The sequence below is a fragment of the Enterobacter quasimori genome (genome assembly GCF_018597345.1).
Classification (GTDB): Bacteria; Pseudomonadota; Gammaproteobacteria; order Enterobacterales; family Enterobacteriaceae; genus Enterobacter; species Enterobacter mori.
This window is the reverse complement of the sequence record NZ_JAHEVU010000004.1, coordinates 115344-230686: the sequence shown is the minus strand read 5'-3', so window position 1 is coordinate 230686 and position 115343 is coordinate 115344. Positions and strand designations below refer to the sequence as shown.

Sequence of the window (115343 nt, the reverse complement as noted above, 5' to 3'; positions counted from 1 at the left end):
GATGACCATTTTTTTCCACGATATGTCGATGCCTGAGCGCGTGTCGCTGACCATGGCGATGCGAGATTCAGGAACCGTTCTGGACTGGAAAAGCCTCAACCTCAACGGCCCGATTGTGGATAAACACTCCACCGGCGGCGTGGGCGACGTAACCTCCCTGATGCTCGGCCCAATGGTGGCAGCCTGTGGCGGTTACATCCCGATGATCTCCGGGCGCGGCCTGGGCCACACTGGCGGTACGCTCGACAAACTGGAAGCTATTCCGGGCTTTGATATCTTCCCGGATGACGGCCGCTTCCGCGACATTATTAAAGACGTTGGTGTGGCGATTATCGGCCAGACCAGCTCTCTTGCTCCGGCAGACAAGCGTTTCTACGCGACGCGTGATATTACCGCGACCGTTGACTCCATCCCGCTGATCACCGCGTCGATTCTTGCCAAGAAACTGGCAGAAGGACTGGACGCGCTGGTGATGGACGTAAAAGTGGGCAGCGGCGCGTTTATGCCGACCTATGAACTTTCCGCTGCGCTTGCCGAAGCGATCGTTGGCGTCTCCAACGGCGCAGGCGTGCGCACTACCGCACTGCTCACCGACATGAACCAGGTGCTGGCCTCCAGCGCCGGTAATGCGGTCGAAGTGCGTGAGGCAGTACAGTTCCTCACAGGTGAATACCGTAACCCGCGTCTGTTCGACGTGACCATGGCGCTGTGCGTTGAGATGCTGATCTCCGGCAAGCTCGCCAAAGACGATGCGGAAGCGCGCGCGAAGCTGCAGGCGGTGCTGGACAACGGCAAAGCGGCGGAAATCTTTGGCCGCATGGTTGCGGCGCAGAAAGGCCCGACCGATTTCGTCGAAAACTACGCGAAATACCTGCCAACCGCGATGCTCAGCAAAGCCGTTTATGCAGATACCGAAGGCTTCGTTTCCGCAATGGACACTCGTGCGCTCGGCATGGCGGTAGTCTCGATGGGCGGTGGACGCCGTCAGGCATCGGACACCATTGATTACAGCGTCGGCTTTACCGATATGGCCCGTCTGGGCGACAGCGTTGACGGTCAACGTCCGCTGGCGGTGATCCACGCCAAAGACGAAGCCAGCTGGCAGGATGCGGCAAAAGCCGTGAAAGCGGCCATTACGCTTGACGATAAAGCACCAGAAAGCACACCGACTGTCTATCGCCGCATCACTGAATAACTGTATACTGATCTGATCGCTATTTTTTGAAGCACTACGTACGGAGAACAATTATGAAACGTGCATTTATTATGGTGCTGGACTCATTCGGCATCGGCGCAACTGAAGATGCAGATCGTTTTGGTGACGTGGGTTCCGATACCATGGGTCACATCGCGGAAGCCTGTGCCAAAGGCGAAGCGGATAACGGTCGTAAAGGTCCCCTGACCCTGCCAAACCTGACCCGCCTCGGTCTGGTAAAAGCGCACGAAGGCTCTACCGGTAAAATCGCAGCCGGTATGGACGGCAACGCGGAAGTCGTGGGTGCCTACGCCTGGGCGCACGAACTCTCTTCCGGTAAAGATACCCCGTCCGGACACTGGGAAATCGCCGGTGTGCCGGTGCTGTTCGACTGGGGCTACTTCTCCGATCACGAGAACAGCTTCCCGCAGGAGCTGCTCGACAAACTGGTTAAACGTGCGAACCTGCCGGGCTACCTCGGCAACTGCCACTCTTCCGGTACCGTGATTCTGGACGAACTTGGCGAAGAGCACATGAAAACCGGCAAGCCGATTTTCTACACTTCTGCCGACTCCGTGTTCCAGATTGCCTGCCACGAAGAGACCTATGGTCTGGATAAACTCTACGAACTGTGTGAAATCGCCCGTGAAGAGCTGACCGAAGGCGGCTACAACATCGGCCGCGTGATCGCGCGTCCGTTTATCGGCGACAAGGCGGGTAACTTCCAGCGTACCGGTAACCGTCACGACCTGGCCGTTGAGCCACCGGCACCGACCGTGCTGCAGAAGCTGGTCGATGAGAAAGACGGTCACGTGGTTTCCGTGGGTAAAATTGCGGATATCTACGCTAACTGCGGCATCACCAAAAAAGTGAAAGCCACCGGTCTTGATGCGCTGTTCGATGCCACCATCAAAGAGATGAAAGAAGCGGGTGACAAGACCATTGTTTTCACCAACTTCGTGGACTTCGACTCCTCCTGGGGGCACCGTCGTGATATCGCGGGTTACGCCGCCGGTCTTGAACTGTTTGACCGCCGTTTGCCAGAGCTGATGGAGCTGGTGGGTGAAGATGACATTCTGATCCTGACCGCGGACCACGGCTGCGACCCAAGCTGGACCGGTACCGACCACACCCGCGAGCACATTCCGGTGCTGGTGTACGGCCCGAAAGTGAAGCCGGGCTCGCTCGGTCACCGTGAAACCTTCGCGGACATCGGCCAGACCATTGCGAAATATTTTGGTACGTCTGACATGGAATATGGCAAGGCCATGTTCTGATGTCATTGCCCGGTGGCGCTTCGCTTACCGGGCCTACGGTTTTGTAGGCCGGGTAAGGCGTAGCCGCCACCCGGCAAAAACAACAAGTTAAAAGGAACTGAAGATGGCAACTCCTCACATTAATGCAGAAATGGGTGATTTCGCTGACGTCGTATTGATGCCGGGCGACCCGCTGCGCGCGAAGCACATTGCAGAAACTTTCCTGGAAGACGTGCGTGAAGTGAACAACGTTCGCGGCATGCTCGGCTTCACCGGAACCTATAAAGGCCGCAAAATCTCCGTCATGGGCCACGGTATGGGTATCCCATCCTGCTCTATCTACACCAAAGAGCTGATCACCGATTTCGGCGTGAAGAAAATCATCCGCGTGGGCTCCTGCGGCGCGGTGCGTATGGACGTTAAGCTGCGCGACATCGTTATCGGTATGGGTGCCTGCACCGATTCCAAAGTGAACCGCATGCGTTTCAAAGACCATGACTTCGCGGCAATTGCAGACTTCGGCATGGTGCGTGACGCGGTTGACGCGGCAAAAGCGCTGGGCGTTGACGCGCGCGTGGGTAACCTCTTCTCTGCTGACCTGTTCTATGCGCCGGACGGCGGTGAGATGTTCGACGTGATGGAAAAATACGGCATTCTGGGCGTGGAAATGGAAGCGGCGGGCATCTACGGCGTTGCGGCGGAGTTTGGTGCGAAAGCGCTGACCATCTGCACCGTGTCCGACCACATCCGTACCCACGAGCAGACCACTGCCGCTGAGCGTCAGACGACCTTCAACGACATGATCAAAATCGCGCTGGAATCCGTTCTGCTGGGCGATAAAGAGTAAGAACTGTTGTGCCGGGTGGCGGCTTCGCCTGACCCGGCCTACGGTTTTGTAGGCCCGCTAAGCGCAGCGCCAGCGGGCTTTTTTACTAGCGCACGGCCTGCGCAATCCACGCCGACAGCTCCCGCAGCTCATTTTCCTGCTCCGGAAAATCCCCAATCAACGCGTCGCATTCCTGCTGCAGCATATCCGCCCGGTACAAACAGCCCTGCAAACGAGCCGCCAGCGCCTCTAACGGTGCCGGGTTCAGGCTATCGGTAAACACCTGCGTGCGGGTGATATGGCCTTTCTCCACGTCAAAATGCAGCTCCACGCCGCCCCAGGTAAAACGCTCATCCAGCAGATGGGAAAACGCAGGCGCCTGGCCGAAGTTCCACTCCCAGCTGCTCTGGCGGGCGAAGGTTTCAGCAAAGTTGGGCAGGTCCGGGGTTTTATCTGGAGAGATTACCTCCGCTTCCACGCGCTCGCCGTAGTGCGCAAAGAACGCCTCGCGGATCGCACCGCAGATCTGCTCGTGCGTAATGCCCGGCAGCAGCTCCACCAGATTCGCCACGCGCCCACGCACGGAGGTAATCCCTTTAGCCTGGAGCTTTTTCTTGTCCGGATTCAGGTAGTTCGCCAGACGGCTCAGGTCAGCGTTCAGCAACAGGGTGCCGTGGTGGAAGCCGCGATCCATCGTTTCGCGGTAGGCGGAGCCGGAGACCTTCCGGTCGCCATCGGGGGTTTTCACCACCAGATCGTTACGCCCGGAGGCTTCCGCCGTCACGCCGAGTGAATTCAGCGCGTTGAGGACGATGGACGTTGAGATGGTTTTGTCGTACTCCGGTTTACCCGCCATAAAGGTAAAGCAGGTATTGCCCAGATCGTGGAACACCGCGCCGCCGCCGCTGCTCCGGCGCGCCAGGCGGACGTTGTCTTCTTCCATGCGCCGGGTGTTGCACTCTTTCCACGGGTTTTGCGCACGACCAATGACCACCGTATCGGCGTTACGCCAGAGAAACAGCACGCGCTGGGTGGCGGGCATCTGGCGGAAGATGCACTCTTCTACCGCGAGATTAAACCAGGGATCGTAAGAGTCAGAGATAAGCAGGCGTAACGTCGTCATGGCAAAGGTCCTTTTCCGAATCGTTCGCCTACTTTATCACTATTCTTTCTTCTCGCTCTCTTCGTCTTCGGGAACGGACCGGCTGGCGGTCAGCAGGAACGGGGATTGCTGCCAGCGCGTGCGTTTGCCGCGAAGCAGGGTGCGCGCCAGCACAACGCCGATGGCGAGCGAAAGCAGCAGCATCAGGCGCAGAATGTTGGTGGTATTATCGACCTGTTTGGCTTCGGTGGGCAGAGTATGGGTGTCGAGCGTCAGGCGCAGATACCCCAGAGGACCATTCTTGCCCTGAATAGGTTCAACAAGCTGTTGGTTGAAGTAGCCGCCGGCTTTTTTGCCGTCCAGCGCCAGCCTGTCCCGCACGTTGACGTGCTCGCCCGCGCGGGCAATCAGGTTACCTTGCTCATCATAGACGCCCGCATCAAGAATGCGGCTGTTCTCCGTGAGCTGGCGTAAAACCTGTCCTATCCGCTTATCGTCCGGCGTTTCCGTTCGCATGGACGGCGCGACGTTGAGCGTCACCTGACGCGCCAGCGTGCGGGCCAGCTCTTCAAACTGCGGGTTGCGTTGCCGTTGATGATTCTGGCTAAACCACGATGCCCCTTGCATCAGCACCACCAGAAGTGCGAGACAGATCAGGACAATCACGGCGCGATGGAGCCGGAATTTCAGTTTTGCGCGAGCCATATTCCACCTGCTGAAAATTTACGGCTTAATGTTGCCAGAAGTGATGGTTACAGGGTAGCCTCATGCGTTATTTTCCCTCTGGAACCTTCCGGCGCGAACGAATTTACAGGAGCTTTAATGCCGAACATTACCTGGTGTGACCTGCCAACGGATGTCTCTTTATGGCCAGGATTGCCGCTCTCTTTAAGTGGCGATGAGGTGATGCCTCTGGATTACCACGCCGGTCGTAGCGGCTGGCTGCTGTACGGACGCGGTCTGGACAAGCAACGCCTGACCCAGTATCAAAGCAAGCTGGGCGCGGCGATGGTCATCGTCGCCGCCTGGTGCGTGGAAGACTACCAGGTTATTCGCCTGGCCGGTTCCCTGACGCAGCGCGCCACGCGCCTGGCGCATGACGCCGGGCTGGACGTCGCGCCGCTGGGTAAAATCCCTCACCTGAAAACCCCTGGCCTGCTGGTCATGGACATGGACTCTACGGCGATCCAGATCGAATGTATCGACGAGATTGCGAAGCTGGCGGGCAGCGGCGAGCTGGTGGCGGAAGTCACCGAGCGCGCGATGCGCGGCGAGCTGGACTTCACCGCCAGCCTGAGACAGCGCGTGGCGACCCTGAAAGGGGCCGATGCCAACATTCTGCGCCAGGTGCGCGACGTGCTGCCGCTGATGCCCGGGCTGACGCAGCTGGTGCTGAAGCTGCAGTCGCTGGGCTGGAAAGTGGCGATCGCTTCCGGTGGCTTCACCTTCTTCGCGGATTATCTGCGGGAAAAACTGCATCTGACCACCGTGGTGGCCAACGAGCTGGAGATCATGGACGGCAAGCTGACCGGCCAGGTGATCGGCGATATTGTGGATGCCCAGTACAAAGCCAATACGCTGACCCGTCTGGCGGAAAAATATGAAATTCCGGTTGTCCAGACCGTCGCTATCGGGGACGGCGCGAACGACCTGCCGATGATCAAAGCGGCCGGGCTTGGTATTGCCTACCACGCCAAGCCAAAAGTGAATGAAAAGACGGAAGTGACTATCCGTCATGCTGACCTGATGGGGGTGTTCTGCATTCTCTCCGGCAGCCTTAATCAGAAATAACGAGGTAAACCGTGGCGAAAGCTCCAAAACGCGCATTTGTCTGTAATGAATGTGGTGCGGATTATCCGCGCTGGCAGGGGCAATGCAGCGCCTGTCATGCCTGGAACACCATCACCGAAGTGCGTGGTGTGGCGGCTTCGCCGAGCGTGGCCCGCAACGAGCGCCTGAGCGGCTATGCCGGTAACGCGGGCGTGGCGAAGGTGCAAAAACTCTCGGACATCAGCCTCGAAGAGCTGCCGCGCTTCTCCACCGGGTTCAAAGAGTTCGACCGCGTGCTTGGCGGCGGCGTGGTACCGGGCAGCGCTATCCTGATTGGCGGTAATCCCGGCGCGGGTAAATCGACCCTGCTGCTGCAAACGCTCTGCAAGCTCGCCGAACAGATGAAAACCCTGTACGTCACGGGGGAAGAGTCCCTGCAGCAGGTGGCGATGCGCGCGCACCGCCTGGGTCTGCCGACCGGCAACCTGAACATGCTCTCCGAAACCAGCATCGAGCAGATCTGCATGATCGCCGAAGAAGAGCAGCCGAAGCTGATGGTGATCGACTCCATCCAGGTGATGCACATGGCGGACATTCAGTCCTCGCCGGGTAGCGTCGCGCAGGTGCGTGAAACCGCGGCCTACCTGACGCGCTTTGCCAAAACGCGCGGCGTGGCGATTGTGATGGTCGGCCACGTCACCAAAGACGGCTCGCTGGCGGGGCCGAAGGTGCTCGAACACTGTATCGACTGCTCCGTGATGCTCGACGGCGACGCGGATTCCCGCTTCCGCACCCTGCGCAGCCATAAAAACCGCTTTGGGGCGGTGAATGAGTTAGGCGTATTTGCCATGACCGAGCAGGGGCTGCGCGAAGTCAGCAACCCGTCGGCCATCTTCCTGAGTCGTGGCGATGAGATCACCTCCGGCAGCTCGGTGATGGTGCTGTGGGAAGGGACGCGCCCGCTGCTCGTTGAAATTCAGGCGCTGGTGGACGTGTCGATGATGGGCAACCCGCGGCGCGTGGCGGTTGGTCTGGAACAGAACCGTCTGGCGATCCTGCTGGCGGTGCTGCACCGTCACGGCGGGCTGCAGATGGCAGATCAGGACGTCTTCGTGAACGTGGTCGGCGGCGTCAAAGTTACTGAGACCAGTGCAGACCTGGCGCTGCTGCTGGCGATGGTCTCTAGCCTGCGCGACAGACCGCTGCCGCAGGATCTGGTCGTCTTCGGCGAAGTGGGCCTCGCCGGGGAAATCCGTCCGGTGCCCAGCGGTCAGGAGCGTATCTCCGAGGCGGCAAAACACGGCTTCCGCCGGGCTATCGTTCCCGCCGCCAACGTGCCGAAAAAAATCCCGGAAGGGATGCAGGTATTTGGCGTGAAAAAACTCGCAGATGCGTTAAATGTCTTTGACGACTTATAATTACGTATTCGATTTTGCAGGAGGCACCGTAATTTATGTCATCATTTGACTACATCAAGACCGCAATCCGCCAGAAGGGCTGCACGCTGCAGCAGGTGGCGGACGCCAGCGGCATGACCAAAGGCTACCTGAGCCAGCTGCTGAACGCCAAAATCAAAAGCCCCAGCGCGCAGAAGCTCGAAGCGCTGCACCGCTTTCTGGGGCTGGAATTCCCGCGTATGCAAAAGAACATCGGCGTGGTGTTCGGCAAGTTTTACCCGCTGCATACCGGGCATATCTATCTGATCCAGCGCGCCTGTAGCCAGGTGGACGAGCTGCACATCATCATGGGCTATGACGAAACCCGCGACCGTCAGCTGTTTGAAGACAGCGCCATGTCGCAGCAGCCGACCGTGCCGGACCGCCTGCGCTGGCTGCTTCAGACCTTCAAGTACCAGAAAAACATTCGTATTCATGCCTTCAACGAAGAAGGTATGGAGCCGTACCCGCACGGCTGGGACGTGTGGAGCAACGGCATCAAAGCGTTTATGGAAGAGAAGGGCATTGCGCCGAACTGGATCTACACCTCTGAAGAGTCCGACGCGCCGCAGTTCCGCGAGCATCTGGGTATCGAGACGGTGCTGATCGATCCGAAGCGCACCTTCATGAACATCAGCGGGGCGCAGATCCGCGAAAACCCGTTCCGCTACTGGGATTACATCCCGACCGAGGTGAAGCCGTTCTTTGTGCGCACGGTAGCTATTCTGGGCGGCGAGTCGAGCGGGAAATCAACGCTGGTCAACAAGCTGGCGAACATCTTCAACACCACCAGCGCGTGGGAGTACGGACGCGACTATGTCTTTTCCCATCTGGGCGGCGATGAGATGGCGCTGCAGTATTCCGACTACGATAAAATCGCGCTCGGTCACGCTCAGTACATTGATTTCGCGGTGAAATACGCCAACAAGGTGGCGTTTATCGATACCGATTTCGTCACCACGCAGGCGTTCTGTAAAAAATACGAAGGGCGCGAGCACCCGTTCGTGCAGGCGCTGATTGACGAATACCGCTTTGACCTGGTGATCCTGCTGGAGAACAACACCCCGTGGGTGGCCGACGGCATGCGCAGCCTCGGCAGCTCCGTGGACCGGCGGGAGTTCCAGTCCATGCTGGTGGAGATGCTCAATGAAAACAACGTTGAGTTTGTGCACGTGGAAGAGTCGGACTACGACTCCCGTTTCCTGCGCTGCGTCGAGCTGGTGAAGGAGATGATGGGGGAGCAGGGGTAAGCGTTAACCTCCCTCTCCCTGTGGGAGAGGGCCGGGGTGAGGGCATCAGGCCACTCAATACTCAACCACCACTTTCCCGCGCATATGCCCCTCCAGCACCTTACGGTGCGCCTCGGTAATGCTTTCCACGCTCAGCCCGTGCAGCGTTTCACTCAGCGAGCTTTCCACCACGCCGTTATCCACCAGCTTCGCCACCTCATTGAGGATCTCACCCTGACGCGCCATATCAGCGGTCTGGTACATGCTGCGGGTGTACATAAATTCCCAGTGCAGCGCGGCGGATTTCGACTTCAGCTTGTCCTGGTTCAGCGGACGTTCATTCTCGACGATAGAACAGATATGCCCCTGCGGCGCAATCAGTTCGCTGACCGCCTCCCAGTGTCCGTCGGTATCGTTGAGGATGAAAATGTAATCCACAAAGGTCAGCCCGTGCTTCGCCAGTTCGCCTTTCAGATCGCGGTAGTTCACCACCACATCTGCACCTCGATCGCGGCACCACTGGGCGGAATCTTCACGCGACGCGGTTGCGATGATTTTCACCTTGCTGTTGTGCTTCGCGAACGGGATCGCCAGCGATCCCACCCCGCCCGCACCGCCGACGATCAGCAGGGTTTTGTCCGCACCGGCATCCTGAATGTTCAGCCGTTCAAACAGGCCTTCCCACGCGGTGAGCGCGGTCAACGGTAGCGCAGCGGCAGCCGCCCAGCCGAGGCTGGCCGGTTTGTGCCCGACAATGCGCGCATCGATCAGCTGATGCGTGGTGTTGCTGCCCGGACGGGTGATGTCGCCCGCGTACCACACTTCATCTCCCGGCTTGAATCCGGTCACGCCCGTCCCAACGGCTTTGACGATCCCGCTGGCATCCCAGCCGAGCACGCGCGGCTCGTTCAGCCCATTTTTGGCAATGCCCGCATGCACCTTGGTGTCTACAGGGTTTATGGAGACGGCTTTCACCTCCACCAGCAGATCGTGCTCGCCGGGTTGCGGCATCGGCGGGGTGATTTCAATAAAAACAGCAGGGTTCGCTGGGTTAACGGCAATGGCTTTAACAGACATGGTGTGCTCCTCAATGGAATGCGTTTTGTTGAGGCTAGTCTATAAAGTGGACAGCTGCGTGATAAGATGGACAATCAAGAACTCAGCGTTCGTACAGGGTGAACAATCATGTTTAAACAGCTGCAGGATATGGCGCTGTTCGCGCTGGTGGCGGAGATGGGCAGCTTTACGGCTGCCGCTCAGAAAGCGGAACTGCCAAAATCCAGCGTTAGCCAGCGGATTAGTCAGCTGGAACAGCAGGTGGGGATCCGCCTGCTCAACCGCACCACGCGCAGGATCAGCCTCACGTTTGCGGGCGAGCACTATCTGGTGCACTGCCGCGAAATGCTGGCGGCCAGCGAGCGGGCGGAGTACGCCATTCAGCGCCTGCGCGAAAACCCGAGCGGGCGGCTGCGCATCACCTGTCCGGCTGGGATTGGGGCGACGCTGCTGGCGCACATGAACGCCGAGTTCCAGCTTCGCTATCCTGAGGTTTCGCTGGACGTGTCGATCTCTGATGACGTGGTGGACCTGGTCGAGGCCGGGTTTGACGTGGCGCTGCGTACCGGCAAGCCGCAGGACTCCTCCCTGATTGGCCGCATGATCGGGCACTGCCCGCGCTACATGCTGGCCTCGCCGGACTATCTGGCGCGCCGGGCGCCGCTGACGCATCCCCGTCAGCTGGTGGAGCACCGCAGCATTACGCACCGGGCGTGGTCAGAGTGGCTTCTGCGAAGCGAGAGCGAGGATTACCGCTACCTGCCGGATAACGCGCACATGACCGATAACCTGGTATACGCCCGCGAATGTGCGATGGCCGGGGCGGGGATTACGCTCCTTCCGGCTTTTTTGCTGGAAGATAAGGTCGAGAAAGGGGCGCTGGTGCAGGTACTGCCGGAGTGGAACGTTGAAGGAAACGACCTGTGGCTGGCCTACCCGAGCCGTAAGCTCAACTCACCCGCGCTGATGAGCTATATCGACTTTGCGATGCAGTTTGACGAGGTGAAGCGGTATTACGTGGGCGGGTGATTTTGTGCGGCCTGATGCCCTCACCCTGTCCCTCTCCCACGGGGAGAGGGAACAAACATAAAAAACGGCAACCGAAGTTGCCGTTTTGCTTTTATTTCGAAATACGCTTGTACTTAATACGCTTCGGCTCCAGCGCGTCGGCGCCCAGCGTGCGTTTCTTGTACTCTTCGTATTCGGTGAAGTTACCTTCGAAGAACTCCACTTTACCTTCGTCCTGGTAGTCCAGGATGTGGGTCGCGATACGGTCGAGGAACCAGCGGTCGTGCGAGATAACCATCGCGCAGCCCGGGAACTCCAGCAGGGCGTTTTCCAGCGCGCGCAGGGTTTCGATATCCAGGTCGTTGGTTGGTTCATCGAGCAGCAGAACGTTACCGCCCACCTGCAGCAGCTTCGCCAGGTGCAGACGACCGCGCTCACCGCCGGACAGCTCGCCCACGCGTTTGCCCTGGTCGGTGCCTTTAAAGTTAAAGCGGCCAACGTAGGCGCGGCTTGGCATCTCGGTGTTGCCGATACGCATGATATCCAGACCGCCGGAGACTTCTTCCCATACGGTTTTGCTGTTGTCCATCGCGTCACGGAACTGGTCAACGGAGGCCAGCTTCACGGTTTCACCCAGGGTGATTGAGCCGCTATCAGGCTGTTCCTGACCGGACATCATGCGGAACAGGGTTGATTTACCCGCGCCGTTCGGACCGATGATCCCGACGATAGCGCCTTTCGGTACGGAGAAGGTCAGGTCGTCGATCAGCACGCGGTCGCCGTAAGACTTGCGCAGGTTGGTCACTTCAACCACTTTATCCCCCAGACGTGCTCCAGGTGGAATAAACAGTTCGTTGGTTTCGTTACGTTTCTGGTATTCGGTATTGTTCAGCTCTTCGAAGCGTGCCAGACGGGCTTTGCCCTTAGACTGACGGCCTTTCGCGCCCTGACGCACCCACTCCAGCTCTTTCTCAATAGACTTACGACGCGCCGCTTCCTGAGACGCTTCCTGAGCCAGACGCTGATCTTTCTGCTCCAGCCAGGAGGAGTAGTTGCCTTCCCACGGAATGCCTTCGCCGCGGTCCAGCTCCAGGATCCAGCCGGCGACGTTGTCGAGGAAGTAACGGTCGTGGGTGATCGCCACAACGGTGCCTTCGAAGTCGTGCAGGAAGCGCTCCAGCCACGCCACGGATTCCGCATCCAGGTGGTTGGTCGGTTCGTCGAGCAGCAGCATGTCTGGTTTTTCCAGCAGCAGGCGGCACAGCGCCACGCGGCGACGTTCACCACCGGAGAGCTTCTCAACTTTTGCATCCCAGTCCGGCAGACGCAGGGCATCGGCCGCGCGCTCCAGCTGCACGTTCAGGTTGTGACCGTCGTGCGCCTGGATAATCTCTTCATACTTGCCCTGCTGCGCGGCCAGCTTGTCGAAGTCCGCATCCGGCTCGGCGTATTTGGCATACACTTCATCCAGACCTTTCAGGGCGTTAACCACTTCGGACACCGCTTCTTCAACGGATTCGCGAACGGTGTGTTCCGGGTTTAGCTGAGGTTCCTGCGGCAGGTAGCCAATCTTGATGCCAGGCTGCGGACGGGCTTCACCTTCGATGTCTGTATCGATGCCCGCCATGATGCGCAGCAGGGTGGACTTACCGGCACCGTTGAGACCCAGAACACCGATTTTTGCGCCCGGGAAGAAGCTCAGCGAGATATTTTTAAGAATATGACGTTTCGGCGGGACAACTTTGCCGACACGATGCATGGTATAAACGAATTGAGCCACGTTGGACTTCGCCTCTTTTATCGTAATGAGAAGGAATTTCAGCCTCGAAGTGTAGCCTTTTTCATGCCCTAATCCCAGTCGGGAACGTCGGGAGTGTTAAAACGCGCAGGAAAGGTAAAAAAGTGTCCATAACGTGGCGCGTTGCAGGATGCCTGGTTAGCATAAGTGAATGCAACATTGACGTGGCAAGACGCTGCAACTAACGAAAAACAATGAGGAAGAGCGTGTGGAAAAAGCCAAACGGGTGGTCTGGCGTCTGCTGGCTGCCAGCGTGTGCGTCGTGGCGGTAAGCCAGGCGGTACATGCCGATTCACTGGATGAACAACGTAACCGCTACGCCCAGATCAAACAGGCGTGGGACAACAAGCAGATGGATACCGTGCAGGCGCTAATGCCGACGCTAAAGGATTATCCGCTGTATCCGTATCTCGAGTATCGCCAGATAACCGACGATCTGATGAACCAGCCCACCGTCACCGTGAACAACTTCATTCAGGCGAACCCAACCCTCCCGCCTGCCCGAAATCTCCAGTCTCGCTTTGTGAATGAGCTGGCGCGTCGTGAAGACTGGCGCGGACTGCTGGCGTTTAGCCCGGAAAAACCGGGCACGACGGAAGCGCAGTGTAATTACTACTATGCCAAATGGGCCACGGGACAGCAGGAAGAGGCCTGGGTCGGTGCCAAAGATCTCTGGCTGACGGGTAAAAGCCAGCCTAACGCCTGTGATTCGCTGTTCGGCGCATGGCGCGCGTCGGGCAAGCAGGACCCGCTGTCCTACCTCGAGCGTATCCGCCTGGCCATGAAAGCCGGTAACACGCGTCTGGTGACCACGCTGGCGGGGCAGATGCCGTCCGATTACCAGACCATCTCCACCGCGGTGATCTCGCTGGCGAACGATCCGAACAGCGTGCTGACCTTTGCCCGCAGTACGGGCGCGACCGATTTTACCCGCCAGATGGCAGCGGTCGCCTTTACCAGCGTGGCGCGTGACGATGTGGAAAACGCGCGGCTGATGATCCCGCAGCTGGTGCAGGCGCAGCAGCTTAACGAAGAACAAACGCAGGAATTGCGCGACATCGTGGCGTGGCGACTGATGGGCACCGATGTGACCGACGAACAGGCGCGCTGGCGTGACGACGCGATCATGCGTTCAAACTCCACCTCGCTTGTCGAGCGCCGCGTGCGAATGGCGCTGGGCACGGGCGATCGTCGTGGGCTGAATACCTGGCTTGCGCGTCTGCCGATGGATGCCAAAGAGAAAGATGAATGGCGCTACTGGCAGGCCGACCTGCTGCTGGAGCGTGGTCGCGACGATGAGGCTAAAGCGATCCTCCACGCTCTGATGCAACAGCGCGGATTCTACCCGATGGCGGCGGCGCAGCGGCTGGGCGAGGAGTACACGCTTAAGATCGACAAAGCGCCCGCCAACGCGAATCAGGCGCTGACGCAGGGGCCGGAGATGGCGCGCGTGCGCGAGCTGATGTACTGGAATATGGACAACACCGCGCGCAGCGAGTGGGCGAATCTGGTCACCAGCCGCACCACCGACGAGAAAGCCCAGCTTGCCCGCTACGCGTTTGATAATCACTGGTGGGATCTCAGCGTGCAGGCGACGATCGCCGGCAAGCTGTGGGATCATCTCGAAGAGCGTTTCCCGCTGGCGTACAAGGATCTTTTCGATCGCTATACCAGCGGCAAAGATATCCCGCAGAGCTATGCGATGGCGATCGCCCGTCAGGAGAGCGCATGGAACCCGAAAGTCCGTTCCCCGGTAGGCGCCAGCGGACTGATGCAGATTATGCCGGGCACGGCGACGCACACGGTGAAGATGTTTAACATCCCTGGATACAGCAGCCCGTCACAGCTTCTCGATCCGGATACCAACATCAACATCGGTACCAGCTACCTGCAGTATGTGTACCAGCAGTTCGGCAATAACCGCATTTTCTCGTCGGCGGCGTATAACGCGGGGCCTGGACGCGTGCGCACCTGGCTCGGCAACAGCGCAGGACGCATCGACGCCGTGGCGTTTGTCGAGAGCATCCCGTTCTCGGAAACGCGCGGCTACGTGAAGAACGTGCTGGCCTATGACGCCTACTATCGCTACTTCATGGGTCAGAAAGATACCCTGATGAGCGATGCCGAGTGGCAGAGACGTTACTGATCGGCGCGGGTTGTGTTATGCTGTACTCGCTAAAGAGTACAAGAGGCAGCATAACATGACCCAGCATTCCCCGTATTCCTCGGCAATGGCCGAACAACGTCATCAGGAGTGGCTTCGTTTTGTGGAGCTGCTTCGCCAGTCTTACGAGCAGGATCTGCATTTACCCCTGATGCAGCTGATGCTCACGCCGGACGAGCGCGAGGCGCTGGGCACGCGCGTGCGGATCATTGAAGAGCTGCTGCGCGGCGAGATGAGCCAGCGCGAGCTGAAAAACGAGCTCGGCGCGGGCATTGCAACGATCACCCGCGGCTCGAACAGCCTGAAGTCGGCGCCGGTTGAGCTGCGCCAGTGGCTGGAAGCGGTACTGCTGAAAAACGCCGGATGACGGCTACGCCTTATCCGGCCTACAAACTTAACGATAAATCGCGTTATGGAACGGGCTTAACGCCAGGATCACCGCCTGGTGGTAAACGCCTGAACGCGTCAGCGCGCCTGCGGTAAAGACGCCAATCGCCCCTTCTTTACGACCAATCTCATCGATGCCGGTGTACTGCGACATCACCGGCCCGAGCGCTTCACCCGCGCGCACTTTTTCCAGGATGATCTCCGGCAGCGGCAGGGTGGCCGAACGCGCTTCACCGCGCTGTTCACGGCTTTCGATGACCACCCAGCTAAAGGTTGCGCCTTCGTCGATACCGGCTTCAATCGCTACCCAAAAGTCAGCATTCGGTGCCGCGGCCTTAGCGTTTGCCACGCGATTTCGTGCGCCAGCGCGCGTTTCCTCGCTGCCAAACGGCTGTTCAGGCACGCCACTCTCGACGCCGATGGCCTCAATATGGCAGGATCCTGCGCCGAAGATCTCGTCAAATGCCCTTAGAATTGCCTGAATTTTGGCAGGATTAGTGGTAGCAGAGACAACATGGTGCATAATTAAGCTCGATTCAAAAAAAACTCATCGCAGTATAACGGAAAAAAAGCATGTTACAGGTATACCTTGTTCGCCACGGTGAAACGCAGTGGAACGCCGAGCGACGTATTCAAGGCCAGTCGGACAGTCCTCTCACCGAAAAGGGTGTGCAGCAAGCGTGGCAGGTGGCAGAGCGTGCCAGAACGCTGGGCATAACCCACGTGATTACCAGCGATCTCGGTCGCACACAGCAGACGGCGCGCATCATCGCGGACGCCTGCGGCTGTGACGTCATGCTTGAGCCGCGCCTGCGCGAGCTGGATATGGGCGTGCTGGAAAAACGCCATATCGATACGCTGACGGAAACGGAAGAGGGCTGGCGTCGCACGCTGGTGAACGGTACCGAAGATGGCCGTATTCCGGAAGGGGAATCCATGCAGGAGCTCAGCGTACGTATGCATGCCGCACTGGCTGAATGCCTGAAGCTCCCGGCGGGTAGCCGTCCGCTGCTGGTGAGTCACGGGATTGCGTTAGGCTGCCTGGTGAGCACCATTCTGGGGTTACCGGCTTACGCCGAGCGCCGTTTGCGTCTGCGCAACTGCTCCATTTCCCGAATTGATTATCAGGAAAGCGCGTGGCTGGCGTCAGGTTGGGTCGTGGAGATGGCAGGGGACATTTCGCACCTTGATGCCCCTGCGCTTGACGAACTGCAGCGTTAACGACGTATCGGAATCAAGAATTCCATACGCAGATTGATTGGGCCTTCTTCCGGTTTGGCATCCTGCGCCGGGTAGTAGCGTTCAATGTCCTGACCTTTACGGCGATTCAGATTCAGCATTGGCATGCAGGTCCCGTAGACGGTCAGGATAAACTCCTGAACCCCCGTTCCCAGCCCTTCATACGAGAACATCACGTACTCGCCGCCTTCCAGCACGACCGGTTTCGAACCCTGAATATAGCCATTCGCCATCTCTGGCGTCAGCGCGGTGGTGTAGAACACCTCCTGCTCGTCGTCTTTTTCCTGGCTTGGGCGCGTTTCGTTCAGGCCGTACAGAATTGGCGGGATTGCCGGTGCATGGCTCAGGAAGTCGCGCCAGAACTGGACGCGCATCTGATGACGGAACTCAGAAATCTGCTCCAGAGAACAGGAGTAGCTCTGGGTTGTGCCGATCAGATGGGTTTCCGGCAGCGCGACAATTTCATATTTCGGCATCGCGAATTCGCCCAGACGCAGCGGCGGACGCATGCCAAACGAGCTCCAGTCAGGCGAACGACGATAAAGCGCTGGCGTCAACGAGAACTGTTTTTTAAAGGCGCGGGTGAACGTTTGCTGCGAATCAAAACGATACTGCAGGGCAATATCCAGAATCGGCCGCGCGGTCAGGCGCAATGCCACAGCAGATTTAGATAAACGACGTGCGCGAATATAGGCACCGATAGCATGACCGGTGACATCCTTGAACATCCTTTGCAGATGCCACTTGGAATAGCCTGCTTTAGCCGCCACATTATCCAGTGACAAAGGCTGGTCGAGATGACCTTCCAGCCAGGTGAGCAGGTCGCGAATAATTCCAGCCTGATCCATATACTATCCTCATCCTTAAAACAGCAGGTGCCTGATAACAGGTTAGCGGATAATAGCATTTTTTGATGTTTTAGCATTCAGTGTTTTTTTTGCGCATTAATGCCTTTTACGGCTCGTTTTGGGCGAATATATTCTAATCCTGTGATCTTGCTACATTTTTATCTAACGTGTTGAATAATCGCTCAGTGCAATTTTAAAGAATGGTAACAATATGAAATACAAGACTTTGATCTTCACCGCGTTGCTGCTGATGGTCGGACGCGCCGCACAGGCGGAACAGATTGGTTCCGTCGATACCGTGTTTAAGATGTTTGGCCCGGACCACAAAATCGTGGTGGAGGCGTTTGACGATCCGGACGTGAAAAACGTCACCTGCTACGTGAGCCGCGCGAAAACGGGCGGTATCAAAGGCGGTCTGGGACTGGCGGAAGACACCTCCGATGCGGCGATTTCCTGCCAGCAGGTGGGGCCGGTTGAGCTAAGCGATAAAATTAAAAACGGCAAAGCGCAGGGCGACGTGGTATTCCAGAAACGGACCTCGCTGGTGTTTAAAAAGCTGCAGGTGGTGCGTTTCTACGATGCCAAACGTAACACGCTGGCCTACCTTGCCTATTCTGACAAAGTGGTGGAAGGCTCACCGAAGAACGCGATCAGCGCGGTGCCGATTATGCCGTGGCATTAAAAAAACGGCGCAAATGCGCCGTTTTTTAATGCGTTAACTGCGGGATTACTCCTGCAGGTCTCCGCAGAAACGGTACCCTTCGCCGTGGATCGTGGCGATGATTTCCGGCGTATCTGGCGTAGATTCGAAATGCTTACGAATACGACGGATGGTCACGTCTACGGTACGGTCGTGCGGCTTCAGCTCGCGACCGGTCATTTTCTTCAGCAGCTCTGCACGGGACTGAATTTTGCCCGGGTTCTCGCAGAAGTGCAGCATCGCGCGGAATTCACTGCGCGGCAGTTTATACTGCTCACCGTTCGGGCTGATCAGTGAACGGCTATTGATATCAAGTTCCCAGCCGTTGAATTTGTAGCTGTCAACGCTACGACGCTCTTCGCTGACCGTACCCAGGTTCATGGTGCGGGACAGCAGGTTGCGTGCACGAATGGTTAACTCGCGTGGATTAAACGGTTTGGTGATGTAGTCATCCGCACCGATTTCCAGGCCAAGAATTTTATCAACTTCGTTGTCACGGCCCGTCAGGAACATTAACGCGACGTTCGCCTGTTCACGCAGTTCGCGCGCCAGAAGAAGGCCGTTTTTGCCTGGCAGGTTAATGTCCATAATGACCAGGTTGATATCATTTTCAGAAAGGATCTGATGCATCTCTGCGCCATCGGTCGCTTCAAAGACATCGTAGCCTTCTGCTTCGAAAATGCTCTTTAACGTGTTGCGTGTTACCAACTCGTCTTCAACGATAAGAATGTGCGGGGTCTGCATGTTTGCTACCTAAATTGCCAACTAAATCGAAACAGGAAGTACAAAAGTCCCTGACCTGCCTGATGCATGTCGAAAATTAACATGATCGGCTTAACGTGACTAAAGTACGTAATTGCGTTCTTGATGCACTTTCCATCAACGTCAACAACATCATTAGCTTGGTCTTGGGTACTTTCCCTTTGGACCCGACAGTGTCAAAAACGGCTGTCATCCTAACCATTTTAACAGCAACATAACAGGCTAAGTGACACCGGACACCCAATAAAACTACGCTTCGTTGACATATATCAAGTTCAATTGTAGCACGTTAACAGTTTGATGAAATCATCGTATCCGAATGCTAGCCTTTGTCACAAATTTTCAATAAACCAACTAGTTGCGGACATTGATTGATAAACAATACGAATCCAATTAAGAATAGGCATTCACACAGTCATTATCATTATAAAACATAGGGATAATACCTGTCTGTTAACATTCTAACTGATTGTTCAGCCACAAAATAGTTTAGCGTTTTTAATTTGTTATGAAACGCTATTTCGGTGATTTGTGTTGCAATTTTGTAAATTCGTGCTGCGTAATATGTTGAGGCGCATCACATTTTTACCCGCTAACTGCTTAAAAAGAGAGCATAAATGCATCTGTCGATTGTGCTGGTGGCCCCAGCAAGACCCGAAAACATAGGCGCTGCGGCGCGTGCCATGAAGACCATGGGTTTTACCGATTTACGTATTGTAGACAGCGCCGCGCACCTGGAGCCTGCGGCACGTTGGGTCGCGCACGGTTCGGGAGATATTCTCGATAATATAACCACTTACGCTACGCTTGCTGACGCGCTTCACGACATCTCCTTTACCGTTGCAACCACGGCGCGCAGCCGGGCGAAATTTCATTACTACGCCACGCCCGCGGAGCTGGTGCCCATGTTAAGTGAGAAAAGCCAGTGGCTGGAGAAAGCCGCGCTGGTGTTTGGGCGTGAAGATTCCGGGCTGACCAATGAAGAGCTGGAACTGGCGGATGTGCTGACAGGCGCGCCGATGGTTGCAGATTATCCGTCTCTCAATTTAGGCCAGGCGGTGATGGTCTATTGCTATCAATTAGCATCCTTAATACAAATTCCGCAGCCGCCTGTTACAGGCACCGATGAAAACCAGCTGTCTGCACTTCGCGCGCGCGTGGAAAACCTGCTTATGCAGCTGGGTGTGGCTGACGATCAAAAAATGGTCGACTGGCTACAGCAGCGCTTGGGCCGTCTTGAGCAACGCGACACGGCAATGCTGCACCGTTTGCTGCACGATATTGAAAAAAAATTGGCCGAGTAAAGTGCTGCCATACATTTTTATTATGGTGTAATCATCTGATGCTAAGGGTTGCTTTTGGGGTATTCGGATGAAAATAAATCCGGCAGCAGCGGGACGTGAGAGTCATCCGAATTGTGATCAAATTAAAAATTCGTTGACTTAAGGTGCCCGATCCTTTAACCCTAAAAGAATACAGCACAGACAGATAATAATGACAGAGTACACAACATCCATGAAACGCATCAGCATCACCACCATTACCACAACCATCATCATTACCACGGGTAACGATGCGGGCTGACGCGTACAGGAAAAACAAAAAAAAGCCCGCACCTAGACAGTGCGGGCTTTTTTTTCGGCTAAAGGAAACGAGGTAGAACCATGCGAGTGTTGAAGTTCGGCGGTACATCAGTGGCAAATGCAGAACGTTTTCTGCGTGTTGCCGATATCCTGGAAAGCAACGCCAGGCAGGGGCAGGTTGCTACCGTGCTCTCTGCCCCGGCAAAAATCACGAACCATCTGGTGGCGATGATTGAAAAAACCATCGGTGGCCAGGATGCACTCCCGAACATCAGCGACGCCGAGCGTATCTTCGCTGACCTGCTGCAAGGGCTGGCAGAGGCGCTGCCCGGCTTCCCGCACGCTCAGCTGAAGTCCTTCGTTGAGCAGGAATTTGCGCAAATCAAACACGTCCTGCACGGTATCAGCCTCCTCGGCCAGTGCCCGGACAGCATCAACGCGGCGCTGATCTGCCGGGGCGAAAAACTCTCAATCGCCATCATGGCGGGCGTGCTGGAAGCGCGCGGCCATAGCGTGACCGTGATCGACCCGGTTGAAAAACTGCTGGCGGTAGGCCACTACCTCGAATCCACCGTTGATATTGCCGAATCAACCCGCCGTATCGCCGCGAGCAAAATCCCGTCTGACCACATGATCCTGATGGCTGGTTTCACCGCCGGTAACGAGAAGGGCGAGCTGGTGGTGCTGGGCCGTAACGGCTCCGACTACTCCGCCGCCGTGCTGGCCGCCTGTTTACGCGCAGACTGTTGTGAGATCTGGACTGATGTTGACGGCGTCTATACCTGCGACCCGCGCCAGGTTCCGGACGCCAGGCTGCTCAAGTCGATGTCGTACCAGGAAGCGATGGAGCTTTCCTACTTCGGCGCCAAAGTGCTTCACCCGCGTACCATCTCCCCGATTGCCCAGTTCCAGATCCCTTGCCTGATTAAAAATACCGGTAACCCGCAGGCGCCGGGTACGCTGATAGGCGCGAGTACCGATGAAGACGGTCTGCCGGTGAAAGGCATCTCCAACCTCAACAATATGGCGATGTTCAGCGTCTCCGGACCGGGGATGAAAGGGATGGTCGGCATGGCGGCGCGCGTCTTTGCGGCCATGTCCCGCAACGGTATCTCGGTGGTGCTGATCACCCAGTCCTCTTCCGAATACAGCATCAGCTTCTGCGTGCCGCAGGCTGACTGCCTTCGCGCCCGTCGCGCGCTGGAGGAGGAGTTTTATCTGGAGCTGAAGGAAGAGCTGCTGGAGCCGCTCTCCATTCAGGAGCGTCTGGCGATCATCTCTGTGGTCGGCGACGGCATGCGCACGCTGCGCGGCATCTCCGCTAAATTCTTTGCCGCGCTGGCGCGCGCCAATATCAACATCGTGGCGATTGCCCAGGGCTCGTCTGAGCGTTCAATTTCCGTGGTGGTGGACAACGATGACGCCACCACCGGCGTGCGCGTGGTTCACCAGATGCTGTTCAACACCGATCAGGTCATCGAGCTGTTCCTGATTGGCGTGGGCGGCGTGGGCGGCGCGCTGCTGGAGCAGGTGAAGCGTCAGCAGGAGTGGCTGAAGAAGAAACATATCGATCTGCGCGTCTGCGGGATTGCCAACTCCAGAGCGTTGCTGACCAACGTTCACGGTCTGAACCTGGAGAACTGGCAGGCCGAGATGAACGAGGCGAAAGAGCCGTTCAACCTGGGACGCCTGATCCGTCTGGTGAAAGAGTATCACCTGCTTAACCCGGTGATCGTCGACTGTACCTCCAACCAGGCGGTGGCCGATCAGTACGCCGACTTCCTGCGCGAAGGTTTCCACGTGGTGACGCCAAACAAAAAGGCCAACACTTCGTCGATGGAGTACTATCACCAGCTGCGTCTGGCGGCGAGCAAGTCGCGCCGCAAGTTCCTCTACGACACCAACGTGGGCGCGGGGCTGCCGGTTATCGAGAACCTGCAAAACCTGCTGAACGCGGGCGATGAACTGCAGCGTTTCTCCGGCATTCTCTCCGGTTCGCTGTCGTTTATCTTCGGCAAGCTGGATGAAGGGATGAGCCTGTCGGAAGCCACCCGCGCCGCACGCGAGCTGGGCTATACCGAGCCGGATCCGCGTGACGACCTTTCCGGTATGGACGTGGCGCGCAAGCTGCTGATCCTCGCGCGTGAAACGGGTCGCGAGCTTGAGCTTTCGGATATCGTGATTGAGCCGGTGCTGCCAGCAGTGTTTGATGACGGCGGTGACGTCAACGCCTTTATGGCGAATTTGCCGCAGCTTGACGACGCTTTTGCCGCCCGTGTGGCGAAAGCCCGTGATGAAGGTAAGGTATTGCGCTATGTTGGCAATATTGAAGAAGACGGCGTGTGCCGGGTGAAGATTGCCGAAGTGGATGGCAACGACCCGCTGTACAAGGTCAAAAACGGCGAGAATGCGCTGGCGTTCTACAGCCACTATTATCAGCCACTGCCGCTGGTGCTTCGCGGCTATGGCGCAGGGAACGATGTTACGGCGGCGGGTGTGTTTGCCGATCTGCTGCGTACCCTGTCATGGAAGTTAGGAGTTTAACATGGTCAAAGTTTATGCCCCGGCTTCCAGCGCCAATATGAGCGTCGGATTTGACGTGCTGGGCGCGGCGGTCACGCCGGTGGATGGTTCACTGCTGGGCGATACGGTCACGGTGGAAGCGGCGGACAGCTTCAGCCTGAACAATGTGGGTCGCTTCGCCTGCAAACTGCCGTCCGAGCCGCGCGAAAATATCGTTTATCAGTGCTGGGAACGCTTCTGTCAGGAGATCGGCAAAAACGTGCCGGTCGCCATGACGCTGGAAAAAAGTATGCCGATTGGCTCAGGCCTGGGCTCCAGCGCGTGTTCCGTGGTCGCCGCGCTGGTGGCGTTGAACGAGCACTGCGGCAAGCCGCTGAACAACAGCCGTCTGCTGGGACTGATGGGCGAACTGGAAGGGCGTATCTCCGGCAGCATTCATTATGACAACGTGGCGCCGTGCTTCCTCGGCGGCATGCAACTGATGATCGAAGAAAATGGCATCATCAGCCAGCAGGTGCCAGGGTTTGATGAGTGGCTGTGGGTGCTGGCCTATCCGGGTATTAAGGTCTCTACCGCGGAAGCGCGTGCGATCCTGCCCGCGCAGTACCGTCGTCAGGACTGTATCGCCCACGGGCGTCACCTGGCGGGCTTCATCCACGCCTGCTACACCCGTCAGCCGCAGCTGGCGGCAAAGCTGATGAAAGACGTCATTGCCGAGCCGTACCGCACGAAGCTGCTGCCCGGCTTTAACGAGGCGCGACAGGCATCAATGGATATCGGCGCGCAGGCGTGCGGCATCTCCGGCTCCGGACCGACGCTGTTCGCCCTGTGCGACAAGCCAGACACCGCGCAGCGCGTGGCGGACTGGCTCTCTAAACACTACCTGCAAAATCAGGAAGGCTTTGTTCATATTTGCCGTCTGGACACGGCTGGCGCACGAGTACTGGGATAATTAATGAAACTCTACAACCTTAAAGATCATAACGAGCAGGTCAGCTTCGCGCAGGCGGTAACGCAGGGGCTGGGCAAACATCAGGGGCTGTTTTTTCCCCATGACCTGCCGGAATTTCAGCTGACCGACATCGACGAACTGCTGAAGCAGGACTTTGTCACCCGCAGCACTAAAATTCTCTCGGCGTTTATCGGCGACGAAATCCCGCAGGAGCTGCTGGAAGAGCGCGTGCGTGCGGCGTTCGCTTTCCCGGCACCGGTGAAGCAGGTGGAGCCTGACGTTGGCTGCCTGGAGCTGTTCCACGGTCCGACGCTGGCGTTTAAAGACTTCGGCGGCCGCTTCATGGCGCAAATGCTGACCCACATCAGCGGCGACAAGCCGGTGACCATTCTCACCGCGACCTCCGGCGATACCGGTGCGGCGGTGGCGCACGCGTTCTACGGCCTGAAAAACGTCCGCGTGGTGATCCTCTATCCGAAAGGCAAAATCAGCCCGCTGCAGGAAAAACTGTTCTGTACGCTCGGCGGCAATATTGAAACCGTGGCGATTGACGGCGATTTCGATGCCTGCCAGGCGCTGGTCAAGCAGGCCTTCGACGACGAAGAGCTGAAGGTGGCCCTGGGGCTGAACTCTGCCAACTCCATCAACATCAGCCGCCTGCTGGCGCAGATTTGCTACTACTTCGAGGCGGTGGCGCAGCTTCCGCAGGACGCGCGCAACCAGCTGGTGATCTCCGTGCCGAGCGGTAACTTCGGTGACCTGACGGCGGGCCTGCTGGCGAAATCCCTGGGTCTGCCGGTGAAACGCTTTATCGCCGCCACCAATGCTAACGACACCGTGCCGCGCTTCCTGAAAGACGGTAAGTGGGCGCCGAACGCCACGCAGGCAACGCTCTCCAATGCGATGGATGTGTCACAGCCAAACAACTGGCCGCGCGTGGAAGAGCTGTTCCGCCGTAAGATCTGGCGTCTGGGCGACCTGGGCTACGCCGCGGTGACGGATGAAACCACCAAAGCGACCATGCGCGAGCTGAAGGCGGTGGGGTACACCTCTGAACCGCACGCGGCGATTGCTTACCGCGCGCTGCGCGATCAGCTCAATCCGGGTGAATATGGCCTGTTCCTGGGCACCGCGCATCCGGCGAAGTTCAAAGAGAGCGTGGAAGCGATCCTGGGCGAAACGCTGCCGCTGCCGAAAGAGCTGGCCGAGCGTGCCGACCTGCCGCTGCTGTCACATGAGCTACCGGCAGATTTTGCCGCGCTGCGTAAGCTGATGATGACGCGTGCGTGATTGTGTTGCCCGGTGGCGGCTACGCCTTACCGGGCCTACAACGGCTCAGAACGTAGGCCGGGTAAGGCGAAGCCGCCACCCGGCTTTTTTGTGAAGAAATTAAGGAGAAAAATAGCAGGGAAAAAGCAGAAATTCCCAATAAATGCGGTCGCTTAGCGTTTAGGATTGCAGAGAATAACATCCCCCGTTCCCCTCGCGTACTCTCCTTACATCGGCCCACGTTGGGCAAGTATAAGAAGGAGTCACCTATGTCTACCCTGAAACCTGCACTCATCGCGCTTTCACTGATGCTGGTCGCTCCCATGGCGGTACAGGCATCCGAAATCACCCTCGTGCCAGCGGTAAAACTGCAGATTGGCGACCAGGATAATAACGGGCACTACTGGGACGGCGGCCGCTGGCGCGACCACGACTGGTGGAAAGCGCACTATGACTGGCGCGATAACCACTGGCGTCCGCATGATGAGCATCGTAAACATGACGATCGCCATGATGACCATCACCGCGATGACCACCGCGACGATCGCGGCCCGGACTGGAAACACCATTAATGCAAAACCCCGCCAGCTGGCGGGGTTTGTTTTTACTGCTCGTGGCGCTTAAACACCAGCTCGCCTTTCCCTGACGACGCCTCGTCAAAGAAATAGCCTTCGCTGTTGAAGGCGGTCAGCTGCTCCGGCTTCGTCAGGCGGTTCTGGATAATGTAGCGGCTCATCAGGCCACGCGCTTTCTTGGCGTAGAAGCTGATCACTTTGAACTTACCGTTCTTCTCATCGAGGAACACCGGTTTGATAATCTCTGCATCCAGCTTTTTCGGTTTCACCGACTTGTAGTATTCATCGGATGCCAGGTTAATCACCACGTTATCGCCCTGGGCGCGCAGCGCCGCGTTCAGCTTGTCGGTGATGATATCGCCCCAGAAATGGTACAGGTCTTTGCCTTTGGCGTTTTCCAGGCGAATACCCATCTCCAGACGATAGGGCTGCATCAGATCCAGCGGGCGCAGTACGCCGTACAGGCCCGACAGCATGCGCAGATGCTGCTGGGCAAAATCGAAATCGGCTTCGCTAAAATCTTCCGCCTGCAGGCCGGTATAGACATCGCCTTTAAACGCCAGAATCGCCTGGCGAGCGTTAGAGGGGGTGAAATCCGGGTGCCACTCGTGAAAGCGGGTCGCGTTAAGATCGGCCAGCTTGTCGCTGATGCTCATCAGCGAGGCGATTTGCGGCGCAGAGAGCTTGCGCGCTTCGCGGATCAGCTGTTGCGAGTAGTCCAGCAGTTCAGGCTGGGTATAGCGCTCGGTGGCGAGCGGGCTCTGGTAATCGAGCGTTTTTGCAGGTGAAATCAGAATCAGCATATCCAGTCCTTGCAGGAAATTTAGAGCGACTTTAGCAAAAAATCGCCCTGAATTGATCGATAGCTGTTATTGCCGCGGCAAATCGTCCCAGGAGCCGGGGGCAATTTGCGCCTCAATTTCGGGGTAGCGGGTGGGATCAAACACGGGTTTAAGGCCCAGCTTGCGCTGACGCAGATAGTCCTGAGCAATGAGCGTCACCACCGGAGAAAGCAGCAAAATTGCCGTCAGGTTGGTGATCGCCATCAGCGCCATAATCACGTCCGCCAGTTGCCAGACCACCGGCATGCTGAGCAGGGCGCCCGTCATTATCATTGCGATAACACCTACGCGAAGCACGTTGCGCGAATGTCGCGAATCAAGCTTCAGGAAGATCAGGTTGTTCTCCGCGTAGAGATAGTTCACCGTGATCGAACTAAACGCAAAAAGGCCCACGATTAATGAGACAAAACCGGCTCCCCAGCCACCCACAAGATTGACCAGCGCCTGCTGAACCAGCTGTATCCCGACGGTGCCAGAGGGATGGGGAAGGGGCCCCGACAGCAGAATGATCATCGCGCTGGCGGAGCAGATAATAATGGTGTCCGTGAACACACCAATCATCTGCACAATGCCCTGCGCCGCTGGATGGGGAGGCCAGGAGGCCGCCGCCGCCGCTGCGTTGGGCGTTGAACCCATACCGGCTTCGTTCGAGAACATGCCCCGCTGAAACCCTGCCGTGAGTGCCTGACTGACGGTATAACCCAGCGCGCCCGAGGCCGCTTCGCGCCAGCCGAACGCGCTCTTAAAGATAGCGGCGATGACGTCCGGCAACCGATCGATGTGCAGTGCGGTAACGAACAGACTGGCGGCTACCCACAGGAGGGCCATAACCGGAACCAGCCACTGCATCAGGCGGGCCACGCCTTTGAGACCGGCATATATCGTCAGCAGGGTGAGAAGCGCTAAAACGGCACCGGTTATCCATTCCGGGCAGGCAAAGGCATAGCGCATGGCATGCGCCACGGAGTTTGCCTGGACGGTGTTAAAAATCAGGCCATAGGCGATGAGTAAGAAGAGCGAAAACAGGACGCCCATCCAGCGCATCCCCAGTCCACGGGCCATATACCAGGCCGGACCGCCGCGAAACTGACCGTTTTTGTCTTTCTCTTTATAAAGTTGAGCGAGCGAGCATTCAGCGAACGAGGTCGCCATGCCGATAATCGCCGTGGCCCACATCCAGAATACGGCGCCAGGCCCACCCGCGCTGATGGCCAGCGCAACGCCTGCCAGATTACCGCTGCCGACCCGCGCGGCGAGACTGGTGCAGAGTGCCTGAAATGAGGTTAATCCGCCCGGCTGTGGGGTGAGGCTATTTTTCAGACTTCTGCCAAATTTGCGAATATAACGAAACTGGATAAAACCACTGCGCAGCGTGAACCACATACCTGCTCCCAGGAGCAGATATATCATTATCGAACCCCAGAGAATTTCGTTAATAAAGAACAGAAAATCAGGCATTAACGTCCCTCTTGTTGATGCCAAAGTGAATATGTAAGCGTTACCACTGATTGGACATGCTGTTGATTAGCAGCCTGTTAATATTCTCAGTTTATCATACTCTGCCTAAGCGCACTGTCTGCGGTTGCGCTGCCTCTCACTCGTGTTATCATCAGGGCAGACCGGTTACATCCCCCTAACAAGTAAACCTGTCATTTTTCCGCTGCAGGCATGCTGTCGGTAGCGTGAATTATCCAGGGCACGTTAAAAGAGAAACACTATCATGACGGATAAATTGACCTCCCTTCGTCAGTTCACCACTGTCGTAGCTGACACCGGAGATATCGCGGCAATGAAGCTGTACCAGCCGCAGGATGCCACAACCAACCCTTCTCTGATCCTTAACGCCGCGCAGATCCCTGAGTATCGCAAACTGATTGACGACGCAGTGTCCTGGGCGAAAGCACAGAGCAACGACCGCGCGCAGCAGGTTGTGGACGCGACCGACAAGCTGGCAGTGAACATCGGTCTGGAAATCCTGAAACTGGTTCCTGGCCGTATCTCTACCGAAGTGGATGCACGTCTCTCCTACGACACCGAAGCGTCTATCGCGAAAGCGAAACGTCTGATCAAAATGTACAACGACGCGGGCATCAGCAACGACCGTATCCTGATCAAACTGGCTTCTACCTGGCAGGGCATCCGCGCGGCAGAGCAGCTGGAAAAAGACGGTATCAACTGTAACCTGACCCTGCTGTTCTCCTTCGCGCAGGCGCGTGCATGTGCAGAAGCAGGCGTATACCTGATTTCTCCGTTCGTGGGCCGTATTCTGGACTGGTACAAAGCCAACACCGATAAGAAAGAGTACGCACCGGCTGAAGATCCAGGCGTGATTTCTGTGACTGAAATCTACGAATACTACAAACAGCACGGCTATGAGACCGTGGTTATGGGCGCAAGCTTCCGTAACGTCGGTGAAATCATCGAGCTGGCTGGCTGTGACCGCCTGACCATCGCCCCTGCGCTGCTGAAAGAGCTGGCAGAGAGCGAAGGTGCGCTTGAGCGTAAACTGTCCTACACCGGTGAAGTGAAAGCACGCCCAGAGCGCATCACGGAATCCGAGTTCCTGTGGCAGCACAACCAGGATCCAATGGCGGTAGACAAGCTGGCGGACGGTATCCGTAAGTTTGCTGTTGACCAGGGCAAACTGGAAAAAATGATCGGCGACCTGCTGTAATCATTCCGCGTGACCGGGCTCCCGGTCACGCGTCTTACCCCCGCCTCTGTCTGAATTTCCTCTCTGCGTGTATCATTCCCTTTAATCAGTACTTTTTGAATGGAATGGATATGAATACCTTACGCATCGGCCTGGTGTCGATTTCTGACCGCGCCTCCAGCGGCGTTTACCAGGATAAAGGCATCCCCGCTCTGGAAGAGTGGCTGGGCAGCGCGCTGACCACCCCGTTTGAGATCCAGACCCGCCTGATCCCTGACGAACAGCCGATCATCGAGCAGACGCTCTGCGAGCTGGTGGATGAGATGAGCTGCCACCTCGTTCTGACGACGGGCGGAACCGGCCCCGCGCGCCGCGACGTGACGCCGGACGCGACGCTGGCGGTTGCCGATCGCGAAATGCCGGGCTTCGGCGAACAGATGCGGCAGATCAGTCTACACTTTGTTCCGACGGCCATTCTTTCCCGCCAGGTGGGGGTGATCCGCAAGCAGGCGTTGATCCTGAACCTACCGGGCCAGCCGAAGTCGATTAAAGAGACGCTGGAAGGGCTTAAAGCGGAAGACGGTAGCGTCATTGTGCACGGTATCTTTGCCAGTGTACCGTATTGTATACAGCTGCTTGACGGCCCCTATGTTGAAACCGATGAGAAAGTGGTAGCAGCTTTTCGTCCTAAAAGCGCTCGCCGCGAAACAATCTCCTGAAAATAAAGAAAGTGTGACATTAGCGTCAGCCGCAGTAGCGTGTAAACGGATTTACGATATAGTAATTTTTTCTTTACGATAGCTGTAAAAATAAATCCACAATACACGCATAATGGTTCGCTATGTCACATAACTCCCGACCTCTGAATCGACAGGACTACAAAACCCTCACGCTCGCGGCCTTAGGCGGCGCGCTGGAGTTTTACGACTTTATCATCTTCGTCTTCTTCGCCGCCGTGGTGGGGGAACTCTTCTTCCCGGCGGATATCCCGGAATGGCTGCGTCAGGTGCAAACCTTCGGCATTTTTGCCGCCGGGTATCTGGCGCGTCCGCTGGGTGGCATTGTGATGGCGCACTTTGGCGATCTGGTCGGGCGCAAGAAGATGTTTACCCTTAGCATCCTGCTGATGGCCGTGCCGACGCTGGCCATTGGTCTGCTGCCTACCTATGCCTCGATGGGTATCCTTGCGCCGTTGCTGCTGTTGCTGATGCGTATTCTCCAGGGGGCGGCCATCGGTGGTGAAGTGCCGGGGGCGTGGGTGTTTGTGTCCGAGCATGTGCCTGCCCGCCGCATCGGGATCGCCTGTGGAACCTTAACCGCTGGGCTCACCGTCGGGATCTTACTGGGGTCGGTGGTGGCGACGATTGTAAATACCAGCATGACGCAACAGGCCGTTCATGAGTGGGGCTGGCGTCTTCCGTTCCTGCTGGGCGGGGCGTTTGGCCTGGTAGCGATGTACCTGCGCCGCTGGCTGCAGGAGACGCCGATATTCCTGGAAATGCAGCAGCGCAAAGCGCTGGCGGATGAGCTGCCGGTGAAGGCGGTTGTGGTACGCCATAAAAAAGCGGTGGTGGTATCGATGCTGCTGACCTGGCTGCTCTCGGCGGGCATTGTGGTGGTGATATTGATGTCTCCGGTCTGGCTGCAAAAGCAGTACGGCTTCGCCCCTGCCGTGACGCTACAGGCGAACAGTATCGCGACAATCATGCTCTGCTTTGGCTGTCTGGCCGCCGGGCTGGCGGCGGATCGTTTTGGTGCCAGCGTTACCTTTATCATCGGTAGCCTGCTACTGGCCGCATCAAGCTGGGCGTTTTACCACCTGGCGGGCAGCCATCCTGAACAGCTGTTCCTGCTGTACGGCGTGGTAGGGCTGTGCGTGGGCGTCGTGGGGGCTGTGCCTTACGTCATGGTGCGAGCCTTCCCGCCGGAAGTCCGTTTCAGCGGTATCTCCTTCTCTTACAACGTGTCGTATGCCATTTTCGGCGGGCTGACGCCGATTGCGGTCACCGTGCTGATGGGCGTGTCTCCCCTGGCTCCGGCCTGGTACGTGCTGGTGCTGTCGGTGATGGGGCTGGTATTAGGATTTTGGCTTCGTCAGGCGGGGGAATGTCGTGCCCGCGAGGCGGGCACGACAGAGGGATCAGTGTTTTTCACCAATCGGTAAAACGGTGCGGTCAAACTGCTCGTTCAGCACTTCGCCCATTGCCAGGTAGATAGCGCTTGCGCCGCAAACCAGACCAATCCAGCCCGCAACGTGAACGATGCCTTCGTTATCCACCAGATGACCAATCGCCAGCAGGGCGAACAGCACGGTCAGGCTCAGGAAAACGAACTGCAGCATGCGGTTACCTTTCAGGGTACCGAAGAACATGAACAGGGTGAAGACGCCCCACAGGCCCAGGTAAACGCCCAGGAAGTGGGCGTTTGCCGCGTCTGCCATGCCCATTTTAGGCAGCAGCAGAATGGCAACCAGCGTCAGCCAGAAAGAGCCGTAAGAGGTAAAGGCGGTTAAGCCGAAGGTGTTGCCTTTCTTATATTCCAGCAGTCCCGCGAAGATTTGCGCGATACCGCCGTAAAAAATGCCCATCGCCAGAATAATGCCATCCATCGGGAACATCCCGATGTTGTGCAGGTTCAGCAGGATAGTGGTCATGCCAAAACCCATCAGGCCCAGCGGAGCCGGATTAGCCAACTTAGTGTTGCCCATAAGTCCTCAAAAAAATCATCATTAATATGGTGAAATGGTTAAACCCGCGTCAATACTCCCTGACGGGGCGCGGCATAATAAGGGGCGCAATCGATGCCGTCTATGATCTCATCAGGGGGAAATTGAAAATTTTTTTATACGTCCCCCTTGATGGATGCCGTTGCGACCCCATCTTGTAAGCAACCGCAGTGTGTGGACCTGAAAAAAATCAAATCTGGGCAGTTGAAAAAGCACGTTCTGCCCTTATTACAGGTACACAACCACATGTTGACTGAATTTTTAGTGGAGACGTTTAGATGGGTAAAATTATTGGTATCGACCTGGGTACTACCAACTCTTGTGTAGCGATTATGGATGGCACTACTGCACGCGTGCTGGAGAACGCCGAGGGCGATCGCACCACGCCTTCTATCATTGCTTATACCCAGGATGGTGAAACTCTGGTTGGTCAGCCGGCTAAACGTCAGGCAGTGACAAACCCGCAAAACACCCTGTTTGCGATCAAACGCCTGATTGGCCGCCGCTTCCAGGACGAAGAAGTTCAGCGTGACGTTTCTATCATGCCTTATAAAATCATCGCGGCAGATAACGGCGATGCATGGCTTGATGTGAAAGGCACCAAAACTGCACCACCGCAGATTTCTGCTGAAGTGCTGAAGAAAATGAAGAAAACCGCTGAAGATTACCTGGGTGAGCCGGTAACTGAAGCTGTTATCACCGTACCTGCCTACTTCAACGATGCTCAGCGTCAGGCAACCAAAGATGCTGGCCGTATCGCAGGTCTGGAAGTAAAACGTATCATCAACGAACCAACCGCGGCTGCACTGGCTTACGGTCTGGATAAAGAAGTTGGCAACCGCACTATCGCGGTTTACGACCTGGGTGGTGGTACCTTCGATATCTCTATTATCGAAATCGACGAAGTTGACGGCGAAAAAACCTTCGAAGTTCTGGCAACCAACGGTGATACCCACCTGGGTGGTGAAGACTTCGATACCCGTCTGATCAACTACCTCGTTGACGAGTTCAAGAAAGATCAGGGCATTGACCTGCGTAACGACCCGCTGGCGATGCAGCGCCTGAAAGAAGCCGCTGAGAAAGCGAAGATCGAGCTGTCTTCCGCTCAGCAGACCGACGTGAACCTGCCGTACATCACTGCAGACGCGACCGGTCCTAAACACATGAACATCAAAGTGACCCGTGCGAAACTGGAAAGCCTGGTAGAAGACCTGGTGAACCGTTCCATCGAGCCGCTGAAAGTTGCACTGCAGGACGCTGGCCTGTCCGTGTCTGACATCCAGGACGTTATCCTGGTCGGTGGTCAGACCCGTATGCCAATGGTTCAGAAGAAAGTGGCTGAGTTCTTTGGTAAAGAGCCACGTAAAGACGTTAACCCGGACGAAGCGGTCGCAATCGGTGCTGCGGTTCAGGGTGGCGTACTGACCGGTGAAGTGAAAGACGTACTGCTGCTGGACGTTACCCCGCTGTCTCTGGGTATCGAAACCATGGGCGGTGTGATGACGGCGCTCATCAACAAAAACACCACCATCCCGACGAAACACAGCCAGGTGTTCTCTACCGCTGAAGACAACCAGTCTGCGGTAACCATCCATGTGATTCAGGGTGAGCGTAAGCGTGCGGCGGATAACAAATCTCTGGGTCAGTTCAACCTGGACGGCATTAACCCGGCACCGCGCGGCATGCCGCAGATCGAAGTCACCTTCGACATCGATGCTGACGGTATCCTGCACGTGTCTGCAAAAGACAAAAACAGCGGTAAAGAGCAGAAGATCACCATCAAGGCATCTTCTGGCCTGAACGAAGCGGAAATCGAAAAAATGGTTCGCGATGCCGAAGCTAACGCGGAATCCGACCGTAAGTTCGAAGAGCTGGTTCAGACCCGTAACCAGGGTGACCATCTGCTGCACAGCACCCGTAAGCAGGTTGAAGAAGCCGGCGATAAGCTGCCAGCGGAAGACAAGACTGCTATCGAAGCTGCACTGACTGCGCTGGAGTCCTCACTGAAAGGTGAAGATAAAGCGGATATCGAAGCGAAGATGCAGGAGCTGGCGCAGGCTTCCCAGAAGCTGATGGAAATCGCTCAGCAGCAGCACGCTCAACAGCAGGCGGGCGCTGATGCATCTGCGAACAACGCGAAAGACGACGACGTTGTCGACGCTGAGTTCGAAGAAGTGAAAGACAAAAAATAATCGCCCTTTGAACGGGTAATTACTGGCACGGGCGAAGAGGTTTCCTCTCCGCCCGTGCACGCATGTTAGGGGCAGATAAAAAAGATGGCTAAGCAAGACTATTACGAGATTTTAGGCGTTTCCAAAACAGCGGAAGAGCGTGAAATCAAAAAGGCGTATAAGCGCCTGGCCATGAAATTCCACCCGGACCGTAACCAGGGTGATAAAGAGGCTGAAGCCAAATTTAAAGAGATCAAAGAAGCCTACGAAGTCCTGACCGATGCACAAAAACGTGCGGCCTATGACCAGTACGGTCACGCAGCCTTTGAACAGGGCGGCATGGGCGGCGGTGGATTCGGTGGCGGCGGCTTTGGCGGTGGCGCTGATTTCAGCGATATCTTTGGCGATGTATTCGGCGACATCTTCGGCGGTGGGCGTGGTCGTCAGCGCGCGGCGCGCGGCGCGGACCTGCGCTATAACATGGATCTGACGCTGGAAGAGGCCGTTCGCGGCGTCACCAAAGAGATCCGCATCCCGACGCTGGAAGAGTGTGACGTGTGCCACGGCAGCGGCGCGAAAGCGGGTACGCAGCCACAGACCTGTCCAACCTGTCACGGTTCCGGTCAGGTGCAGATGCGCCAGGGCTTCTTCGCGGTACAGCAGGCCTGTCCGCACTGTCACGGTCGCGGTACGCTGATTAAAGATCCGTGCACCAAATGCCACGGCCACGGTCGCGTTGAGAAAACGAAAACCCTGTCCGTTAAAATCCCGGCTGGCGTCGATACGGGCGACCGCATCCGTCTGGCGGGCGAAGGTGAAGCAGGTGAACACGGCGCACCGGCAGGCGATCTGTACGTTCAGGTACAGGTGAAGCAGCACGCGATTTTCGAGCGCGAAGGGAATAACCTGTACTGCGAAGTGCCGATCAACTTCGCGATGGCGGCACTGGGCGGTGAAATCGAAGTACCGACGCTGGATGGTCGCGTCAATCTGAAGATCCCGGGCGAGACCCAGACCGGTAAGCTGTTCCGCATGCGCGGGAAAGGCGTTAAGTCCGTTCGCGGCGGTGCGCAGGGCGACCTGCTGTGCCGCGTCGTCGTGGAAACGCCGGTTGGCCTGAACGATAAGCAGAAACAGCTGCTGAAAGAGTTGCAGGAGAGCTTTGGTGGTCCGACGGGAGAGAAAAACAGCCCGCGCTCCAAAAGCTTCTTCGATGGCGTCAAAAAATTCTTCGATGATTTAACGCGCTAATCCGTTAGCTGTTAAGTGTCCTTAAAAAGCCCGGAAGCGATTCCGGGCTTTTTTTATTTGAAGGTATAGCTCGGTAAAACTGAATCTATACTCAATATTAATCTGTTTTTGCCGAGTTGTTTGGCTTGGTATTATGGTTTTATCGAGGTATTGTTGTAAAAGAGAGAACTTAAATGAAATTACTACACCGTTTCTTTAGCAGTGAAGCGTCCGGTGGTGTGATCCTGATTATTGCTGCAGCCGCCGCGATGGTGTTGGCGAACGTAGGATTAACGCGCGATCTCTACCATGCATTTCTGGAAACGCCCGTTGAGCTGAAGGTCGGGGCGCTGGAAATCAACAAGAACATGCTGCTGTGGATCAACGATGCGCTGATGGCGGTGTTTTTCCTGCTGGTGGGGCTTGAGGTCAAGCGTGAACTGGTGTTGGGCTCGCTTGCCAGCCGCCAGCGTGCCGTATTCCCGGTGATTGCTGCGCTCGGTGGAATGGTCGTTCCGGCTCTGCTCTTCCTGGCCTTCACCTGGCAGGATCCGATGGCGCGCCATGGCTGGGCTATTCCGGCCGCGACGGATATCGCCTTTGCCCTCGGGGTATTAGCCCTGCTGGGGAGCCGCGTGCCGGTGGCGCTAAAAATCTTCCTGATGGCGCTGGCGATCATCGATGACCTGGGCGCTATCGTTATTATCGCGCTGTTCTATACCAGCGATCTGTCAATCCTGTCGCTGAGCGTGGCCGCAGGGGCGATTGCGGTGCTGGCATTACTCAACATTTTCAATGTTCGCCGCATCGGCATTTATATCCTGGTAGGTATGGTGCTCTGGACGGCGGTGCTGAAATCGGGCGTGCACGCCACGCTGGCGGGCGTAATTGTGGGCTTCCTTGTGCCGCTTAAGCCTCAGGACGGCAAATCTCCGGCAAAGCAGCTGGAGCATGTTCTGCACCCGTGGGTGGCCTTTATGATCCTGCCGCTGTTTGCGTTTGCCAACGCGGGCGTTTCCCTCGGTGGCGTGACGCTGGACGGGCTGACGTCCGTGCTGCCGCTGGGCATCATCGCAGGCTTGTTTATCGGTAAGCCATTGGGCATTAGCCTCTTCTGCTGGCTGGCGATTAAGCTGAAGCTGGCGTCTTTGCCGAACGGCACCACGTTTAAGCAGATTATGGCCGTGGGTGTGCTCTGCGGAATCGGGTTTACCATGTCGATCTTTATCTCGACGCTGGCGTTTGGGGCGCATGCGCCTGAGCTTATCGTCTGGGCAAAACTCGGCATTCTCATCGGGTCATTACTGGCTGCAGTCATCGGTTATGCCTTGCTGAAGGCGAAATTGCCCGGACAGGCCGTCCGGGCATAACGGAACACCGGGAGGAGGGGCTCCTTCTCCCGATACACACTCAGGGAGAGAACACGCAATGTCTCATTTAAATTACAACCATCTGTACTACTTCTGGCACGTCTATAAACAGGGCTCGGTGGTGGGGGCTGCGGAGGCGCTCTACCTGACGCCGCAGACCATCACCGGGCAAATCAAGGCGCTTGAAGAGCGCCTGCAGGGCAAGCTGTTCAAGCGTAAGGGGCGTGGGATTGAACCCAGCGAGCTGGGCGAGCTGGTGTTCCGCTATGCGGACAAAATGTTCACCCTGAGCCAGGAGATGCTGGATATCGTCAACTACCGCAAAGAGTCGAACCTGCTCTTCGACGTGGGCGTGGCGGATGCGCTATCAAAACGGCTGGTGAGCGGCGTGCTGGATGCCGCCGTGGTCGAAGATGAGCAAATCCACCTGCGCTGCTTTGAGTCCACCCACGAGATGCTGCTGGAACAGCTTAGCCAGCACAAGCTGGATATGATTATTTCGGACTGCCCGATTGACTCTACCCAGCAGGAAGGTTTGTTCTCGGTGAAAATTGGCGAATGCGGCGTCAGCTTCTGGTGCATTAACCCGCCGCCGGAAAAACCCTTCCCCGCGTGCCTGGAAGAGCGTCGCCTGCTGGTGCCGGGAAGGCGCTCCATGCTCGGACGCAAGCTGCTGAACTGGTTTAACTCGCAGGGGCTGAACGTGGAGATCCTCGGTGAGTTCGACGATGCGGCGCTGATGAAAGCCTTTGGCGAAGCGCATAACGCGATCTTCGTTGCGCCGACGCTGTACGCGCACGATCTCTATTCGGACGATAAGATTACGGAGATTGGCAGGGTAGATAACGTGATGGAGGAGTATCACGCCATATTTGCCGAAAGAATGATTCAGCACCCGGCGGTACAGCGGATCTGTAACCGCGACTACTCGGCGCTGTTTACGCCACCGGCAATCTGAAGGCATAAAAAAACCCGCGTTAAGCGGGTTCTTTAAACAAGCAACAACAAGTAGCGATTAAGCCAGTTTGTTGATCTGCGCGGTCAGGTTTGCTTTATGACGCGCTGCTTTGTTTTTGTGGATCAGACCTTTAGCAGCCTGACGATCCACGATTGGTTGCATTTCGTTAAATGCGTTCTGCGCAGCAGCTTTGTCGCCAGCTTCGATAGCTGCGTATACTTTCTTGATGAAAGTACGCATCATAGAGCGACGGCTTGCGTTGTGCTTACGAGCCTTTTCAGACTGAACGGCACGTTTCTTAGCTGATTTGATATTAGCCAAGTCCAACTCCCAAATATGATCTATGTGGACAATTCAAAGGCCGAGGAATATGCCCTCTTTGCCTTCTTTTGTCAATGGATTTGTGCAAATAAGCGCCGTTAATTAGCGACGCTACGTTACGTAGTGATGGCGCAGGATTCTACCAGCTTGTCTTCCCTGAATACAGCCTTTCGGCATAAAAATCGCAGTTCACGAGCAGATTTTTTCGCTGCGAAAGGTCAGCCTGATGAAATCATTACGGCTTTCTGTTTTGCCTGAACAATCGCCGGTTAACCTTAACCGCTGTACAAGGTATACTTTGGCGATTTTCACTGTTTTGAGCCAGACATGAAGCTGATACGCGGCATACATAATCTCAGCAAAGCCCCGCATGGGTGCGTGCTGACCATTGGTAATTTCGACGGCGTGCATCGTGGTCATCAGGCGCTGCTGCAGGGATTGCGTAAAGAAGGGGAGGCCCGTGGCCTGCCCGTTGTGGTGATGATTTTTGAGCCGCAGCCCCTTGAGCTGTTTGCGGGCGAAAAATCTCCCGCCCGTCTGACCCGCCTGCGCGAGAAATTACGCTATCTGGCAGAGTCCGGCGTGGACTACGTATTGTGCGTGCGTTTCGATCGCCGCTTTGCCGCGCTGACAGCACAAACGTTTGTCAGCGACCTGCTGGTGAAGCGTCTTGGGGTGCAGTTTCTTGCCGTGGGCGATGATTTCCGCTTTGGCGCTGGTCGTCAGGGCGATTTCTTGCTATTACAGAAGGCTGGTCTGGAGTACGGGTTTGACGTCACCAGCGCAATGACCTTCTGTGAAGGCGGCGTGCGCGTCAGCAGCACGGCGGTCCGCCAGGCGCTGGCCAATGATGAACTGGACACCGCAGAAACCCTGCTGGGGCATCCGTTCACCATCTCTGGCCGCGTGGTCCATGGCGATGCGCTGGGCCGCACGATAGGTTTCCCGACGGCGAATATACCGCTGCGTCGTCAGGTTTCCCCGGTTAAAGGGGTCTATGCGGTAGAAGTGGCAGGACTGGGCGATAAGCCGTTTTACGGCGTCGCCAATATTGGCACGCGTCCGACCGTCGCCGGTGTGCGTCAACAGCTGGAAGTGCACCTGCTGGACGTTGTAATGGACCTGTATGGTCGCCATATAGATGTGATACTGCGTAAAAAAATACGCAACGAGCAGCGATTTGGTTCGCTGGATGAACTCAAAGCGCAAATTGCGCGAGATGAATTGACGGCCCGCGAGTTTTTTGGGCTTTGAACCCGGCTTAACTGCCTACGTGATAAATACGGAACCGAGAATCTGATGAGTGACTATAAATCAACCCTGAATTTGCCGGAAACAGGGTTCCCGATGCGCGGCGATCTCGCCAAGCGTGAACCGGGAATGCTGGCGCGTTGGACCGATGATGACCTGTACGGCATCATTCGTGCAGCCAAAAAAGGCAAAAAAACCTTCATTCTGCATGATGGCCCTCCCTATGCGAATGGCAGCATTCATATTGGTCACTCGGTTAACAAGATTCTGAAAGACATTATCGTGAAGTCCAAAGGCCTCGCGGGATATGACTCGCCTTACGTTCCGGGCTGGGACTGCCACGGTCTGCCAATCGAGCTGAAGGTCGAGCAAGAGTATGGCAAGCCGGGTGAGAAGTTCACCGCCGCCGAGTTCCGTGCGAAGTGCCGCGAATACGCAGCCACGCAGGTTGACGGTCAGCGCGCTGACTTCATCCGTCTGGGCGTACTGGGCGACTGGTCGCATCCGTACCTGACCATGGACTTCAAAACTGAAGCCAACATTATTCGTGCGCTGGGCAAAATCATCGGTAACGGCCACCTGCACAAAGGCGCTAAGCCGGTGCACTGGTGCGTGGACTGCCGCTCTGCGCTGGCAGAAGCGGAAGTCGAGTATTACGACAAAACCTCTCCGTCTATCGACGTGGCCTTCCACGCGGTGGATCAGGATGCGGTGAAAGCCAAATTTGGCGTCGCCTCGGTAAACGGCCCGATCTCTCTGGTGATCTGGACCACCACCCCGTGGACCCTGCCAGCCAACCGTGCGATCTCCCTGTCCGGTGAGTTCGAATACGCGCTGGTTCAGGTTGAAGGTCAGGCGGTTATCCTGGCGAAAGATCTGGTTGAGAGCGTGCTGAAGCGCGCGCATATCACCGACTACACCGTGCTGGGCACCGTGAAAGGGGACGCGCTGGAGCTGATGCGCTTCAAGCACCCGTTCCTGGACTTCGACGTTCCGGCGATTCTGGGCGACCACGTGACGCTGGAAGCGGGTACCGGTGCGGTGCATACCGCCGGTGGCCACGGTCCTGACGACTACAACATCAGCCTCAAGTACGGTCTGGAAATCGCTAACCCGGTCGGCCCGGACGGATCTTACCTGCCTGGCACCTACCCGGCGCTGGACGGCATCAACGTCTTCAAAGCGAACGACATCATCGTCGACATGCTGCGTACCAGCGGCGCGCTGCTGCACGTTGAAAAAATGCAGCACAGCTATCCGTGCTGCTGGCGTCACAAGACCCCGATCATCTTCCGTGCGACCCCGCAGTGGTTCGTCAGCATGGATCAGAAGGGCCTGCGCGAGCAGTCTCTGAAAGAGATCAAAGGCGTGCAGTGGATCCCGGACTGGGGCCAGGCGCGTATCGAATCCATGGTGGCTAACCGTCCTGACTGGTGTATCTCCCGTCAGCGTACCTGGGGCGTCCCGATGTCTCTGTTCGTGCATAAAGAGACGCAGGAGCTGCACCCGAACACGCTGGAACTGATGGAAGAAGTGGCGAAGCGCGTTGAAGTTGACGGCATTCAGGCGTGGTGGGATCTCGACGCCCGCGACATCCTGGGCGCAGACGCTGACAGCTACGAGAAAGTGCCGGATACCCTGGACGTGTGGTTTGACTCCGGATCGACCCACTCTTCCGTGGTTGACGTGCGTCCGGAGTTTGCCGGCCACGCTGCCGACATGTATCTGGAAGGCTCTGACCAACACCGCGGCTGGTTCATGTCATCCCTGATGATCTCCACCGCCATGAAGGGTAAAGCGCCTTACCGTCAGGTACTGACTCACGGCTTCACCGTGGATGGTCAGGGCCGTAAGATGTCCAAATCTATCGGTAACACCGTTTCTCCTCAGGATGTGATGAACAAGCTGGGCGCAGACATTCTGCGTCTGTGGGTGGCGTCGACCGACTACACCGGCGAAATGGCTGTATCTGACGAGATCCTGAAACGTGCTGCCGACAGCTATCGTCGTATCCGTAACACCGCGCGTTTCCTGCTGGCGAACCTGAACGGGTTCGATCCGGCAAAAGACATGGTGAAACCGGAAGAGATGGTCGTGCTGGACCGCTGGGCGGTAGGCTGCGCGAAAGCGGCGCAGGAAGATATCCTGAAGGCCTATGAGTCTTATGACTTCCACGAAGTGGTGCAGCGCCTGATGCGCTTCTGCTCCATCGAGATGGGCTCGTTCTACCTCGACATCATCAAAGACCGCCAGTACACCGCGAAAGCGGACAGCGTCGCGCGTCGTAGCTGCCAAACCGCGCTGTTCCATATCGCAGAAGCGCTGGTACGCTGGATGGCGCCGATCATGTCCTTCACCGCGGATGAAATCTGGGGCTACCTGCCGGGCGACCGTGAGAAGTATGTCTTCACCGGTGAGTGGTACGAAGGCCTGTTCGATCTCTCCAGCACCGAAGCGATGAACGACGCCTTCTGGGACGAGCTGCTGAAAGTGCGTGGCGAAGTGAACAAGGTTATCGAGCAGGCGCGCGCTGACAAGAAAGTCGGTGGCTCTCTGGAAGCCGCGGTGACCCTGTACGCGGAACCGGAGCTGGCGGCCAAACTGACCGCGCTGGGCGATGAATTACGATTTGTCCTGTTGACCTCCGGTGCGAAAGTTGCGGATTATGCCGAGGCTTCTGCTGATGCTCAGCAGAGCGAACTGCTCAAAGGACTGAAAGTCGCGCTGAGCAAAGCCGACGGTGAGAAATGCCCGCGTTGCTGGCATTACACCACCGATGTCGGTCAGGTGGCGGAACACGCAGACATCTGCGGACGCTGTGTAAGCAACGTCGCCGGTGACGGCGAAAAACGTAAGTTTGCCTGATGAGTAAAACTCTTTGTTCAACAGGACTGCGCTGGCTGTGGCTGGTTGTGGTGGTGCTGATTATCGATCTGGGAAGCAAGTTCCTGATCCTCCAGAATTTTGCTCTGGGGGATACGGTCCCGCTGTTCCCGTCGCTTAACCTGCACTACGCCCGCAACTACGGTGCGGCGTTCAGTTTCCTTGCCGACAGCGGTGGCTGGCAGCGCTGGTTCTTCGCGGGTATCGCTCTCGGTATCTGCGTGATCCTGGCGGTGCTGATGTACCGCTCGAAGGCCACGCAAAAGCTGAATAACATCGCCTACGCGCTGATCATTGGCGGCGCGCTGGGCAACCTGTTTGACCGCCTGTGGCACGGCTTTGTGGTCGATATGATCGACTTCTACGTCGGCGACTGGCACTTCGCGACCTTTAACCTGGCCGATACGGCAATTTGTATCGGTGCGGCGTTAATCGTGCTGGAAGGCTTCTTGCCTAAACCGGCCGCGAAAGAGCAGGCGTAAGCATCAATGCCGGGTGGCGCTACGCTTACCCGGCCTACAGAATTTGTGGCTTCCCGTAGGCCCGGTAAGCGTAGCGCCACCGGGCAACAGGTGACCCAAAACAAGCGAGCAATTTGCATGTCTAAATCCGTACAGAGCAACAGCGCGGTTCTCGTTCACTTCACGCTGAAGCTGGATGATGGCTCCACGGCCGAATCCACCCGCAATAACGGCAAACCGGCCCTGTTTCGTCTTGGCGATACTTCCCTGTCTGAAGGTCTTGAGCAGCAGCTTCTCGGTCTGAAAGAGGGTGAGAAAAAAGCCTTTTCGCTGGAGCCGGATGCCGCGTTTGGCGTGCCAAGTCCCGATCTTATCCAGTATTTCTCGCGCCGCGAGTTCATGGACGCGGGTGAACCGGAAATCGGGGCGATTATGCTCTTTACCGCTATGGACGGCAGCGAAATGCCTGGCGTGATCCGCGAAATCAACGGCGACTCAATTACCGTTGATTTCAACCATCCGCTTGCCGGGCGTACCGTTCATTTTGATGTTGAAGTGCTGGAAATCGATCCTGCACTGGAGGCCTGAAATGCAGATCCTGTTGGCTAACCCGCGCGGCTTTTGCGCCGGTGTAGACCGCGCTATCAGCATTGTTGAAAACGCGCTGGAGATTTACGGCGCGCCGATTTATGTGCGTCACGAAGTGGTGCATAACCGCTACGTGGTCGACAGCCTGCGCGAGCGCGGCGCCATCTTTATTGAGCAGATCAGCGAAGTGCCGGACGGCGCGATCCTGATTTTCTCCGCGCACGGCGTCTCCCAGGCGGTACGTAACGAAGCGAAAAGCCGCGATCTGACCGTATTCGATGCCACCTGTCCGCTGGTGACCAAGGTGCATATGGAAGTGGCGCGCGCCAGCCGCCGCGGTGAAGAGTCGATCCTGATCGGCCACGCCGGCCACCCGGAAGTCGAGGGCACCATGGGCCAGTACAGCAACCCGGAAGGGGGAATGTATCTGGTCGAATCGCCGGAAGATGTCTTTACGCTGAACGTGAAAAACGAAGCGCGACTGTCGTTTATGACCCAGACCACGCTCTCCGTCGACGATACCTCAGACGTGATTGACGCCCTGCGTCAGCGCTTCCCGAAAATCGTCGGGCCGCGCAAGGATGACATCTGCTACGCCACCACCAATCGTCAGGAAGCGGTGCGCGCGCTGGCTGAACAGGCGGACGTGGTGCTGGTGGTCGGCTCTAAGAACTCCTCCAACTCTAACCGTCTGGCTGAACTGGCACAGCGAATGGGGAAGGCGGCGTTTCTGATTGACGATGCGACGGACATTCAGGAAGCGTGGGTTAAAGATGCGGCCTGCGTAGGCGTGACGGCCGGGGCATCCGCGCCGGACATTCTGGTACAAAACGTCATTTCTCGTCTGCAGGAGCTGGGCGGCGGCGAAGCGGTGCCGCTGGAAGGGCGCGAAGAGAACATCGTGTTTGAAGTTCCGAAAGAACTGCGAATTGATGCCCGCGAAGTGGAATAATCCCTCTTCTTATGAAAGGCCAGCACCTCCTGTGCTGGCCTTTTTTTTACCCGTTACTTTATCGTGACGACAAAATCATGTCTTTTACTGATATTTAAGTCGGTTTCACGTTAAATTCTAATTATCGGTGTTTTCAGTTGGCAGCCTCCGCGAAGGCTGGTTAATCTGAAAACGGTTTACATCATTTTAACGTAAGAGAATAACTATGCATGATGCACAGATCCGTGTCGCTATTGCGGGCGCGGGTGGACGTATGGGCCGTCAGCTGATTCAGGCGGCGCTGCAGATGGAGGGTGTGGCACTTGGCGCGGCGCTGGAGCGTGAAGGTTCATCACTACTTGGCACCGATGCGGGTGAGCTGGCGGGCGCAGGCCACACGGGCGTAACCGTGCAGAGCAGCCTGGAGGCGGTAAAAGAGGACTTCGATGTCTTCATCGATTTTACGCGCCCTGAAGGCACATTGAATCACCTGGCGTTTTGCCGTCAGAACGGTAAAGGGATGGTGATTGGCACCACCGGTTTTGACGACGCGGGTAAACAAGCCATTCAGGAGGCATCAAACGAGATTGCGATCGTCTTCGCTGCCAACTTTAGCGTGGGCGTTAACGTCATGCTGAAGCTGCTGGAGAAGGCGGCGAAAGTGATGGGCGACTATACCGACATTGAAATTGTCGAAGCGCATCACCGCTATAAGGTCGACGCGCCATCAGGCACAGCGCTGGCAATGGGCGAAGCGATTGCTTATGCAATGGATAAAGACTTAAAAGATATCGCGGTCTATTCTCGCGAAGGTCATACGGGCGAACGTGTTCCGGGAACCATTGGCTTTGCAACTGTGCGTGCAGGCGATATCGTCGGCGAACATACCGCGATGTTCGCCGATATTGGCGAACGTGTAGAGATCACACATAAGGCATCCAGCCGAATGACATTTGCAAATGGCGCCGTGCGGTCCGCGTTGTGGTTGAAAGGCAGGCGTAATGGTCTTTTTGATATGCGAGATGTGCTCGATCTCAACAATTTGTAATCATTATTACCCATCGTGATGTGGTTATTGCAGTCGTAATCTATTGATTGCATAGGGCAATAATTTATTGCCCTTTTATTTTGTCTTATTTGTGAGTGTTATTCTGTTAAAGCTTTAAAAAAATATCTTTTCTCTCTGTTTTGCGTTGCACAATTGTAAATTTTGACCATATGGTCCACTTTTTATTGCCCCACACACGAAAATCCCATTAAACTTACCGCGCAAGCGTTTCCCAGAATGATTTGCCTGATCTTTTTGCCCGTTAAATCGCATTCCAGCCGCCAGGCTCGCAAAAGAATAAACAAAATATACGTTTTGAGTTGACTTTTACCCACCAAATCCCCAGAATGCCGCCGTTTGCCAAAAATCCGCTGGCAACACATTTGCATTGATTTATGACGTGGTTGTGAATTAATATGCAAATAAAGTGAGTGAATATTCTCTGGAGGGTGTTTTGATTAAGTCAGCGCTATTGGTTCTGGAAGACGGAACCCAGTTTATCGGTCGGGCCATAGGGGCAACAGGTTCGGCGGTTGGGGAAGTCGTTTTCAATACTTCAATGACCGGTTATCAAGAAATCCTCACTGATCCTTCCTATTCTCGCCAAATCGTTACTCTTACCTATCCTCATATCGGCAATGTCGGCACCAATGCGGCTGACGAAGAATCTTCTCAGGTACATGCGCAAGGCCTGGTCATTCGCGACCTGCCGCTGATTGCCAGCAACTTCCGCAATACCGAAGACCTCTCTTCTTACCTGAAGCGCCATAACATCGTGGCGATTGCCGATATCGATACCCGTAAGTTAACGCGTCTGCTGCGCGAGAAGGGTGCACAGAACGGCTGCATCATCGCAGGTGATAACCTCGATGCGACGCTGGCGCTGGAAAAAGCGAAAGCCTTCCCGGGCCTGAACGGCATGGACCTGGCGAAAGAAGTGACTACCGCTGAAGCCTACAGCTGGACTCAGGGTAGCTGGACGCTTTCAGGCGACCTGCCGGAAGCGAAAAAAGAGAGCGAGCTGCCGTTCCACGTGGTGGCCTACGATTTCGGCGCCAAGCGCAACATCCTGCGCATGCTGGTTGACCGCGGCTGCCGCCTGACGGTGGTGCCAGCACAAACGTCTGCCGAAGACGTGCTGAAGATGAATCCGGACGGTATTTTCCTGTCCAACGGCCCTGGCGACCCTGCGCCGTGCGATTACGCTATCGCCGCCATTAAGTCCTTCCTGGAAACCGACATCCCGGTATTCGGCATCTGTCTCGGCCATCAGCTGCTGGCCCTGGCGAGCGGTGCGAACACCGTTAAGATGAAGTTCGGCCACCACGGTGGTAACCACCCGGTGAAAGACATCGATAACAACACGGTTATGATCACCGCGCAGAACCACGGCTTTGCCGTCGATGAGGCCTCAATGCCGGCTAACCTGCGCGTGACCCACAAGTCGCTGTTCGATGGCACCCTGCAGGGCATCCACCGTACAGATAAGCCAGCGTTCAGCTTCCAGGGCCACCCGGAAGCCAGCCCGGGCCCACACGACGCCGCGCCGCTGTTCGATCACTTCATCGAACTTATCGAGCAATACCGTAAGACCGCTAAATAATCAGGAGCCGAGAAGACAATGCCAAAACGTACAGACATAAAAAGCATCCTGATCCTTGGCGCTGGCCCGATCGTGATCGGCCAGGCCTGTGAATTCGACTACTCCGGCGCGCAGGCGTGTAAAGCCCTGCGCGAAGAGGGTTACCGCGTTATCCTGGTGAACTCCAACCCGGCAACCATCATGACCGACCCGGAAATGGCTGATGCGACCTACATCGAGCCGATTCACTGGGAAGTGGTGCGTAAAATCATCGAGAAAGAGCGCCCGGACGCGGTGCTGCCAACCATGGGCGGCCAGACGGCGTTGAACTGCGCGCTGGAGCTGGAGCGTCAGGGCGTGCTGGCCGAGTTCGGCGTGACCATGATTGGTGCGACCGCCGACGCGATTGATAAAGCAGAAGACCGTCGCCGCTTCGACGTGGCGATGAAGAAAATCGGCCTCGACACCGCGCGCTCCGGTATCGCACACAACATGGAAGAAGCGCTGGCCGTTGCGGCTGACGTGGGCTATCCGTGCATCATCCGTCCATCGTTCACCATGGGCGGCACCGGCGGCGGCATCGCCTACAACCGCGAAGAGTTCGAAGAGATTTGCGAACGCGGTCTGGATCTCTCCCCAACCAAAGAGCTGCTGATTGACGAATCGCTGATTGGCTGGAAAGAGTACGAGATGGAAGTGGTGCGTGATAAAAACGACAACTGCATCATCGTCTGCTCCATCGAAAACTTCGATGCGATGGGTATCCACACCGGCGACTCCATCACCGTTGCGCCAGCCCAGACCCTGACCGACAAAGAGTATCAAATCATGCGTAACGCCTCGATGGCGGTACTGCGTGAAATCGGCGTGGAAACCGGCGGTTCTAACGTGCAGTTCTCCGTTAACCCGAAAACCGGCCGTCTGATTGTTATCGAAATGAACCCGCGCGTGTCCCGTTCCTCCGCGCTGGCCTCTAAAGCGACCGGCTTCCCGATTGCGAAAGTGGCGGCGAAACTGGCGGTGGGTTACACCCTCGACGAGCTGATGAACGACATCACCGGTGGCCGCACGCCTGCGTCCTTCGAGCCGTCCATCGACTACGTTGTCACCAAAATTCCGCGCTTCAACTTCGAGAAATTTGCAGGCGCGAACGACCGTCTGACCACCCAGATGAAATCTGTCGGTGAAGTGATGGCGATTGGTCGCACGCAGCAGGAATCCCTGCAGAAAGCGCTGCGCGGCCTCGAAGTGGGCGCGACCGGCTTCGACCCGAAAGTGAGCCTGGACGACCCGGAAGCGCTGACGAAAATCCGCCGCGAGCTGAAAGACGCGGGCGCAGAGCGTATCTGGTACATCGCCGATGCCTTCCGCGCGGGGCTGTCCGTCGACGGCGTGTTCAACCTGACCAACATCGACCGCTGGTTCCTGGTGCAGATTGAAGAGCTGGTGCGTCTGGAAGAGCAGGTGGCCGAGCTGGGCATCACCGGCCTGGACGCGGACTTCCTGCGCGTGCTGAAGCGTAAAGGCTTCGCCGATGCGCGTCTGGCTAAGCTGGCGGGCGTGCGTGAAGCGGAAATCCGCAAGCTGCGCGACCAGTACGACCTGCATCCGGTTTACAAGCGCGTGGACACCTGCGCGGCAGAATTCTCGACCGACACCGCCTACATGTACTCCACCTATGAAGACGAGTGCGAAGCGAACCCGTCCGTCGACCGCGACAAGATCATGGTGCTGGGCGGCGGTCCAAACCGTATCGGCCAGGGCATTGAGTTCGACTACTGCTGCGTGCACGCCTCCCTGGCGCTGCGTGAAGACGGTTACGAGACCATCATGGTCAACTGTAACCCGGAAACCGTATCGACCGACTACGACACCTCTGACCGCCTCTACTTCGAGCCGGTTACCCTGGAAGACGTGCTGGAAATCGTGCGCATCGAGAAGCCAAAAGGCGTTATCGTGCAGTACGGCGGCCAGACCCCGCTGAAGCTGGCGCGCGCGCTGGAAGCAGCAGGCGTGCCGGTTATCGGCACCAGCCCGGACGCGATTGACCGTGCGGAAGACCGCGAGCGTTTCCAGCAGGCGGTTGACCGTCTGAAGCTGAAACAGCCGGCGAACGCCACCGTCACCGCCATTGAGATGGCCGTTGAGAAGGCGAAAGAGATTGGCTACCCGCTGGTCGTTCGTCCTTCCTACGTGCTGGGCGGCCGCGCGATGGAAATCGTTTATGACGAAGCCGACCTGCGCCGCTACTTCCAGACGGCGGTAAGCGTCTCCAACGATGCGCCAGTGCTCCTCGACCGCTTCCTCGACGACGCGGTGGAAGTGGACGTGGACGCCATCTGCGACGGCGAAATGGTGCTGATTGGCGGCATCATGGAGCACATCGAGCAGGCGGGCGTGCACTCCGGCGACTCCGCCTGTTCTCTGCCAGCCTACACGCTGAGCCAGGAGATTCAGGACGTGATGCGCCAGCAGGTGCAGAAGCTGGCCTTCGAGCTGCAGGTTCGCGGCCTGATGAACGTCCAGTTCGCGGTGAAAGACAACGAAGTCTACCTGATTGAGGTCAACCCGCGTGCGGCGCGTACCGTCCCGTTCGTCTCCAAAGCCACCGGTATTCCGCTGGCGAAAGTGGCGGCGCGCGTGATGGCGGGCCAGACGCTGGCGCAGCAGGGCGTGACCAAAGAGATCATCCCACCGTACTACTCGGTGAAAGAAGTGGTGCTGCCGTTCAACAAATTCCCGGGCGTTGACCCGCTGTTAGGGCCAGAAATGCGCTCTACCGGGGAAGTGATGGGCGTGGGCCGCACCTTCGCAGAAGCGTTCGCGAAGGCGCAGCTGGGCAGTAGCTCCACCATGAGAAAATCCGGCCGTGCACTGCTCTCCGTTCGCGAAGGCGACAAAGAGCGCGTGGTTGACCTGGCCGCCAAGCTGCTGAAACAGGGCTTCGAGCTGGATGCAACCCACGGTACGGCGATTGTGCTGGGCGAAGCAGGCATCAACCCGCGTCTGGTGAACAAGGTGCATGAAGGTCGTCCGCACATTCAGGATCGTATCAAGAATGGCGAATACACCTACATCATCAACACCACCGCAGGCCGCCAGGCGATTGAAGACTCCAAGCTGATTCGCCGCAGCGCGCTGCAGTACAAAGTGCACTACGACACCACCCTGAACGGCGGTTTTGCGACGGCCATGGCGCTGAACGCGGATGCCACCGAGAAGGTGATTTCAGTGCAGGAAATGCACGCGCAGATTAGCAAGTAAGTTCGCATGCCCGGTGCCGTTCGGCTGCCGGGCATTCTCCCCATCTTCGGAACCTTCTGGTTTTTCATCCGCATTCAGTCAGTTAGCCTAAAATGGTTAGGTCGATAACGAAATTCAACTGAGAGCAGGGGAAAACACCATGCAAAATAAATTACTGATCGCTTCCGTTCTGGCTGCCACTGCAATGTTTACCGTTGCGGGCTGTTCGTCTAATCAGGCAGTTAAAACCACCGACGGCCGCACCATCGTCACCGACGGCAAACCGCAGGTGGATGATGATACCGGTCTGGTGTCGTATAAAAACGCCGAAACCGGTCAAACCGAGCAGATTAACCGCGATCAGGTTAAATCCATGGGTGAGCTGGATAACTAATTCAGAATTCTGACGTAAGCCCGTCAATAATATTCACTATTAGCCTGTTGAATTACTGACTACACTCTTTTGTTAAAAGAAAGCAGTAATAACAGGCTAATCAATGATTCTGATAATTTACGCCCATCCTTATCCGCAGCACTCGCATGCGAATAAGCGGATGCTTGAGCAGGTAAGGACGCTTGATAACGTAGAGATACGTTCCCTCTATCAACTTTATCCCGATTTTAATATCGATATCGCCGCCGAGCAGGAGGCGCTTTCCCGTGCCGATCTGATTATCTGGCAGCACCCGATGCAGTGGTACAGCACGCCTCCGCTGTTGAAGCTGTGGATCGATAAAGTCTTCTCTCACGGCTGGGCATATGGTCATAACGGTCATGCGCTGAAGGGCAAAAGCCTGATGTGGGCCGTGACCACCGGCGGCGGTGAAAGCCATTTTGATATCGGTTCCTTCCCGGGGTTTGAGGTCCTTGCACAGCCGCTGCAGGCAACTGCGCTCTACTGTGGCCTGAAATGGCTCCCGCCTTTTGCGATGCACTGCACCTTTGTCTGCGATGATGAAACGCTGCAGGCGCAGGCTCGCCACTACAAACAACGCTTACTTGAGTGGCAGGAGACGCACCATGGATAGCCATACGCTGATACAGGCGCTGATTTACCTCGGCGCGGCGGCGCTGATTGTGCCCGTGGCGGTACGCCTGGGGCTGGGCTCTGTTCTCGGCTACTTGATTGCGGGCTGCGTGATTGGACCCTGGGGCCTTCGTCTGGTCACCGATGCCGAAGCGATACTGCATTTCGCTGAAATTGGCGTTGTGCTGATGCTGTTTGTGATTGGTCTGGAGCTGGATCCGAAGCGCTTATGGAAATTGCGTGCTTCCGTATTTGGCGGCGGCGCGCTACAGATGGTGGCCTGCGGCCTGCTGCTGGGCGGGTTCTGCATCCTGCTGGGGATGGAGTGGAAAGTGGCAGAGCTGATTGGCATGACGCTGGCGCTCTCCTCGACGGCCATTGCCATGCAGGCCATGAACGAGCGCAATCTGACGGTCTCCGGGATGGGACGCAGCGCGTTCTCGGTGCTGCTGTTCCAGGACATTGCCGCTATCCCGCTGGTGGCGATGATCCCGCTGCTGGCGGCCAGCGGTTCCTCTACGACGCTGGGTGCGTTTGCGCTGTCAGCACTGAAGGTGGTGGGGGCGCTGGCGCTGGTGGTGGTGCTTGGTCGCTACGTCACCCGGCCGCTGCTGCGGTTCGTAGCCCGCTCGGGCCTTCGCGAAGTGTTCAGCGCCGTGGCGCTGTTCCTGGTGTTTGGCTTCGGTCTGCTGCTGGAAGAGGCCGGCCTGTCGATGGCGATGGGGGCCTTCCTGGCAGGCGTTCTGCTGGCGAGTTCCGAATATCGTCACGCGCTGGAAAGCGATATCGAGCCGTTCAAAGGCTTGCTGCTGGGGCTGTTTTTCATCGGCGTGGGGATGTCCGTCGACTTCGGCACGCTGGTGACGCACCCGCTGCGGATCGTCATCCTGCTCGTCGGCTTCCTGGTCATTAAAATGGTGATGCTGTGGCTGATTGCCCGTCCGCTGAAGGTGCCTGGTAAACAGCGTCGCTGGTTTGCGGTTCTGCTGGGGCAGGGGAGCGAATTTGCGTTCGTGGTCTTTGGCGCGGCGCAGATGGCAAACGTCCTCGATCCCGAGTGGGCAAAAGCGCTGACGCTGGCAGTAGCACTGTCGATGGCCGCGACGCCTGTGCTGCTGGTGGTACTGACGCGCCTGGAAAAATCGGACAGCGAACAGGAACGAGAAGCCGATGAGATCGACGAGGAACAGCCTCGGGTAATCGTCGCCGGGTTCGGGCGCTTCGGACAGATCACCGGCCGTTTGCTGCTCTCCAGCGGCGTTAAAATGGTCATTCTCGATCACGATCCTGACCACGTAGAAACCCTGCGTAAATTTGATATGAAGGTGTTTTACGGGGATGCTACTCGCGTCGATTTGCTGGAGTCAGCGGGGGCTGCGAAAGCCGAGGTGCTGATCAACGCCATCGACGATCCGCAAACCAGTCTGCAGCTGGTTGAGCTGGTCAAAGAGCATTTCCCTGACCTGACGATTATCTCCCGCGCGCGCGATGTGGATCACTACATCCAGCTACGACAGGCTGGCGTCGTCGCGCCGGAGCGTGAAACCTTCGAAGGTGCGCTTAAATCTGGTCGAATGGCGCTGGAAAGCCTGGGGCTGGGAGCGTATGAGGCGCGTGAGCGTGCCGATCTGTTCCGCCGCTTTAACACCGGGATGGTCGAGGAGATGGTGGAGATGGCGAGCAGCGCGGCTTCAGACCGTGCAGCCGTGTTTAAACGTACCAGCGCGATGCTGACGGAAATTATTAACGAGGACCGCAATCACCTGTCGCTTACCCAGCGTCACGGCTGGCAGGGAACGGAAGAGGGCAAGCACACCGGGGATCCTCAGGATGAACCGGAAAGTAAACCGTCCGCGTGAAGTGGAGTTGCCAGCAATATTAAAAAATTTCTGTTTCTTTACCCTGCCGCCAGTCGACGAAAGATTAAGCTTTCCGTATAGTGGCGGCAATTTTTTGCATCCGGGAAATTTTCAATGATCAGTCTGATTGCAGCGCTGGCGGTAGACCGCGTTATCGGCATGGAAAATGCCATGCCGTGGAACCTGCCTGCCGATCTCGCATGGTTTAAACGTACGACGTTAAACAAGCCGGTAGTGATGGGCCGCCTGACCTGGGAGTCGATTGGTCGTCCATTACCGGGCCGTAAGAATATTGTGATCAGTAGCCAGCCAGGCACTGACGATCGCGTGCAGTGGGTGAAATCCGTCGATGAAGCGATTGCCGCCTGTGGTGATGCTGAAGAGATCATGGTGATCGGCGGCGGACGCGTGTATGAGCAGTTCCTGCCGAAAGCGCAGAAATTGTATCTGACCCACATTGATGCGGAAGTGGAAGGGGATACCCATTTCCCGGATTACGATCCGGACGAGTGGGAATCGGTATTCAGCGAATTCCACGACGCGGATGCACAGAACTCACATAGCTACTGCTTCGAGATTCTGGAACGTCGTTAAGTGATTTTCCTACCCCTCACCCTAACCCTCTCCCCAAAGGGGAGAGGGGACTGTTCGGTGCGGTCTTTTGGGGAGGGGGGCACTGGTCAGGAGGCAACGGCCTCGCCTTCTCCTAAGTCCAGCTGTCGGTTGGACGGCTGCACAAAGTAAGCTTTATCTTCCCAGCGTAAGCAGGTTAACTCCCCGCCCCAGCAGCATCCGGTATCCAGACCGTAGATCCCCTCCGGCGTCCCTTTACCTTCCAGCGCCGCCCAGTGACCAAACGCGACGCTGTACTCGCTTGTCACCGGTCCAGGAATGGCAAACCAGGGTTTCAGCGGAGCGGGCGCGCTTTCCGGCGTCTCTTTGGAGTACATATCCAGCTGTCCGTTCGGGAAGCAGAAACGCATGCGGGTGAAGGCGTTGGTGATAAAGCGCAGGCGCGCCAGGCCGCTGAGATCCTCGCTCCAGTGGTTCGGCATATCGCCGTACATGGCATCGAGGAAGAAAGGATACGAGTCGCTTGCCAGCACCGCCTCAACGTCGCGCGCGCAGGTTTTTGCCGTCTCGAGATCCCATTGTGGCGTGATCCCGGCATGGGCCATGACCAGCTTTTTCTCTTCATCAATCTGCAGCAGCGGCTGACGACGCAGCCAGTTAATCAGATCGTCCGCGTCCGGTGCTTCAAGCAGAGGGGTAATACGATCTTTCGGTTTATTGCGGCTGATCCCGGCGAATACCGCCAGCAGATGCAGATCGTGATTGCCCAGAACCATGCGCACGCTGTCGCCCAGTGATTTAACGAAACGTAACACCTCAAGAGAGCCCGGGCCACGCGCCACTAAATCGCCCGTCAGCCACAGCATGTCCTGTCCTGGCGTAAAGTCGACCTGCTTTAATAATGCGATCAGTTCATCGTAGCAACCGTGAACGTCGCCAATCAGATATGTAGACATTGGATTAATGAATGAATGTTGTAACGGCGAGACGGAATACGGGAATGGCAACGCGGAATCCGTTGCCATCGACGTCGACCATTTCATAATGGCCTTGCATGGTACCCATCGGCGTTTCGATCACCGCGCCGCTGGTGTACTGATACTCTTCACCTGGGCCGATATGCGGTTGTTCACCGACCACACCTTCGCCCTGGACTTCAATTTCACGACCATTGCCGTTAGTGATAAGCCAGTAGCGCCCGCGCAGCTGCACGGGCATCCGCCCCAGATTGCGGATGGTCACGGTGTAAGCAAAGACAAAACGTTCTTCATCCGGTGAGGACTGCGATTCAACATAGACGCTTTGTACATGGACACATACGCGGGGCGAATCAATCATGGCTTAACTCTCCTTCGGCGGCGCATTTTCGCTGATGTAATTAGCCAGCTTGCAGTACTGCTCTACGGAAATGTTCTCCGCACGCATTGCCGGGTCGATCCCCAGCTCGGCTAATACCTCAACGGTGAACGAATTGCTGAGGCTGTTACGGATCGTTTTACGGCGCTGGTTAAAGGCTTCAGTGGTAATGCGGCTCAATACGCGCAGATCTTTAACCGGATACGGTTTCGTCTTGTGTGGCACAAGGCGCACAACCGCTGAATCCACTTTCGGTGGCGGCGTGAACGCTGACGGCGGTACTTCGAGTACCGGGATCACGTTGCAGTAATATTGCGCCATCACGCTCAAACGACCATACGCTTTACTGTTCGGGCCTGCAACCAGACGGTTAACAACCTCTTTTTGCAACATGAAGTGCATGTCGGCAATGGCATCAGTATAGCTAAACAGATGAAACATCAGCGGGGTGGAAATGTTGTACGGCAGGTTACCGAATACGCGCAGCGGCTGGCCCATTTTCTCTGACAGTTCGCCAAAGTTCATGGTCATGGCATCCTGCTGATAAATGGTCAGCTTCGGCCCGAGGAACGGGTGCGTTTGCAGGCGTGCGGCCAGATCGCGGTCCAGCTCGATAACCGTGAGTTCGTCAAGGCGTTCGCCTACCGGTTCGGTCAGTGCGGCAAGGCCCGGGCCGATTTCGACCATCGCCTGACCTTTTTGCGGATTAATAGCCGAGACAATGCTTTCGATCACGAACTGATCGTTAAGGAAGTTTTGCCCGAAACGTTTACGGGCTAAGTGGCCCTGATGGACTCGATTAGTCATTGAGTATTAACAATCATTTTGATGGCGAGATTAAGCGCCGTAATAAAACTGCCGACATCCGCTTTCCCCTGGCCTGCCAGATCCAGCGCAGTACCGTGGTCAACGGACGTTCGAATAAAGGGTAAACCGAGGGTGATATTCACGCCGCGGCCAAAGCCCTGGTATTTTAGCACGGGCAGGCCCTGATCGTGGTACATCGCGAGCACGGCGTCGGCATTATCCAGGTATTTGGGCTGGAAAAGGGTGTCCGCAGGCAGTGGCCCGCTGAGGTTCATCCCTTTTTCCCGCATTTCGTTGAGCACCGGAATGATGGTGTCGATCTCTTCGGTGCCCATGTGTCCGCCTTCGCCCGCATGCGGATTCAGGCCGCAGACCAGCACGTGCGGCTGCGGGATGCCGAATTTCGTCTGAAGATCGTGATGCAGGATCCCGATGATCTCCCGCAGGAGCTCTGGGGTGATGGCATCAGGAATGGCTTTGATGGGCAGGTGAGTTGTCACCAGCGCGACACGCATTTCCTCCGTCGCCAGCATCATCACCACTTTCGGGCTGTGCGAACGTTCTTCAAAGAACTCGGTGTGTCCGGTAAAGGGGATCCCCGCGTCGTTGATAACGCCTTTATGCACCGGACCGGTGATCAGCGCCGCGAACTCACCGTTCAGGCAGCCGTCGCAGGCGCGCGCCAGCGTCTCGACAACGTAGTGCCCGTTTTCAGTGCTGAGTTGGCCGGGGACGACAGGGGTGCGCAGAGGGACCGACAGAAGCGTGAGGGTGCCCGCTTGCTGTGGAACGGGCTGCTGGCCTTTAACATAAGGAATGAGCGTTAAAGGCAGACCGAGCAGCGTTGCCCGGTCTTGTAACAGTGTTGCATCTGCGCAGACAACCAGCTCTACTGGCCAGCTGCGCTGGGCAAGCTGGACAACGAGGTCAGGCCCAATCCCGGCGGGTTCGCCGGGCGTGATCACAACACGATGCTGTTTCATCAGTTGCTGAGCACTTTCACGTAAGCGCTGGCGCGTTGTTCCTGCATCCAGGTTGCCGCTTCTTCAGAGAACTTACGGTTAAACAGCATACGGTAGGCTCTGTCTTTCTGGGCCGCATCGGTTTTATCGACGTTGCGGGTATCCATCAGCTCAATCAGATGCCAGCCGAAGGAAGAGTGCACCGGTGCGCTCAGCTGACCTTTGCTCATTCTCATCAACGCGTCGCGGAAAGCCGGATCGTAGATATCGGCCGCAGCCCAGCCCAGATCGCCACCCTGGTTAGCAGAGCCTGGATCCTGGGAGAACTCTTTTGCCGCATTCGCAAAGGAGGTTTTGCCGCTCTTGATGTCAGCTGCAATCTGTTCCAGCTTCGCACGCGCCTGATCGTCAGTCATGATCGGAGACGGTTTTAGCAGAATGTGGCGAGCGTGAACTTCCGTGACGGAAATGCTCTGGCTCTGACCGCGCAGATCGTTCACTTTCAGAATGTGGAAGCCTACGCCTGAACGGATTGGACCGACGATATCCCCTTTCTTCGCCGTGCTCAGCGCCTGGGCAAAGAGGGATGGCAGTTCCTGAATACGGCCCCAGCCCATCTGCCCGCCTTTCAGCGCCTGCTGGTCAGCGGAATAGGTGATGGCCAGCTTGCCAAAGTCACCGCCGTTACGCGCCTGCTCAACGATAGAACGCGCCTGGCTTTCCGCTTCAGCCGCCTGATCGGAGGTTGGGTTTTCCGGAAGCGGGATCAGAATGTGGCTCAGGTTCAGTTCGGTGCTGGCGTCGTTCTGGTTACCTACCTGCTTAGCCAGCGCATCCACTTCCTGAGGGAGGATAGTGACGCGGCGACGCACTTCATTGTTACGCACTTCTGAAATCAGCATCTCTTTGCGGATCTGATTACGGTAGGTGGCGTAGCTGATGCCATCGTAGGCCAGACGGCTGCGCATCTGGTCCAGGGACATGTTGTTCTGCTTAGCAATGTTCGCGATCGCCTGATCGAGCTGCTCGTCAGAGACCTTCACGCCCATTTTTTGACCCATCTGCAGGACGATCTGATCCATGATCAGACGTTCCAGAATCTGGTGGCGCAGCGTTGCGTCATCCGGAAGCTGCTGGCCTGCCTGGCCCGAATTGAGCTTTACAGACTGCATTAAACCGGCAACGTCACTTTCAAGCACGACGCCGTTGTTAACGACAGCGGCGACTTTATCAACAACCTGGGGGGCCGCGAAGCTAGTATTCGCAACCATGGCGACACCGAGCAGCAGCGTTTTCCAGTTCTTCATACTTTTTCCATTTCAATTAACCGCAAAGCGGATTATGTTGCAAATCAAGCACATTACAAGGAACTGCGGTAAGGCAGAATGTTCGAGCGCAGCATCTGCTGCGTGCCCAGACCGTAGTTGGAACTCAGGCCGCGCAGCTCGACATTAAAGCCAATCACGTTATCGTATTTGCCCTGACTGTTTTGAGTATCCCAGCCGTTAAGCTTGCGTTCGTAGCCGACGCGCAGCGCGTAACAGCAGGAGTTATATTGCAGACCTAGCATCTGGTCAGCGGGTTTTTGGGCATTCGTGTCATAGTAGTAGGCTCCGACGATTGACCAACGATCGGCGATTGGCCAGCTCGCTGCGCCACCCACCTGCGAAATACCATCTTTATACTGGTCAGCATTGGCGTAGTTCGGCAATGTCGCCTGAATATATTCCGGGCTGGCATAACGGTACGTCAACTGCACCATACGGTCTTCATCGCGACGGTATTCAATGGCAGCACTGCCCGTCGCGATGTTATCCAGTCGCGTATCGTACTGAACACCACCGCGCAGACCCCAACGATCGGTCATGCGCCAGTAGGTATCACCCGCCCACACCAGTGAACCCGTTTTGTTGTCTTTCTCCCAGTTAATGTCGTCATCACCGGTACGAGACTCGGTGAAATAGTAGATTTGACCAACAGAAACGTTAAAACGTTCAACGGCAGATTCATCATAAACGCGCGTTGTGACGCCGGTAGTCAACTGGTTAGCGGACGCAATACGGTCGAGACCGCCATAGGTCCGGTCACGGAACAGGCCGCTGTAGTCAGACTGCAGGAAAGAGGAGTCGTAGTTTTGAATTTTGCTCTGATCGCGATAAGGCACGTAGAGATACTGCATACGCGGTTCAAGCGTCTGGGTATACCCATCAGACAGCAGGCCCATATCACGTTCGAAGATCAGCTTCCCGTCCATCTTGAACTGAGGAAGCGTACGGTTTACCGATTCATCAAGGTTGGTGCCATAGCGATTGTTGTACCAGTCCAGGTTTTTTTGCTGGTAGTGCGTCGCCATTAGCTTGGCTTCGGTGTTCAGGCTTGCCCAGTCGTTCGACAAAGGTAAGTTAATGGTTGGTTCGAGGTGAAGACGCGTTGACTCTGGCATATCCGAGTTGGTGTTGACGAAGTGCACCGCCTGGGCGTAGACGCGGGTGTCGAAAGGACCGACATCGTTCTGATACCAGTTGACGTCCAGCTGCGGTTCAGCACCATAGGTACTGGCCGTTTGGGTGTCAAAGACCTGGAACTGCTTGGTCGACACCGTGGCGTTAAAGTTCTCAATGGCGTAGCCCACGCTGAATTTCTGCGTGGCGTAGCCGTCCGTACTGGAACCGTATTTAGAGTCAAAGTCGTTGAAATAGTACGGGTCGCTGACTTTGGTATAGTCGACGCTGAAGCGCCAGACCTGATCCATCACCCCGCCATGCCGCCAGTAGTACATCCAACGGTGTTTATCACCTTCGCTTGGGTGCTCGTCCTGGAAGTCTTTGTCCGATGGCAGATAATCAAACTCCATCAAACCGGAACCCGCTTTGGTCAGATAGCGGAACTCGTTTTCCCACATGATGTTACCGCGCTTATGGATATAGTGCGGCGTGATTGTCGCATCCATGTTTGGCGCGATGTTCCAGTAATACGGCAGGTAGAACTCAAAGTAGTTCGAGGTGCTGTATTTGGCATTCGGGATCAGGAAACCGGAACGTCGTTTATCGCCCACGGGAAGCTGCAGGTAAGGGCTATAGAAAACAGGGACCGGGCCGAGCTTAAAACGGGCGTTCCAGATCTCCGCGACCTGTTCTTCACGATCGTGGATGACTTCACTGCCCACCACGCTCCAGGTATTCGAGCCCGGCAGACAGGAGGTGAAGGAACCGTTTTCCAGAATCGTATAGCGGTTTTCACCGCGCTGTTTCATCAGGTCGGCTTTACCGCGCCCCTGACGACCCACCATCTGGTAATCACCTTCCCAGACGTTGGTATCTTTTGTATTCAGATTTGACCAGGCTTTCGGACCTTTCAGGATGACCTGGTTGTCGTCATAGTGCACATTACCCAGCGCATCCACCGTACGTACTGGCGCAGCCGCACCTTCTGGTTGCTTCTGATGCAATTGCACTTCATCTGCCTGCAAACGGCTGTTGCCCTGGTTAATATCGACATTGCCCGTAAAGGTGGCATTGTCAGGATAATTACCTTTCGCACTGTCGGCATTGATGGTAACCGGCAAGTCATTCGCATCGCCCTCAACCAGTGGACGATCGAAACTTGGGACGCCAAGCATACATTGCGAGGCGAGATCGGCTGCCAGCCCCTGTTGGCTGTACAGAGCGGCGCCAATCATTGTGGCCAGGAGGGTGGGGATACGTTTTTTCATACGTTGTATTTTATTGTTCCGTCATCAGTGGCTACGGCTTACAAACGCTCAGAGACTATCTTACTCATCAGCGCAGTACCAGCGTTAATCCTGCCCGTTTGCGTGCCAGAGTGTTAGGCTCGCTATCGAATGACGAGTATGATAATGCAAATTATAGGCGATGTCCCTCAATTGACCGTGGCGCGACCACTGTAATGATGGCGTTGCGTCGAACCAGGAACATGACTATTCGGGGAGTATATGCAGTATTGGGGTAAAATCATCGGCGTTGCGTTCGCATTAATCATGGGCGCTGGCTTTTGGGGCGTGGTACTGGGCCTGATTATCGGCCATATGTTTGATAAAGCACGCAGTCGCAAAATGGCCTGGTTCGCCAACCAGCGCGAGCGTCAGTCGCTCTTTTTCTCCACCACCTTTGAGGTGATGGGGCATTTAACCAAATCAAAAGGGCGCGTCACCGAAGCCGATATTCAGATTGCCAGCGTATTCATGGATCGCATGAATCTGCACGGTGAATCTCGCGTGGCAGCGCAAAATGCGTTTCGTATCGGTAAAGCGGATAACTATCCGCTGCGTGAAAAAATGCGTCAGTTCCGCAGCATCTGCTTCGGACGTTTTGATTTAATTCGGATGTTTCTGGAGATCCAAATTCAGGCGGCCTTCGCCGATGGCTCCCTTCATCCCAATGAGCGGGACGTTTTATACGTCATTGCTGAAGAGCTGGGGATCTCCCGCATGCAGTTCGACCAGTTCCTGCGCATGATGCAGGGTGGCGCGCAGTTTGGCGGGGGTTACCAGCAGCAATCCTCCGGCGGCGGCTGGCAGCAGACGCAGCGTGGCCCGACGCTGGAAGATGCCTGCAACGTGCTTGGCGTAAAGCCTTCTGACGATCAGACCACGATCAAGCGTGCCTATCGTAAGCTCATGAGCGAGCATCATCCGGACAAGCTGGTCGCAAAAGGTTTACCGCCAGAGATGATGGAGATGGCGAAGCAGAAAGCGCAGGAAATTCAGAAAGCCTACGAGCTGATAAAAGAGCAAAAAGGTTTTAAATAAAAAAATGGCCCGATGATATCGGGCTATTTTTTTTAGAAGTCCACGGGTGCCTTAAAGGTCATCGCATTGCCAAAAACCGGATGGGTAATGGTGAGGGTCTGCGCATGGAGCAGCAGGCGCGGAGCCAGCGCCAGCGCTTCTGGCGGTGCGTAAAACCGGTCTCCCAGAATCGGGTGGCCCAGGGCGAGCATATGCACGCGCAGCTGGTGGGAGCGCCCGGTAATCGGCTTAAGCAGGACGCGCGCGGTGTTATCCGGCGCGTACTCCAGCACTTCATACTCGGTTTGCGCCGCCTTGCCGGTTTCATAGCACACCTTCTGCTTTGGCCGGTTCGGCCAGTCGCAGATCAGCGGTAAATCGACCAGACCCTCTTCGCTTGCCGGATGGCCCCAGACGCGCGCGACGTACTGCTTTTTCGGTTCGCGCTCGCGGAACTGGCGTTTCAGCTCGCGTTCCGCTTCTTTATGCAGAGCCACCACAATCACGCCGCTGGTGGCCATGTCGAGGCGATGGACGGACTCCGCCTGCGGATAATCGCGCTGAATACGCGTCATCACGCTGTCTTTGTGCTCGTCCAGACGCCCCGGCACGGACAACAGGCCGCTTGGCTTGTTGACCACCATAATGTGCTCATCCTGATAAAGGATGACCAGCCAGGGATCCTGAGGGGGATTGTAGGGCTCCATCACCATCTTGCGCTCCGTTTACTGATGCGTCACAACGATAAGACGCAGGGCGTCCAGACGCCAGCTTGCCTGATCCAGGCTCTCCAGCACCTGCTGACGATTGCTTTCGATCGCCGCCAGTTCATCGTCACGAATGTTCGGGTTAACGGCTTTTAACGCTTCCAGACGAGAAAGTTCTGCCGAGAGTTTTTCGTCGGCTTCGCTGCGTGCCGCATCAATCAATGCACGAGCCGCTTTTTCAACCTGGGTTTCACCCAGTTGCAGAATAGCATGCACATCCTGCTGAACGGCGTTGACCAGCTTGCTGCCGGTGTGACGGTTAACCGCGCTCAGCTGACGGTTGAAGCTCTCGAACTCGACCTGAGCGGCCAGGTTAGTACCGTTTTTATCCAGCAGCAGACGCACCGGCGTCGGCGGCAGGAAGCGGGTGAGCTGCAGCTGTTTTGGCGCCTGCGCTTCCACAACGTAAATCAGTTCAACCAGCAGCGTGCCCACAGGCAGCGCTTTGTTTTTCAACAGAGAAATCGTGCTGCTGCCGGTATCGCCGGACAGGATCAGATCCAGACCGTTGCGGATCAGCGGGTGCTCCCAGGTAATGAACTGGGCGTCTTCGCGAGACAGCGCCACGTCACGTTCGAAGGTGATGGTGCAGCCATCTTCCGGCAGGCCCGGGAAATCAGGAACCAGCATATGATCCGACGGCGTGAGGACGATCATGTTCTCGCCGCGATCGTCCTGGTTGATCCCGACGATGTCGAACAGGTTCATGGAGAAGCTGATCAAACTGGTGTCGTCGTCCTGCTCTTCGATGCTTTCCGCCAGCGCCTGCGCTTTTTCGCCACCGTTGGAGTGGATCTCCAGCAGGCGGTCGCGGCCCTGCTCCAGCTGCGCTTTCAGCGCATCGTGCTTCTCGCGGCAGGACTTAATCAGATCGTCAAAGCCGTCGGTGTTTTCCGGCGCGGCCAGATAGCCGATCAGATCGCCATGCACCTGATCGTAAATGGTGCGGCCCGTCGGGCAGGTATGTTCAAACGCATCCAGACCTTCGTGGAACCAGCGCACCAGAACGGACTGGGCGGTTTTTTCCAGGTAAGGAACGTGGATCTGAATATCATGCGCCTGACCGATACGATCCAGACGACCGATACGCTGCTCCAGCAGATCCGGGTTAAACGGCAGATCGAACATCACCAGGTTGCTGGCGAACTGGAAGTTACGGCCTTCAGAGCCGATTTCCGAGCACAGCAGCACCTGCGCACCGCTGTCCTCTTCCCCAAACCAGGCTGCCGCGCGGTCGCGCTCGACGATGGACATGCCTTCGTGGAATACGGCGGCGCGAATACCTTCTCGCTCGCGCAGAACCTGCTCCAGCTGCAGCGCGGTGGCCGCTTTGGCGCAGATCACCAGCACCTTCTGTGAGCGGTGGGCGGTCAGGTAGCCCATAAGCCACTCTACGCGCGGGTCAAAGTTCCACCAGGTGCCGGTATCACCTTCAAATTCCTGGTAGATTTGTTCCGGATAAAGCATGTCGCGGGCGCGATCTTCCTGGGATTTGCGGGCGCCCATGATGCCGGAGACCTTAATTGCCGTCTGATACTGTGTCGGAAGCGGCAGTTTAACCGTATGCAGCTCGCGTTTTGGGAAACCTTTGACGCCGTTACGGGTGTTACGGAACAGCACGCGGCTGGTGCCGTGGCGGTCCATCAGCATGTCGATCAGCTCTTTGCGCGCGGATTCCGCGTTGTCGCTGTCGCTGTTGGCAGCCTGCAGAAGCGGCTCGATATCCTGCTCGCCAATCAGATCGCTCAGGGTGTTCAGCTCATCGTTAGAGAGACGGTTGCCCGCCAGCAGCAGGGCGACGGCATCGGCAACCGGGCGGTAGTTTTTCTGCTCCTCGACAAACTGCCCGAAATCGTGAAAACGGTTCGGATCAAGCAGGCGCAGACGGGCAAAGTGGCTTTCCAGACCCAGCTGTTCAGGCGTTGCGGTCAGCAGCAGAACGCCAGGCACGCGCTCGGCAAGCTGTTCGATAGCCATATATTCGCGGCTCGGCGCGTCTTCGCTCCAGACCAGGTGGTGCGCTTCGTCGACCACCAGAATGTCCCACTCGGCATCGCACAGGTGCTCCAGGCGCTGCTTGCTGCGGCGCACGAAGTCCAGCGAACAGATGACCAGCTGTTCGGTTTCAAACGGGTTGTCGGCGTCGTGCTGCGCTTCGGCATAGCGTTCGTCGTCGAACAGGGAGAAGCGCAGGTTGAAGCGGCGCAGCATCTCAACCAGCCACTGGTGCTGCAGCGTTTCTGGAACCACGATCAGCACGCGTTCGGCGGCGCCGGAAAGCAGCTGTTGGTGCAGGATCATGCCCGCTTCGATGGTTTTACCCAGGCCCACTTCGTCTGCCAGCAGCACGCGAGGTGCGTGGCGACGGCCCACGTCATGGGCGATGTTTAGCTGGTGGGGGATCAGGCTGGTGCGCTGGCCGCGCAGGCCGCTCCACGGCATGCGGTACTGTTCACTCTGGAACTTACGCGCGCGATAGCGCAGAGAGAAGCGATCCATACGGTCGATTTGCCCGGCAAACAGGCGGTCCTGCGGCTTGCTGAAGACCAGTTTGCTGTCAAGCAGCACTTCACGCAGGATGACATTGGCTTCGTCCGTATCAAGACGAGTACCAATGTAGGCGAGCAGTCCATTCTCTTCTTTTACGTCTTCAATCTTGAGCTGCCAGCCGTCATGGCTGGTCACGGTGTCGCCCGGATTGAACATCACGCGGGTAACAGGGGAGTCATTGCGAGCGTACAGACGGTTTTCACCGGTGGCAGGGAAGAGGAGGGTAACCATGCGCGCATCGACGGCAACGACGGTTCCCAATCCAAGTTCGCTTTCTGTATCGCTGATCCAGCGTTGACCAAGTGTAAAAGGCATAGTTGTTCGGCTCTAATCTTTAATTGCAGGCAATAGTTCAACCACCGTCAAGAAAGACGGTCATCGAAAAATGGGTCCGGGAATGGAAAGGGCGCTATGGTACTGGATGGCAGCCATTTCGTCACGCGTCAAAATAGGCCAAGTTGCCCTGTCACTAGTGTAGCAAAATCATCGTTAATGAAGGGCAAAATTCCCTCCGCGACCGGCTGAAGCTGGCGCGTCAGATAATGATCGTAATCGAGCGGCGATTGCTGGTAATCAACCGGTTCCGGACCGCTGGTGGTCCAGACGTATTTGATGGTGCCGCGGTTTTGATACTGCGGCGCGCGGCCCCGCCGCACGTTTTCTTCATCCGCCAGCCGGGCGGCGCGCACATGAGGGGGCACATTACGCTGGTACTCCGCCAGCGGGCGGCGCAGGCGCTTGCGGTACACCAGCTGCGCGTCAAGTTCGCCCGCCATCAGGCTGGCGATGGTTTCGCGGATGTAGTCCTGATAAGGCTCATTGCGGAACACCCGCAGGTAGAGCGTCTGCTGGAACTGCTGCGCCAGCGGCGTCCAGTCGGTACGCACCGTTTCCAGCCCTTTAAAGACCATCCGCTGCGCGTCGCCCTCCTGAATCAGCCCGGCGTAGCGCTTCTTGCTGCCCTGATCGGTGCCGCGAATGGTGGGCATTAAAAAGCGGGCAAAATGGGTTTCAAACTCCAGCTCCAGCGCGCTGGTTAACCGCTCTTTTTGCAAATGTTTGGCCCACCAGTCGTTCACAAAGGCCACAAGCTCTTTGCCGATGCGGGCGGCGTCGCCTTCTGAGTGCGCGCCTTTCAGCCACACAAAGGTGGAGTCCGTGTCGCCGTAAATCACGTCATAGCCCCGGGATTCAATCAGCGCTTTGGTCTGGCGCATAATCTCATGCCCGCGCATGGTAATAGAGGAAGCCAAACGCGGGTCAAAAAAGCGGCAGGCGCTGGTGCCCAGCACGCCGTAAAAGGCGTTCATGATGATTTTCAGCGCCTGTGATAGCGGCTTGTTACCGTGGCGCTTGGCCGCGTCGCGGCCGTGCCAGATGCTTCCCACGATGTCAGGCAGACAGTGTTTTTCCCGCGAGAAGCGTGCGCCGAGGAAGCCTTCGGTGCTGCGTTCATCGTCCGGCTGCGCCATGCCCTCAACCAGCCCGACGGGATCGATCAGGAAGGTGCGGATAATCGACGGGTAGAGGCTTTTGTAATCCAGCACCAGCACCGAGTCATACAATCCTGGCCGTGAGTCCATCACGTACCCGCCGGGACTGGCCTGCGGCGGCACGTCCCCGAGGTTGGGGGCAACGTACCCTGCCCGGTGCATTCGCGGAAAATAGAGGTGGCTAAAGGCCGCCACGGAGCCGCCGTGTCTGTCCGCTGCGAGTCCGTTCACCGTCGCGCGCTCCAGCAGAAACGGCATGATCTCGGTCTTGTGGAAAATCTGCGTCACCAGCTCGCAGTCTTTCAGGTTATAGGTGGCGAGTGCGGGCTTGTCTTCGTTAAAACGCCGGTCGATCTCGTCCATTCTGTCCCAGGGGTTATCGATGGATTTACCTTCGCCAAGCAGCTCCTGCGCCACTGCCTCAAGGGAGAAGGAAGAGAAGTTCCAGAAGGCGGACTTAAGCGCCTCGATGCCGTCAATAATCAGGCGGCCGTTAGCCTGTGCGAAGAAAACGCCATTCTTAAAACCGTGTTCGCGCCATTCCAGCTCGCTGTTGCCGCGCCCGAGCATCAGCGGGATGCGGTAGCGCTCGGCGTGTTTTTGCAGCACGCGCAGGTCAAACTGCACCACGTTCCAGCCGATCAGAACATCGGGATCGTAGTCGGCAAACCACTGGTTAAGCTTCTCCAGCAGCTGCGGGCGGCTGTTGACGTACTCAAGCCGGAAATCCAGCGCGGACGCATCGCCATTCGGCGGCCCGAGCATATAGACAACCCGATCGCCGCAGCCTTCCAGACCAATGCAGTACAGTTCGCCGTGGCGGGTGGTTTCGATATCCAGGGAGACCAACTTCAGCGGTGGGCGATAGTTTGGGTTCGGCTTCAGGCGCGCGTTTACGACGCTGCCGTTTTGTTCGATGCCATCAACCCACACGGGGGCGGTAATGAACCGCTCCATCAGAAAGCGTTCAGGTGGGCGAATATCCGCTTCGTAAAGCGTCACGCCCGCTTCGCGGAGCAGCTTTTCATAGCGCATTAATTGACGATGGGCGCGACAGTAGAGGCCGTAAACCGGCTGGCGGTGGAAATCCTTCAGTTCAAGCGGGGTAATGCGCCAGCCGTTTTCGCCGCGCAGCAGCTGTTTCACTTTTTCGACTTGCGCTTCCGGAATAAAGGCCACGGATTCCTGCGGGGGGAGCGTAACGTGCAGCGGGCCGCTGTCCGTCGCCAGCCAGAACGCGACCTCGGTGCCCTGAGGGGTATCCCGCCAGTGTCGGGTCAGTAAAAAGCCTTCTTGCGCCTGCGCCACGCCGTTATCCCAGAAAACAAAACCAGGCCTGATTATAGCCTGGTTAAGGTGGGTTTGCTGGGGTTTTATACAGTGCCTGTTTTGCCGGATGGCGCTGCGCTTATCCGGCCTACAAGCTACTGCCCATAATACGCTTTCGCACCGTGCTTGCGCAGGTAATGCTTATCGAGCAGGGTCTGCTGCATATCCGGCAGCTCCGGCGCCAGCTGGCGGCAGAAGATCCCCATATAGGCGACCTCTTCAAGCACGATGGCGTTATGCACCGCGTCCTCCGCGTTTTTCCCCCAGGCAAACGGGCCGTGGGAGTGCACCAGCACGCCGGGCATTTGCGCCGCGTCGATACCCTGTGTTTCGAAGGTTTCGACAATCACGTTCCCCGTTTCCCACTCATACTCGCCGTTGATTTCCGCATCGGTCATCAGACGCGTGCAGGGAATGGTGCCGTAGAAGTAGTCCGCGTGGGTGGTGCCGGTCGCCGGGATGGACTGGCCCGCCTGCGCCCAGATGGTGGCATGGCGCGAATGGGTATGCACAATACCGCCGATGGTCGGGAATGACTGATACAGCAGGCGGTGGGTTGGCGTATCGGAGGACGGCTTTTTCTTGCCTTCCACCACTTCGCCCGTGGCGATGCTGACCACGACCATATCTTCGGCGGTCATTACCGCGTAATCCACGCCGGAAGGCTTGATCACGAACACGCCTTTTTCCCGGTCAACGGCGCTGACGTTGCCCCAGGTGAGGGTTACGAGGTTATGCTTCGGCAGCGCCAGGTTGGCTTCGAGCACCTGACGTTTGAGATCGTCTAACATAGTTGTCTCCTGCCGGATGGCGCTTCGCTTATCCGGCCTACGGAACCGTAGGCCCGGTAAACGCAGTGCCACCGGGCATTCAGGGCTTAGCGTTTTGAACCGTAATAGACTTCGTTCCAGCGCAGCGCGTCCTTGAAGGCGGGCAGGCGGGTATCGTTATCAATGACGGTCAGTTCGATATCGTGCAGTTCCGCGAACTGACGCATATCGTTCAGATCCAGCGCGTGGCTGAACACCGTATGGTGCGCGCCGCCGGCAAGGATCCAGGCCTCTGAGGCGGTTGGCAGGTCAGGCTGTGCTTTCCACAGGGCGTTGGCGACCGGCAGTTTCGGCAGAGAATGTGGTGTTTCAACCGCATCGACGCAGTTCACCAGCAGGCGGAAACGATCGCCCAGATCGATCAGGCTGGCGTTGATGGCCGGGCCGGTGCGGGTATTGAAGATCAGACGCGCCGGATCGGCTTTACCGCCGATGCCGAGATACTGCACGTCGAGGATCGGTTTCTCTTCGACGGCGATTGTTGGACACACTTCCAGCATGTGAGAGCCGAGCACCAGGTCGTTGCCGTTTTCGAAGTGGTAGGTGTAGTCCTCCATAAAGGAGGTGCCGCCCTGCAGACCGGTCGACATCACCTTCATGATGCGAAGCAGAGCGGCGGTTTTCCAGTCGCCCTCGCCCGCAAAGCCGTAGCCCTGCTGCATCAGACGTTGTACCGCCAGACCCGGCAGCTGTTTCAGACCGTGGAGGTCTTCAAAGGTGGTGGTAAAAGCGTGGAAGCCGCCCTGTTCCAGGAAGCGCTTCATGCCCAGCTCGATGCGCGCCGCGTCCAGCACGTTCTGGCGCTTGTCGCCGTTGATTTGTGCCGCAGGCGTCAGGCGGTAGCTGCTTTCGTACTCGTCCACCAGCGCGCTCACGTCGCCATCGCTGATTTCATTCACTACCTGCACCAGGTCGCCCACGGCCCAGGTATTCACGGAGAAGCCGAACTTGATCTGCGCGGCCACTTTGTCACCGTCGGTGACCGCCACTTCACGCATGTTGTCGCCGAAACGCACCACTTTCAGGTGGCGGGTATCTTGTTTCGAAACCGCCTGGCGCATCCAGGATCCGATACGCTGTTGCGCCTTACCATCCTGCCAGTGGCCGGTGACCACCGCGTGCTGCTGACGCATACGCGCCCCGATGAAGCCGAACTCGCGGCCGCCGTGCGCGGTCTGGTTCAGGTTCATAAAGTCCATGTCGATGCTGTCCCACGGCAGGGAGGCGTTGAACTGGGTATGGAACTGCAGCAGCGGTTTGTTGAGGATAGACAGGCCGTTGATCCACATTTTTGCCGGTGAGAAGGTGTGCAGCCACACCACCAGACCGGCGCATTTATCGTCGTAGTTGGCGTCGCGGCAGATGTGAGTGATTTCGTCCGGCGTGGTGCCCAGCGGTTTCAGCACCAGCTTACACGGCAGTTTAGCTTCCGCGTTCAGCGCGTTAACCACGTGCTCCGCGTGTTTCGTCACCTGCTGCAGCGCTTCCGGTCCGTACAGATGCTGGCTGCCAATCACAAACCACACTTCATAGTTATTAAAAATGGTCATCATCGTGTCCTTAATGGGTCAGGGTTGCCGTAGTGTCCGCGGTGCTTTTAGCCGGGGCGGCGACAGGGAGATAGTGAAGTTCGGCGCTTTTTGCCCATTGCTGGTAGCGCTGATAAAGCTGTTCGAAGCGTTGCGCCTGCTGGGCACGCGGCTGAAGGGTGTTTTCGACGGCACTCGCCATATGCTGCTGCGCGGTCGGGATGTCGGCATGGACGCCTGCGGCCACGGCGGCAAAAATCGCCGCGCCCAGGGCGCAGCACTGATCGGAGGCCACAATCTGCAGCGGACGGTTCAGCACGTCGCAGCAGGCCTGCATGATCACCGGGTTTTTACGGGCGATGCCGCCCAGCGCCATCACGTTGTTCACGTCGATGCCCTGCTCGGTGAAACACTCCATAATGGTGCGGGCGCCGAAGGCCGTTGCGGCAATCAGGCCGCCGAACAGCGCAGGCGCGTCGGTTGCCAGGTTGAGATCCGCGATCGCCCCTTTCAGACGCTGGTTGGCGAACGGCGTGCGGCGACCGTTAAACCAGTCCAGCACCACCGGGAGGTGATCGAGCGAGGGATTTTTCGCCCAGGCTTCGGTGAGCTGCGGCAGAAGCTGCTTTTTGCTGTCGGCTATCTGGGTTTTCAGTTCAGGATGCGCCGCCGCCAGCTGGTCCAGCGGCCAGCCCAGCACGCGGCCAAACCAGGCGTAGATATCGCCAAACGCGGACTGGCCGGCTTCGAGGCCGATAAAGTCCGGCACCACGCTGCCGTCCACCTGGCCGCAGATGCCTTTTACCGCACGGTCGCCGACGGTGGCTTTATCCGCCGTCAGAATGTCGCAGGTGGAGGTCCCGATGACTTTTACCAGCGTGTTTGGCTGCGCGCCTGCGCCCACGGCGCCCATATGGCAGTCAAAGGCGCCGCCGGAGATCGCCACGTTCTGCGGCAGGCCCAGACGTTTCGCCCACTCTTCGCAGAGCGTGCCGACCGGAATATCGGCGGTAAAGGTGTCGGTAAATAGCGGATATGTCAGGTTCTTGTTGATAATCGGGTCGAGCTCATCGAAGAACGCGGCCGGAGGCAGGCCGCCCCAGCTTTCATGCCATAACGATTTATGCCCGGCGCTGCAGCGGCCGCGGCGGATATCCTGTGGACGCGTGGTGCCGGAGAGCAGGGCAGGCACCCAGTCGCACAGCTCAATCCACGATGCGGCTGCCTGCGCAACGGAGGCGTCGGCGCGGGTAACGTGGAGGATCTTGGCCCAGAACCATTCACTGGAATAAATCCCGCCGATGTAGCGCGAGTAGTCGGTTTTGCCCGGCTGATGGCACAGGCGCGTGATGGCTTCAGCCTCTTCCACGGCGGTGTGATCTTTCCACAGCACGAACATAGCGTTCGGGTTGTCGGCGAACTCCGGGCGCAGCGCCAGCACGCGGCCTTCGGCATCCACCGGGGCAGGCGTGGATCCCGTGCTGTCGACGCCAATCCCGACAATCTCCGCTCGCTGGGCGTCCGTCAGTTCAGCCAGGACGGTTTTGATCGCCGCTTCCATCGACTCGATGTAGTCACGCGGGTGGTGGCGGAACTGGTTGTTTGGCGCATCGCAATAGCGCCCCTCTTGCCAGCGCGGGTACCACTCAACGCTGGTTGCTATCTCCTGGCCGGACGTACAGTCCACTGCCAGCGCGCGAACCGAATCGCTGCCAAAATCGAGGCCAATCGCAATTGCCATGGTGTTGCTCCATCAAAAAACAGGTATGGAAGAACATTAGAGACTGGGGGCAAAAATCGTCAGGCAGGATCCGCTAATCTTATGGACTAAATTGCTGTTACGATTGAAAGTGTGACGCCGTGCAAATATTCAATGTGGACATTTCTGCCGCGCTTATAGACACTTTTGTTACTGCTTATCTGCTCACAGTGGCGGAGAAATCAGAGAGAAAGGCTGAAACATGGCGGACGTAAAAGAGACATAATGCTTTTTGGATCTTTTTGCGGGCCATTTTTATATTGCTTTTAACGATATGGACAATTGGTTTCCTTCAGGACCGCTGGGAGTATTGAAATTATGGCTGAACCGCAAAATGATCCCCTGCTGCCGGGCTACTCGTTTAATGCTCACCTGGTGGCAGGGTTGACGCCCATTGAGGCTGAGGGCTATCTCGATTTCTATGTCGACCGACCGCTCGGAATGAAAGGGTATATTTTGAACCTGACCGTGCGTGGAGAAGGAGTAATAAAAAATGGCGATCAGCAGTTCATCTGCCGCCCTGGCGATATGCTGCTGTTCCCTCCGGGTGAGATACACCACTACGGCCGCCACCCGGATGCCAAAGAGTGGTATCACCAGTGGGTCTACTTCCGCCCGCGCGCCTACTGGCAGGAGTGGCTTTCGTGGCCCGCCATTTTTGCGCATACGGGCTTTTATCGCCCTGATGAGGCGCATCTGTCGCAGTTTCGCGAGCTGTTTGCCCAAATTATCGAGGCGGGACAGGCGGGCGGACGCTACGCCGAACTGCTGGCGATTAATCTGCTTGAGCAGGTGCTGCTGCGCCGGATGGAGGCGATCAATGAATCGCTTAACCCGCCGCTGGATAACCGCGTCCGCGACGCCTGCCAGTACATCAGTGACCACCTGGCCGACAGCCAGTTTGATATTGCCAGCGTCGCCCAGCACGTTTGCCTGTCACCTTCGCGCCTGTCGCATCTGTTCCGCCAGCAGCTTGGCGTGAGCGTGCTGAGCTGGCGCGAGGATCAGCGCATCAGCCAGGCGAAGCTGCTGCTCAGCACCACCCGAATGCCAATTGCTACCGTGGGGCGCAACGTGGGCTTCGAAGATCAGCTCTATTTCTCTCGCGTATTTAAAAAATGCACCGGGGCCAGCCCGAGCGAATTCCGTGCGGGATGTGAATAAACGGTAAACATTCAGGTGAACTTCAGGAGCATCTTGTAAACTATTCAGACAATTGATGCCTTGACGCGGTGCGGGGCGCTAAGCAGAATCGCTGATTCGTTTTCTGACCGGAATAGTTATGCAGGCATTGCTGGAACACTTTATTACCCAGTCCGTTATGTACTCGCTCATCGCCGTGGCGCTGGTGGCGTTTCTGGAATCGCTGGCGCTGGTTGGGCTGATCCTGCCCGGCACCGTGATGATGGCAGGGCTTGGCGCGCTTATCGGCAGCGGTGAGGTTAACTTCTGGCAGGCGTGGATGGCCGGGATTATCGGCTGTTTACTCGGGGACTGGATCTCCTTCTGGCTGGGCTGGCGCTTTAAGAAGCCGCTGCACCGCTGGTCGTTTATGAAAAAGAACAAGGCGCTGCTGGATAAGACCGAGCACGCGCTGCATCAGCACAGCATGTTTACCATCCTCGTCGGCCGCTTCGTTGGGCCAACGCGTCCGCTTGTGCCGATGGTAGCCGGGATGCTGGATCTGCCCGTCGCGAAATTCGTGGTGCCGAACATTATCGGCTGCGTCTTCTGGCCGCCGTTTTACTTTCTGCCCGGCATCCTGGCCGGGGCGGCAATTGATATTCCTGACGGAATGCAAAGCGGCGAGTTTAAGTGGCTGCTGCTGGGCACGGCGGTACTGCTGTGGCTGGCGGTCTGGCTCTGCTGGCGGCTATGGCGCAGCGCGAAAGCCAACGTCGATCGCCTGACGCGCTATCTCCCGCGCGCTCGCCTGCTCTGGCTGGCCCCGCTGACGCTGGGTGTGGCCGTCGTGGCGCTGGTGGCGCTGATTCGCCACCCGCTGATGCCGGTTTACGGCGAGATTTTATTAAAAGTGGTGAGCCGTTAAGGTGTTTCCCCTCTCCCTGTGGGAGAGGGCCAGGGTGAGGGCATCAGTCAGCACGAATGCCCAACAGTGAAGACGCCCCCGCTTGACCACTGAGCAGCTCTTCCGTCTTCCCATCCCACGCAATTCGCCCTTCAGCAACGACCACCGATCGCGGTGCAATCCGTGCGGCATCCTCAATACTGTGCGAAACCATCAGCATCGTCAGCTGCTCGCGCTCGCAAACCTCCTCAACCAGCGAGAGCATCTCCTGACGCAGGGCCGGGTCGAGCGCCGAAAAGGGCTCGTCGAGCAGCAGCAGCGGCTGCTCGCGCACCAGACAGCGCGCCAGCGCCACGCGCTGGCGCTGGCCGCCGGAAAGCTCGCCCGGCAGCCTGTCGATGAACCCGGCGATCCCCATCTGCGCGGCAATACTCTCCAGCTTTTGGCGCTGGTCGTCGTTCAGCCTGAGTCCCGGATGCATCCCCAGCGCGATGTTTTGCCGCACCGTCAGATGGTTAAAGAGGTTGTTTTCCTGAAACAGCATCGAGACCGGACGCTTCGCCGGCGGCGTTCGGGTATGGTCCCGGTTTTCAATCACTATCGATCCGCTCGCCGGCTGCAGAAAACCGGCAATCAAATTAAGCAGCGTGCTTTTCCCCGCGCCGCTTGGGCCAAGCACGGCAATCATCTCCCCCTGACGCACGGAGAGCGTGAAGCGCATCGGCAGATGCTGATAAAGCCAGGTTACATCAGTCAGTTCTAACATCACGCCCCGGAAGTTTTTCGATAACGGTGAATAACGCAAAGCACAGCAGCAGCAGTAAGAGTGCCGTGACGGCCCCGTCCTGGCTGCGGTAGGAGCCAATTTGCTGGTAAAGCCAGAACGGCAGGGTGCGGAAGTCTTCATTCCCGAAGAGCGCCACCACGCCAAAATCCCCAATCGACAGCACGCAGGCAAAGGCCAGCGCCTGGGCGAGCGGACGTTTCAGGGCGCGGAGTTCCACCACTTTCAGCCGCTGCCAGCCCTGCATGCCCAGCGACTGGCACAGCAAACCGTAGCGGCTGTTCACGTCGCGCATCGGATTTTCCAGCACCTTGAGCGCGTAAGGGATGGCCATCAGTGCGTTGGTGAAAATCACAATGCCGTCGGCGCTTTGCGGCAGACCGATGGTGCTGTTGAACAGCAGGAAGAAGCCCGTCGCGAGCACAATGCCCGGCATCGCCAGAATCAGCATGCCCGTCAGCTCCAGCATGTGCCCGGCCTTACGGGCTTGACGCGCGTAAAGTTCACGGCTGCTCCACAGCAGCATCATGGTCAGTATGACGCACAGCAGCCCGGCAGCCAGCGCTATGCGAACCGAGGTCCAGGTTGCCTGCCAGAGCACGGGCTGTTGCAACACGGACACAAGATTGAGGTTCAGACCATCGGCGATAACGGCCAGAAGCGGCGGCAGCAGAAGCAGGAGCGCCAGCGTGATAAGGATAAAATCGGTGATGCGGCTGTGCAGGCTGTCCTGCGGATCGCGCCAGCCAGCTATCTGATTACTGCCGGGAGGAAGGGCCTTACTCAGCCGCTGGCTGAGCAGCACCAGCGCGAGGCAGCAAATCATCTGCACCATCGCCAGCAGCGCGGCGCGGCCCGGATCGTAGTCGTAACTCAGCGCCTGGTAGATCGCCAACTCGATGGTGGTGGCCTGCGGCCCGCCGCCGAGTGACAGTACGGTGGCAAAGCTGGCAAAGCAGAGCATGAAGATTAATGCTGCCACGGGCGGGATCTGGCGGCGCAGCCACGGCCATTCGACGAAGCGGAAGAAAGACGCGCCGCGCATGCCGAGCTGGGCGGCAATCTGGCGCTGTTCGCCGGGGATGTTCTCCAGCGCCTGCAAAAAGAGGCGCGTTGCCATCGGCATATTGAAAAAGACGTGCGCGAGCAGAATGCCCTTCAGCCCGTAAGGCGAGAATGACCACTCAATACCAAGCTGGCCGAACAGCGAAGCCAGCCAGCCCTGACGACCGTAAACGCTCAGAATACCAAATACCGCTACCAGCACGGGCAGGATCAGCGTCATGGCGCACAGGCGCAGCAGGGCCTGCCTGCCGGGGAAACGCCGCCGATACAGTGCTCGCGCAAGAAAAATGGCCGGGATCGCCGAGAGCAGGGCAGAAAGAAACGCCTGCCAGAAGGAGAACCGGATCACGTGCCAGAGGTAGCTGTCGTGCCAGAGGGCGAGCAGGTCGCTCTCCGGCGCGTTAAACCACAGTGCAAGGAATGCCCCCAGGCTGACCGCCACCATCAGCAGGGCGGCGAGCAGGCCGGGGATTAACCAGCCGGGAATCAACGGCTGACGGCGCGTTGCCATTCACTTACCCATGCGGCACGCTGCGCGGCGACCTGCTGCGGCGTAAACTCCAGCGAGGTAGCTGGTTTGGTCAACTGTTCGAAACCTGTCGGCAGCGCAACGTCAGCGACCGGATACATCCAGTTGCCCGCAGGAATGGCGTTCTGGAAGGCCGGTGAAACCATAAATTTCAGGAACTTCTCGGCCAGCTCCGGCTGTTTGCTGGCAGCGGTACGCGCGGCCACTTCCACCTGCAGGTAGTGACCTTCAGCAAAATTCGCCGCAGCGTAGTTGTCTTTCTTCTCGGCGATAATGTGGTAGGCCGGGGAGGTGGTGTAGCTCAGCACCAGGTCGCTTTCGCCTTTCAGGAACAACCCGTAGGCTTCGCTCCAGCCCTTGGTCACGGTCACGGTTTTGGCGGCCAGCTTCTGCCACGCTTCCGGCGCCTTATCGCCGTAGACCTTCTGCATCCACAGCAGCAGGCCCAGCCCCGGCGTGCTGGTTCGCGGATCTTCATAAATCACGCGCCATTTCTGGTCGCTTTCCACCAGCTCTTTCAGGCTTTTCGGCGGGTTTTTCAGCTTGTTTTTGTCGTAAACAAAAGCAAAGTAGCCGTAATCGAACGGCACAAAGGTATCGTTCTTCCAGCCGCCCGGCACGTTAACGGCGTCTGCCGCCACGCCGCTTTTGGCAAACAGTTTGGTCTGCGAGGCGGCTTCCAGCAGGTTGTTATCCAGACCGAGCACCACGTCAGCCTTGCTGTTTTTCCCTTCCATGCGCAGGCGGTTGAGCAGCGACACGCCATCTTCCAGCGCGACGAACTTCAGCTCGCAGTTGCAGTCGGCTTCAAAGGCTTTTTTAACTACCGGGCCAGGGCCCCAGTCGGCGGAGAAGGAGTCATAGGTGTAGACCGTCAGGACGGGCTTCGCAAAAGCAGGCAGCGCAAACAGCGCCAGCAGGGGAAGAACTTTTTTTAACACTTTGCACCTCAGGGTTGAGTGGCAAAGGATTTTGAGCGACAGCCTCAAATCCCTTCGCCGGCGTTATCCGGATCAGGTTCGACGGGTATTATCTCAGCGCACATCAGTGATGCAGCACCCCGTTGAGAACGGCGCTATTGTAATGATTTGGTGAATATTACGAAAGCGTTATGGCTCCGGCGGCGCAAACCAGGCGGATTTAAAATCAAACCAGCCCAGGGTGTTCATCCGCAGGCCGCGCATGCTGCGCTGTCCCTGAATCATCAGCCAGTGGTGGATCAGCGGCACGATCGCCTGTTCTGCAAGTAACGCCTGGCACCATGCGGCTAAATTCATTTCGCCCGCGCGCCACAGGGCGGCATCCTGCTGCCAGTCCCGGTCGATGCAGCGCTGGATCAGCGGGACTTCATACAGGTGCGAGAAGAGCGAGAAATCGAGCGGCAGGGTAAAGTTTGCGCTGTTGAGCCAGATATCGCTGGCGATCTCCCCCTGATGCCATTCGTCATAGTCCACTTCCCTGATGTCCAGCCTGACCCCCTCGGCTGCCAGCAGGCGGGTCATGATTCTGGCGATAAAACGATGCTCCACGTGCTCGCGGTAGTAGGTCAGGGTGATAGACTCCAGCCCTGCGGGCTTGTCGCAGTGCGACGGGCGGGCGTGGTGCCAGCGCGGAAGCAGGCCGTACGCCGGGAACCAGTATGTCTGGTACTGCGCTTCCGCATGGTAGATCAGATTGGCAGGGGACAACACGTGGCTGATCCACTTGCGGACGGCCTGGTTTGCCCCGCGGTGGGTGCGGCGGTCAAAGAGGAGATAGTAGCATCCCTCCTCCAGGCGACTCTCCACGGCTTTTTCTCCCGTGGTGGGGCCTTCCAGCGTCAGCCCGCAGCTCAGGTCCTCATTGAGATCCGGCAATACCCACACGTTCACTTCGTCGATCAGCGCCCGATAGCCAAAATAGTCATCAAAGGCGCGGATCTTCAGCTGGTTGCTGTTGTTTCGGGAGACGGCATAAGGGCCGGTACCAATTGGCTGGCTGGCGAAATTATTCAGCGATTCCCACTCGCCGGGCAAAATCATCGACGGCACATAGCCCAGCAGCCAGGGGAGCCACTTATCCTGCTGCGACAGTTCAATATCCAGCGTCCACGCCGTAGGGGAGTGGACGCGCGAAATATGTGAGTAGAGGGGGAGCTTGCGGGCGCGTTCCAGAGAAGAGATGACGTCGCTCATTTCCAGCTCGCGGCCATGATGAAAATGGATGCCGGGGCGTAAAAAGAAGCGCCAGTGGAGTGAAGAGAGTTGCTGCCAGTGGTGCGCGATATCGGCTTCCAGTTCCCCGTTTTCCTCATTTATCCGCGTCAGCCCGCTGAAGATTTGCCGGGCCATATGGGTTTCTGAGCGGCGTAACGCCGTGCCGGGCAACAGATTTTTCATTGGACGGTAGTAAAGCACCCGCAGAATATGGCGGCCCTGACGAAAGCTGCGCCCCAGATGGGAAACCAGCATCTGGCGCACGGCGGCTTTGTCGCCCACCAGCTGGACCAGCTGCTCGATGCGGTCCTGCTCCAGCAGATCTTCCGCGCGCTGCTGCTGCAGCGCCAGCCCGGTATAGAGGAAGGTCAGCCGCGAGCGTTTACCGCGTCCCGCTTCGGCTTCCCAGTTTAGCCAGCCCTGCTGCTGCATGGTGTTGAGCAGCGTGCGCATGTGTCGGCGCGAACAGCTAAGCAGGTCAGCCAGCTCGTTCAGCGTGGTCTCCTGCGATTGCCCCTCGCAGCACTGCCAGAGGCGGATAAATTGTTGTTGCAGACGACCAGAAGGCATAAAAGAGGAACTCCTGACAAAAAACCAGCAATTTATTAATCCCTATATTAGGACAATAATCCTTCCCGATGAAGTGAGGAGGTAAATTATGAAGAGGTCTACCGCTCGTCAGTTTTATCAGCAGTACTTTTCAGCGACAAAAGGATTGTCCTGGCTGGCCCGCCAGTGTGCAGAGCAACGGCTGAAAACGTTAGAAGAATTGATGCAGTGGGATGTTACGAAACCGACCTCTTCTCGCTAACTCGCCTCGATCATGTGTGACTGAGTATTGGTGCTAATCACCCGCCAGCAAAATGTTTTTGCTGGCTTTTTTCGTTTACTATTTCACCCAATTTCGATTCGCTTTCACAAGGACTTGCGCATGCTGTGGTTGATGACGATGGGGCGACGCCTGAACGGCGTGTATGCCGCTTTTATGCTGGTCGCCTTTATGATGGGCGTGGCGGGGGCGCTTCAGGCACCGACGCTGAGCCTGTTTCTCAGCCGCGAGGTGGGGGCGCAGCCGTTTTGGGTGGGGCTGTTTTATACCGTCAACGCCATTGCCGGGATCCTGGTCAGCCTGTGGCTGGCAAAACGATCCGACAGTCAGGGTGACAGGCGCAAGCTGATCCTCTTTTGCTGCGCCATGGCCGTAGGCAACGCGCTGCTGTTTGCCTTCAACCGTCATTATTTGACCCTCATTACCTGCGGCGTGCTGCTGGCGTCACTGGCGAACACCGCCATGCCGCAGCTGTTCGCCCTTGCCCGTGAATACGCCGATAGCTCGGCGCGGGAAGTGGTGATGTTTAGCTCCGTGATGCGCGCGCAGCTCTCGCTGGCGTGGGTCATTGGACCGCCGCTGGCCTTCATGCTGGCGTTGAACTACGGCTTTACCGCCATGTTCTCCATCGCGGCCGGGATTTTTGTCATCAGCCTGGCGTTGATAGCCTTCGCGCTGCCGTCCGTGGCGCGCGTCGAACAGACGACGGATACACCTGTCACCCAGGTGAGCGGCTGGCAGGATAAAAACGTCCGCATGCTGTTTATTGCCTCCACGCTGATGTGGACCTGCAACACCATGTATATCATTGATATGCCGCTGTGGATCAGCAGCGATCTGGGTTTACCGGACAAGCTTGCGGGGATCTTAATGGGGACCGCTGCCGGGCTGGAAATTCCGGCAATGATTCTGGCGGGATATTACGTTAAGCGCTTTGGGAAGCGTCGGATGATGATCGTCGCCGTGGCGGCCGGGGTGCTGTTTTACGCGGGACTGATCCTTTTCCATTCGCGTGAAGCGCTGCTTGCGCTGCAGCTGTTTAATGCTGTGTTCATTGGGATCGTCGCCGGAATCGGCATGCTCTGGTTTCAGGATCTGATGCCCGGACGCGCGGGATCGGCCACGACGCTCTTTACGAACAGTATTTCAACCGGGGTGATTCTGGCCGGTGTGATCCAGGGCGCGCTGGCGCAAAGCTATGGCCATACGTCGGTTTACTGGGTGATTGCGGCGATATCCGTTGTGACGCTCCTGCTGACCTGCCGGGTAAAAGACGTGTGATTCTGGAAGACGGCTTCACAAATTGGAACGACATTCTGACAGAGATCGCGAAGGGGAATAGAGTACGTGGCGGGTGCTTGAGGCTGTTTGCCTCAGGCTTTCGCAAGAGGCAAACAGTGGAGAGTCCCACATCAAAAGATTGATGGGGAGACCAACTTCACAACCAACATTGCGAGGTTAGTCTCTTCATTGCCGAAAAGCAATAAGGAGGCTGGAATGCCAAAACGTACTCTGCTGTTAGGTTTATTTCTGATCTGTACGACGTTGTTGATCTTCACCTGGATGGTCCGTGATTCGTTGTGTGAATTGCATTTCAGACAGGAGAAAACAGAAATGGCGGCAGTGTTGGCTTACGAAGCAAAACGTTAGCGGTATGGGCGGGGAAGTTTCCCCGCCTCTCCAGAGTGGTTGAGCCTCAACGCACCCTTATCAATGGCCCGCATTTCGCGGGCCATTGCCTTTAGCCCATAAACGCAGGCTGTTTTTTCTCGTACGCTGAGATGGCGTCTTCGTGCTGCAGCGTCAAACCAATGCTGTCCAGACCGTTCAGCATGCAGTGACGGCGGAACGCATCAATGCTGAAGCTGTAGGTTTTATCCCCGGCTTTCACCACTTCCGCTTCCAGATCCACTTCAAACGACATGCCCGGATTTGCCTTAACCAGCGCAAACAATTCATCGACCTGCTCATCGCTCAGCGTCACCGGCAGCAGCTGGTTGTTGAAGCTGTTGCCGTAGAAGATATCCGCGAAGCTTGGGGCAATGACCACCTTAAAGCCGTAGTCGGTCAACGCCCATGGCGCATGCTCACGCGACGAGCCGCAGCCAAAGTTTTCCCGCGCCAGCAAAATGGAGGCACCTTTGTATTCCGGGAAGTTCAGCACGAACTCCGGATTAGGCACTTCGCCTTTGTCGTCCAGGAAACGCCAGTCGTTGAACAGGTGCGCGCCAAAACCGGTACGCGTCACTTTCTGCAAAAACTGCTTAGGAATGATCGCATCAGTATCGACGTTAGCGGCGTCCAGCGGAACAACCCGGCCCGTATGCTGTGTAAATTTCTCTGCCATGATTGTCTCCTTATTTCAGGCTGCGAATATCGGCGAAATGGCCGGTAACTGCCGCCGCAGCGGCCATTGCCGGGCTGACCAGATGAGTGCGTCCACCGCGGCCCTGACGGCCTTCAAAGTTACGGTTGCTGGTGGAGGCACAGCGCTCGCCCGGATTCAGTCGGTCGTTGTTCATCGCCAGACACATGGAGCAGCCTGGCAGGCGCCACTCGAAGCCTGCTTCGATAAAGATCTTATCCAGACCTTCGGCTTCAGCCTGCGCCTTCACCGGACCAGAGCCTGGAACCACCAGCGCCTGCACGCCCGGTGCCACTTTGCGGCCTTTAGCAATCTCGGCGGCGGCACGCAAATCTTCGATACGGGAGTTGGTGCAGGAACCGATAAAGACTTTATCAATGGTTACGTCGGTCAATGGAACGCCAGGTTTCAGCCCCATATAGGCCAGCGCTTTTTCCGCACTGGCGCGCTCGACCGGATCGGCGAAAGACGCCGGATCGGGGATGCTGTCGTTGACGGAAATCACCTGGCCGGGGTTGGTGCCCCAGGTGACCTGCGGCGCAATCTCCTCCGCCTGCAGGGTGACAACGGTATCAAAGCTCGCACCGTCGTCGGTTTTCAGGGTTTTCCAGTATTCGACGGCATCGACATAATTCTGATCTTTTGGCGCGTGCAGACGGCCCTTCACGTAGCTGAAGGTGGTGTCGTCCGGCGCGACCAGACCGGCTTTTGCGCCCATCTCAATGGCCATGTTGCACAGGGTCATACGGCCTTCCATGCTCAGCGCCTGAATGGCTTCACCGCAGAACTCAACAACGTGGCCGGTACCGCCCGCGCTGCCGGTTTTGCCGATAATCGCCAGCACGATGTCTTTCGCGGTGATGCCCGGCGCGGCTTTGCCCTTCACTTCAATCTTCATGGTTTTGGCGCGGCCCTGTTTCAGGGTCTGCGTTGCCAGAACATGTTCCACTTCGGACGTGCCGATACCGAATGCCAGCGCGCCAAACGCGCCGTGGGTGGCGGTATGGGAGTCGCCGCAAACGATAGTCATGCCCGGCAGGGTGATACCCTGTTCTGGCCCCATCACGTGGACGATGCCCTGATAAGGATGGTTCAGGTCGTACAGCTCAACGCCAAATTCGTTGCAGTTCTTAATCAGCTCCTGCATCTGGATACGGGCCATCTCACCCGAGGCATTAATGTCTTTGGTCTGGGTGGAAACGTTGTGATCCATCGTCGCAAAGGTTTTACCCGGCTGACGTACCGGGCGCTTGTGCGCGCGCAGGCCGTCAAATGCCTGAGGTGAAGTCACTTCGTGCACCAGGTGGCGGTCAATGTACAGCAGCGGGGTTTCGTTTGGCGCCTCGTAGACAACGTGCGCGTCAAACAACTTTTCGTATAACGTCTTAGCCATGATTACACCCCTTCAGCGACATAGCGGGCAATGATGTCGCCCATTTCATCGGTACTGACTGCTGCCGTACCGCGTGCCAAATCACCGGTACGGACGCCTTCTTCTAACGCCCGGTTAATGGCGTTTTCAATTGCGGCTGCTGCATCGCCTGCATCCAGACTGTAGCGCAGCAGCAGGGCCAGGGAGAGGATCTGCGCAATCGGATTGGCAATGTTTTTGCCTGCGATATCCGGCGCGGAACCGCCCGCAGGCTCGTACAGGCCAAAGCCTTCTTCATTCAGGCTTGCGGATGGCAGCATTCCCATGGAGCCGGTGATCATCGCGCACTCGTCAGAGAGGATATCGCCGAACAGGTTAGAGCACAGCAGCACGTCAAACTGGGACGGATCCTTAATCAGCTGCATGGTCGCGTTGTCGATGTACATGTGCGACAGCGCGACGTCCGGGTACTGCTTAGCGACTTCGCTGACGATCTCGCGCCACAAAATGGAAGACTGCAGCACGTTCGCTTTGTCAATGGAGGTCACTTTATGGCGGCGTTTACGCGCCGACTCGAACGCGATGTGGGCGATACGTTCGATTTCGAAACGGTGATACACCTCGGTGTCGAACGCTTTCTCGTGTTGTCCGCTGCCTTCGCGCCCTTTTGGTTGACCGAAATAGATCCCGCCGGTCAGTTCACGCACGCACAGAATGTCGAAACCGTTGGCGGCGATGTCCGCGCGCAGCGGGCAGAACTCTTCCAGACCCTGATACAGCTTCGCCGGACGCAGGTTGCTGAACAGCTTGAAATGTTTACGCAGCGGCAGCAGCGCGCCGCGCTCTGGCTGCTCTGCTGGCGGCAGGTGTTCCCATTTCGGGCCACCGACGGAACCAAACAGAACGGCATCGGCATTTTCGCAGCCTTCCACGGTCGCTTTCGGCAGTGGCGTACCGTGGTTATCAATCGCTATACCGCCCACGTCGTAGTGGCTGGTGGTAATTTTCATCGCAAAACGCGCGCGAACGGCTTCCAGTACTTTCAGCGCCTGTGCCATCACTTCCGGTCCAATACCGTCGCCCGGTAACACAGCAATATGGTAATTCTTCGACATTACACGGTTTCCTTGTTGTTCTCTTTATTCTGAGCTTTGCGTTGCAACTCTTTTTCGACTTCGGCGGCGCGCCAGATGTTGTTCAGCACATGCACCATCGCTTTCGCGGAGGATTCAACGATGTCGGTCGCCAGGCCCACGCCGTGGAAGCGTCGGCCGTTGTAATTCACCACGATATCCACCTGACCCAGCGCGTCTTTACCGTGCCCTTTAGCCGTCAGGTCATATTTCACCAGCTCAACGTCGTACTCTGTGACGCGGTTAATCGCCTGGTAGATGGCATCGACGGGGCCGTTACCGTTCGCGGCCTCTGCTTTAATTTCTTCGCCGCAGGCCAGCTTGACCGAGGCGGTGGCGATGTCGCTGGATCCGGACTGCACGTTGAAGTAATCCAGACGGAAGTGTTCAGGCTCTTCCTGCTGCTTGTTAATAAAGGCCAGCGCTTCCAGGTCATAGTCAAACACCTGCCCTTTTTTGTCGGCCAGCTTCAGGAACGCGTCATACAGCTGGTCCATGTTGTAATCGCTGTCCTTATAGCCCATCTCTTCCATGCGGTGCTTCACCGCCGCGCGACCGGAACGGGAGGTCAGGTTCAGTTGGACCTGGTTCAGGCCGATGGATTCCGGGGTCATAATTTCGTAGTTTTCACGGTTCTTCAGCACGCCATCCTGATGAATACCGGAGGAGTGCGCGAAGGCGCCAGTGCCGACAATCGCTTTGTTGGCCGGAATCGGCATGTTGCAAATCTGGCTGACGGTCTGGCTGGTGCGCCAGATTTCGTTGTGATTGATGCGGGTATGCACGTCCATGATGTCTTTGCGCACTTTGATCGCCATGATCACTTCTTCCAGCGAACAGTTGCCCGCGCGTTCGCCGATGCCGTTCATCGCACCTTCGACCTGACGCGCGCCGGCGTGGACGGCGGCGATAGCGTTGCCCACGGCCAGGCCCAAATCATCGTGGGTGTGGACGGAGATAATCGCTTTATCAATATTGGGTACGCGGTCATACAGGCCGGTGATGATGTTGGCGAACTCAAACGGCATGGTGTAGCCGACGGTGTCCGGGATGTTGATGGTTTTGGCACCCGCGTTGATCGCGGCTTCCACAACGCGCGCCAAATCGTCGATTGGCGTACGGCCTGCATCTTCACAGGAGAATTCAACGTCATCGGTATAGTTGCGTGCGCGTTTCACCATATACACCGCGCGCTCAATCACCTCATCCAGTGTGCTGCGCAACTTGGTGGCGATGTGCATGGGCGAGGTGGCAATAAAGGTGTGGATACGGAAGGCTTCGGCCACTTTCAGCGACTCGGCCGCGACGTCGATATCTTTTTCTACACAGCGCGCCAGACCACATACGCGGCTGTTTTTAATGGTGCGGGCGATGGTCTGGACGGATTCGAAATCACCCGGAGACGAGACCGGGAAACCCACCTCCATCACGTCGACACCCATACGTTCGAGAGCCAGCGCGATCTGCAGTTTCTCTTTTACACTCAGGCTCGCCTGTAATGCCTGTTCACCGTCACGTAAAGTGGTATCGAAAATAATGACTTGCTGGCTCATGGGTTAGGTCCTTGTCAGTCTTAGGGCGCCTTGCTACGAGCATAAAAAAACCCGCGCAGTGGCGCGGGTTTTTAGTCTTACTGGTGACGATTCAACGCTGAATTTCGCCCGCCAGTCTACCGCGCACAGTGGATGCGTTTAGTAGTAGTAGACCGGTGAAACGAATGGTGCGAATCATGAATCGTGCTCCGTTAAATTCAATATGCTTTTAGTGGTACTGGATACGACTGTTCATGTCAACCCTTGGCGGCAAATTTATACCTACCTGGCACGATCGTACTGATTATTAGATTTAGCTAATTGTGCTGGCTTTCTCGTTTATGACCTCTTTAATTGTCTATTTTTGGACTTGAAATTTATCACCAGAATGATTTCAATATATTTAGTATCAATTGAACATACTTTGTTTAGCGTCGCTCCAGGGATTGAAATATGTGTTATTTCATTAATTTATGCTTGTGATGAATGATTCAGAAACGAATACGTTGGGTGTGTTGATAAAAATTTGTTAACTCACTCAGCGGTGCTGGCGTTAATAGTTTAATGGAACTTAAGTTATTATTAACCTGAGGGGTGATTGTTTATTCATCTGAATTATGGTTTCATGCCAATCCTAATGTAATTGATATCAATTCACGGTGATTTTTATCCCTGCGTCAATGAGATGCATCCGTCCTCTATTGATGAGTGTGTCTTTATATTTTCCGAATTTTAAATAATTCTCTTTCGCTGATCGTATATGCATGGTAAATCATATTTTTCGAACTTATTACAATGCTTTGGCAGAGGGAGTTTAGCGTGACGGTGGAGTCAGAAATGCCATTAAATAATATTAATCAACCTCAGGTTTATGACGGGGTTAAACCTCAGTTACGCACTGTGGATCTTAACCTGTTAACCGTTTTTGACGCGGTGATGCAGGAGCAGAATATCACGCGAGCAGCTCAATCCCTTGGCATGTCTCAACCTGCGGTAAGTAATGCGGTGGCCAGGCTTAAGTTAATGTTTAACGACGAATTATTCGTACGTTACGGGAGAGGGATCCAACCCACTGCCCGCGCATTTCAACTGTTTGGCTCTATCCGTCAGGCGCTGCAACTGGTACAAAATGAATTGCCTGGTTCAGGCTTTGAACCCTTAAGCAGTGAGCGAGTATTCCATTTATGCGTTTGCAGCCCGCTAGACAATTATTTGACCTCTGTTATATATAATAAAGTTGAAACGATTGCGCCAAATATTCATCTGGTTTTTAAGTCTTCACTAAATCAGAACACCGAGCACCAGCTTCGTTATCAGGAAACGGAGTTTGTCTTAGGATACGAAGAGTTCCGTCGCCCGGAGTTTTCCTGCGTACCGCTATTTAAAGATGAAATGGTCCTGGTCGCCAGTAAAAAACATCCGAGAATGAATTCTCCGCTGCGTGAAAATGATGTCTTTAATGAGCAACATGCCGTTGTCGCCCTCGACAGGTATGCTTCATTTAGCCTGCCGTGGTATGACACTGCGGATAAACAAGCGAGCGTTGCTTACCAGGGCATGGCAATGGTCAGCGTATTAAACGTCGTTTCCCAGACGCACCTGGTCGCTATTGCCCCGCGCTGGCTGGCGGAAGAGTTCTCTGAACAGCTTAATCTGCAAATTTTGCCATTACCGCTCAAGCTTAATAGCCGTACTTGTTACCTTTCATGGCATGAAGCAGCTGGTCGGGATAAAGGGCATCAGTGGATGGAAGAGTTGCTTATCAGCGTCTGTCGTCGATAAGCGCGTCAGGATAAATCGCATAAATACATGCGGTTTATCCTGGTATTTTTCGTATTAATGATATTTTATTCTGAATGATTTTTTTCAACGGTTGTCATACCGTCAAAAATAGATGATTTCCTGAATCATCTCACTTTTATGCGATGATTCATTATCCCAACCGCTGATTACAGATGAATTCACCATAACCCTCCAGACTGGCTCTCTTTTCTGCTTCGGAAGGCATTTCCCCCGCCTTGTTTGCCAATTGCCTGCCTTATAGCGAGCGGTTAAGGTAACGATCACTCTGCATTATATAAGATGGGTTAATCCCTATCGTAAGACGGGGCGGAAATGAATTCTGCTTTCTGTCTATAACAAAAAGCCTGGAGGCAAAGCATGGAGATGTTGTCTGGCGCGGAAATGGTCGTTCGATCGCTGATCGATCAGGGCGTGAAGCAAGTGTTCGGCTACCCGGGAGGCGCAGTCCTCGATATTTATGATGCGCTTCATACGGTAGGCGGCATTGACCATGTTCTGGTTCGTCACGAGCAGGCGGCGGTACACATGGCTGACGGGCTGGCACGCGCGACGGGTGAAGTGGGTGTGGTATTAGTCACGTCTGGGCCCGGTGCGACCAACGCCATTACCGGTATCGCGACAGCGTATATGGACTCCATTCCGCTGGTCATTCTTTCCGGTCAGGTTGCAACCTCCTTGATTGGCTACGATGCTTTTCAGGAGTGCGACATGGTGGGGATTTCACGCCCCGTGGTGAAGCACAGCTTCCTGGTGAAGCAAACCGAAGACATTCCCGGCGTGCTGAAAAAAGCCTTCTGGCTGGCAGCAAGCGGGCGTCCAGGCCCGGTAGTGGTCGATCTGCCAAAAGATATTCTAAACCCGGCGAATAAGCTGCCTTATGTCTGGCCGGAATCAGTGAGCATGCGCTCCTACAACCCAACGACGCAGGGGCACAAAGGCCAAATTAAGCGCGCGCTGCAGACGCTTGTGGCAGCGAAGAAACCGGTAGTCTATGTGGGTGGGGGTGCCGTTAATTCCGCCTGCGAAACGCAGCTGCGTGAGCTGATCGAAAAGCTGAATCTTCCTGTCGCATCGTCGCTGATGGGGCTCGGGGCATTCCCGGCAACGCACCGTCAGGCGTTGGGGATGCTGGGTATGCACGGCACCTATGAAGCCAACATGACGATGCATAACTCGGATGTGATCTTTGCTGTTGGCGTTCGGTTTGACGATCGCACCACCAATAACCTGGCGAAATACTGTCCGAATGCGACCGTGTTGCACATTGATATCGACCCCACCTCTATTTCGAAAACGGTTCCGGCAGATGTGCCAATCGTCGGGGATGCGCGTCAGGTCCTGGAGCAAATGCTGGATCTGCTGGCGCAGGAAACGGTCTCGCAGCCGCTGGATGAGATACGCGACTGGTGGCAGCAGATCGAACAATGGCGTGGGCGTCAGTGTCTGAAGTATGACACGCAAAGTGAGCACATTAAGCCGCAGGCGGTGATCGAAACGATCTGGCGCCTGACCAAAGGTGATGCGTACGTGACGTCTGACGTCGGCCAGCATCAGATGTTTGCCGCACTCTATTATCCGTTTGATAAGCCGCGCCACTGGATCAACTCCGGGGGGCTCGGCACGATGGGCTTCGGTCTGCCAGCCGCGCTGGGCGTGAAGCTGGCGCTGCCAAATGAAACCGTGGTCTGCGTGACCGGTGATGGCAGTATTCAGATGAATATTCAGGAGCTGTCTACTGCGCTGCAATATGAGTTGCCGGTCCTGGTGCTGAACCTGAACAACGGCTATCTCGGCATGGTGAAGCAGTGGCAGGATATGATCTATTCCGGCCGCCATTCTCAGTCCTATATGAAATCGCTTCCGGACTTTGTCCGTCTGGCGGAAGCCTATGGGCATATTGGCATGCGGGTGACCGATCCGGCAGAGCTGGAAACGAAACTCGGTGAAGCGCTTGAGCACGTGAAAAACAACCGCCTCGTGTTCATGGATGTCATTGTGGATGGTACCGAACACGTTTACCCGATGCATATTCGCGGTGGTGGAATGGACGAAATGTGGTTAAGCAAAACGGAGAGAACCTGATATGCGCCGGATACTATCTGTATTACTGGAAAACGAGTCTGGCGCACTGTCACGCGTCATCGGGCTATTCGCTCAGCGCGGTTACAACATTGAAAGCCTGACCGTTGCGCCGACGGACGATCCCACGCTGTCGCGCATGACGATCCAGACCGTCGGCGACGCCAAGGTGCTCGAGCAGATCGAGAAACAGCTGCATAAGCTGGTTGATGTGCTTCGCGTGAGCGAGCTGGGGCAGGGCGCTTATGTTGAGCGTGAGGTGATGCTGGTAAAAATTCAGGCCAGCGGCTACGGACGTGAAGAGGTCAAACGCAATACGGATATCTTCCGTGGGCAGATTATTGACGTCACGCCTTCTATTTATACGGTTCAGCTGGCGGGAACAAGTGATAAGCTGGATGCCTTCCTGGCCTCCGTGCGGGATGTGGCAAAAATTGTAGAAGTCGCGCGCTCTGGCGTGGTTGGCCTTTCGCGCGGCGATAAAATCATGCGTTAGCTGTCAAAAAGGTTCGCCTCTTTCTGCCCGGTCACCAAAGCCGGGCTTTTTTTTGTGTAATCAGCCGACAACGCAGATAAAAGCGGTTGCCGCGAAGGCTTTTCTGCGTTTAGATGTTAAAAGATTTAACCATAACCTTGACAGGGCCATGGACTCTTTTCTTTTTTTAAGGGGCAATTGTGAAACTGGATGAAATCGCCCGGTTAGCCGGCGTGTCACGAACTACGGCCAGCTATGTGATTAACGGTAAGGCAAAGCAGTATCGTGTCAGCGATAAGACCGTTGAAAAAGTCATGGCGGTGGTTCGTGAGCATAACTACCATCCGAATGCTGTCGCAGCCGGTCTCCGCGCCGGGCGCACCCGCTCGATTGGTCTGGTGATCCCGGACCTGGAAAACACCAGCTACACCCGTATCGCCAACTATCTCGAACGTCAGGCGCGCCAGCGCGGCTATCAATTACTGATTGCCTGTTCTGAAGACCAGCCCGATAACGAGATGCGCTGTATTGAGCATCTGCTCCAGCGTCAGGTGGATGCCATCATCGTTTCAACCTCATTACCGCCAGAACATCCTTTTTACCAGCGCTGGGCTAACGACCCGTTCCCGATTGTCGCACTCGACCGTGCCCTTGACCGGGAGCATTTCACCAGCGTCGTCGGCGCCGATCAGGATGATGCGGAAATGCTGGCGGCCGAGCTAAGAACCTTCCCGGCCGAAACCGTGCTGTATCTTGGCGCGCTGCCAGAGCTTTCGGTGAGCTTCCTGCGTGAACAAGGTTTCAGGACCGCCTGGAAAGAGGATCCGCGTGAGGTTCACTATCTCTATGCCAACAGCTATGAACGCGAAGCCGCCGCACAATTGTTCGAAAAATGGCTTGAAACGCATCCGATGCCTCAGGCGCTGTTCACGACCTCATTTGCGCTGCTGCAGGGGGTGATGGACGTGACGCTGCGTCGTGACGGGAAGCTGCCATCGGATCTTGCCATCGCAACCTTTGGTGATAACGAACTGCTCGATTTCCTGCAGTGCCCGGTACTGGCCGTGGCTCAGCGCCACCGCGACGTGGCAGAGCGCGTGCTGGAGATTGTACTGGCAAGCCTGGATGAGCCCCGCAAACCGAAGCCTGGCCTCACACGCATTAAACGTAATCTTTATCGTCGTGGCATTTTAAGCCGTCATTAATCCATTCCTGGGGGGGCGTGAAAACAGCCCCCCTTTTACAGAATTAATGGTTACCTTAATTCCCGCAGTAAAATTAGGATAATTCCTTAGGAATCATAGCCTGCTATTATTCTTAATTCGTTTCAGCGTTTAAATTGCCTTTAAAAGAATACTGATGCCATTTTAAAAGGCTAATTTTGTATTGTTTTGTTACAAACCTGCTTCGGGTGATGAATATTCAAACGTTTTTTCTCTTTCCCTTCTGCCTGGCCTGCCCGCCGTGGAACGCTCACGTTGCCGCGATGAATCTGGCGCTGTTATCCCCTGGCAATATGTCTTAAAATGCTGCCCGCGTCGCAAACTGACACTTTATATTTCCTTGCGATGATATTGAGTGAGCTTTAACGCTAGTGTGCATATTCGGTTTTTTTCTTACAAATATTCATAACGTTAATTTTGCCTCGCCAGTTGTGCAGTTATTAACCAGGTCTGCTTATCTCTGTAAATAGAGGGCTTTCGGGTCCGTATAGAGAGAGTCCTGGCTTGACAAGCTTTTCCATCGCTCCGTAAACTCCTTTAGGTGGGAATTTGTGGGTTAAAGTGGTGAGGAGGGGTGAGGCTGGCATGTTCCGTGGAGCTACGTTAGTCAATCTCGACAGCAAAGGGCGCTTATCGGTACCAACCCGATACCGCGACCAGCTGATTGAGAACGCTTCAGGTCAAATGGTTTGCACCATTGACATCAACTCCCCCTGCCTGCTGCTTTACCCTTTACCCGAATGGGAAATTATTGAGCAAAAGCTGTCGCGACTGTCGAGCATGAATCCGCAAGAGCGCCGCGTACAGCGGTTGTTATTGGGACATGCCAGTGAGTGTCAGATGGACAACGCAGGACGATTACTGATTGCGCCTGTGTTGCGGCAACATGCGGGTCTGACAAAAGAAGTGATGCTGGTCGGGCAGTTCAATAAGTTTGAACTGTGGGACGAAACGACCTGGTATCAACAGGTCAAGGAAGATATCGACGCTGAGCAGTCCGATTCCGCAACATTGTCGGAACGGCTGCAGGACTTGTCTCTATAAATATGATGGAAAATTATAAACATACAACGGTGTTGCTGGATGAGGCCGTTAACGGTCTGAATATTCGTCCAGACGGCATCTACATTGATGGCACTTTTGGTCGCGGTGGCCACTCGCGTCTGATCCTCTCCCGGCTAGGAGCGGAAGGACGTCTGCTGGCAATCGATCGCGATCCGCAGGCGATTGCCGTTGCACAAACCATCGATGACCCACGCTTTTCCATCGTGCATGGACCTTTTTCTGCGCTGGCTGATTACGTAGCCGAGCGCGGTCTGACGGGCAAGATCGACGGAATTCTTCTCGATCTTGGCGTCTCTTCACCTCAGCTTGATGATGCAGAGCGCGGATTCTCCTTCATGCGTGACGGTCCACTGGACATGCGCATGGATCCGACACGCGGCCAGTCTGCCGCAGAGTGGTTACAAACTGCTGACGAAGCGGATATCGCCTGGGTCATCAAAACGTTCGGCGAAGAGCGCTTTGGCAAACGTATTGCGCGCGCCATCGTTGAGCGCAATCGCATCGAGCCAATGACCCGCACCAAAGAGTTGGCCGAGGTGATCGCGGCCGCAACACCGGTGAAGGATAAGCACAAACATCCCGCGACCCGTACCTTCCAGGCGGTTCGTATCTGGGTAAACAGTGAACTGGAGGAAATAGAGCTGGCGCTAAAAAACTCGCTCGACGTGCTGGCCCCGGGTGGGCGGTTATCCATCATCAGCTTCCATTCGCTGGAAGACCGTATTGTGAAGCGCTTTATGCGTGAACAAAGCCGCGGTCCTCAGGTTCCAGCGGGGCTGCCGATGACGGAAGAACAACTCAGGAAGCTGGGTGGTCGTCAGTTGCGAGCATTAGGCAAGTTGATGCCGGGTGAAGAAGAGGTGGCAGAGAATCCACGTGCCCGTAGTTCAGTGCTGCGAGTTGCAGAGAGGACGAACGCATGATCGGCAGAGTGACAGAGACCCTAAGCAAAGTTAAGGGATCGTTAGGAAGCAACGAGCGCCATGCCTTGCCTGGCGTGATCGGCGACGATCTTTTGCGGTTTGGGAAGCTGCCACTCTGCTTGTTCATTTGCATCATTGTGACGGCAGTAACGGTGGTGACAACTGCCCACCATACACGTTTATTGACTGCGCAACGCGAGCAGCTGGTGCTGGAACGCGATGCGCTGGATATTGAATGGCGAAATCTGATCCTTGAAGAAAACGCGCTTGGCGATCACAGCCGGGTTGAACGGATCGCAACGGAAAAGCTGCAGCTGCAGCATGTTGATCCATCGCAGGAAAATATCGTAGTACAAAAATAAGGGAAAACGCGACGCATGAAAGCAGCGGCAAAAACGCTAAAACCAAAACGTCAGGAAGAACAGGCCAACTTTGTCAGTTGGCGTTTTGCGTTGCTTTGCGGCTGCATTTTACTGGCGCTGGGTTTTCTGCTGGGACGCGTGGCGTGGTTGCAAATCATCGCCCCTGACATGCTGGTGCGTCAGGGTGATATGCGCTCTCTTCGCGTGCAGGAAGTGTCGACGTCTCGCGGAATGATCACCGATCGCTCCGGTCGTCCGCTGGCGGTAAGCGTGCCGGTGAAGGCAATCTGGGCCGATCCGAAAGAGCTGCATGATGCTGGCGGGATCACGCTTGATAACCGCTGGAAGGCCCTTGCGGACGCGCTGAAGATGCCGCTGGACCAGTTAGCTTCGCGTGTGAATACGAACCCGAGAGGGCGCTTTATCTATCTGGCGCGTCAGGTGAACCCTGACATGGCGGATTACATCAAAAAATTGAAGCTGCCGGGGATCCATCTGCGTGAAGAATCACGCCGGTACTATCCATCCGGCGAAGTGACTGCTCACCTCATTGGCTTTACTAACGTTGATAGCCAGGGGATTGAAGGCGTTGAAAAAAGCTTTGATAAATGGCTCACCGGCCAGCCCGGCGAGCGCATTGTGCGCAAAGACCGCTATGGTCGCGTGATCGAGGATATTTCCTCAACGGACAGCCAGGCCGCACACAACCTTGCACTGAGTATTGATGAGCGGCTACAGGCGCTGGTTTACCGCGAGCTGAACAATGCCGTGGCCTTTAACAAAGCGGAATCGGGCAGTGCCGTGCTAGTTGATGTCAGCACGGGAGAAGTGCTGGCGATGGCCAATAGCCCATCCTACAACCCTAACAATCTCACCGGTACGCAGAAGGATGTTATGCGTAACCGTACCATCACCGACGTGTTCGAACCGGGTTCAACCGTGAAGCCGATGGTGGTCATGACTGCACTTCAGCGCGGTATCGTCAATGAAAACACCGTACTGAATACCATTCCTTACCGAATTAACGGTCACGAAATCAAAGACGTGGCGCGCTACAGCGAATTAACCCTGACCGGGGTGTTACAGAAGTCGAGTAACGTCGGTGTTTCAAAGCTGGCGTTAGCGATGCCGTCCTCAGCGTTAGTAGAGACTTACTCACGTTTTGGGCTTGGAAAGGCGACCAATTTGGGGTTGGTCGGAGAACGCAGTGGCTTATATCCTCAAAAACAACGGTGGTCTGACATAGAGAGGGCCACCTTCTCTTTCGGCTACGGGCTAATGGTAACCCCGTTACAGTTAGCGCGAGTCTACGCAACGATCGGCAGCTATGGCGTTTATCGCCCGCTGTCGATTACCAAAGTTGATCCACCGGTTCCCGGTGAGCGTATCTTCCCGGAATCAACCGTCCGTACTGTTGTTCATATGATGGAAAGCGTGGCGCTGCCCGGCGGCGGCGGCGTGAAGGCGGCGATTAAAGGCTATCGCATCGCCATTAAAACCGGTACAGCGAAAAAAGTGGGGCCAGACGGCCGCTACATCAACAAATACATTGCCTATACCGCAGGCGTAGCGCCTGCAAGCAATCCGCGTTTTGCGCTGGTGGTCGTCATTAACGATCCACAGGCGGGTAAATACTACGGCGGCGCCGTCTCCGCGCCTGTGTTCGGGGCCATCATGGGCGGCGTATTGCGCACCATGAACATTGAACCGGATGCGCTGGCGACGGGCGACAAAAGTGAATTTGTAATTAATCAAGGCGAGGGTACAGGTGGCAGATCGTAATTTGCGCGACCTTCTCGCTCCGTGGGTGCCTAATGCACCGGAGCGAGCACTGCGAGAGATGGTACTGGACAGCCGCGTGGCTGCTTCTGGCGATCTTTTTGTGGCGGTGGTCGGTCATCAGGCGGACGGGCGTCGTTATATCCCGCAGGCGATTGCGCAAGGTGTTGCTGCCATTATTGCTGAGGCCAAAGATGAGGCAACCGACGGTGAAATCCGTGAAATGCACGGTGTGCCGGTTATCTATCTCAGCCAGTTAAATGAGCGTCTCTCTGCGCTTGCAGGGCGTTTCTATCACGAACCTTCCGACCAGCTGCGCCTGGTTGGCGTGACGGGTACGAACGGTAAAACCACCACCACGCAGCTGATGGCGCAGTGGGCCCAGCTGCTGGGTGAAACCGGTGCGGTGATGGGGACCGTGGGTAATGGCCTGCTGGGCAAAGTGAGCCCGACGGAAAACACCACCGGTTCCGCGGTAGACGTACAGCATGTGCTTGCCGGTCTGGCAGGGCAGGGGGCAACCTTTGCTGCGATGGAAGTCTCTTCGCACGGTCTGGTACAGCACCGCGTCGCGGCGCTGAAATTTGCCGCTTCCGTGTTTACCAATCTGAGCCGCGATCATCTTGATTATCATGGTGATATGGAGCATTACGAAGCCGCGAAATGGCTGCTGTTCTCTACTCACCATTACGGACAAGCCATCATCAACGCCGACGACGAAGTGGGCCGCCGCTGGCTGGCTAAGCTGCCGGATGCGGTTGCGGTGTCGATGGAAGACCATATCAATCCAAACTGCCACGGCCGCTGGCTGAAGGCGGTTGAAGTGAATTACCACGACAGTGGGGCGACAATCCGCTTTGCCTCTTCCTGGGGTGAAGGCGAAATTGAAAGCCGCCTGATGGGCGCGTTTAACGTCAGCAACCTGCTGCTGGCGCTGGCGACACTGCTGGCGCTGGGCTATCCAATGGCCGACCTGCTGAAAACCGCTGAGCGACTGCAGCCTGTTTGCGGCCGTATGGAAGTGTTCAGCGCGCCGGGTAAACCGACGGTTGTGGTCGACTACGCCCACACGCCGGATGCGCTGGAGAAGGCGCTGGAAGCAGCTCGCCTGCACTGTGCCGGTAAGCTCTGGTGCGTATTTGGCTGCGGCGGCGATCGCGACAAGGGCAAACGCCCGCTGATGGGCGCTATTGCCGAGCAGTTTGCGGATATTCCGGTAGTGACCGATGACAACCCGCGTACCGAAGAGCCGCGCGCCATCATTAACGACATTCTGGCGGGCATGCTGGATGCGGGTCGTGCTCGCGTGGTGGAAGGCCGTGCGGAAGCCGTGACCAACGCCATCATGCAGGCGCGGGAGAATGATGTTGTCCTGCTGGCGGGTAAAGGCCATGAAGATTATCAGATCGTTGGCAATCGCCGTCTGGACTACTCGGACCGCGTAACGGCAGCTCGTCTGCTGGGAGTCGTGGCATGATTAGCCTCACGCTAAGCCAGGCCGCTTCGGTACTGCACGGCGAATTGCTGGGTCAGGATCTGACCATTGACGCCGTGACCACGGATACCCGCAAAGTGACCGCGGGTTGTCTGTTTGTGGCGCTGAAAGGCGAGCGTTTTGATGCGCATGATTTTGCACAGCAGGCCAAAGAAAATGGTGCTGCTGCGCTGCTGGTCAGCCGCAGGCTGGATATCGATCTGCCGCAGATTGTGGTGAACGATACCCGTCTGGCATTTGGTGAACTGGCGGCATGGGTCCGTCAGCAGGTTCCGGCTCGCGTTGTCGCGCTGACGGGGTCGTCCGGTAAAACGTCCGTAAAAGAGATGACGGCGGCGATTCTCGGCCAGTGCGGAAACACACTTTATACCGCGGGTAACCTAAATAATGACATCGGCGTGCCGATGACATTACTCCGCCTGACCAGGGAACATGAATTTGCGGTGATCGAGTTAGGGGCAAACCACCAGGGCGAAATCGCCTGGACCGTGAGCCTGACTCGCCCGGAGGCGGCGCTGGTGAATAACCTTGCCGCCGCACATCTGGAAGGTTTCGGGTCGCTGGAAGGCGTGGCGAAAGCCAAAGGCGAGATCTACACCGGTCTGCCGGTTGACGGAATTGCCATTATGAATGCCGACAACAATGACTGGCTGAACTGGCAAAGCATTATTGGTTCACGTAAGACCTGGCGCTTCTCACCGAATGCCGCCAACAGTGACTTTACGGCGACGAATATCCATGTAACGTCCCATGGGACGGAGTTCACCCTCAATACACCAACGGGTGGCGTGGATGTTCTGCTGCCGCTGCCGGGTCGTCATAACATCGCCAATGCGCTTGCGGCGGCGGCGCTGTCCATGGCGGTTGGCGCGTCGCATGATGCGATCAAAGCCGGGCTGGCGAATCTGAAAGCCGTGCCGGGGCGTCTGTTCCCGATTCAGCTTTCGGAAAACAAACTGCTGCTGGATGACTCCTATAACGCGAACGTTGGCTCGATGACGGCGGCGGTGCAGGTGTTATCTGAAATGCCGGGCTACCGCGTGATGGTGGTTGGCGATATGGCCGAGCTGGGTGATGAAAGCGAAGCCTGTCATACCCAGGTCGGTGACGCGGCGAAAGCGGCGGGCATTGATTGCGTGCTGAGCGCAGGAAAACTGAGCCAGGCAATTAGCCACGCCAGCGGTGTCGGTGAGCACTTTGCCGAAAAAGCGGCGTTGATTGAGCGCCTTAAGGCATTAATAACAGAAAAACAAATTGTGACAGTGTTAGTGAAAGGTTCACGTAGTGCCGCCATGGAAGAGGTTGTGCACGCATTACAGGAGAACGGGACATGTTAGTTTGGCTGGCCGAACATTTGGTCAAATATTACTCAGGCTTTAACGTCTTTTCCTATCTGACGTTTCGCGCCATTGTCAGCCTGCTGACTGCGCTGTTCATCTCGTTGTGGATGGGCCCGCGCATGATTGCCCGTCTTCAAAAGCTCTCTTTCGGCCAGGTTGTGCGTAATGACGGTCCGGAATCTCACTTCAGCAAACGCGGTACCCCAACGATGGGCGGGATCATGATCCTGACCGCGATCGTTGTTTCCGTGCTGCTGTGGGCGTATCCGTCCAACCCGTATGTCTGGTGTGTACTGACGGTTCTGGTGGGTTACGGGATCATTGGCTTCGTCGATGACTATCGCAAAGTGGTACGCAAAGACACCAAAGGCCTGATCGCCCGCTGGAAGTATTTCTGGATGTCGGTCATCGCGCTGGGCGTCGCCTTCGCGCTGTATCTGGCAGGGAAAGACACCCCTGCAACCGAGCTGGTGGTGCCCTTCTTCAAGGACGTAATGCCGCAGCTGGGGCTGTTCTATATCCTGCTTGCGTACTTCGTGATTGTCGGCACCGGTAACGCGGTGAACCTGACCGATGGTCTGGATGGACTGGCGATTATGCCTACCGTCTTTGTGGCGGGCGGTTTTGCGCTGGTGGCCTGGGCGACCGGTAACATGAACTTTGCCAACTATCTGCACATCCCTTACCTGCGCCACGCGGGCGAGCTGGTGATCGTCTGTACGGCGATTGTCGGCGCGGGGCTGGGCTTCCTGTGGTTTAACACCTATCCGGCGCAGGTCTTCATGGGTGACGTCGGTTCACTGGCGCTGGGTGGCGCGCTGGGCATTATTGCCGTGCTGCTGCGCCAGGAGTTCCTGCTGGTGATCATGGGCGGTGTGTTTGTGGTTGAAACTCTGTCGGTGATTTTGCAGGTCGGGTCCTTCAAGCTGCGCGGCCAGCGCATCTTCCGTATGGCGCCGATTCACCACCACTATGAACTGAAAGGCTGGCCGGAACCGCGCGTGATTGTGCGCTTCTGGATTATTTCGCTGATGCTGGTGCTGATTGGCCTGGCAACGCTGAAGGTACGTTAATCATGGCAGATTACCAGGGTAAAAAAGTCGTTATCATCGGGTTGGGCCTCACGGGCCTTTCCTGCGTGGACTTTTTCCTTGCGCGCGGCGTCACGCCACGCGTGATGGATACGCGTGTCTCTCCGCCGGGTCTGGACAAGCTGCCGGAGCAGGTTGAACGCCACCTTGGTGGTCTGAATGATGACTGGCTGCTGGCCGCCGATCTGATTGTTGCCAGCCCGGGTATGGCGCTGGCGCACCCTTCACTCAGCGCTGCATCCGATGCGGGCGTAGAGATTGTTGGGGACATCGAACTGTTCTGCCGCGAAGCGCAGGCTCCGATTATCGCCATTACCGGCTCAAATGGTAAAAGCACGGTCACTACGCTTGTCGGCGAGATGGCAAAAGCGGCGGGTAAGAACGTTGGTGTTGGCGGCAATATTGGCCTGCCAGCCCTGATGCTGCTGGATAAAGGCTGCGAGCTGTACGTGCTGGAACTTTCCAGCTTCCAGCTTGAAACCACCTCCAGCCTGCACGCGGCTGCCGCGACGATCCTCAACGTGACTGAAGATCATATGGATCGGTATCCCTTTGGTCTGCAGCAGTACCGCGCGGCTAAGCTGCGCGTTTATGAAAATGCCAAAGTCTGCGTGGTTAACGCCGACGACGCGCTGACCATGCCGGTGCGCGGCGCAGATGACCGCTGCATCAGCTTTGGGATTACCATGGGTGATTACCATCTGAACCGTCAGCAGGGTGAAACCTGGCTGCGCGTGAAGGGTGAAAAAGTGCTGAACGTGAAAGAGATGACGCTTTGCGGTCAGCATAACTACACCAATGCGCTGGCAGCACTGGCGCTGGCGGATGCCGTTGGCCTGCCGCGCTCTTCCAGCCTGAAGGCGTTGACCACATTTACCGGTCTGGCGCACCGCTTCCAGTTAGCGCTGGAACATAACGGCGTGCGCTGGATTAACGACTCCAAAGCCACCAACGTGGGAAGCACGGAGGCCGCGCTGAACGGTCTTCACGTTGAGGGTACGCTGCATTTGCTGCTGGGCGGTGATGGAAAATCTGCAGATTTCTCCTCGCTGAAACAGTATCTCTCCGGAGATAACATCCGCCTGTACTGCTTTGGCCGTGACGGCAGCGAACTGGCTGAACTGCGCCCGGAGATCGCCGAGCAAACTGAGACCATGGAACAGGCGCTGCGCCTGATCGCGCCGCGCGTGAAGCCAGGCGACATGGTGCTGCTTTCTCCGGCTTGCGCCAGCCTCGATCAATTCAAGAATTTCGAACAGCGTGGTGATGTCTTTACCCGCCTGGCGAAGGAGTTAGGCTGATGCGTTTATCTCTCCCTCGCCTGAAAATGCCGCGCCTGCCAGGATTTGGAATTCTGGTGTGGCTGTTTGCGGCACTGAAAGGCTGGGTGATGGCTTCCCGGGATAAGGATTCCGATAGCCTGATCATGTATGACCGCATGCTCTTCTGGCTTACGCTGGGGCTGGCGGCGATCGGCTTTATCATGGTGACTTCGGCCTCCATGCCGGTCGGGCAGCGTCTGGCTAACGATCCCTTCCTGTTTGCCAAGCGTGACGGGCTGTACATCATTCTGGCTTTCTGCCTGGCGCTGGTGACCTTACGTCTGCCGATGTCGTTCTGGCAGCGGCACAGTACGGCTATGTTGATTGCGTCCATTATCATGCTGCTGATCGTACTGGTTGTCGGGAGCTCCGTTAACGGGGCATCGCGCTGGATCGCCTTTGGTCCACTGCGTATTCAGCCTGCGGAATTTACCAAGCTTTCCCTGTTCTGCTACCTGGCGAACTACCTGGTGCGTAAGGTTGATGAAGTTCGTAATAACCTTCGCGGCTTCTTAAAGCCGATGGGCGTGATTCTCGTGCTGGCGATCCTGCTGCTGGCACAGCCTGACCTTGGTACCGTGGTGGTACTGTTTGTCACCACGCTGGCGATGCTGTTCCTGGCGGGTGCAAAGCTGTGGCAGTTCATCGCCATCATCGGGATGGGGATTTCGGCGGTTGTGCTGCTGATCCTCGCCGAGCCTTACCGTATCCGCCGCGTGACCTCGTTTTGGAACCCGTGGGAAGACCCGTTCGGCAGCGGTTATCAGCTGACGCAGTCGCTCATGGCGTTTGGTCGCGGTGAAGTCTGGGGGCAAGGCCTGGGCAACTCGGTGCAAAAACTGGAGTATTTGCCGGAAGCGCACACCGACTTCATCTTCTCCATTATTGGGGAAGAACTGGGTTATATCGGTGTGGTATTAGCGCTATTAATGGTATTCTTCGTCGCTTTCCGCGCCATGTCGATTGGCCGAAAAGCGCTGGAGATCGATCACCGCTTCTCAGGTTTCTTAGCCTGTTCAATTGGTATCTGGTTTAGCTTCCAGGCATTGGTTAACGTCGGGGCCGCAGCGGGTATGCTGCCGACTAAGGGCCTGACGTTGCCGCTGATCAGTTATGGTGGTTCGAGTCTGCTGATTATGTCGACGGCCATCATGTTTTTGTTGCGCATAGATTATGAGACGCGTCTGGAGAAAGCCCAGGCGTTTACACGAGGTTCACGATGAATCAACCGAAGCGGTTAATGGTGATGGCAGGCGGTACCGGCGGACACGTGTTCCCGGGGCTGGCGGTTGCGCACCATTTAATGGATCAGGGCTGGCAGGTACGCTGGCTGGGAACCGCAGACCGCATGGAGGCCGATCTGGTACCGAAGCACGGTATTGAGATCGACTTTATTCGTATTTCTGGCCTGCGAGGCAAAGGCCTCAAGGCAATGCTGCTGGCACCGGTGCGTATTTTTAACGCCTGGCGTCAGGCCCGCACCATCATGAAGCAGTTTAAGCCTGATGTGGTGCTGGGAATGGGCGGGTACGTGTCTGGTCCTGGAGGGCTGGCGGCGTGGTCCCTGGGCATCCCTGTTGTGCTACATGAGCAGAACGGTATCGCCGGGCTGACCAACAAATGGCTGGCAAAAATTGCCACCAAAGTGATGCAGGCATTCCCTGGCGCGTTCCCGAAAGCGGATGTCGTCGGAAACCCGGTGCGCGTCGATGTGCTGGCGCTGCCGCTGCCTGACGCTCGCCTGAATGGTCGTGAAGGTCCGGTACGCGTGCTGGTTGTCGGCGGCTCTCAGGGGGCACGCATACTGAACCAGACGATGCCGCAGGTGGCCGCAAAGCTGGGCGATGCCGTGACCATCTGGCATCAGAGCGGTAAAGGTGCTCAGCAGACCGTTGAGCAGGCTTACGCCGAAGCGGGACAGCCGCAGCACAACGTAACGGAATTTATTGACGATATGGCCGCAGCCTATGCCTGGGCCGATGTCGTGGTCTGTCGTTCTGGTGCATTGACGGTGAGCGAAATCGCCGCTGCGGGTCTGCCAGCCCTTTTTGTGCCTTTCCAGCACAAAGACAGGCAGCAGTACTGGAATGCGCTGCCGCTTGAGAAAGCCGGTGCCGCGAAGATTTTTGAGCAGCCACAATTTACCGCCGATGCGGTCGCCACCACTCTGGCGGGCTGGAACAGAGACGCATTGCTGGAAATGGCACAGCGCGCGCGCGCAGCGGCTATCCCGGATGCAACGGAACGAGTGGCAAAAGAAGTGAGCCTGGCAGCCCAGGCTTAACCCTCGCAGCGCGTGAAGCGCGGCACGAATTTTTAAGTAGTCGATGGCGTTTAGAGAATGAATACACAACAACTGGCAAAACTGCGTTCTATCGTGCCCGAGATGCGTCGCGTCCGGCACATTCACTTTGTTGGCATCGGTGGTGCTGGCATGGGCGGTATTGCCGAAGTGTTAGCTAACGAAGGTTATCAGATCAGCGGGTCTGACCTGGCGCCAAACCCTGTAACGCAGCAGCTGGCGTCGCTTGGGGCGACTATCTATTTCAACCATCGCCCGGAAAACGTGCGCGATGCGAGCGTGGTGGTGGTATCGAGCGCCATTTCCTCTGACAACCCGGAAATCGTTGCCGCACATGAAGCGCGTATTCCGGTGATCCGCCGCGCTGAGATGCTGGCGGAACTGATGCGTTTTCGTCACGGTATCGCCGTTGCGGGCACGCACGGTAAAACCACCACCACGGCGATGGTATCCAGCATTTATGCGGAAGCGGGTCTGGACCCGACGTTCGTTAACGGTGGTCTGGTGAAAGCGGCAGGCGTCCATGCGCGTCTGGGCCACAGCCGTTACCTGATTGCGGAAGCGGATGAGAGCGATGCGTCGTTCCTGCATCTGCAGCCGATGGTGGCGATTGTCACCAATATCGAAGCTGACCATATGGATACTTACCAGGGCGACTTCGAAAACTTAAAGCAGACGTTTATTAACTTCCTGCACAACCTGCCGTTCTATGGCCGTGCGGTAATGTGCGTTGACGATCCGGTGATCCGCGAGCTGCTGCCGCGCGTCGGTCGTCAAATCACCACTTATGGCTTCAGCGAAGATGCTGATGTTCGTGTGGAAGAGTACAAACAGATTGGGGCGCAGGGGCATTTCACCCTGGCGCGTCAGGACAAAGAATTGCTGCACGTGACGTTGAATGCGCCAGGTCGCCATAACGCCCTGAATGCGGCGGCGGCGGTTGCGGTAGCGACGGAAGAAGGCATTGATGATGACGCGATCCTGCGCGCGCTGGAAAGCTTCCAGGGGACAGGCCGTCGCTTCGACTTCCTTGGTGAATTCCCGCTGGACGCCGTGAACGGTAAATCGGGCACCGCGATGCTGGTAGACGATTACGGTCACCATCCAACGGAAGTGGACGCCACAATCAAAGCGGCTCGTGCGGGTTGGCCGGACAAAAATCTGGTGATGATTTTCCAGCCCCACCGCTTCACCCGTACCCGCGACCTGTATGACGATTTCGCTAACGTGCTGTCGCAGGTCGATACGCTGCTGATGCTGGATGTTTATTCAGCGGGCGAAATTCCTATTCCGGGCGCGGACAGCCGTTCTTTATGTCGCACCATCCGTGGACGCGGTAAAGTGGACCCTATTTTGGTTTCGGACCCGGCTCAGGCAGCAGAAATTCTCGCGCCGGTGCTGACGGGTAACGATTTGATTCTGATTCAGGGTGCGGGAAATATCGGCAAAATCGCCCGTACCTTAGCCGAAATCAAACTGAAGCCGCAAACTCCGGAGGACGAGCATCATGGCTGATAAGATTGCTGTCCTGTTTGGCGGCACCTCCGCCGAGCGCGAAGTGTCCCTGAATTCAGGCGCTGCCGTTCTGGCGGGCCTGCGTGAAGGTGGCGTTGATGCCCATCCGATCGATCCGAAAGAGATTGATGTGACCCAGTTGAAAGCGATGGGCTTCGATAAAGTTTTCATTGCGCTGCACGGCCGCGGCGGTGAAGACGGTACATTGCAAGGGCTGCTGGAGTTAATCGGCCTGCCGTATACCGGCAGCGGCGTGATGGCGTCTGCCATCTCCATGGATAAACTGCGCAGCAAACTGCTGTGGCAGGGCGCGGGGCTCCCCGTTGCACCATGGGTTGCTCTGACGCGTACTGAATTTGAATTGGGCCTGTCGGACAGCGTTAATACACGCATTGCCGCGCTGGGCTTACCGGTTATTGTTAAGCCGAGCCGTGAAGGGTCGAGTGTGGGGATGTCTAAAGTCGATAAAGCTGAGGATTTATCTGCCGCTTTAACATTGGCATTTCAACATGATGAAGAAGTTCTGATTGAAAAATGGCTCAGCGGGCCGGAATTTACCGTTGCGATGCTTGGCGAAGAAATTTTACCGTCAATTCGTATCCAACCTGCCGGAGTCTTCTATGATTATGAGGCGAAGTATCTCTCTGATGAGACGCAATATTTCTGTCCAAGTGGTCTTGAAGCAGAACGTGAAGCCGATTTACAGTCTCTGGTGCTCAAAGCCTGGAATGTTTTAGGCTGCCGCGGCTGGGGACGCATTGATGTCATGCTCGACGGTGACGGGCAATTTTACCTGCTGGAAGCCAACACCTCTCCAGGCATGACGAGCCATAGCCTTGTGCCGATGGCCGCGCGTCAGGCGGGGATGAGCTTCTCGCAGTTAGTCGTACGTATTCTGGACCAGGCGGGCTGATATGTCTCAGGCTGCATTGAACACGCGCAACCGCGATGAAGAGGAAGAATATACGTCTTCACGCCGGAGTAATGGAACGCGTCTTGCAGGGATTATCTTCCTGCTCGGGGTGCTGTGCACCGTGTTTATCAGCGGCTGGATGGTGCTGGGCTGGATGGAAGATGCGCAGCGTTTACCGCTCTCTAAGCTGGTGGTGACCGGCGAGCGTCACTACACGCGTAACGATGATATTCGCCAGTCTATTCTGGCCCTGGGCTCGCCTGGCACCTTTATGACCCAGGACGTCAATATTATCCAGAGCCAGATTGAACGTCTGCCGTGGATAAAACAGGCGAGTGTAAGAAAGCAATGGCCTGATGAATTGAAGATTCATCTGGTTGAATATGTGCCCATTGCGCGTTGGAATGATCAGCACATGGTAGACGTAGACGGAAATTCCTTCAGCGTCCCAAGCGATCGCGTCAACAAGCAAAATTTACCGATGTTGTATGGCCCTGAAGGCAGCGAAAACGAAGTGTTACAAGGTTTCCGCGAGATGGGGCAGGTGCTGGCTAAGGATCGCTTTACGTTAAAAGATGCCGCAATGACGGCGCGCCGCTCCTGGCAACTGACGTTAACGAACGGGATCAAGCTCAACCTTGGCCGCGGCGACACAATGAAACGTCTGGCGCGATTTGTAGAACTTTACCCGGTTTTACAGCAGCAGGCGCAGACGGACGGCAAACGGATAAGCTACGTTGATTTGCGCTATGACTCAGGCGCAGCAGTCGGTTGGGAGCCGGCTCCGGTCGAGGAACCTAATCAGCAACAGAATCAGGCACAGGTACAGGCAGAACAACAATGATCAAGGCGACGGACAGAAAACTGGTAGTTGGACTGGAGATTGGCACCGCGAAGGTTGCCGCTTTAGTAGGGGAAGTTCTGCCCGACGGTATGGTCAATATCATTGGCGTGGGGAGTTGCCCATCCCGTGGTATGGATAAAGGTGGGGTAAACGACCTTGAGTCGGTGGTGAAATGCGTACAGCGCGCCATCGATCAGGCTGAGTTAATGGCAGATTGCCAGATTTCTTCTGTCTATCTGGCCCTTTCTGGCAAGCACATCAGTTGCCAGAACGAAATCGGTATGGTGCCGATTTCCGAAGAAGAAGTGACTCAGGAAGACGTTGAAAACGTTGTGCATACTGCGAAGTCCGTGCGCGTCCGCGATGAGCATCGCGTACTGCACGTGATCCCGCAGGAATATGCGATCGACTACCAGGAAGGCATTAAGAACCCGGTGGGTCTTTCCGGCGTACGTATGCAGGCAAAAGTGCACCTGATCACATGTCACAACGATATGGCGAAGAACATTGTTAAAGCCGTTGAACGTTGTGGCCTGAAAGTTGACCAACTTATTTTCGCCGGTCTGGCCGCGAGTTATTCCGTGCTGACCGAAGATGAACGTGAACTGGGCGTCTGTGTGGTCGATATTGGTGGTGGTACAATGGACATGGCTGTCTATACCGGCGGTGCGTTGCGCCACACCAAAGTGATCCCGTACGCAGGGAACGTTGTGACCAGCGATATTGCCTACGCCTTTGGTACGCCGCCGAGCGATGCAGAAGCGATTAAAGTGCGCCACGGCTGTGCGCTGGGCTCAATCGTTGGCAAAGATGAGAGCGTTGAAGTGCCAAGCGTCGGTGGTCGTCCACCGCGTAGCCTGCAGCGCCAGACGTTGGCAGAGGTGATTGAGCCGCGCTATACCGAGCTGCTCAACCTGGTCAACGAAGAGATTTTGCAGTTACAGGAACAGCTTCGTCAGCAGGGTGTTAAGCATCATCTTGCGGCGGGGATTGTATTAACCGGCGGGGCAGCGCAAATTGAAGGTCTTGCGGCCTGCGCTCAGCGCGTATTCCATACGCAGGTGCGTATTGGTGCGCCGCTGAATATCACCGGTTTAACGGATTACGCTCAGGAGCCGTATTATTCAACGGCCGTGGGCCTGCTGCACTACGGGAAAGAATCCCATTTGAGTGGTGAAGCAGAAGTGGAAAAACGCGTCTCGGTGGGGTCGTGGGTCAAACGACTTAACACCTGGTTGCGAAAAGAGTTTTAATTTTTTTAAGAGACCGGAGAGAATTAGCGGTCTCGGGCGACAGGCACAACGGAGAGAGAAATTATGTTTGAACCTATGGAACTGACCAACGACGCGGTGATTAAAGTCATCGGCGTCGGTGGCGGCGGCGGTAACGCCGTAGAGCATATGGTGCGTGAACGCATTGAAGGTGTTGAATTCTTTGCAGTTAACACCGATGCGCAGGCGCTGCGTAAGACGGCAGTTGGCCAGACTATCCAGATCGGCGGTGGCATCACCAAAGGGCTGGGCGCTGGGGCTAACCCGGAAGTCGGTCGCAACGCGGCTGAAGAAGATCGTGAAGCCCTGCGTGCTGCACTGGAAGGTGCGGACATGGTCTTCATCGCAGCCGGCATGGGCGGCGGTACCGGTACCGGTGCAGCACCTGTTGTGGCTGAAGTGGCAAAAGATTTAGGTATCCTGACCGTTGCCGTCGTGACCAAGCCTTTCAACTTCGAAGGCAAGAAGCGTATGGCCTTCGCGGAGCAGGGTATCACCGAGCTGTCCAAACATGTGGACTCGCTGATTACCATCCCGAACGACAAGCTGCTGAAAGTTCTGGGTCGCGGTATCTCCCTGCTGGACGCCTTTGGCGCAGCAAACGACGTGCTGAAAGGCGCGGTTCAGGGTATCGCTGAACTGATTACCCGTCCTGGCCTGATGAACGTCGACTTTGCAGACGTTCGTACCGTGATGTCCGAGATGGGCTACGCGATGATGGGCTCTGGCGTGGCGAGCGGTGAAGACCGTGCAGAAGAAGCGGCAGAAATGGCGATCTCTTCTCCACTGCTGGAAGATATCGATCTGTCTGGTGCGCGCGGTGTGCTGGTCAACATTACCGCTGGCTTTGATCTGCGCCTGGATGAGTTCGAAACCGTGGGTAACACCATTCGTGCGTTCGCCTCTGACAACGCTACCGTGGTAATCGGTACCTCCCTTGACCCGGAAATGAACGACGAACTGCGCGTCACTGTTGTTGCCACCGGTATCGGTATGGACAAGCGTCCTGAGATCACCCTGGTGACCAACAAACAGACTCAGCAGCCGGTGATGGATCGTTACCAGCAGCACGGTATGTCTCCACTGACTCAGGAGCAGAAACCGGCCGCGAAAGTGGTAAACGACCCGACTCCACAAACGGCAAAAGAGCCAGATTATCTGGATATCCCGGCGTTCCTGCGTAAGCAAGCAGACTAGGAATTGGCTGGAATTTGGGGATTTTCGCTCTTTGTGCTAAACTGGCCCACCGTTAGTGATATACACTCTCGGTTGGATAGTTAATTTGGCGAGATTATACGATGATCAAACAAAGGACACTTAAACGTATCGTTCAGGCGACGGGTGTCGGTTTACATACCGGCAAGAAAGTCACCCTGACGCTACGCCCTGCGCCGGCCAATACCGGGGTCATCTATCGTCGCACCGACTTGAATCCACCGGTAGATTTTCCGGCCGATGCCAAATCTGTGCGTGATACAATGCTCTGTACTTGCCTGGTGAACGAGCATGACGTGCGGATTTCTACCGTAGAGCACCTGAACGCCGCCCTGGCGGGTCTGGGTATCGACAACATTATCGTTGAAGTCGATGCACCAGAAATCCCGATCATGGATGGTAGTGCTGCACCGTTCGTCTATCTGTTGCTGGATGCCGGCATCGAAGAACTGAACTGCGCGAAGAAATTTGTTCGCATCAAAGAGACCGTTCGTGTCGAAGATGGCGACAAGTGGGCTGAATTCAAACCGTACAATGGTTTCTCGTTGGACTTTACCATCGACTTTAACCATCCGGCGATTGACTCCAGCACTCAGCGCTATGCGATGAACTTCTCTGCTGATGCGTTTATGCGTCAGATCAGCCGTGCTCGTACGTTCGGCTTTATGCGTGATATCGAATATCTGCAGTCCCGCGGCCTGTGCCTGGGCGGTAGCTTCGATTGTGCCATCGTTGTTGACGATTATCGCGTACTGAACGAAGACGGCCTGCGTTTTGAAGATGAATTCGTTCGTCACAAAATGCTGGATGCGATCGGCGACCTGTTTATGTGTGGTCACAACATCATTGGTGCATTTACCGCGTTCAAATCCGGTCATGCGCTGAACAACAAACTGTTGCAGGCCGTCCTGGCAAAACAGGAAGCCTGGGAATATGTGACCTTTGAAGACGAAGCTGAACTGCCGCTGGCCTTCAAAGCACCGAACATGGTTCTGGCGTAACCGTCTGTACCGTTCGTAAAAAATCGACTGGTTAACCTGGTACTCTCTCCGACCAGGAAGACCAGTCGTTTTTATTTTTACTCTTCTTTGTTTTCCCCGGTTAATCCGCACGCCCGTCTGGCGTAGAAAATCTGTGCGTTAGCTGCATTCTTGACCGTTTTTCCCTGCTGCATTACGTCATTCCTGCTGCTGCGCATTGGCTTTAGTGGTAATATCTGGGCGCTAAAAAGAATAACTGAACTCAGCCTCTGAAAGGCTGGCTTATTGGGTGGAGCAGGTGAGCGGAATACTGACGCGCTGGCGACAATTTGGCAGACGTTACTTCTGGCCGCATCTCTTATTAGGGATGGTCGCGGCGAGCCTCGGCTTGCCTGCGCTCAGTAACAGTGCTGAAGCGGCAACACCGACAAAAACCTCCACCACCAAGCACGATCTTACCACGCGGGTTAATTTTACTAACCTCGCGCTGCTTGAAGCGAATCGCCGCCCAAACTTCTCGGTTGATTACTGGCATCAACACGCCATCCGCACGGTTATCCGCCATCTGTCCTTCGCGATGGCACCGCAGACCATGCCTGTTGCTGAAGAGACGCTGCCGGTTCAGGCTCAGCATCTTGCTCTGCTGGACACGCTCAACGCGCTGCTCACGCAGGACAGCCAGCCGCCGGTTATGGTTCGTCAGAGGGCGCAATTCGCGCTCATTCCTCCTGCCACATTTTCTGTCTCGACATGGATAAGCCAGGTTCACGGCATCCGTGCCGGACCGCAACGCCTCAGCTAAATTAACCTTCTTTCAATACCTTAATTTATCTGCCCATCTGGGGCGTTTGAGAATTTATTATGTTAATCAAATTATTAACCAAAGTTTTTGGTAGTCGTAACGATCGTACCCTGCGCCGTATGCGTAAAGCTGTTGCCGTCATCAACGGTATGGAACCGGCGATGGAAAAGCTGTCCGATGACGAGCTGAAGGCGAAAACGGCGGAGTTCCGCGCGCGTCTGGAAAAAGGCGAAACCCTGGAAAGCCTGATCCCGGAAGCGTTCGCCGTTGTGCGTGAAGCGAGTAAACGTGTATTCGGCATGCGTCACTTCGACGTGCAGCTGCTGGGCGGTATGGTGCTTAACGAGCGCTGCATCGCGGAAATGCGCACCGGTGAAGGTAAAACCCTGACCGCAACGCTGCCCGCTTACCTGAACGCACTGACCGGTAAAGGCGTTCACGTCGTTACCGTCAACGACTATCTGGCACAGCGTGACGCCGAAAATAACCGTCCGCTGTTTGAATTCTTAGGCTTGACCGTGGGCATCAACATGTCCGGCCTGCCTGCGCCAGCCAAGCGCGAAGCGTATAACGCGGACATCACCTACGGTACTAACAACGAATACGGCTTCGACTACCTGCGCGACAACATGGCGTTCAGCCCTGAAGAGCGCGTCCAGCGTAAGCTGCACTATGCGCTGGTGGATGAAGTGGACTCCATCCTGATCGACGAAGCGCGTACCCCGCTGATCATCTCCGGCCCGGCTGAAGACAGCTCCGAGATGTACCGTAAAGTCGACAAAATCATTCCACACCTGCTGCGTCAGGAGAAAGAAGACTCCGATACCTTCCAGGGTGAAGGTCACTTCTCTGTGGATGAAAAAGCGCGCCAGGTGAACCTGACCGAACGTGGTCTGGTGAAAATTGAAGAGCTGCTGGTCGCTGAAGGCATTATGGAAGAGGGCGAGTCTCTGTACTCCCCGAGCAACATTATGCTGATGCACCACGTGACCGCCGCGCTGCGCGCGCACGCGCTGTTCACTCGCGACGTCGACTACATCGTAAAAGACGGCGAAGTGATCATCGTCGATGAGCACACCGGCCGTACCATGCAGGGGCGTCGCTGGTCTGACGGTCTGCACCAGGCGGTTGAAGCCAAAGAAGGTGTGGATATTCAGAACGAAAACCAGACGCTGGCGTCCATTACCTTCCAGAACTACTTCCGTCTGTACGAGAAGCTGGCAGGGATGACCGGTACTGCAGATACCGAAGCGTTTGAATTCAGCTCTATCTACAAGCTGGATACCGTGGTTGTTCCTACCAACCGTCCGATGATCCGTAAGGATATGCCGGACCTGGTGTACATGACCGAAGCGGAAAAAATTCAGGCGATTATCGAAGATATTCGCGACCGTACTGCCAATGGCCAGCCGGTTCTGGTGGGGACCATCTCCATCGAGAAATCCGAAGTGGTTTCCAACGAGCTGACCAAAGCGGGCATTAAGCACAACGTTCTTAACGCCAAATTCCACGCCAAAGAAGCGGACATCGTTGCGCAGGCGGGTTATCCGGCGGCCGTAACCATCGCCACCAACATGGCGGGTCGTGGTACCGATATTATGCTGGGCGGTAGCTGGCAGGCCGAAGTGGCGGAGCTGGAAAACCCGACCCCAGAACAAATTGCGCAGATCAAAGCCGACTGGCAGGTGCGTCACGATGCCGTGCTGGCATCGGGTGGTCTGCACATCATTGGTACCGAGCGTCACGAATCTCGTCGTATCGATAACCAGCTGCGTGGTCGTGCGGGTCGTCAGGGTGATGCCGGTTCATCCCGGTTCTACTTGTCTATGGAAGATGCGCTGATGCGTATTTTTGCCTCCGACCGCGTGTCCGGCATGATGCGTAAACTGGGTATGAAGCCTGGCGAAGCGATTGAGCACCCGTGGGTCACCAAAGCGATCGCTAACGCACAGCGCAAAGTGGAAAGCCGTAACTTCGATATTCGTAAGCAGCTGCTAGAATATGATGACGTGGCTAACGATCAGCGTCGTGCGATCTACACCCAGCGTAACGAACTGCTGGACGTGTCCGACGTGAGCGAAACCATCAACAGCATTCGTGAAGACGTGTTCAAAGCCACCATCGACGCGCATATTCCACCGCAGTCTCTGGAAGAAATGTGGGATATCGAAGGCCTGCAGGAACGTCTGAAAAATGACTTTGACCTCGAACTGCCAATCAAAGAGTGGCTGGACAAAGAGCCTGAGCTGCACGAAGAGACGCTGCGTGAACGTATCTTCGAAACTGCGCTGGACGTCTACAAGCGTAAGGAAGAAGTCGTTGGCGAAGAGATGATGCGTCACTTCGAAAAAGGCGTGATGCTGCAGACGCTCGACTCCCTGTGGAAAGAGCACCTGGCGGCGATGGACTACCTGCGCCAGGGTATCCACCTGCGCGGCTATGCGCAGAAAGATCCGAAGCAGGAGTACAAGCGTGAATCCTTCTCCATGTTTGCCGCTATGCTGGAATCGCTGAAGTATGAAGTCATCAGCACCCTGAGCAAAGTTCAGGTGCGTATGCCGGAAGAAGTAGAAGCGATGGAGCAGCAGCGTCGTGAAGAAGCTGAGCGTCTGGCACAGATGCAGCAGCTGAGTCACCAGACTGACGAAAGCGAAGCCGCAGCGGCGATCGCAGCGCAGACCGGCGATCGTAAGGTGGGTCGTAACGATCCGTGCCCATGTGGTTCCGGTAAAAAGTACAAGGCGTGCCACGGCCGTCTGAGCTAAGACGTTAACAACTCGAAAAGGCGCAGATTACTGCGCCTTTTTTATGGAAGTCAGAATATGAAAACACTGCAAATTGCCGTCGGGATTATTCGCAACCCGCAAAACCAAATCTTCATCACCCAGCGCGTTGCCGACGCCCATATGGCGAACAAGTGGGAGTTTCCTGGCGGAAAAATCGAGTCGGGTGAAACGCCGGAACAGGCGCTGGTTCGGGAGCTTCAGGAAGAGGTGGGGATCACCCCCTTTGGCGCAACGCTGTTTGATAAGCTCGAATACCAGTTCCCGGACAGGCACATCACGCTGTGGTTCTGGCTGGTGGAAAGCTGGGAAGGCGAGCCCTGGGGGAAAGAGGGACAGCCGGGTAACTGGGTTGAGCTTAAGGCAAGTGATGCCGACAAATTTCCTCCGGCAAATGCGCCCGTCATATCCCGCCTGACAGGCAACCTGTAGGCCTGCTAAGCGAAGCGCCAGCAGGCATTAAAGGCTATCGCTGCTCTTCGCTCCAGTTATCACTGTCAGAGAGATCGCCTTCGCTTGGAATGCGTTTCTCTTCCGCGGCCCATTCGCCCAGGTCAATGAGCTGACAGCGCTTGCAGCAGAATGGGCGAAATGGGCTCACTTCGCCCCAGACAACGGTTTTGCCACAGGTCGGGCAGTTTACGGTGGTGACGTCAGACATCGGCACTCCTTAACAACAGGCCAGTTCAAAATCGAGGCGTTCCGGCACGGTGCCACTTTCACTGTCCAGCGGCATAAAGCGAATCGCAAAACGACTCTTATGCCCTGAAATTTGCGGGTAAAGCTGCTCACCCAGCGATAAATTCAGGCGTAACAGATCGGCATCATCCCCATTATCCTGGTAGAAACCGTTCAGGCTGGTTTGCTTGCGGAACGGGGCTGAGTTACGGATAAGATCGAGGATCAGCGAGAGCGTTTGATTCATTGGCTCCAGGCTTGCCAGCCAGCTGTTTACCTGCGCGTCACGCTGTGCCTGCGGCATATGCAGCCACATGTGCAGGGTCGGCAGGTCGAAGCTGCAGCAACCGCCAGGGATGCTGAGCCGCTGGCGCACCAGAGCGATCAGGCGATCTTCACGCAAAAACTGCCCGACGCGCGGGGCGGCCATCAGGATGCTGCTGCTGGTTTTAAGCTGCTGGCGAAGGGAATCGATACGGCTTACATCCACCCCCGGAACCTCAGCCCATGCCTGTAATTTGCGCTGCTGGCGCTCCAGCTCTTTAAGCAATTCTGTGCGGACATCGCCGCGTTCAATCACATCCAGCAGATCGCCAACGTTGCGGAAGAAGTGCAGCGCCGTAGCGTGATCGTTAACCGGCAGATGTTGTGAAAGCTGCTGAATGAGGAATTCGATGCGCAGCCAGGTACGCATTTTTTCGTTGAGCGGGTGCTCAAAAAGGATGTGGGTCGACATTATGGTTTTTCCTGTGCAACGGCCTGCGCGGCGAACGTCAGATACTGCGCGTGCAGACGGGCAACATCCGATGCAATGGTATCTGGTGCGCCGTTATTATCAATAACATCATCCGCAACGGCAAGGCGCTGAGCGCGCGTGGCCTGTGCGGCAAGAATGTGTTTAGCCTGTTCACGTGAGACGCGATCGCGCGTCATGGTTCTCTGGATTTGCGTTTCGGGGGTGACATCAATCACCAGTACCCGGTCGGCTTTCTTCTGCAGCTGATTTTCCACCAGCAGCGGAATCACCCACAAGACATAGGGCGAGCGGGCCGCGGCGATCTGACGCTGCGTTTCCTGGTGGATGATGGGGTGGAGCAGGGCATTAAGCCAGGCTTTTTCCGCAGAATCGGAAAAAATGCATTCGCGAAGCTGGCGGCGATTCAGGGTGCCATCGGCATTGATGATTGTCTGACCAAAATGTTCTGCGATGGCCTTTAGCGCGGGTGTATTGGGCTCTACCACCTGGCGGGCAATAATATCGGCATCAATAATCGTGATACCCAGACGAGAAAACGCGTCCGCAACGGTACTCTTTCCACTACCGATGCCGCCGGTTAATGCGACGATATACCCCATTAAATCGAATCCTGGGAATTATTCATTATTAAAATCAATTGGTTGAAATTCAAACTTTCTACCGCGAGTGTTTAGCTCTCGTTACCTGCTTTTTATCAGGTAAATTTATAGGATTGTAGCGTAAAAAAAGAGAATTTCGCAGTCTTGCGGAGCAGGTATTAATGCGTATGATAGCGTCACTGGAGTTGTGCTTTTAACATATTTGCCTCTAACCCCAGGAATCTGCACATGCGTATCGAAGAAGATCTGAAGTTAGGTTTTAAAGACGTTCTTATCCGCCCTAAACGCTCTACACTGAAAAGTCGCTCAGACGTTGAACTCGAACGTCAATTCACCTTTAAACATTCCGGTCAGACCTGGTCTGGCGTACC

The 115343-nt window shown here is 56.4% G+C and carries 102 protein-coding genes, 1 pseudogene, 1 riboswitch and 1 other annotated feature (2 of these 105 cut by a window edge); of the genes and pseudogenes, 68 read left to right on the top strand and 35 right to left on the bottom strand.

The window, feature by feature from the left end:
- The 3 genes from deoA to deoD all read left to right on the top strand — a co-directional run.
- Window positions 1-1195, top strand: the 3' portion of a protein-coding gene (gene deoA / locus KK102_RS16680; RefSeq protein WP_126545161.1) for a thymidine phosphorylase. The gene continues 128 nt to the left of window position 1, outside the view; only the last 1195 of its 1323 coding nucleotides appear in the window; its start codon lies beyond the left edge, outside the window; it ends in the stop codon at window positions 1193-1195.
- Between the two features lie 53 nt (window positions 1196-1248).
- Entirely contained in the window at window positions 1249-2472 is a 1224-nt protein-coding gene (gene deoB / locus KK102_RS16675; protein ID WP_126545160.1) for a phosphopentomutase, read from the top strand.
- 103 nt (window positions 2473-2575) lie between these two features.
- Window positions 2576-3298 (top strand): purine-nucleoside phosphorylase, encoded by a 723-nt coding sequence (gene deoD, locus KK102_RS16670; protein ID WP_032649888.1) that lies wholly within the window; start codon window positions 2576-2578, stop codon window positions 3296-3298.
- A gap of 85 nt (window positions 3299-3383) precedes the next feature.
- Here deoD and lplA read toward each other — a convergent pair whose 3' ends face one another.
- Window positions 3384-4400: a lipoate--protein ligase gene (gene lplA / locus KK102_RS16665; protein ID WP_216358042.1), complete on the bottom strand. Its 1017-nt coding sequence runs from the start codon at window positions 4398-4400 to the stop codon at window positions 3384-3386.
- Window positions 4401-4439: 39 nt separating this feature from the next.
- Window positions 4440-5084: a YtjB family periplasmic protein gene (locus KK102_RS16660; RefSeq protein WP_126545158.1), complete on the bottom strand. Its 645-nt coding sequence runs from the start codon at window positions 5082-5084 to the stop codon at window positions 4440-4442.
- 117 nt (window positions 5085-5201) lie between these two features.
- Here KK102_RS16660 and serB point away from each other — a divergent pair, with 117 nt between their 5' ends.
- From serB to nadR, 3 genes are read left to right on the top strand one after another with little or no spacing between them, the layout of a single operon-like run.
- On the top strand, window positions 5202-6170 hold the full coding sequence (gene serB, locus KK102_RS16655; protein WP_025757501.1) for a phosphoserine phosphatase: 969 nt from the start codon (window positions 5202-5204) through the stop codon (window positions 6168-6170).
- Between the two features lie 11 nt (window positions 6171-6181).
- Window positions 6182-7567 (top strand): DNA repair protein RadA, encoded by a 1386-nt coding sequence (gene radA, locus KK102_RS16650; RefSeq protein WP_014068810.1) that lies wholly within the window; start codon window positions 6182-6184, stop codon window positions 7565-7567.
- Between the two features lie 35 nt (window positions 7568-7602).
- Window positions 7603-8835, top strand: coding sequence for a multifunctional transcriptional regulator/nicotinamide-nucleotide adenylyltransferase/ribosylnicotinamide kinase NadR (gene nadR, locus KK102_RS16645; RefSeq protein WP_006810194.1), 1233 nt, complete (start codon window positions 7603-7605; stop codon window positions 8833-8835).
- Between the two features lie 54 nt (window positions 8836-8889).
- Here nadR and KK102_RS16640 read toward each other — a convergent pair whose 3' ends face one another.
- On the bottom strand, window positions 8890-9891 hold the full coding sequence (locus KK102_RS16640) for a zinc-binding alcohol dehydrogenase family protein (RefSeq protein WP_216358041.1): 1002 nt from the start codon (window positions 9889-9891) through the stop codon (window positions 8890-8892).
- A gap of 108 nt (window positions 9892-9999) precedes the next feature.
- Between KK102_RS16640 and KK102_RS16635 the strand changes: the two genes are divergently transcribed.
- Entirely contained in the window at window positions 10000-10899 is a 900-nt protein-coding gene (locus tag KK102_RS16635; protein ID WP_216358040.1) for a LysR family transcriptional regulator, read from the top strand.
- A gap of 91 nt (window positions 10900-10990) precedes the next feature.
- Here KK102_RS16635 and ettA read toward each other — a convergent pair whose 3' ends face one another.
- On the bottom strand, window positions 10991-12658 hold the full coding sequence (gene ettA, locus KK102_RS16630; protein WP_126545155.1) for an energy-dependent translational throttle protein EttA: 1668 nt from the start codon (window positions 12656-12658) through the stop codon (window positions 10991-10993).
- Between the two features lie 226 nt (window positions 12659-12884).
- Here ettA and sltY point away from each other — a divergent pair, with 226 nt between their 5' ends.
- Window positions 12885-14822: a murein transglycosylase gene (gene sltY, locus KK102_RS16625; protein WP_216358039.1), complete on the top strand. Its 1938-nt coding sequence runs from the start codon at window positions 12885-12887 to the stop codon at window positions 14820-14822.
- A 55-nt stretch (window positions 14823-14877) separates the two neighbouring features.
- Complete coding sequence (gene trpR / locus KK102_RS16620) at window positions 14878-15207, top strand: trp operon repressor (RefSeq protein WP_010427104.1); 330 nt, start codon at window positions 14878-14880, stop codon at window positions 15205-15207.
- A gap of 27 nt (window positions 15208-15234) precedes the next feature.
- On the opposite strand, the gene yjjX is transcribed toward trpR, so the two are convergent.
- Window positions 15235-15750 carry an inosine/xanthosine triphosphatase gene (gene yjjX / locus KK102_RS16615; protein ID WP_023334447.1) on the bottom strand — a complete coding sequence of 172 codons (516 nt, stop codon included), beginning with the start codon at window positions 15748-15750 and terminating at the stop codon, window positions 15235-15237.
- A gap of 50 nt (window positions 15751-15800) precedes the next feature.
- On the opposite strand from yjjX, the gene gpmB reads away from it, so the two are divergent.
- Entirely contained in the window at window positions 15801-16448 is a 648-nt protein-coding gene (gene gpmB / locus KK102_RS16610) for a 2,3-diphosphoglycerate-dependent phosphoglycerate mutase GpmB (RefSeq protein ID WP_008502057.1), read from the top strand.
- On the opposite strand, the gene robA is transcribed toward gpmB, so the two are convergent.
- On the bottom strand, window positions 16445-17314 hold the full coding sequence (gene robA, locus KK102_RS16605) for an MDR efflux pump AcrAB transcriptional activator RobA (RefSeq protein WP_010427100.1): 870 nt from the start codon (window positions 17312-17314) through the stop codon (window positions 16445-16447). The genes gpmB and robA overlap by 4 nt on opposite strands.
- A 211-nt stretch (window positions 17315-17525) precedes the next feature.
- On the opposite strand from robA, the gene creA reads away from it, so the two are divergent.
- Window positions 17526-17996, top strand: coding sequence for a protein CreA (gene creA / locus KK102_RS16600; protein WP_010427098.1), 471 nt, complete (start codon window positions 17526-17528; stop codon window positions 17994-17996).
- A 45-nt stretch (window positions 17997-18041) separates the two neighbouring features.
- Here creA and arcA read toward each other — a convergent pair whose 3' ends face one another.
- Window positions 18042-18758, bottom strand: a complete 717-nt coding sequence (arcA, locus tag KK102_RS16595; RefSeq protein WP_003856501.1) for a two-component system response regulator ArcA — start codon at window positions 18756-18758, stop codon at window positions 18042-18044.
- 95 nt (window positions 18759-18853) lie between these two features.
- Here arcA and yjjY point away from each other — a divergent pair, with 95 nt between their 5' ends.
- From yjjY to KK102_RS16560, 7 genes are all read left to right on the top strand, one after another.
- Window positions 18854-18994, top strand: a complete 141-nt coding sequence (gene yjjY, locus KK102_RS16590; protein WP_085928893.1) for a YjjY family protein — start codon at window positions 18854-18856, stop codon at window positions 18992-18994.
- Window positions 18995-19393: 399 nt separating this feature from the next.
- Window positions 19394-20080, top strand: coding sequence for a tRNA/rRNA methyltransferase (locus KK102_RS16585; RefSeq protein WP_216358038.1), 687 nt, complete (start codon window positions 19394-19396; stop codon window positions 20078-20080).
- Between the two features lie 211 nt (window positions 20081-20291).
- Window positions 20292-20360, top strand: a complete 69-nt coding sequence (thrL, locus tag KK102_RS16580) for a thr operon leader peptide (RefSeq protein ID WP_015572623.1) — start codon at window positions 20292-20294, stop codon at window positions 20358-20360.
- Window positions 20299-20416, top strand: a sequence feature (Thr leader region). Its footprint overlaps the gene before it by 62 nt.
- A gap of 24 nt (window positions 20417-20440) precedes the next feature.
- On the top strand, window positions 20441-22903 hold the full coding sequence (gene thrA / locus KK102_RS16575; RefSeq protein ID WP_126545152.1) for a bifunctional aspartate kinase/homoserine dehydrogenase I: 2463 nt from the start codon (window positions 20441-20443) through the stop codon (window positions 22901-22903).
- 1 nt (window position 22904) lies between these two features.
- A complete protein-coding gene (gene thrB, locus KK102_RS16570; RefSeq protein ID WP_126545151.1) occupies window positions 22905-23834 on the top strand; it encodes a homoserine kinase in 930 nt (309 codons plus the stop codon).
- A gap of 3 nt (window positions 23835-23837) precedes the next feature.
- Window positions 23838-25124 (top strand): threonine synthase, encoded by a 1287-nt coding sequence (thrC, locus tag KK102_RS16565; RefSeq protein ID WP_216358037.1) that lies wholly within the window; start codon window positions 23838-23840, stop codon window positions 25122-25124.
- A gap of 248 nt (window positions 25125-25372) precedes the next feature.
- A complete protein-coding gene (locus KK102_RS16560) occupies window positions 25373-25675 on the top strand; it encodes a DUF2502 domain-containing protein (RefSeq protein ID WP_126545149.1) in 303 nt (100 codons plus the stop codon).
- A 32-nt stretch (window positions 25676-25707) separates the two neighbouring features.
- On the opposite strand, the gene yaaA is transcribed toward KK102_RS16560, so the two are convergent.
- Both yaaA and KK102_RS16550 read right to left on the bottom strand, forming a co-directional pair.
- Complete coding sequence (yaaA, locus tag KK102_RS16555) at window positions 25708-26481, bottom strand: peroxide stress protein YaaA (RefSeq protein WP_061715988.1); 774 nt, start codon at window positions 26479-26481, stop codon at window positions 25708-25710.
- Between the two features lie 66 nt (window positions 26482-26547).
- On the bottom strand, window positions 26548-27978 hold the full coding sequence (locus KK102_RS16550) for an alanine/glycine:cation symporter family protein (RefSeq protein ID WP_216358036.1): 1431 nt from the start codon (window positions 27976-27978) through the stop codon (window positions 26548-26550).
- Window positions 27979-28240: 262 nt separating this feature from the next.
- Between KK102_RS16550 and tal the strand changes: the two genes are divergently transcribed.
- The 3 genes from tal to KK102_RS16535 all read left to right on the top strand — a co-directional run bounded on the left by tal (window position 28241) and on the right by KK102_RS16535 (window position 31337).
- A complete protein-coding gene (gene tal, locus KK102_RS16545) occupies window positions 28241-29194 on the top strand; it encodes a transaldolase (RefSeq protein WP_126545146.1) in 954 nt (317 codons plus the stop codon).
- Window positions 29195-29304: 110 nt separating this feature from the next.
- Window positions 29305-29892 (top strand): molybdopterin adenylyltransferase, encoded by a 588-nt coding sequence (gene mog / locus KK102_RS16540; protein ID WP_010427076.1) that lies wholly within the window; start codon window positions 29305-29307, stop codon window positions 29890-29892.
- 122 nt (window positions 29893-30014) lie between these two features.
- Entirely contained in the window at window positions 30015-31337 is a 1323-nt protein-coding gene (locus KK102_RS16535; protein ID WP_216358035.1) for an MFS transporter, read from the top strand.
- Here KK102_RS16535 and satP read toward each other — a convergent pair.
- Window positions 31314-31880 (bottom strand): acetate uptake transporter, encoded by a 567-nt coding sequence (satP, locus tag KK102_RS16530; RefSeq protein WP_008502042.1) that lies wholly within the window; start codon window positions 31878-31880, stop codon window positions 31314-31316. The two genes, KK102_RS16535 and satP, sit on opposite strands and share 24 nt — an antisense overlap.
- Before the next feature lie 296 nt (window positions 31881-32176).
- On the opposite strand from satP, the gene dnaK reads away from it, so the two are divergent.
- The 4 genes from dnaK to nhaR all read left to right on the top strand — a co-directional run bounded on the left by dnaK (window position 32177) and on the right by nhaR (window position 37627).
- Window positions 32177-34090 (top strand): molecular chaperone DnaK, encoded by a 1914-nt coding sequence (gene dnaK / locus KK102_RS16525; RefSeq protein ID WP_126545143.1) that lies wholly within the window; start codon window positions 32177-32179, stop codon window positions 34088-34090.
- Between the two features lie 84 nt (window positions 34091-34174).
- The gene (gene dnaJ, locus KK102_RS16520; protein ID WP_126545142.1) at window positions 34175-35320 is read left to right on the top strand and encodes a molecular chaperone DnaJ; all 1146 of its coding nucleotides are present in this window, start codon (window positions 34175-34177) and stop codon (window positions 35318-35320) included.
- Window positions 35321-35493: 173 nt separating this feature from the next.
- A complete protein-coding gene (gene nhaA / locus KK102_RS16515; RefSeq protein ID WP_216358034.1) occupies window positions 35494-36669 on the top strand; it encodes a Na+/H+ antiporter NhaA in 1176 nt (391 codons plus the stop codon).
- Window positions 36670-36727: 58 nt separating this feature from the next.
- Window positions 36728-37627, top strand: coding sequence for a transcriptional activator NhaR (gene nhaR, locus KK102_RS16510; RefSeq protein ID WP_003856462.1), 900 nt, complete (start codon window positions 36728-36730; stop codon window positions 37625-37627).
- A gap of 57 nt (window positions 37628-37684) precedes the next feature.
- Here the strand turns inward: nhaR and rpsT are convergent, their stop codons facing one another.
- Window positions 37685-37948 carry a 30S ribosomal protein S20 gene (gene rpsT, locus KK102_RS16505; RefSeq protein ID WP_003856458.1) on the bottom strand — a complete coding sequence of 88 codons (264 nt, stop codon included), beginning with the start codon at window positions 37946-37948 and terminating at the stop codon, window positions 37685-37687.
- A gap of 101 nt (window positions 37949-38049) precedes the next feature.
- Between rpsT and KK102_RS22265 the strand changes: the two are divergent.
- The 13 genes and pseudogenes from KK102_RS22265 (at window position 38050) to folA (ending at window position 53415) form a co-directional block, all read left to right on the top strand.
- Window positions 38050-38268, top strand: a pseudogene (locus KK102_RS22265) (DUF2575 domain-containing protein).
- Between the two features lie 7 nt (window positions 38269-38275).
- The gene (ribF, locus tag KK102_RS16500) at window positions 38276-39202 is read left to right on the top strand and encodes a bifunctional riboflavin kinase/FAD synthetase (protein WP_126545140.1); all 927 of its coding nucleotides are present in this window, start codon (window positions 38276-38278) and stop codon (window positions 39200-39202) included.
- Window positions 39203-39247: 45 nt separating this feature from the next.
- Window positions 39248-42064: an isoleucine--tRNA ligase gene (ileS, locus tag KK102_RS16495; protein WP_216358033.1), complete on the top strand. Its 2817-nt coding sequence runs from the start codon at window positions 39248-39250 to the stop codon at window positions 42062-42064.
- Window positions 42064-42564, top strand: coding sequence for a signal peptidase II (gene lspA / locus KK102_RS16490; RefSeq protein WP_048975056.1), 501 nt, complete (start codon window positions 42064-42066; stop codon window positions 42562-42564). Before ileS ends, lspA begins: the two co-directional genes overlap by 1 nt.
- A 117-nt stretch (window positions 42565-42681) precedes the next feature.
- The gene (gene fkpB / locus KK102_RS16485; protein ID WP_003856450.1) at window positions 42682-43131 is read left to right on the top strand and encodes an FKBP-type peptidyl-prolyl cis-trans isomerase; all 450 of its coding nucleotides are present in this window, start codon (window positions 42682-42684) and stop codon (window positions 43129-43131) included.
- 1 nt (window position 43132) lies between these two features.
- Window positions 43133-44083 (top strand): 4-hydroxy-3-methylbut-2-enyl diphosphate reductase, encoded by a 951-nt coding sequence (ispH, locus tag KK102_RS16480; protein WP_045415580.1) that lies wholly within the window; start codon window positions 43133-43135, stop codon window positions 44081-44083.
- Between the two features lie 205 nt (window positions 44084-44288).
- Entirely contained in the window at window positions 44289-45110 is an 822-nt protein-coding gene (gene dapB / locus KK102_RS16475; protein WP_126545138.1) for a 4-hydroxy-tetrahydrodipicolinate reductase, read from the top strand.
- A 454-nt stretch (window positions 45111-45564) separates the two neighbouring features.
- Entirely contained in the window at window positions 45565-46713 is a 1149-nt protein-coding gene (carA, locus tag KK102_RS16470) for a glutamine-hydrolyzing carbamoyl-phosphate synthase small subunit (protein ID WP_024907427.1), read from the top strand.
- Window positions 46714-46731: 18 nt separating this feature from the next.
- Window positions 46732-49956, top strand: coding sequence for a carbamoyl-phosphate synthase large subunit (gene carB / locus KK102_RS16465; RefSeq protein ID WP_126545137.1), 3225 nt, complete (start codon window positions 46732-46734; stop codon window positions 49954-49956).
- Between the two features lie 139 nt (window positions 49957-50095).
- On the top strand, window positions 50096-50329 hold the full coding sequence (locus KK102_RS16460; protein ID WP_010427047.1) for a YgdI/YgdR family lipoprotein: 234 nt from the start codon (window positions 50096-50098) through the stop codon (window positions 50327-50329).
- Between the two features lie 103 nt (window positions 50330-50432).
- Window positions 50433-50963, top strand: coding sequence for a glutathione-regulated potassium-efflux system oxidoreductase KefF (kefF, locus tag KK102_RS16455; protein ID WP_126545136.1), 531 nt, complete (start codon window positions 50433-50435; stop codon window positions 50961-50963).
- On the top strand, window positions 50956-52821 hold the full coding sequence (gene kefC, locus KK102_RS16450) for a glutathione-regulated potassium-efflux system protein KefC (protein WP_216358032.1): 1866 nt from the start codon (window positions 50956-50958) through the stop codon (window positions 52819-52821). The genes kefF and kefC overlap by 8 nt, the downstream gene beginning before the upstream one ends.
- Before the next feature lie 114 nt (window positions 52822-52935).
- The gene (folA, locus tag KK102_RS16445; protein WP_003856431.1) at window positions 52936-53415 is read left to right on the top strand and encodes a type 3 dihydrofolate reductase; all 480 of its coding nucleotides are present in this window, start codon (window positions 52936-52938) and stop codon (window positions 53413-53415) included.
- A gap of 86 nt (window positions 53416-53501) precedes the next feature.
- On the opposite strand, the gene apaH is transcribed toward folA, so the two are convergent.
- Genes apaH through lptD form a run of 6 tightly spaced genes read right to left on the bottom strand, consistent with a single transcriptional unit; the run spans window position 53502 to window position 60231 of the window.
- Window positions 53502-54350: a bis(5'-nucleosyl)-tetraphosphatase (symmetrical) ApaH gene (apaH, locus tag KK102_RS16440; protein ID WP_126545134.1), complete on the bottom strand. Its 849-nt coding sequence runs from the start codon at window positions 54348-54350 to the stop codon at window positions 53502-53504.
- A 4-nt stretch (window positions 54351-54354) separates the two neighbouring features.
- On the bottom strand, window positions 54355-54732 hold the full coding sequence (apaG, locus tag KK102_RS16435) for a Co2+/Mg2+ efflux protein ApaG (RefSeq protein WP_126545133.1): 378 nt from the start codon (window positions 54730-54732) through the stop codon (window positions 54355-54357).
- A gap of 3 nt (window positions 54733-54735) precedes the next feature.
- On the bottom strand, window positions 54736-55557 hold the full coding sequence (gene rsmA / locus KK102_RS16430; RefSeq protein ID WP_008502020.1) for a 16S rRNA (adenine(1518)-N(6)/adenine(1519)-N(6))-dimethyltransferase RsmA: 822 nt from the start codon (window positions 55555-55557) through the stop codon (window positions 54736-54738).
- Window positions 55554-56540: a 4-hydroxythreonine-4-phosphate dehydrogenase PdxA gene (gene pdxA / locus KK102_RS16425; RefSeq protein WP_420841348.1), complete on the bottom strand. Its 987-nt coding sequence runs from the start codon at window positions 56538-56540 to the stop codon at window positions 55554-55556. The genes rsmA and pdxA overlap by 4 nt, the downstream gene beginning before the upstream one ends.
- The gene (surA, locus tag KK102_RS16420) at window positions 56540-57826 is read right to left on the bottom strand and encodes a peptidylprolyl isomerase SurA (protein ID WP_126545131.1); all 1287 of its coding nucleotides are present in this window, start codon (window positions 57824-57826) and stop codon (window positions 56540-56542) included. Before surA ends, pdxA begins: the two co-directional genes overlap by 1 nt.
- Window positions 57827-57879: 53 nt before the next feature.
- Window positions 57880-60231: an LPS assembly protein LptD gene (lptD, locus tag KK102_RS16415; RefSeq protein ID WP_216358031.1), complete on the bottom strand. Its 2352-nt coding sequence runs from the start codon at window positions 60229-60231 to the stop codon at window positions 57880-57882.
- Window positions 60232-60471: 240 nt separating this feature from the next.
- On the opposite strand from lptD, the gene djlA reads away from it, so the two are divergent.
- Window positions 60472-61287 (top strand): co-chaperone DjlA, encoded by an 816-nt coding sequence (gene djlA / locus KK102_RS16410; protein WP_100165493.1) that lies wholly within the window; start codon window positions 60472-60474, stop codon window positions 61285-61287.
- A 32-nt stretch (window positions 61288-61319) separates the two neighbouring features.
- Here djlA and rluA read toward each other — a convergent pair whose 3' ends face one another.
- From rluA to araB, 6 genes are all read right to left on the bottom strand, one after another.
- Complete coding sequence (gene rluA / locus KK102_RS16405; protein WP_089599201.1) at window positions 61320-61979, bottom strand: bifunctional tRNA pseudouridine(32) synthase/23S rRNA pseudouridine(746) synthase RluA; 660 nt, start codon at window positions 61977-61979, stop codon at window positions 61320-61322.
- A 12-nt stretch (window positions 61980-61991) separates the two neighbouring features.
- The gene (rapA, locus tag KK102_RS16400; RefSeq protein WP_216358030.1) at window positions 61992-64898 is read right to left on the bottom strand and encodes an RNA polymerase-associated protein RapA; all 2907 of its coding nucleotides are present in this window, start codon (window positions 64896-64898) and stop codon (window positions 61992-61994) included.
- Window positions 64899-65026: 128 nt separating this feature from the next.
- The gene (polB, locus tag KK102_RS16395; RefSeq protein ID WP_216358029.1) at window positions 65027-67384 is read right to left on the bottom strand and encodes a DNA polymerase II; all 2358 of its coding nucleotides are present in this window, start codon (window positions 67382-67384) and stop codon (window positions 65027-65029) included.
- 116 nt (window positions 67385-67500) lie between these two features.
- Window positions 67501-68196: an L-ribulose-5-phosphate 4-epimerase gene (gene araD, locus KK102_RS16390; RefSeq protein WP_216358028.1), complete on the bottom strand. Its 696-nt coding sequence runs from the start codon at window positions 68194-68196 to the stop codon at window positions 67501-67503.
- 86 nt (window positions 68197-68282) lie between these two features.
- Window positions 68283-69785, bottom strand: a complete 1503-nt coding sequence (gene araA, locus KK102_RS16385) for an L-arabinose isomerase (RefSeq protein WP_023310371.1) — start codon at window positions 69783-69785, stop codon at window positions 68283-68285.
- A 10-nt stretch (window positions 69786-69795) separates the two neighbouring features.
- The gene (gene araB, locus KK102_RS16380) at window positions 69796-71505 is read right to left on the bottom strand and encodes a ribulokinase (RefSeq protein WP_216358027.1); all 1710 of its coding nucleotides are present in this window, start codon (window positions 71503-71505) and stop codon (window positions 69796-69798) included.
- Between the two features lie 336 nt (window positions 71506-71841).
- On the opposite strand from araB, the gene araC reads away from it, so the two are divergent.
- Window positions 71842-72687 carry an arabinose operon transcriptional regulator AraC gene (araC, locus tag KK102_RS16375; protein WP_089599198.1) on the top strand — a complete coding sequence of 282 codons (846 nt, stop codon included), beginning with the start codon at window positions 71842-71844 and terminating at the stop codon, window positions 72685-72687.
- Between the two features lie 118 nt (window positions 72688-72805).
- On the top strand, window positions 72806-73573 hold the full coding sequence (locus KK102_RS16370; RefSeq protein WP_126545124.1) for a DedA family protein: 768 nt from the start codon (window positions 72806-72808) through the stop codon (window positions 73571-73573).
- Window positions 73574-73616: 43 nt separating this feature from the next.
- Here the strand turns inward: KK102_RS16370 and thiQ are convergent, their stop codons facing one another.
- The 4 genes from thiQ to sgrR form a co-directional block, all read right to left on the bottom strand.
- The gene (gene thiQ, locus KK102_RS16365) at window positions 73617-74318 is read right to left on the bottom strand and encodes a thiamine ABC transporter ATP-binding protein ThiQ (RefSeq protein WP_126545123.1); all 702 of its coding nucleotides are present in this window, start codon (window positions 74316-74318) and stop codon (window positions 73617-73619) included.
- The gene (gene thiP / locus KK102_RS16360; protein ID WP_216358026.1) at window positions 74302-75912 is read right to left on the bottom strand and encodes a thiamine/thiamine pyrophosphate ABC transporter permease ThiP; all 1611 of its coding nucleotides are present in this window, start codon (window positions 75910-75912) and stop codon (window positions 74302-74304) included. The genes thiQ and thiP overlap by 17 nt, the downstream gene beginning before the upstream one ends.
- Window positions 75888-76871 (bottom strand): thiamine ABC transporter substrate binding subunit, encoded by a 984-nt coding sequence (thiB, locus tag KK102_RS16355; protein WP_216358025.1) that lies wholly within the window; start codon window positions 76869-76871, stop codon window positions 75888-75890. Before thiB ends, thiP begins: the two co-directional genes overlap by 25 nt.
- Window positions 76872-76902: 31 nt before the next feature.
- Window positions 76903-77003: riboswitch (TPP riboswitch) on the bottom strand.
- A 36-nt stretch (window positions 77004-77039) separates the two neighbouring features.
- Window positions 77040-78695 (bottom strand): HTH-type transcriptional regulator SgrR, encoded by a 1656-nt coding sequence (gene sgrR, locus KK102_RS16350; RefSeq protein ID WP_216358024.1) that lies wholly within the window; start codon window positions 78693-78695, stop codon window positions 77040-77042.
- A gap of 88 nt (window positions 78696-78783) precedes the next feature.
- On the opposite strand from sgrR, the gene sgrT reads away from it, so the two are divergent.
- The 3 genes from sgrT (at window position 78784) to KK102_RS16335 (ending at window position 80604) form a co-directional block, all read left to right on the top strand.
- Window positions 78784-78936 carry a glucose uptake inhibitor SgrT gene (gene sgrT / locus KK102_RS16345; RefSeq protein WP_010427011.1) on the top strand — a complete coding sequence of 51 codons (153 nt, stop codon included), beginning with the start codon at window positions 78784-78786 and terminating at the stop codon, window positions 78934-78936.
- 120 nt (window positions 78937-79056) lie between these two features.
- Window positions 79057-80235 (top strand): sugar efflux transporter, encoded by a 1179-nt coding sequence (locus KK102_RS16340; protein ID WP_216358023.1) that lies wholly within the window; start codon window positions 79057-79059, stop codon window positions 80233-80235.
- Between the two features lie 216 nt (window positions 80236-80451).
- The gene (locus tag KK102_RS16335; RefSeq protein ID WP_045907789.1) at window positions 80452-80604 is read left to right on the top strand and encodes a Hok/Gef family protein; all 153 of its coding nucleotides are present in this window, start codon (window positions 80452-80454) and stop codon (window positions 80602-80604) included.
- 91 nt (window positions 80605-80695) lie between these two features.
- Here the strand turns inward: KK102_RS16335 and leuD are convergent, their stop codons facing one another.
- From leuD to leuL, 5 genes are all read right to left on the bottom strand, one after another.
- On the bottom strand, window positions 80696-81301 hold the full coding sequence (leuD, locus tag KK102_RS16330; protein ID WP_023616037.1) for a 3-isopropylmalate dehydratase small subunit: 606 nt from the start codon (window positions 81299-81301) through the stop codon (window positions 80696-80698).
- 10 nt (window positions 81302-81311) lie between these two features.
- On the bottom strand, window positions 81312-82712 hold the full coding sequence (gene leuC / locus KK102_RS16325; protein ID WP_126545116.1) for a 3-isopropylmalate dehydratase large subunit: 1401 nt from the start codon (window positions 82710-82712) through the stop codon (window positions 81312-81314).
- A 2-nt stretch (window positions 82713-82714) separates the two neighbouring features.
- Window positions 82715-83806 carry a 3-isopropylmalate dehydrogenase gene (gene leuB, locus KK102_RS16320; RefSeq protein ID WP_216358022.1) on the bottom strand — a complete coding sequence of 364 codons (1092 nt, stop codon included), beginning with the start codon at window positions 83804-83806 and terminating at the stop codon, window positions 82715-82717.
- Window positions 83806-85377 carry a 2-isopropylmalate synthase gene (gene leuA / locus KK102_RS16315; protein WP_126545114.1) on the bottom strand — a complete coding sequence of 524 codons (1572 nt, stop codon included), beginning with the start codon at window positions 85375-85377 and terminating at the stop codon, window positions 83806-83808. Before leuA ends, leuB begins: the two co-directional genes overlap by 1 nt.
- A 91-nt stretch (window positions 85378-85468) precedes the next feature.
- A complete protein-coding gene (gene leuL, locus KK102_RS22420; RefSeq protein ID WP_071530973.1) occupies window positions 85469-85555 on the bottom strand; it encodes a leu operon leader peptide in 87 nt (28 codons plus the stop codon).
- A 638-nt stretch (window positions 85556-86193) separates the two neighbouring features.
- On the opposite strand from leuL, the gene leuO reads away from it, so the two are divergent.
- The 23 genes from leuO (at window position 86194) to mutT (ending at window position 113370) form a co-directional block, all read left to right on the top strand.
- Window positions 86194-87138, top strand: coding sequence for a transcriptional regulator LeuO (gene leuO / locus KK102_RS16305; protein WP_126545211.1), 945 nt, complete (start codon window positions 86194-86196; stop codon window positions 87136-87138).
- Window positions 87139-87516: 378 nt separating this feature from the next.
- Window positions 87517-89241, top strand: coding sequence for an acetolactate synthase 3 large subunit (gene ilvI, locus KK102_RS16300; protein WP_216358021.1), 1725 nt, complete (start codon window positions 87517-87519; stop codon window positions 89239-89241).
- A gap of 1 nt (window position 89242) precedes the next feature.
- A complete protein-coding gene (ilvN, locus tag KK102_RS16295) occupies window positions 89243-89734 on the top strand; it encodes an acetolactate synthase small subunit (RefSeq protein ID WP_003856371.1) in 492 nt (163 codons plus the stop codon).
- 179 nt (window positions 89735-89913) lie between these two features.
- Window positions 89914-90918, top strand: coding sequence for a catabolite repressor/activator (gene cra / locus KK102_RS16290; protein WP_010426996.1), 1005 nt, complete (start codon window positions 89914-89916; stop codon window positions 90916-90918).
- A gap of 603 nt (window positions 90919-91521) precedes the next feature.
- Window positions 91522-91980, top strand: coding sequence for a division/cell wall cluster transcriptional repressor MraZ (gene mraZ, locus KK102_RS16285; protein WP_010426995.1), 459 nt, complete (start codon window positions 91522-91524; stop codon window positions 91978-91980).
- Between the two features lie 2 nt (window positions 91981-91982).
- Window positions 91983-92924 (top strand): 16S rRNA (cytosine(1402)-N(4))-methyltransferase RsmH, encoded by a 942-nt coding sequence (gene rsmH / locus KK102_RS16280; RefSeq protein WP_126545112.1) that lies wholly within the window; start codon window positions 91983-91985, stop codon window positions 92922-92924.
- A complete protein-coding gene (ftsL, locus tag KK102_RS16275; RefSeq protein ID WP_006173860.1) occupies window positions 92921-93286 on the top strand; it encodes a cell division protein FtsL in 366 nt (121 codons plus the stop codon). Before rsmH ends, ftsL begins: the two co-directional genes overlap by 4 nt.
- A 15-nt stretch (window positions 93287-93301) precedes the next feature.
- The gene (locus tag KK102_RS16270; RefSeq protein WP_010426990.1) at window positions 93302-95068 is read left to right on the top strand and encodes a peptidoglycan glycosyltransferase FtsI; all 1767 of its coding nucleotides are present in this window, start codon (window positions 93302-93304) and stop codon (window positions 95066-95068) included.
- Complete coding sequence (gene murE, locus KK102_RS16265) at window positions 95055-96542, top strand: UDP-N-acetylmuramoyl-L-alanyl-D-glutamate--2,6-diaminopimelate ligase (RefSeq protein ID WP_216358020.1); 1488 nt, start codon at window positions 95055-95057, stop codon at window positions 96540-96542. Before KK102_RS16270 ends, murE begins: the two co-directional genes overlap by 14 nt.
- The gene (gene murF, locus KK102_RS16260; protein WP_216358019.1) at window positions 96539-97897 is read left to right on the top strand and encodes a UDP-N-acetylmuramoyl-tripeptide--D-alanyl-D-alanine ligase; all 1359 of its coding nucleotides are present in this window, start codon (window positions 96539-96541) and stop codon (window positions 97895-97897) included. The genes murE and murF overlap by 4 nt, the downstream gene beginning before the upstream one ends.
- Complete coding sequence (gene mraY / locus KK102_RS16255; RefSeq protein ID WP_003856353.1) at window positions 97891-98973, top strand: phospho-N-acetylmuramoyl-pentapeptide-transferase; 1083 nt, start codon at window positions 97891-97893, stop codon at window positions 98971-98973. Before murF ends, mraY begins: the two co-directional genes overlap by 7 nt.
- Window positions 98974-98975: 2 nt before the next feature.
- The gene (gene murD / locus KK102_RS16250) at window positions 98976-100292 is read left to right on the top strand and encodes a UDP-N-acetylmuramoyl-L-alanine--D-glutamate ligase (RefSeq protein ID WP_042718665.1); all 1317 of its coding nucleotides are present in this window, start codon (window positions 98976-98978) and stop codon (window positions 100290-100292) included.
- A complete protein-coding gene (gene ftsW / locus KK102_RS16245; RefSeq protein WP_042718662.1) occupies window positions 100292-101536 on the top strand; it encodes a cell division protein FtsW in 1245 nt (414 codons plus the stop codon). The genes murD and ftsW overlap by 1 nt, the downstream gene beginning before the upstream one ends.
- The gene (murG, locus tag KK102_RS16240; RefSeq protein ID WP_108417093.1) at window positions 101533-102597 is read left to right on the top strand and encodes an undecaprenyldiphospho-muramoylpentapeptide beta-N-acetylglucosaminyltransferase; all 1065 of its coding nucleotides are present in this window, start codon (window positions 101533-101535) and stop codon (window positions 102595-102597) included. The genes ftsW and murG overlap by 4 nt, the downstream gene beginning before the upstream one ends.
- A 57-nt stretch (window positions 102598-102654) precedes the next feature.
- Window positions 102655-104130 (top strand): UDP-N-acetylmuramate--L-alanine ligase, encoded by a 1476-nt coding sequence (gene murC, locus KK102_RS16235; RefSeq protein ID WP_126545107.1) that lies wholly within the window; start codon window positions 102655-102657, stop codon window positions 104128-104130.
- Complete coding sequence (locus KK102_RS16230) at window positions 104123-105043, top strand: D-alanine--D-alanine ligase (RefSeq protein ID WP_216358018.1); 921 nt, start codon at window positions 104123-104125, stop codon at window positions 105041-105043. Before murC ends, KK102_RS16230 begins: the two co-directional genes overlap by 8 nt.
- Window position 105044: 1 nt before the next feature.
- On the top strand, window positions 105045-105887 hold the full coding sequence (gene ftsQ, locus KK102_RS16225; protein WP_010426973.1) for a cell division protein FtsQ: 843 nt from the start codon (window positions 105045-105047) through the stop codon (window positions 105885-105887).
- Window positions 105884-107140 (top strand): cell division protein FtsA, encoded by a 1257-nt coding sequence (gene ftsA / locus KK102_RS16220; protein ID WP_010426970.1) that lies wholly within the window; start codon window positions 105884-105886, stop codon window positions 107138-107140. Before ftsQ ends, ftsA begins: the two co-directional genes overlap by 4 nt.
- Window positions 107141-107203: 63 nt before the next feature.
- Entirely contained in the window at window positions 107204-108355 is a 1152-nt protein-coding gene (ftsZ, locus tag KK102_RS16215) for a cell division protein FtsZ (RefSeq protein WP_008501978.1), read from the top strand.
- A gap of 101 nt (window positions 108356-108456) precedes the next feature.
- Window positions 108457-109374: a UDP-3-O-acyl-N-acetylglucosamine deacetylase gene (lpxC, locus tag KK102_RS16210; protein ID WP_010426966.1), complete on the top strand. Its 918-nt coding sequence runs from the start codon at window positions 108457-108459 to the stop codon at window positions 109372-109374.
- A 277-nt stretch (window positions 109375-109651) separates the two neighbouring features.
- Window positions 109652-110155, top strand: coding sequence for a secA translation cis-regulator SecM (secM, locus tag KK102_RS16205; RefSeq protein WP_185805604.1), 504 nt, complete (start codon window positions 109652-109654; stop codon window positions 110153-110155).
- A gap of 59 nt (window positions 110156-110214) precedes the next feature.
- Window positions 110215-112920 (top strand): preprotein translocase subunit SecA, encoded by a 2706-nt coding sequence (gene secA / locus KK102_RS16200; protein WP_126545104.1) that lies wholly within the window; start codon window positions 110215-110217, stop codon window positions 112918-112920.
- Window positions 112921-112977: 57 nt separating this feature from the next.
- Window positions 112978-113370: an 8-oxo-dGTP diphosphatase MutT gene (mutT, locus tag KK102_RS16195; RefSeq protein ID WP_216358017.1), complete on the top strand. Its 393-nt coding sequence runs from the start codon at window positions 112978-112980 to the stop codon at window positions 113368-113370.
- A 34-nt stretch (window positions 113371-113404) separates the two neighbouring features.
- Here mutT and yacG read toward each other — a convergent pair whose 3' ends face one another.
- Genes yacG through coaE form a run of 3 tightly spaced genes read right to left on the bottom strand, consistent with a single transcriptional unit; the run spans window position 113405 to window position 114972 of the window.
- Entirely contained in the window at window positions 113405-113599 is a 195-nt protein-coding gene (yacG, locus tag KK102_RS16190) for a DNA gyrase inhibitor YacG (RefSeq protein WP_216358016.1), read from the bottom strand.
- A 9-nt stretch (window positions 113600-113608) separates the two neighbouring features.
- On the bottom strand, window positions 113609-114352 hold the full coding sequence (gene zapD, locus KK102_RS16185; RefSeq protein ID WP_216358015.1) for a cell division protein ZapD: 744 nt from the start codon (window positions 114350-114352) through the stop codon (window positions 113609-113611).
- The gene (coaE, locus tag KK102_RS16180; protein ID WP_216358014.1) at window positions 114352-114972 is read right to left on the bottom strand and encodes a dephospho-CoA kinase; all 621 of its coding nucleotides are present in this window, start codon (window positions 114970-114972) and stop codon (window positions 114352-114354) included. Before coaE ends, zapD begins: the two co-directional genes overlap by 1 nt.
- Before the next feature lie 228 nt (window positions 114973-115200).
- On the opposite strand from coaE, the gene KK102_RS16175 reads away from it, so the two are divergent.
- Window positions 115201-115343, top strand: partial view of a GMP reductase gene (locus KK102_RS16175; protein ID WP_126545101.1) — the 5' portion only. The gene runs 901 nt beyond the window's last position; 143 of the gene's 1044 nt are visible here — the first part of the coding sequence; the start codon lies at window positions 115201-115203; the stop codon falls past the right edge of the window.

What these genes read in the sequence shown, in the direction of transcription:
- deoB (WP_126545160.1), top strand. Translation starts at nt 1,249, where the DNA reads ATGAAACGTGCATTTATTATGGTGCTGGACTCATTCGGCATCGGCGCA.
- deoD (WP_032649888.1), top strand. Translation starts at nt 2,576, where the DNA reads ATGGCAACTCCTCACATTAATGCAGAAATGGGTGATTTCGCTGACGTC.
- lplA (WP_216358042.1), bottom strand. Translation starts at nt 4,400, where the DNA reads ATGACGACGTTACGCCTGCTTATCTCTGACTCTTACGATCCCTGGTTT.
- KK102_RS16660 (WP_126545158.1), bottom strand. Translation starts at nt 5,084, where the DNA reads ATGGCTCGCGCAAAACTGAAATTCCGGCTCCATCGCGCCGTGATTGTC.
- serB (WP_025757501.1), top strand. Translation starts at nt 5,202, where the DNA reads ATGCCGAACATTACCTGGTGTGACCTGCCAACGGATGTCTCTTTATGG.
- nadR (WP_006810194.1), top strand. Translation starts at nt 7,603, where the DNA reads ATGTCATCATTTGACTACATCAAGACCGCAATCCGCCAGAAGGGCTGC.
- KK102_RS16640 (WP_216358041.1), bottom strand. Translation starts at nt 9,891, where the DNA reads ATGTCTGTTAAAGCCATTGCCGTTAACCCAGCGAACCCTGCTGTTTTT.
- KK102_RS16635 (WP_216358040.1), top strand. Translation starts at nt 10,000, where the DNA reads ATGTTTAAACAGCTGCAGGATATGGCGCTGTTCGCGCTGGTGGCGGAG.
- trpR (WP_010427104.1), top strand. Translation starts at nt 14,878, where the DNA reads ATGACCCAGCATTCCCCGTATTCCTCGGCAATGGCCGAACAACGTCAT.
- yjjX (WP_023334447.1), bottom strand. Translation starts at nt 15,750, where the DNA reads ATGCACCATGTTGTCTCTGCTACCACTAATCCTGCCAAAATTCAGGCA.
- gpmB (WP_008502057.1), top strand. Translation starts at nt 15,801, where the DNA reads ATGTTACAGGTATACCTTGTTCGCCACGGTGAAACGCAGTGGAACGCC.
- robA (WP_010427100.1), bottom strand. Translation starts at nt 17,314, where the DNA reads ATGGATCAGGCTGGAATTATTCGCGACCTGCTCACCTGGCTGGAAGGT.
- creA (WP_010427098.1), top strand. Translation starts at nt 17,526, where the DNA reads ATGAAATACAAGACTTTGATCTTCACCGCGTTGCTGCTGATGGTCGGA.
- arcA (WP_003856501.1), bottom strand. Translation starts at nt 18,758, where the DNA reads ATGCAGACCCCGCACATTCTTATCGTTGAAGACGAGTTGGTAACACGC.
- KK102_RS16585 (WP_216358038.1), top strand. Translation starts at nt 19,394, where the DNA reads ATGCATCTGTCGATTGTGCTGGTGGCCCCAGCAAGACCCGAAAACATA.
- thrA (WP_126545152.1), top strand. Translation starts at nt 20,441, where the DNA reads ATGCGAGTGTTGAAGTTCGGCGGTACATCAGTGGCAAATGCAGAACGT.
- thrB (WP_126545151.1), top strand. Translation starts at nt 22,905, where the DNA reads ATGGTCAAAGTTTATGCCCCGGCTTCCAGCGCCAATATGAGCGTCGGA.
- thrC (WP_216358037.1), top strand. Translation starts at nt 23,838, where the DNA reads ATGAAACTCTACAACCTTAAAGATCATAACGAGCAGGTCAGCTTCGCG.
- KK102_RS16560 (WP_126545149.1), top strand. Translation starts at nt 25,373, where the DNA reads ATGTCTACCCTGAAACCTGCACTCATCGCGCTTTCACTGATGCTGGTC.
- yaaA (WP_061715988.1), bottom strand. Translation starts at nt 26,481, where the DNA reads ATGCTGATTCTGATTTCACCTGCAAAAACGCTCGATTACCAGAGCCCG.
- KK102_RS16550 (WP_216358036.1), bottom strand. Translation starts at nt 27,978, where the DNA reads ATGCCTGATTTTCTGTTCTTTATTAACGAAATTCTCTGGGGTTCGATA.
- tal (WP_126545146.1), top strand. Translation starts at nt 28,241, where the DNA reads ATGACGGATAAATTGACCTCCCTTCGTCAGTTCACCACTGTCGTAGCT.
- mog (WP_010427076.1), top strand. Translation starts at nt 29,305, where the DNA reads ATGAATACCTTACGCATCGGCCTGGTGTCGATTTCTGACCGCGCCTCC.
- KK102_RS16535 (WP_216358035.1), top strand. Translation starts at nt 30,015, where the DNA reads ATGTCACATAACTCCCGACCTCTGAATCGACAGGACTACAAAACCCTC.
- satP (WP_008502042.1), bottom strand. Translation starts at nt 31,880, where the DNA reads ATGGGCAACACTAAGTTGGCTAATCCGGCTCCGCTGGGCCTGATGGGT.
- dnaK (WP_126545143.1), top strand. Translation starts at nt 32,177, where the DNA reads ATGGGTAAAATTATTGGTATCGACCTGGGTACTACCAACTCTTGTGTA.
- dnaJ (WP_126545142.1), top strand. Translation starts at nt 34,175, where the DNA reads ATGGCTAAGCAAGACTATTACGAGATTTTAGGCGTTTCCAAAACAGCG.
- nhaA (WP_216358034.1), top strand. Translation starts at nt 35,494, where the DNA reads ATGAAATTACTACACCGTTTCTTTAGCAGTGAAGCGTCCGGTGGTGTG.
- nhaR (WP_003856462.1), top strand. Translation starts at nt 36,728, where the DNA reads ATGTCTCATTTAAATTACAACCATCTGTACTACTTCTGGCACGTCTAT.
- ribF (WP_126545140.1), top strand. Translation starts at nt 38,276, where the DNA reads ATGAAGCTGATACGCGGCATACATAATCTCAGCAAAGCCCCGCATGGG.
- ileS (WP_216358033.1), top strand. Translation starts at nt 39,248, where the DNA reads ATGAGTGACTATAAATCAACCCTGAATTTGCCGGAAACAGGGTTCCCG.
- lspA (WP_048975056.1), top strand. Translation starts at nt 42,064, where the DNA reads ATGAGTAAAACTCTTTGTTCAACAGGACTGCGCTGGCTGTGGCTGGTT.
- fkpB (WP_003856450.1), top strand. Translation starts at nt 42,682, where the DNA reads ATGTCTAAATCCGTACAGAGCAACAGCGCGGTTCTCGTTCACTTCACG.
- ispH (WP_045415580.1), top strand. Translation starts at nt 43,133, where the DNA reads ATGCAGATCCTGTTGGCTAACCCGCGCGGCTTTTGCGCCGGTGTAGAC.
- dapB (WP_126545138.1), top strand. Translation starts at nt 44,289, where the DNA reads ATGCATGATGCACAGATCCGTGTCGCTATTGCGGGCGCGGGTGGACGT.
- carB (WP_126545137.1), top strand. Translation starts at nt 46,732, where the DNA reads ATGCCAAAACGTACAGACATAAAAAGCATCCTGATCCTTGGCGCTGGC.
- KK102_RS16460 (WP_010427047.1), top strand. Translation starts at nt 50,096, where the DNA reads ATGCAAAATAAATTACTGATCGCTTCCGTTCTGGCTGCCACTGCAATG.
- kefF (WP_126545136.1), top strand. Translation starts at nt 50,433, where the DNA reads ATGATTCTGATAATTTACGCCCATCCTTATCCGCAGCACTCGCATGCG.
- kefC (WP_216358032.1), top strand. Translation starts at nt 50,956, where the DNA reads ATGGATAGCCATACGCTGATACAGGCGCTGATTTACCTCGGCGCGGCG.
- folA (WP_003856431.1), top strand. Translation starts at nt 52,936, where the DNA reads ATGATCAGTCTGATTGCAGCGCTGGCGGTAGACCGCGTTATCGGCATG.
- apaH (WP_126545134.1), bottom strand. Translation starts at nt 54,350, where the DNA reads ATGTCTACATATCTGATTGGCGACGTTCACGGTTGCTACGATGAACTG.
- apaG (WP_126545133.1), bottom strand. Translation starts at nt 54,732, where the DNA reads ATGATTGATTCGCCCCGCGTATGTGTCCATGTACAAAGCGTCTATGTT.
- rsmA (WP_008502020.1), bottom strand. Translation starts at nt 55,557, where the DNA reads ATGACTAATCGAGTCCATCAGGGCCACTTAGCCCGTAAACGTTTCGGG.
- pdxA (WP_420841348.1), bottom strand. Translation starts at nt 56,540, where the DNA reads ATGAAACAGCATCGTGTTGTGATCACGCCCGGCGAACCCGCCGGGATT.
- surA (WP_126545131.1), bottom strand. Translation starts at nt 57,826, where the DNA reads ATGAAGAACTGGAAAACGCTGCTGCTCGGTGTCGCCATGGTTGCGAAT.
- lptD (WP_216358031.1), bottom strand. Translation starts at nt 60,231, where the DNA reads ATGAAAAAACGTATCCCCACCCTCCTGGCCACAATGATTGGCGCCGCT.
- djlA (WP_100165493.1), top strand. Translation starts at nt 60,472, where the DNA reads ATGCAGTATTGGGGTAAAATCATCGGCGTTGCGTTCGCATTAATCATG.
- rluA (WP_089599201.1), bottom strand. Translation starts at nt 61,979, where the DNA reads ATGGTGATGGAGCCCTACAATCCCCCTCAGGATCCCTGGCTGGTCATC.
- rapA (WP_216358030.1), bottom strand. Translation starts at nt 64,898, where the DNA reads ATGCCTTTTACACTTGGTCAACGCTGGATCAGCGATACAGAAAGCGAA.
- araD (WP_216358028.1), bottom strand. Translation starts at nt 68,196, where the DNA reads ATGTTAGACGATCTCAAACGTCAGGTGCTCGAAGCCAACCTGGCGCTG.
- araA (WP_023310371.1), bottom strand. Translation starts at nt 69,785, where the DNA reads ATGACCATTTTTAATAACTATGAAGTGTGGTTTGTGATTGGCAGCCAG.
- araB (WP_216358027.1), bottom strand. Translation starts at nt 71,505, where the DNA reads ATGGCAATTGCGATTGGCCTCGATTTTGGCAGCGATTCGGTTCGCGCG.
- araC (WP_089599198.1), top strand. Translation starts at nt 71,842, where the DNA reads ATGGCTGAACCGCAAAATGATCCCCTGCTGCCGGGCTACTCGTTTAAT.
- KK102_RS16370 (WP_126545124.1), top strand. Translation starts at nt 72,806, where the DNA reads ATGCAGGCATTGCTGGAACACTTTATTACCCAGTCCGTTATGTACTCG.
- thiQ (WP_126545123.1), bottom strand. Translation starts at nt 74,318, where the DNA reads ATGTTAGAACTGACTGATGTAACCTGGCTTTATCAGCATCTGCCGATG.
- thiP (WP_216358026.1), bottom strand. Translation starts at nt 75,912, where the DNA reads ATGGCAACGCGCCGTCAGCCGTTGATTCCCGGCTGGTTAATCCCCGGC.
- sgrR (WP_216358024.1), bottom strand. Translation starts at nt 78,695, where the DNA reads ATGCCTTCTGGTCGTCTGCAACAACAATTTATCCGCCTCTGGCAGTGC.
- sgrT (WP_010427011.1), top strand. Translation starts at nt 78,784, where the DNA reads ATGAAGAGGTCTACCGCTCGTCAGTTTTATCAGCAGTACTTTTCAGCG.
- KK102_RS16340 (WP_216358023.1), top strand. Translation starts at nt 79,057, where the DNA reads ATGCTGTGGTTGATGACGATGGGGCGACGCCTGAACGGCGTGTATGCC.
- KK102_RS16335 (WP_045907789.1), top strand. Translation starts at nt 80,452, where the DNA reads ATGCCAAAACGTACTCTGCTGTTAGGTTTATTTCTGATCTGTACGACG.
- leuD (WP_023616037.1), bottom strand. Translation starts at nt 81,301, where the DNA reads ATGGCAGAGAAATTTACACAGCATACGGGCCGGGTTGTTCCGCTGGAC.
- leuC (WP_126545116.1), bottom strand. Translation starts at nt 82,712, where the DNA reads ATGGCTAAGACGTTATACGAAAAGTTGTTTGACGCGCACGTTGTCTAC.
- leuB (WP_216358022.1), bottom strand. Translation starts at nt 83,806, where the DNA reads ATGTCGAAGAATTACCATATTGCTGTGTTACCGGGCGACGGTATTGGA.
- leuA (WP_126545114.1), bottom strand. Translation starts at nt 85,377, where the DNA reads ATGAGCCAGCAAGTCATTATTTTCGATACCACTTTACGTGACGGTGAA.
- leuL (WP_071530973.1), bottom strand. Translation starts at nt 85,555, where the DNA reads ATGATTCGCACCATTCGTTTCACCGGTCTACTACTACTAAACGCATCC.
- leuO (WP_126545211.1), top strand. Translation starts at nt 86,194, where the DNA reads ATGCCATTAAATAATATTAATCAACCTCAGGTTTATGACGGGGTTAAA.
- ilvI (WP_216358021.1), top strand. Translation starts at nt 87,517, where the DNA reads ATGGAGATGTTGTCTGGCGCGGAAATGGTCGTTCGATCGCTGATCGAT.
- ilvN (WP_003856371.1), top strand. Translation starts at nt 89,243, where the DNA reads ATGCGCCGGATACTATCTGTATTACTGGAAAACGAGTCTGGCGCACTG.
- mraZ (WP_010426995.1), top strand. Translation starts at nt 91,522, where the DNA reads ATGTTCCGTGGAGCTACGTTAGTCAATCTCGACAGCAAAGGGCGCTTA.
- rsmH (WP_126545112.1), top strand. Translation starts at nt 91,983, where the DNA reads ATGATGGAAAATTATAAACATACAACGGTGTTGCTGGATGAGGCCGTT.
- ftsL (WP_006173860.1), top strand. Translation starts at nt 92,921, where the DNA reads ATGATCGGCAGAGTGACAGAGACCCTAAGCAAAGTTAAGGGATCGTTA.
- KK102_RS16270 (WP_010426990.1), top strand. Translation starts at nt 93,302, where the DNA reads ATGAAAGCAGCGGCAAAAACGCTAAAACCAAAACGTCAGGAAGAACAG.
- murF (WP_216358019.1), top strand. Translation starts at nt 96,539, where the DNA reads ATGATTAGCCTCACGCTAAGCCAGGCCGCTTCGGTACTGCACGGCGAA.
- mraY (WP_003856353.1), top strand. Translation starts at nt 97,891, where the DNA reads ATGTTAGTTTGGCTGGCCGAACATTTGGTCAAATATTACTCAGGCTTT.
- murD (WP_042718665.1), top strand. Translation starts at nt 98,976, where the DNA reads ATGGCAGATTACCAGGGTAAAAAAGTCGTTATCATCGGGTTGGGCCTC.
- ftsW (WP_042718662.1), top strand. Translation starts at nt 100,292, where the DNA reads ATGCGTTTATCTCTCCCTCGCCTGAAAATGCCGCGCCTGCCAGGATTT.
- murG (WP_108417093.1), top strand. Translation starts at nt 101,533, where the DNA reads ATGAATCAACCGAAGCGGTTAATGGTGATGGCAGGCGGTACCGGCGGA.
- murC (WP_126545107.1), top strand. Translation starts at nt 102,655, where the DNA reads ATGAATACACAACAACTGGCAAAACTGCGTTCTATCGTGCCCGAGATG.
- KK102_RS16230 (WP_216358018.1), top strand. Translation starts at nt 104,123, where the DNA reads ATGGCTGATAAGATTGCTGTCCTGTTTGGCGGCACCTCCGCCGAGCGC.
- ftsQ (WP_010426973.1), top strand. Translation starts at nt 105,045, where the DNA reads ATGTCTCAGGCTGCATTGAACACGCGCAACCGCGATGAAGAGGAAGAA.
- ftsA (WP_010426970.1), top strand. Translation starts at nt 105,884, where the DNA reads ATGATCAAGGCGACGGACAGAAAACTGGTAGTTGGACTGGAGATTGGC.
- ftsZ (WP_008501978.1), top strand. Translation starts at nt 107,204, where the DNA reads ATGTTTGAACCTATGGAACTGACCAACGACGCGGTGATTAAAGTCATC.
- lpxC (WP_010426966.1), top strand. Translation starts at nt 108,457, where the DNA reads ATGATCAAACAAAGGACACTTAAACGTATCGTTCAGGCGACGGGTGTC.
- secA (WP_126545104.1), top strand. Translation starts at nt 110,215, where the DNA reads ATGTTAATCAAATTATTAACCAAAGTTTTTGGTAGTCGTAACGATCGT.
- mutT (WP_216358017.1), top strand. Translation starts at nt 112,978, where the DNA reads ATGAAAACACTGCAAATTGCCGTCGGGATTATTCGCAACCCGCAAAAC.
- yacG (WP_216358016.1), bottom strand. Translation starts at nt 113,599, where the DNA reads ATGTCTGACGTCACCACCGTAAACTGCCCGACCTGTGGCAAAACCGTT.
- zapD (WP_216358015.1), bottom strand. Translation starts at nt 114,352, where the DNA reads ATGTCGACCCACATCCTTTTTGAGCACCCGCTCAACGAAAAAATGCGT.
- coaE (WP_216358014.1), bottom strand. Translation starts at nt 114,972, where the DNA reads ATGGGGTATATCGTCGCATTAACCGGCGGCATCGGTAGTGGAAAGAGT.